This window comes from Catellatospora sp. NPDC049609, assembly GCF_040675365.1.
Classification (GTDB): domain Bacteria; phylum Actinomycetota; class Actinomycetes; order Mycobacteriales; family Micromonosporaceae; genus Catellatospora.
The window spans coordinates 1-109,291 of the sequence record NZ_JBFAOU010000002.1; the positions used below are offsets into that span (position 1 = coordinate 1).

Consider the following 109,291-nt stretch of genomic DNA (forward strand, 5'->3'; position numbering starts at 1 on the left):
CCTACCATACGCACTTCCTTTCACCCGAACTCACCGAACGTCGCGATGGTCAGCTTGACCTTGCCACCGGGAGCGGCAGGATCGTCACCGCCACCGCAAGCGGCGGTGCCGAGGACGAGGGTGGCCGCGAGCAGCGGGCCCGCGACCCTGAGGAGGCGGCGCCGGGCGCCGGATGTTGCAGGACTCATGGACTTCCTCCAGAGCTGGGATATGTAGGTGGTGCCGAGTTGCCTGTCAGGACGGGATCGACCGGTCCCGGCGCACCGCCGCCGCGGTGCACCGGGGGCTCGGTCCCTCGGAAGGCGGCTGCCCGCCTCCCGCGGCCGTCCGGGCATCGCTCGCGCCGGACGGCCGGGGTGGTTTTCCGTGCCGCCTGCCCTACGGGCCGACGACCAGGTTCACGACGGTGTTGGCCGAGTTCGCCGTGCCGCCGGTGTTGTTGATCACCCGGCTGATGGTGCCGTTGCCGCCGAGCGAGACGGTGACCATGTTGCGGAACGTGGTGCCGCTGGTCGGGACCTCGAAGGCCCGGTCGGCGACCACCGAGGGGTTGACGTTGAAGTAGCAGTAGCTGCCCAGCCCCCACGCCTGATGCGACGTCACGGTGTTGGCCACCTTGTACGCCGCGTAGCCGCGGGTGGACCCGTTCATCCAGGCCGCCTGGTTCGGCGGGTCGTAGGGCATCTCGTTCTGGAAGAAGTAGGTCCGCCCGCCGTTGCCGTTCCAGATCACCTGGTACTTCTGGTAGTGCTCGACGAACAGGCCGTAGAACGTGATGTTGTCGCCGTTGACGACCAGCCCGGTGTCGGCGGTGTTGGTGTTCCACCCGACGCCGGAGCCGTGGTCGGCGCGCCAGATCCAGGTGTGGTCGCCGATCACGTGGTGGCTGTTGACGACCAGGCTGGTGGTCGCCTTGCCGACGCCCGCGCCGCCGATGCGGAAGAACACGTCGTGCAGCGAGGTCGGGTTGGCCGCGTGGCTCGCGCTGGAGCCCGCCGGGCCGACCTGCATCAGCACGGACGAGTTCGTGGTGCCCGCGTCGATGAGGATGCCGGCGACCTTCACGCCGTCCACGTCGGCGACCGACATCGCCATGACCCCGTTGTCCGGGATGATGGTGGCCAGGCCCAGGCCCAGCACGACGGTGTCGGGCCGGGTGATCCGGATGGTGTCGTTGATGTGGTAGACGCCGGGCGTGAACAGCAGGTTCTGCCCGGCCGCGAGCGCGGCGTTGATGGAGGCCGCGGTGGCGCCGGCCTTGACGATGTGGAACTGGCCGATCGGCAGCGAGGTGCCCGCCGGGGTGCCGGCCGCCCAGGTGGTGCCGGTGCTGTTGGCCCGCAGCGCGGGCACGAACACCTGGTACGCGCCCTGGCTGTCGACGTACAGGAACGGCTTCTCGCGCACCGTCGGCGTCGCGCCGACGTTGGTGTACGGCGGGCTCGGGAACGTGTTGCCCGGCGCGCCGGAGGTGCCGACGAACACCATGTTCCAGTTCGAGCCGGTCCAGCTGCCGAACTGCGAGTTGCGCGAGATCCACTGCTGCTGGCTGCCCGAGTTCACCTGACCGTCGATCTTGACGTCGGAGAACCAGCCGCCGCTGGCCCAGCCGCCGTCGTCGAGCAGCAGGTTGCCGCGCACGTGCATGCGCCGGTAGGGCGCCGCCTGCGACACGGCCCAGCGGTCGGTGCCGCCGTTCGGGGTCACCGACAGGTTCTCCGCCCCGCGCCAGAAATTCTGGGTGGCGTTGTTCGGCGGGAACCAGTCGGCCTCCACGTGCACCGAGCCGTTGATGTTCACCGCGTCCGGGGAGAAGCCCAGGCCGAGGACCTGCGTGTAGAAGCCGACGTTGACGTTGACGTTGTAGCTGCCCGGCTTGAACATCAGCGCGTAGCGCTGCGAGCCGAACTGGTTGGTCTCCTGCCCGCTGAACACGCTGTTGAGCTGGGACTGGATGGTCGAGGCCGACATCGACGGGTCGAAGATGCGCACGTTCGGGCCGAGGTCGGGGTTGTTCGGGTTAGGCGGCACGGTGCTGGGCGACGGCTGCGGGCCGCCGACCGGGGTGAGGAAGAATGACTGCGCTCCCGTTCCGTTGCAGGTGTACTGGACCAGCTGCACGCTGTCGGCGGTGGAGGCCGCCGGCACGTCGAGGCACTTGCCGCTGTGCCGGCTGACGAAGTGGTACGCCCCGTCGGCCTCCTGCACCGCCTGCCACTGCTGGTTGTTGCCGCCGCCGTAGAGCCACAGGTGGATCGCGGCGTTGTCGGCGGTGGAGACGTTGGAGACGTCCCACACCTGGTTGACGTTCGGGCCGACGCCGACGCGGAAGTAGCCGCCGCTGGTCGAGTCGAACCGCCACTGCTGCGCCGTGGTGCCGTTGCAGGTGTACTGCTGCACCGCGGTGCCGTTGGCGGTGGCCGCCGACCGCGCGTCCACGCACTTGCCGCTGGCCTTGCTGACCACCGTGTACGTGGTGCCCGGCGTGATCGCCGCCTGCGCCGACGGCGCGCCGAGCACGACCACCACGGCCACGCCCACGCTCGCCAGCACCGACGCGGTCAGCGCCGACACGATCGCCCGGCGCCTCACGAGAAGCTCCACTTCTGGTTCGCGCCCGTGGTGCAGCTCCAGATCTGCAGGCGGGTGCCGTCGGCGGAGGTGTTGTCCTTCACGTCGAGGCAGGTGCCCGAGTACTGGTTCACGAACTGCTGCGTGGAGCTGTTGTAGGTCCACTTCTGCGAGGTGCCGGTGTGGCAGTCCCACAGGTGCACCAGGGTGCCGTTGGCCGCGCTCGGCCCGGCGATGTCCATGCACTTGCCGAGCGAGCTGAGCCGCCCGCTGGAGTCACGGGTCCAGGACTGGGCGCCGGTGCCGTTGCAGCCGTAGAGCTGGATCGCGGTGCCGTTGGCGGTCGCCGCCCCGGCCACGTCGACGCACTTGCCGCCCAGGCCGGTGATCGGGCTGGTGCCGGTGCCGCCGCCCCCGCCGCTGCCGGGCGTGCCCGACCAGGTGAACGTCGCGGTGGTACGCGCGGGCAGGGTGTAAACGAAGGACTGGTTGCCCCAGTTGACGCGGACCGACTGCGCCGAGGTGCCGCCGTTGTGCGCGATCAGCGCCTTGGAGCCGTTCGGGTTCTTCCAGGCCACGTTCTGCACGGTGCCGTTGGCGGTCGAGTCGATCCGGTACGCCCCCGGCGTGACGAACTTGGTCAGGTGGCCGGTGGTGTAGTACTCGATGGTGTAGTCGACCTGGCCGGCCCGGGAGCCGCCCTCCTGCACCGTGATCAGGCCGGTGCAGGTGCCGCAGCCGCCGTTGTGCGGGCCCATGTTCTGGTTGAGCGCCAGGCTCCACTTGACCAGGCTGCCGCTCCAGTTGCGGGCATAGTTGACGATGTCGGCCATGTCCTCGTTGTGCTGGTTGGCGATCCAGGTGCCGCCGGAGTGCTCGGTGCTGAACTGCTTGACCGCCGGGTACTGGTTGCGGACCTGGGTGCCGACGGCCGGGTCGCCGAAGTAGCCGTGCCAGGCGATGCCGCCGAACAGCGGGTCGTTGCGGACGCCGGCGTCGGCCAGGATCGGCGCGCTCATGCTGGCGTAGTCGCCGTAGTTCCAGTCGTGCACCAGCACCTTGGTGGTGATGCCCGCGGCGCGGAACGCCGGGTAGACGTGGTTCTTGGTGAGCTCGATCAGGCCGGAGGAGTTCCAGCTCATGCCCGGGTAGTTCATCGCGGTCGGGTTGCCCGCCTGGCAGCAGTTGGGCTCGTTCTGCACCGAGATGTAGTTGATCGGCACGCCGATCGCCTGGTAGCTCTGGATGTACTTGACCAGGTACTGCGCGTACATCCCGTAGTACTCGGCCTTGAGCCAGCCCATCTGGTCCATCCGGCCGTTGTCCTTCATCCAGCCCGGCGCGCTCCACGGCACGCCCTTGATGCGCAGGGCGGGGTTGAGGTTCTTGGCCTGCTGGGTCAGCAGCCGGACGTTGGTGTCGTAGCCGTTGCTGCCGAAGTCGTTGAGGTTGCAGCAGGTGTCGTCGAGCGAGATCATGCCGGGCCGGGACAGGTCCGAGGCGCCGATCGGGTTGCGCACGAACGACAGGCCGATGCCGTCGGTCGGCGAGAACAGCTTGCTCATCACCTGGTCGCGGGTGGCCGCGCTGATCGGGCCGCCGCGCAGCAGGTAGGCCGTGGTGTCCGTGATGGACGCGCCACCGCCCTCGAACTGCTGGTATGTGGTGCCTTCGTTGACGGTGACGGTGTGGTTGGCGCTGCCGCCCGCGGGGCCGAAGGCGATGTTCGCCTGCTGCTGCAGGCCGCGGGTGACGGTGCGCCCGCCGGAGTCGGAGGTGGTGGTGAGCCAGACGCTCACCGGTTCGTTGGCGGCCAGCGCGGGCTGGGCGATCACCGAGCCGCCCACCAGCAAGGCGGTGGCGGCGGTGGCGGTGATCGCGACGGCGGTGGTCCAGCCTGATCGAGGACGGAGCACGCGGGACCCTCCTTTCGACACGAGGTGGCACGCGTATCCGCCGGGCGCGCCGCGTGAGAGGGGGCGCGTCGTGACCGATCGCGTGGGGCTGTGGGCGGGCCGGGTGGCGGTGGGGCTCCCGCTTACCCGGCCCGGATGTTCCTCGGTACCCAGAACCGTCGATGTAACTGATGTAACAAAATGATCGACGGAACCGTTGACAGCAATGAAACATAAAGCTTTCTTGCCTGTCAAGGGTTGGCAATGTCCGAGAAAGACACCATCAAACACCGGTGTTTCATTGGAACAAAATGAAACAAGCGCTCTGCCTGGCGCTTCAAAGATCGAGTCAGTGCGCGGCGGCGGGCGCGGTCGAGTCGCGGATGACCAGTTCGGTGCCGAGCGAGACGTGCACCGCCTCCAGCGTGTGCCGGTCCAGCAGACGCATCAGCATGGTCACCGCCATCCGGCCCATCTCCTGCAGCGGCTGGCGCACCGTGGTCAGCATCGGCGTCGTCGCCCGGCTGACGTCGATGTCGTCGAAGCCCGCGATCGACAGGTCCTGCGGCACGCGCAGCCCGCGCTCGGCCGCCGCGGCCAACGCGCCGACCGCCATCTTGTCGTTGAACGCCACCAGCGCCGTCGGCCGCTGCGGCAGGTCCAGCAACTCCCCCGCCGCCCGGTAGCCGTTCTCCGTGTTCGGCTCGTTGACGTGCCGCACCAGCTCCGGCGTGGGCAGCACCCCGGCGTCGGCCAGCGGCGCCACGTACCCGGCCATGCGGGCGTCGTTGGCCAGCCACTCCGGCGGTCCGCCGATGATGCCGACCCGGCGGTGGCCCAGCTCCACCAGGTGCGACATCAGCCGCCGGGCACCGGCGAAGTGCGCCGCGGACACCGTCACCACGTCCTTCGGCGGCTGCGTGCGCGGATCGATCACCACGAACGGGAACTGCTGGTCGCGCAGCTGCACCAGGTGCTCGGGCGGGTCCGGCGGCAGGATCATGATGGCGCCCGCGATGCCGGGGCGCTCGGCCAGACCGGGCAGCACCGCGACGGACTGCGCTGCCTCGCCCGCGTTGAGCACCATCTGCCGGCCGTGCAGCTCGATGGTCTCCGCGATCGAGCTGACGATCAGGCCGAAGTAGTCGGTCAGCACGTACGGGCAGCGCACGAAGACGGCGCCGGTCGCGGGCGGGTGCTCGCCCCGGCGCAGCGGGGCCTTGTCGCCCCGCCGCTGCACCGCCTGCAGCACCAGGTCACGCGTGTGCGGCGCGACGTTGCCGGCGCCGTTGAGCACGCGGGACACCGTCGCGATCGACAGACCCGTCTCCGCGGCGATGTCGCGTACCGTGGCCCGTACCCCGACCGTCCTAGGCATGGCCGCACACGATACCCGTAGCCGCCACGGAGCGTAAGGACCCGTGAGCGAACACGCCATCGCCGGGCCGGCGATAGGGTGCCCGCCATGGTCACCTTCCAGGTCGACGACGTCACCCCGGCCGCCGAGGCGCTGCCGACCGTGCCGCTGGCCGGCCTGTGGCCGGACGCGCTGGCCGTCGGCGGCGATCCGGCCCTGCCCGTGCTCGCTTCGGACGGGGTGCATCCGCTGCTCAGCGCGGTCGGGCGCGCCTTCGCCGAGCACCGGCCGCTGGTGCTGTCGCCGGACGCGGTGTGGCTGACCATCGCGCAGGGCGTCGCCCGGCACATCCGCCTGCACGCCGAGGAGCTGCGCCCGCTGCTGGTCCACCACACCGGACGCAAGCGGCTCACCGTGACCGTCGACGGCCCGATGCCGCACGGCGCGCACGCGTGGCGCGACCTGTCCGGGCGGTTCCAGAAGCTGCTCGCGGCCGAGGTCGCCGACGCCGAGCTGTTCGACTGCGACTTCTCCACCAGCACCGACGAGGACCGGATCGCGGGACGGATCGTGCTGCTCGAGGCGTACGCGCCGTACTTCTCGCTGTGGCTGGACTTCATCTGCGGCATCCCGTCGATCACGCTGACCGGCACCGTCGACGACTGGCGGCGGATCCGCGCCCGGGTGGACGCGATCGCCGCCCTGGGCCTGGAGCAGTGGTGCCGTTCGCTGGCGCCGATCGCCGACCAGTTCGTGCGCGCGGCCTCGGGCGACGTCGACGTCGCGTTCTGGCGGCGCATCTACCACCCGGCGGCCGACTGCGGCGGCGACATGGTCACCGGCTGGGCCGCGCGGCTGTACCCGTACCTCGCGGACGGGGGCACCGTGACCCGGCCGAATCCGCTGCTGGCGCTGCCGCTGCACCCACCGCGGCAGAAGCGCGGGCACTCCCCGGGTACCGCCGGTATCGCCTCTGCCGACGCACCGGCCCTGCTCTCCCGGGTCATCGTCAACGTCACCGACGCGGTGGCGGGCGAGCACCGGGCGGTGGCCCTGCATGGCGGCCTCGTCGCGGTGACCCAGGACGGCGACGGAGCGCTGCGCCCGGTCGCCGGGTGGTGCCTCACCCCGGCAGCCGTCGAGATTGACGACGTGCTCGACCGGCTCGTGTGCGAGCACCAGACCACGCCCCCGCTCGGCAACACCCCCGCCGGGCCGGCCGAGCTGGCCGCCCTCTACCACCGGATCGGGTCGGCGACGCTGTTCGACGGCGGGTGGCGGATCCTGCCCGCCGACGTGGACCGAGGCATCCGGACCGGGTCGGGCCACTGGCTCATCGCGGTCGCCGAGCTGGGTGACGGGCGCTACCTCGCCGCGCTGCCCGACCACGTCGCACAGACGACGCACTGGGTGATCTGCCGCGCCGTCCGGCGGGACGCCGCCGACCGGTGGGACCTGGCGGACGATCCGGCCGACGTCCCGGTGTACGGCACCTCGCTGGCGCTGCTGCTCGCGACCGCGATGGACGGCGGCGGCGACATCACCCGCCTGGAGACGGGCCGGCTGTCCCGGCTCCCGTCCCCGTCCGGCGGCTGAACCGTCAGAACGCGGGCACGGCCGGGGACGCGGCGGCGGCCGCGCCGAGGCGGATCTCGTACGTCGGCCCGGGAAACCGGAAACCACGTGCTCGTGCCACGTGGCCTCGGCGAGCACGATGTGCCTGCCGTCGGGCGACCAGCCCAGGGGCACCAGGTCACCGCGGCCGAAGTCGTGGACGACCCTGCCGTCGGCGGTGCCGTGCACGCGCGCCCCGTCGCCGTACTCGAACACCAGCACCAGGCGCAGGTCCGGTGAGCACGCGACGACATGGCCCGCGATGCCGGCGTAGCCGCCGGTCACCGGGTCGAGCACCTGCCAGGGCCCGCCGTCGCCGGTGAACGGATCGGCCGCGCGGTAGGCGGCCAAGAGGTAGCCGGGACGGTGGCCGGCCGGCACGGGCAGCACCGGCAGCACCGGTCCGGGCGTGCCGCGGCAGGCGGCGAACAGGCCGCCTGCCGCCGCGGTCGCACCGAGCGCTCCCATCACGAGATTCCTGCGCGACAGCCCCATCCGCAGATATTACGGTGACCGATACATATCGTGCAACGGATGTTTAGGTGATCGATGTCCGGCTTTGCACGGCGCGTCGAGAGCTTCGCTTCGTGGGGCGGACGCGCGCGGCGGGATTCACCCGAGGTACGAACGCCTACCGGGACAGGTTCAGCGAGGCGATGAGGTCCTCGTGCAGCTCGAACCAGATCCGGTGGCACGAGTCGACCTCCATGCCCGTGATCCAGGCCCGGTCCTCCCCCGCCCTCGCCAGTGCGGCGGCGAACCGGCGGTGATAGCCGCCGAACCGGTCCAGGTGCGCGGTCAGCCGTGGTTCGAGCTGGTGCAGGCTGTGCGCGAGCTCGTCGAGCCAGTCCGGCACCCCGCCGCTCGACGGCGGGGCGGCCGCCGTGCCCGGGTCGGCGGACCCGAGCTGCCACGCCGTGAACGCGTGCGCCGCCTGCGTGTTGAGCGGCAGGAACGCGTCGTGTACGGCGACGACGGCGGCGCGGGCGCCGACCCGGTCGAGCTCCTCGCGCAGCCGCGCCTCGTTCTGCCGGCGGCCTGCCTCGGTGAGCGACCAGCCGGTCAGGTCGGCGAACGCGGACCGGGTGACCCACCCGTACGCCTCGGCGTCGAGCAGTTCCTCGTGGGTCTGGGCCGCGTCGAGGGCGAAGCGCGCGGCGACGGCGTCGGTGTCGGCGAAGCCCTTCAGCCGGACCGCGTGCAGCACCAGCAGATCGGTGGGCGACGGGTGCATCAGCGCTGCCTCTCGGGTCGGGTGTGTGCCGCGGTGACGGTGCCGCGGGTGCCGTCGACGGCGACGTCCGCGCCGTCGGTCAGCCGGGACAGGGCGCCGGCGGCGCCCACGATCGCCGGGATGCGGTACTCGCGCGCGACGATCGCCGCGTGGCTGAGCAGCCCGCCGGTCTCGGTGACGACGGCGGCGGCGAGCCGGAACAGCGGCGTCCACGCCGGGTCGGTGGTGCGGCAGACGAGCACGTCGCCGGGGCGTACCCGCGAGAAGTCGTCGACGGACCACACCAGCCGGGCGGGGCCGCGGGCCTGACCCGGACTGCTCGGCACACCCCTGACCAGGGCGGAGAAGGAGGGTTCCCCGCCCGGCCGGCCCGTGACCAATGTGGAGCCGCGGTCCAGCAAGCCCGTGACCCGGGTGGCTTCTGCGTCCGGCAGGTCGGTAGCCGGGACATGTTCCGCGCGCGGGGCGCTCGCGGGCGTGGCGGTGAGGGCCGTGATCGGGCGGGACTGCAGCACCCAGATGCGCCCGCCGCACTCCGCCCACTCGACGTCCTGGGGCGCGCCGAAGATCTCCTCGCAGCGCCGCCCCAGCTTCACGAGCCGTGCGATCACGGTGGGGCTCAGGCAGCCGCCGACCCGGTCCGGCTCCGGGACATCGGTGCGGGTCAGGCCGTCGGGGCCGAGGTCGAGCCGGGTGTGCTTGCCGCCGACGGACACCTCCACCCCGCCGCCGCGCGACACGGTGATCTGATCCGGTACGACGGCTCCGGAGACGACGGACTCGCCCAGCCCCCACGACGCGTTGATCACCATGGTGTCCGCGCCGTCGCGGGGGTCGCGGGTGAACAGCACCCCGGATCGCTCGGCCGCCACCAGCTCCTGTACGAGCACCGGCACGCCGGTCCCGTCACCCAGACCCAGCCGCTCCCGATAGGACCGTGCCCGTGACGTGCCGGCCGACGCCGCGCATCGCTGGATCGCGGCCAGCACCTCGGCCGTGCCCCGGACGCCGAGCACCGTGTCCAGCTGACCGGCGAAGGAGGCCGCCGCGGAGTCCTCCCCGACCCCTGACGACCTCACCGCGAACGCTCCCGGGCGCAGCCGTCGCAGTCCCGCCGCGATCACCGACGGGTCGGCCGGGCCGGTGACCACGAACCCGTCCGGCACGGGCAGCCCGTCGCGCATCAGCACCGCGAGCGCCGCGGCCTTGCCCCCGCAGCCCGGACCAGCCTCCGCCAGCGGCACCACGGCACCTGCTGCGCTCACGCGTCGCCGTCCCCGGTGAGCCGCGCGGTCACCCGCTCGCTGCGCTGCTGAGCCGCCTGCGCGGTCCGCAGGCCCAGCGCCTCGGCGATCTGCGCCCAGGTCAGCCCCTCGGCCCGGCCCACGAACAGCAGGCCCGCCTCCAGCTGGTCCAGCTCGGCGCGCGCCGCCGCGAGCAGGGTCATCGCGGCGAGCAGGTCCTCGGGCAGCTCCAGTGCGGACCGGTCGGTGGCGGCGCGCCACAGCACCTGGCGGAGCAGCGTGACGGCGTCGTGCGGCTGCCCGTCGGCCAGCCACGGCAGCCGGGGCAGGCCGTCACCGCCGCGCTCGGTCAGCCGGGCGCGCGCCCGGCTCTCGGCCTCCGCGGCGGCCCGATCCGCCGATGATCCACTCATGGCGTCAGCATGCCGTTTCAACAATCTGTTTGTCAACATCTTGTTGATGCCGCCGCGGCGACGTCGCGTCCCTTGTAGAGTGACATAACTAACCGACCGATCGGTTTTATTATTGCTACGCTGCCGTCATGAAGGCAGCGCTACTTCTCACCGGCCGGCTCGTCAACGCCACCTCGCTCGCCGTCCCACCGCTGGGGCGGCACATCGCGTACACGCTCTTCTTCCGGCCCGCCGGCCGCAGCCGGGTCCATCCCCGAGAGCAGGCGGTCCACGCGGCCGCGACCGTCGGGCGGGTGGATCTCGACGGCGTCCCGGTCACCACCTACGCCTGGGGCGACGGCCGCCGGCCCGTGCTGCTCCTGCACGGGTGGAGCTCGCGCGGCTCCCGCTTCTCGCGCATGATCACCGGTTTGCTCGACCGCGGCCTGAGCCCGGTCACCTTCGACGCGCCCGGACACGGCGACTCCGGCGGCACCTCGACGAACCTGCTGCAGTACGAGCGGATCATCCGCCTCCTGCAGGAGCGGCACGGCGACTTCACCGCGATCGTCGCCCACTCGTTCGGGGTCCCGTGCGCCTTCCACGCGCTGCGCACCGGCGTCCGGGCCGGACGCCTGGTCGCGGTCAGCGGACCGGCCGAGTTCGACCACCTGATCACCGAGTTCAGCCGGCAGCTGCGCCTACGGCCCGCGCTGGCCGAGCACCTGCGCACCCGGTCGGTCCGCGACCTCGGCGTGGCCGACGCCTGGGAACGGTTCTCCAGCACCTTCGAGCCCGGGTCGGTGACCGTGCCGCTGCTGATCGCGCACGACGAGGACGACGACGTCGTCGAGGTCGGCCACGGCCGGCGCATACACGCGGCGTACCCGGGATCGGAGCTGCTGATCACCAGCGGGCTCGGGCACCGCCGCATCCTCGGCGATCCGCGCATCGTCGACCGGGTGAGCAGCTTCCTCGACGCCGAGACACCCGCCACGACACACTGACCCCGGCCGAGCGCCCCCGAGAACGCGCAACCGGCACGGCGAGCGCCCGGCGACGCCGCCTCGCATATACGTTGGCCTATCTCATCGACCATTTGCAGATCAAAGTCGATGAGATAGGCCAACGTCCACGCAAGACGGGCGGGCGCGGGCAACGTCTACGCGTGACGGAGCCGGCGTGGCCGACGTCCGCGCAGCACGGGGCGGCGCGGACCCCGTTCGGTCCGCGGTGCTCAGCAGATGCGGGGCAGCGGGTCGCCGACGAGCAGGTCCATGATGCGGGTGCCGCCGAAGCGGGTCCGCAGCAGCACCAGCTCGGCCGGGTCGGCGTCGACGCGGCCGATCACCGCGGCCTGCTCCCCCAGCGGATGAGCCCGCAGCGCCGCCAGCGCCACGTCGGCGGCCTCCGGCGCGACCACCGCGACGAACCGGCCCTCGCAGGCGACGTAGAGCGGGTCGATGCCGAGCAGCTCGGCCGCCCCGCGCACCGCCGGGCGCACCGGGACCGACTCCTCGTCGACCACGATGGTCACCCCGGCCGCGCGGGCGACCTCGTTGAGCACCGTGGCCACCCCGCCGCGGGTCGCGTCGCGCATGCCGCGTACGCCCGCCCCGGCCGCATCCAGGAGCACCGCGGTCAGCTCGTGCAGCGGCGCGGTGTCGCTGCTCAGGTCGACCTCCAGGTCGAGGTCGCCGCGGGCGATCAGGACGGTCATCCCGTGGTCGCCGACCGGCCCGGACACCAGCACCACGTCACCGGGCCGGGCGTTGCCGACGGTCAGCTCGGCGTCGCGCTCGCGTACGCCCACCCCGGCGGTGGTGATGTAGCACCCGTCGGCCTGCCCGCGCCGGACGACCTTGGTGTCCCCGGCGACGATGCGCACCCCGGCGGCCTGCGCCGCGGCCGCCATCGAGGCGACGATGCGGGTCAGGTCGGCCACCGGGAAGCCCTCCTCCAGGATGAACCCGGCGGACAGGTAGAGCGGCCGCGCGCCCGCCACGGCCAGGTCGTTGACCGTGCCGTTGACGGCGAGCTCGCCGATGTCGCCGCCGGGGAAGAACAGCGGCGAGACGACGTACGCGTCGGTGGTGAAGGCCAGCCGCGCGCCCGCCACGGTCAGCGCCGCCGCGTCGTCGAGCGCGGCGAGCTGCGGGTTGTCGAAGGCCTCCAGGAACACCGCCTCGACCAGGCTCTGCGTGGCCTTGCCGCCGGCGCCGTGGGCCATGGTGAGCCGCTCCTCGCGCACCCGGGCGCGGGCCCGCCGGGCGCGGGCGACCCGGTCCATGACCAGCTCCTCGGTGATCTCCGCGCTCACCGGGAGGTCACCTGCAGCAGCCGCTGCCGGCGGAACCGGCCGAAGTTGTAGTACGCCGCGCAGGCGCCCTCGGGCGAGACCATGCAGGTGCCGATGGGCGTCTCGGGTGTGCAGGCGGTGCCGAACACCTTGCACTCCCACGGTTTGAGCACGCCCTTGAGCACCTCGCCGCACTGGCAGGACTGCGGGTCGGCGACGCGTACGCCCGGCACGTCGAACCGGCGCTCGGCGTCGAAGTCGGCGTACGCCTCGGTCAGCTTCAGCGCGGAGTGGGAGATGAAGCCCAGGCCCCGCCACTCGAAGAACGGGCGCAGTTCCAGCACGTCGCCGAGCACCTTGAGCGCGGTGGTGTTGCCGTCCCAGGGCACGACCCGGCTGTACTGGTTCTCCACCTCGCAGCGGCCATCGGCGAGCTGCGCGAGCAGCATGTCGATCGAGTGCAGGATGTCCAGCGGCTCGAACCCGGCGACGACCAGCGGCTTGGCGTACTGCTCGGCGATGAACCGGTACGGCTCGCAGCCGATCACGGTGGACACGTGGCCGGGGCCGAGGAAGCCGTCGAGGCGCTGGTCGGGCGAGTCCAGGATGGCCTTGATCGCCGGGATGATGGTGACGTGGTTGCAGAAGACGGAGAAGTTGGACAGGCCCTCCGCCTTGGCCCGCAGCACGGTGACCGCGGTGGACGGCGCCGTGGTCTCGAACCCGATCGCCATGAAGACGACCTGCCGGTCCGGGTGCTGGCGGGCGATCTTCAGCGCGTCCAGCGGGGAGTACACCATGCGGATGTCGGCGCCGGCGGCCTTGGCGTCCAGGAAGGAGCCGTCCCCGCCGGGCACCCGCATCATGTCGCCGAACGAGGTCAGGATGACCTCGGGCCGCCGCGCGATGGCGATGGCGTCGTCGACGCGGCCCATCGGGATGACGCAGACCGGGCAGCCCGGCCCGTGCACCAGCTCCACCTGCTCGGGCAGGTAGTCCTCCAGCCCGTGCTGGTAGATGGTGTGCGTGTGCCCGCCGCACACCTCCATGAACTTGTAGGTGCGGCCCGGCTCGCAGCGGGCGGCGATCCGGGCGGCAAGCGCCCGCGCCTGTTCCGCGTCACGGAACTCGTCCACGAAACGCATCGCTTTGACCCTTCAGTCGATCTTCGAGCTCTGCAGCGCGGCCAGCTCGTCGGCGTACGCGTTGCCGATGCTCTTCAGGAAGTCCATCGCGGCCCGCGCCTCCGCCTCGTCGATCTTGGATAGTGCGAAGCCGACGTGGATGAGCACCCAGTCGCCCTCGCTGACCTCACCGGGCTCCAGCAGCCCGATGTTGATGGCGCGGCGGACGCCGCTGACGTCCACCTGCGCCAGGTCCGGCCGGTCGGTCATGATCTCCACGACCTCGCCGGGAATGCCGAGGCACATACGCTCAGGCCCTCAGGTCGACGAGGTGCAGTTCCTCGAGGATCAGGTCGTCGCCGCCGGTGACCACCACGTCGGCGCTGCCGCAGTGCGCGCAGACCGGCAGCATGTCCATGGACTGCTCGTGGCGGCCGCAGGCCGAGCACGCGACGTGGGCCGGCACGCTCACCATGTCGATCTCCGCGCCGTCCGCGGTCGTGCCCGTCGCGACGAGCGCGAAGCCCTGCTTGAGCGCCGGCTCGGCCACGCCGTGCCGGACGCCGATGCGCACCTTCACCCGGTTGACCTGCCGGCCCTCGGCACGCTGGGTGACCGCCCCCAGGATGCTCTCGCACAGTCCAATTTCATGCATTTCTGCCTCCTTTATCCCGTTTACCCAACGCGGCGGCGACCGCTGCGGAAACGAGGCGGAGCGACTTTCCCTGGCGCCCGCGGCCCGGTTGTCGCGGCCGGATCACCTGGTCGCGAGGCGGGTGTCCGGCGGCGGGAGGCGGCGCGGTGCCGCACGGCACAGGCGGCGGCGAGCGCCGCGCCCACGCGGGGAGGGTAGACTGGAACCAAGATCCAGAATCGTCGATTTCTTTACCGCCCTACTGGTCGGGGTCGGCGATGGCGCGCCACGCAGGCGCAATACCGACGCGTCGGCCCCCGCCCGGGGCTTCGCGGCGTCGTGACGCTCTCCGCTCACGGAGACGGCGGCTCGACCGGCTCTGGCGACAAGGGCCCAGGAGCGAAGAATGACGAACACCGCCACCATGACGATGCCCGCGTACTGGCATCCCGACCCGCCGCACCGCGGCTCCGACGGCGCCGAGGCGCGCCGGCTCGTGGCCGCGCTCGGCCCGGGCTTCAACGCCCGCACCGTACGCGTACTGACCGAAGGCGACCTGGTCGCGGTGCACGGCGTCCACGACGACGCCGGCGTGGCCCGCGCCGGGTTCGACGTGTTCCGCATCGACGACGGCCGGCTCGCCGAGCACTGGGCCGCCCACCAGGCGGTCGTCGCCCGGACCGCGAGCGGCAACGGCCAGACCGACGGCCCCGCCGACGTCACGCGGCCGCAGCAGGGCGCCCGCAACGGCAGGCTCATCGGCTACCTGATCGACACGATCGTCGTCGGCCGCAAGCACGACCGGCTCAAGCACTTCTTCGTGGCGAACCTGATCCAGCACGACCCGCTCGTCGACAACGGCGTGAAGGCGCTCGCCGCCGCCTGGCAGGCGCCCGGCACGGCGTACGAGCGCCGGCACCTGACCCTCGCCGACGGCGAGTTCGTGCTGACCGTGTCCACCGGGACCGTGCGGCACGCGCCGCGCGTGTTCTACGACCTGTTCCGGGTCGACCGGGGCATGGTCGTGGAGCACTGGAACGTCACCACGGAGCCCGGCGCGCTGCCCGCCGCCGCCCCGGCGGCGCCCACGGAAGGACAGGACTCATGAAGCCGCACGTCGGCGCACCCGACCTGATGGGCCTGGTGCCCGGATCCGCGCAGCGCGCGCAGCGGCTGCGCCTGCAGCACACGCGCGGCGGCGCCGGGTTGCTCGACGGCGGCTGGTGGCCGTACTCCGCCGATCCCGCCGAGGAGCTGCCCGGGCTTGTCATGGCCATCGACGAGATCCACGGGCCGGTCGTCGGCCTGTCGCTCGGCGACGCCGGCTGGCATCCCCAGCCGGCCGAGCTGCACGTCGGCGGTCGCCGGATCGGGATCGACTACCACGCCAGCCAGCCCGCGAGCCTGCTGACCGCGCTCTGCGCGGACGGGCAGCGGGTGGACCTGCTCGTGGTGGCGCCGCAGACCTCGTGGGACCTGGCCGCCAAGGCGATGCTGCAGGCGGCGCAGACCGGCAACCGGGTCGCCGCGCCGCACATCATGCCCGCCGTGGAAGAGGCCCACGCGTCCCCTCGCTGACGGGACGTCTGCGCGCCCTGTGCGACGGGGCCGCCGCCGGATGCACACGGTCGGCGGCCCCGTCGCCACGCGCACTGCTCACATGTTGCGGATCTTGAAGTAGCGCTTCATGTCCGGGAACGTGCGGACCAGCACCGCGACCACCCCGGCCGCGACCAGCCCCGTCACCACCTGCTTGAGCTTCATACCCTCACCCCCTCCGTTTCCTCACCGAGCAGCGAAGCGGTCTCCTCGTCGAGCGCCGCGGCCGCGCCGGCCGCGACCGGTGACGCGGGCTCCGCGGCGAGCAGCTCGGCGGGCAGCGGCTCGGCGCCGGACAGCGCGGCGTGGCCCGCCGCCCACAACTCGCGCACCAGCGCCGCGGCGGTCGCCACCGCCGCCGCGACCGGCGGGCTCAGCCCCATCCGCTCGCTCAGGTCCAGCGGCTCGCAGCCGACCAGCAGCACCCGGCCGGGCGCGCTGCCACAGCTGTCCAGCAGGTCCAGCACCCGCTGCGGCTGCATGCCGTGCGGGTCCACCAGCACCGGCCCGGCGTCGGCCCGCCGCTGCGCCCGGTCGGCGGCGCTGATCTCCAGCAGCCGCACCGTGCCCGGCGCGTCGCCCCGGCAGTCCACGTCGATCAGCACCGTCGCGTCGTAGCCGGCCATCAGGTCGTACGCCAGGTGCACGCCGCGGATGCCGTAGTCGGCCAGCCGCGCCCACGCCGGGCACGGCTCGGCCGCCAGCCGCTGCGCGACCGCCACGCCGAAGCCGTCGTCGCCCAGGAAGACGTTGCCCAGCCCGGCGAACAGCACCCGCCGCGGCGCGACCGGACCGGCCACCTCCACGACCAGCTCCGGCCTGCTCATGCCGACACCACCGTGACCTCCTCGGGGGCGAAGTAGCGGAAGCGTCCCTGCAGGACCTGCAGGTCGACGCCCGGATCGTCGTCCAGCGTCACCGCCAGGTGCGTCGCGCCGTCCACGTCGCGCAGCACGGCCCGCACGGTGGCGACCCGGCCGGCCAGGAACATGTCCTGCGCGTCGCTGCGCCGGCCGGTGCCCGGATGCAGCCGCACCCGGCTCCCCCGCCCCACCGCGACGCCGTCGATGACCACGGTGTCCGCCTCCGGGTTCACCGAGGCGTCCGCGCCCGGGTCCCACCAGGGCCGGTCGGTGGCGAAGACATCCGCCTCCGGGGCCGGGCGCAGCTGCCGGATCGCGCCGTGCAGCCGCTCGAACAGCTCCGGCGGCAGCGTCTCGGCCCGGCCGAGCACCGCGCGGCCCCGCGCGTCGGTCGCCCGCACCTGCGCCTTCTCCTCGTCGGTGAGGGTGAGGGTACGCAGCACCAGCAGCTCGTCGATCTCGGTGGAGTCGAACATGTCACCGGGGCTCTCCGGCGCGACGGCCGGGTGGTCGTACAGGATCACCGGCGCGGACAGCATCACGTCGCGGCTGCCCTCCGGCCCCAGCAGCACCGGCCAGGTGCGGACGTGGTGGCAGTCGCGCACCGCGGGCATCGCCCACTCGGGCGGGTCCAGCAGCGACACGAACGCGCCCTCGGTCACCGCGAACACGCTGTGCGCCGCGATCAGCGAGTGCCGCAGCGCCTCCGGCCGCTCCAGCGCAGGACCGCCTTCGGCGTTAGGAAGGTGCCCTTCCTCTACGGAAAGCGATAAGAAGGTGCCCTTCCTTGCTTCGGTGTGGTTGGTGACGGTGGCGGTGAGGCGGAGCAGGCCGTACGGGCCGGGCAGCAGCTCGGCCCGGAGGCGCAGCTCGCCGTGCAGCGGGTTGCGGGTGCGGCGCAGGCGCAGGGAGCCGGTGACCTGTTCGAGGTCGACGCCGCCGGGGACGGCGAAGGGCTCGGTGTGCTCGGTCGCGCCGACCAGGTCGGCGGGGGCGAGCACGAGGTCCACGGACTGCTCGACGGTCTCGTCGAAGTGCAGGTACGCCACGCCGTCCGCCTCGGCCTCGGCGACCTCCTGCCAGCCGTCGCCGGTGGCGCGCTCGACGGTGCGGGTCTGCGCCTGCAGGAAGCGCAGCCGCCAGTGCAGCCGGGCGCCGATCTGCGGCTCGACCAGCAGCTGGGTCTGGCACCAGGTGTGCTCGCCGAGCGCGTCGTCGGCGTACGCGGGCGGCACCAGCACCCCGAACTGCCAGCGCAGCCGGTTCTTCGCGGCCGACGCGCGGTAGGGGTACAGCAGGTAGCCCTCGTAGAGCACGGCGTCGGCGACCGCGCGGGCGTGGGCGAACGGGTCGGTCACCGTGGTGTCGGACACCGGGGCTCCTCCTCGGGCAGGCGGGTGAGCAGGCCGGCCAGCGCCTCGTCGGCGGTGGGGATGGCGTGGCGGGCCTGGTGGCGCAGCAGCGCGTCGACGGTGTCGCGGCGCAGCCGCAGCCAGGCCGCGCCGGGGAAGTAGAGGTCCATCAGCTCGCGCCACACCGCCACGGGCAGCGCGTACGCCGCCTCGCGGTCCCACGGCACGCGCCCCACCCGCACGCCGTCCGCGTCGCCCGGCCCCGGCGCGGTGAACATGGTGCCGCTGAACAGGATCGTCATCGGCACCGTGCCCTCGGCCAGCGCGTGCAGGTACTTGCCCAGCCCCGGTTCGAGGTCGTAGGTGCAGGGCACCATCAGGTCGTACTCGGTGCGGCCGGAGAAGCCGGGCACCGTCGCGGCGACCGTGGCGAAGTGCAGCGCCTGCATGCTGGTCGCCCAGCGCTCCGGCGCGCCGAACACGCAGTCCAGGCCGCCTGCCTCGGCGGGCGAGTACTGCCGGGCGCGGGGGTCGATGCGCAGCTGGCAGCTGAGCACCAGCGCGTGCACGCGTACGCCCTCCGGCGCGGTGACGCCCAGCCGGAACCGCAGCGTCGGCGCGGCCGCCCAGGGCTGCGGGCGCACGTCCAGGCAGGAGAAGGCCAGCTCAGCCACCGGCCACCGCCGACCCGGCGGCCACCGGGACCGGTGCGGGCACGGCGCGCTCGCGCACCCCGGCGAGGAACCCGTCGATCGCGGCCCGCGCCTCCTGCCCGCCGTCGAAGCCCCGCCACAGCGTGCGCACCAGCCCCACCAGCCGGTAGCAGGCGTCGATCGGGACCGCGTGGCACTGCGGCCCGTCCGGCCCGGCGTGCACCAGCAGCGCCATGACGTCGGCAGGCAGCGCCGCCGTGTACGGGTGCCGGGCCAGCAGCTTCTCCCACACCTGCGGCGGCAGCTGCGACTCGGCCGCGCCCGCCGGGCTCGGGTAGAGCGCCACCGGCCGCCCGAGCGCGCTGTCGACGAACACGAACGCCAGCCGCACCGGCACGTCCAGCGCGGACCAGTCCGCCTCGGACAGCGGGAAGTCCGGCAGCGCCACGTGCTCCCGCGGCACCGCGACGAACCGCCGGACCGGCGGCCCGTCCGCGCCTGCGGCACCGGCCCCAGGGCCGTCGGTGACCCGGCCCTCGGGCGCGGCCGGAGCGGCGGCGGGCCATGATGCGGCTCCGGTCGCGGACGCCGGGCCTGGGACGAAGAGCAGGTAGCAGGCCTGGCAGGCGCAGGGCAGCGAGCGGTTGAGCACGTCCGCCAGGTGGTCGTGCTCGGCCGGGATCGGCACCGCGCACAGCTCGCAGCGTTCCGGCGCCGCCCGCGCGGGTGCGGCGGGCGGCGCGGCCAGGTACCGCCGCAGGATCGCGCTCACGCGTGCTCCTCGCCGCGGCCGGGGCCCGGCGGCGCGATCGGGCGGCTCACGCGCGCACGCCGGTCGGGGCGGCCGGGGCGGCCGACGGCAGCCCGATCTGCAGCAGCGGCGGCGCGGGCGGTGCCTCCTCCACGACCACCTCGACGATCTCCGGTGCGGCCTGCTGGACCAGCGAGCACACCGTCTCGCTGACCGCCTCGGCGCCGCTGCCGCAGCCGCTGCCGCAACCTGCGGCCATCCCGATCCGGGCGGTGCCCGCGGCGTCCACGTCGAGCAGCGTGAACTCGCGGCCCAGCCGGCGGCGGGCCCGGTCGAGGGCGACCAGCACCCGCTCCTCGATCGGCACCGGGTGCAGGCCGTAGAGCGCGAGCAGCCCGCCGACCAGCTCGTCCTCGGCGAGCACGCGCAGCTCCTCGGTCACGCCGGGCACGGTGACCAGGCCGTCCAGCAGCCGGGCCAGCCCGGCCTCGTTGAGGTGCAGCAGCTCGCGGACCACCCCGTCAGCGGCGGTGCGGGCGGCCTGGCCACCCGCGCTCTCCACCTCGGCGAGCAGCCCCTCCACGCGTACGCCGACCGAGTGCGGGTCGAGTTCGAGCACCCGGTCCGAGTGTTGTTCGCCCATCACGCCCACCTCAGGCCGTCGCGCCGGAGGCGAAAGCGTGCGGCGTGTGCAGCTTCTTGAGCACCGAGCCGTTGCCGGTGTACATGTGCACCCCGCAGGGCAGGCACGGGTCGAAGCTGCGTACCGCGCGCATGATGTCGATGCCCTTGAAGTTCTCCTGCGAGTTCTCCTCGAAAATGGGCGTGTTCTGCACCGCGTCCTCGTACGGGCCGGGTGTGCCGTAGCGGTCGCGCACGCTGCCGTTCCACGGCGTCGGCGGGTACGGGTGGTAGTTGGCGATCTTCCCGTCGCGGATGACCATGTGGTGCGACAGCACGCCGCGCACGGCCTCGGTGAACCCGCAGCTGTTGGCGTCCTTGGGCACCTTGAACGGCTCCCAGGTCTGCGTCCGCCCGGCGCGCACCTCGGCCAGCGCCTTCTCGCAGGCGTGCAGCGCGACCGCGGCCGCGTACGCCTGGAAGTAGGTGCGGGCGCGGTTGCGTTCCAGCGCGTTGCTCCACTTCGGGATCTTCCACTCGAAGGTGGCCTCGGGTTTGGTCAGCGTCCGCGGCAGGTTGATCACGACGCTGTGCCCGGTGGCCTTCACGTAGCCGATGTCGACCAGGCCGCTCAGCGCGGTGGACCACAGCCGGGCGATCGGGCCGCCGCCGGTGTCCAGCGCCAGGTGGTCGGTGCCGTCGAACCAGCGCGGCGACATCACCCAGGAGTACGCCCCGTCGAAGTCGCGCTTCTGCGGCCGGGGCAGGGTGTGCTGGTTCCACGGGTGGCGCACGTCGACCGGGTTGCCCAGCGGGTCGTGCTTGACGAACACCTCCTGGCCCTGCCAGTCGTCGTAGTAGGAGCTGCCGAGCAGGATGCGGATGCCGAGGTTGATGTCGACCAGGTCGTTGGTGACCAGCTTGCCGTCGACGATGATGCCCGGCGTGACGAACATCTTCTTGCCCCACGCGCTCATCCGCTCGTAGGAGAAGTCGCAGTACTCCGGGTCGTTGAGCGCGCCCCAGCAGCCCAGCAGCACCCGCCGCTGCCCCACCTTCTCGTAGCCGGGGAGCGCGTCGTAGAAGAAGTCGAACAGGTCGTCGTGCATGGGCACGACCCGCTTCATGAACTCGACGTAGCGCATGAGCCGGGTCAGGTAGTCGGTGAACAGCTGCACCGTGGCGACCGTGCCCACACCGCCCGGGTAGAGCGTGGACGGGTGCACGTGCCTGCCCTCCATGAGGCAGAACATCTCCCGGGTGGTCCGGCTGACCTGCAGCGCCTCGCGGTAGAACTCGCCTTCGAGCGGGTTCAGCGAGGTCATGATCTCGGCGATGGTCTTGTAGCCGTGCTGCTCGGCGTGCGGCGCGGGCGTGTTCTTGGCCTTCTCCCACACGCCCGGGTTGGTCTCGCGGACCATCTTCTCGCAGTAGTCGACCCCGACCAGGTTCTCCTGGAAGATGTTGTGGTCGAACATGTACTCGGCCGCCTCGCCGAGGTTGACGATCCACTCGCCCAGGTGCGGCGGCTGCACGCCGTACGCCATGTTCTGGTTGTAGATCGAGCAGGTGGCGTGGTTGTCGCCGCAGATGCCGCAGATCCGGCTGGTGATGAAATGGGCGTCGCGCGGGTCCTTGCCCTTCATGAAGATGCTGTAGCCCCGGAAGATCGACGAGGTGCTGTAGCACTCGACGACCTGCCGCTGCTTCCAGTCGATCTTCGTGTAGATGCCGAGGCTGCCGACGATCCGGGTGATCGGATCCCACGACATCTCGACCAGGCCCTCCGCGGCCGTCTGCGTCGCCATGCTCGTCCTCAACGCCTCTCAGTAGCCGCTGGTCAGCGGTGGTATCCGGTGGTCAGTTCGGTGCCGCGGTGGCGCCACTTGGGCTCCTTGTCCACGGTCTTGCCGGTCACGTTGCGCAGGCGGCGGATCATCGCGCCGTAGATGCCGCTGCCGGCCGAGGAGACGGTCGCGCCGGGCGGCTCGTCCATGAACGGCATGAACTTGTCCGGGAAACCCGGCATGGTGCAGCCGATGCAGATGCCGCCCACGTTGGGGCAGCCGCCGATGCCGTTCATCCAGCCGCGCTTGGGCACGTTGCACTTGACCACCGGGCCCCAGCAGCCGATCTTCACGATGCACTCCGGCGTGCCGTAGTGCGTGGCGAACTGGCCCTGCTCGTAGTAGCCGCCACGGTCGCAGCCCTCGTGCACGGTCATCCCGAACAGCCACTGCGGGCGCAGCTTGTCGTCCAGCGGGATCATCGGCGCCTGCCCGGCCGCCTGGTAGAGCAGGTACGTGATGGTCTCGGCGAGGTTGTCCGGCTGGATCGGGCAGCCCGGCACGCACACGATCGGGATGCCCGCCGCCGAGCGCCAGTCCCAGCCCAGGTAGTCGGGCACGCCCATGGCCCCGGTCGGGTTGCCCGACATGGCGTGGATGCCGCCGTACGTGGCGCACGTGCCGACCGCGAGCACCGCCAGGGCCTTCGGCGCGAGCCGGTCCAGCCACTCGCTCGTGGTGATCGGCTGCCCGGTCTGCTTGTCGGCGCCGAAGGCGGCCCAGTAGCCCTCCGCCTTGATCGACTCGTTGGGGATCGACCCCTCGACGACCAGCACGAACGGCTCCAGCTCACCCCGGTCGGCCTTGTGGAACCAGGCCAGGAAGTCGTCCGCGCCGCCGTCCGGGCCGCATTCGAAGTCGATGAGCGGCCAGTGCACCGCGACCTTCGGCAGGCCGGGCAGTCCGCCCAGGGCGATCTCCTCGATGCTGGGCTGGGTCGCGGCGGTCAGCGCCACCGAGTCGCCGTCACAGCTGAGGCCCCCGTTGAGCCAGAGAATGTGGATCGGCTGTTCCTCGGCCTCAGCCCCGGCCTGCTGGGACTTCGTTGCGGTCATCTGCGTACACCCCCTGCGCCGCCCCCGGGCGGCTGTCCGCGCCCCCGCCGAGTCCCGCCACGGTCAGCTCCCACAGCACGTGGCAGGCGGTGGTCTGCGCCTCCTGGATGCGGTGCACCGACGGCGACCGCACGACGAACAGATGGTCGACCGCGCCCGGCTCGGCCAGCCGCCCCCCGGCGCCGCCGCTGAACGCGACCGTGACCGCGCCCTGCGCCCTCGCCTGGGCGAACCCGGCCAGCAGGTTGGGCGAGTTCCCGCTGGTGGAGAAGCCGATCACGACGTCGCCGGGGCGCGCGTGCGCGGCCACCTGGCGGGCGAAGACCGCCTCCACCCCGACGTCGTTGGCCAGCGCGCTGAGCACCGCCACGTCCGCCGACAGCGCGTACGCCGGCAGCGGCGGCGCGCCGCCGGGCGGCACGGCGAACAGGTCGGCGCACGCCTGCGCGTCGGTGGCGCTGCCGCCGTTGCCGAACGCGAACAGCCGCCCGCCGCTGCCCAGCGCCGCCGCGAGGTCGGCCGCGCAGGCGGCGAGCGCGACGGCCTGCTCGGTCAGCACCCGCGCCCGCAGCGCCGCCGCCTCCCGCAGCTTGGCCTCGGTCGACGCGGTCAGCGCGGCGGTGACGCCGGCCGGGTCGTGGGCGGCGTAGAGGAACGGGTAGAGGGCACCCAGGTGCGCCGGGGCGCCCCGGTCGGCAGCGGTCACGGGGCCACCTCCGGCAGCACGGTGATGGCCTCGCCGGCGTGCACCAGCACGGTGTCGCCGATCCGCGCGCCGACCAGCGCGACGCTGATCTCCTCCAGGCCCGCGCCCGCGTCGGCCAGTGCCAGGCCGCCGGGCAGCAGCGCCGCCACGGTCGCCGGGACCGCGGTGTCCGAGCAGGTCACGCACGACTGTCCGGCGTGGGCCACCGCCCAGTCAGCCAGCTCGTCGGGGACCGCCCGGCGCGAGGTCACGGCAACCGCTCCTCCGGGCCGCGTTCCAGCAGCACGTGGGTCAGTTCCCAGAGCAGGTGGTACGCCGTGACGTGCAGCTCGCGGACCACCAGCGGATCGTCGGCGGGCATGGCGAGCAGGTGGTCCACGCCGGACGCGCCGGGTGCGGGGCCGGTCAGCGCGATGGTCAGCAGCCCGCGCTCGGCCGCCGCGCGCAGCGCGTCGCGGACCGCGCCGCCGGGCCGCACGCAGACGGCCAGCGCGATGTCCTGCGGGGCCGCCGCGTGGCGCAGCAGGTGCGCGGCGCGTGGGGCGTCGTGGGCGACGGCCGGGAGCGCGCGCTTGCCGACGATCACCGGGTGGACGAACTCGACCGCGATGTGGTGGGCGTCGGCCGTGTCATCGCCGAAGGCGTGCAGCACCCCACCCGCGCGGAACCGCCGTGCCAGCGCCGCCGCCGCGGCGACCAGGTCCGGTGCGGACGCGACCAGGTCCGCCCCGGGCCGCTCGCGCTGCTGCGCGAACGCCGTGGTGAGCACCGCGGACGCGGTCATACCAGCCCCCCGTGGCTAGGTTCCGTCCTGGTTCACCATAGCGGGCCAACCACCACAAGAGCCGCGAATCGCCCTACCCTTGGCCGGGCCCGGTCGCGTCCGGAGGCTCACCCCTGGCCGGCGGCGCGCCGTCCCCGCCACTTCGCCAGGTACGGCAGCGCGAACAGGTACAGGCCGGTGAGCAGCAGCAGGGCGAGCGGGAGCAGCGGCGTGTAGGACACCCACACGGCGGGCTCCTCCTGCGCCAGGGCGACGAACGTGACGATGACGGTCACGGTGAAGGCGATGGACAGCCAGCGGTGCAGCTGCCGCACCCACTTGTTCCCGCTCATGGGGACCTCCTCGACAGAACGCACCGCTGACCGCGGCGACCTGCCGGATCGGTGCTGCGCCAGGCTAATCGCGGCGGCCTGAGCAGCGCTTCTCCAAACCTGACCGATCCGGCGCCCGGCCGTGCGGCCCGCGCGGACGGGGCTGCGGCGATGGCGCGGGTGCGCGATGATGCGGCGTATGACGGCTGGACAACCGCACCCCGAGCCGGTCGCCGCCGAGCCGGCCCCGGCCCCGGCCCCGGCCCGCCGCCGCTGGTGGCGGGTGGTCTGGCGGACGGCGCTGTGGGGCACGCTGGCCTCGGTGCTCGCCGTGGCCGGCAGCGTCGGCTGGGTGCGCTGGTCCGCCTCCGGCCACGTGTACGGCGTGGCGGACGTGCCCGCGGCGCCGGTGGCGCTGGTGCTCGGCGCCCAGGTCTACGACGACGGATCGCCGTCGGCGTTCCTGGAGGCCCGGCTGGACATCGCCCGGCAGCTCTACGAGGCGGGCCGGGTGCGGGCGGTGCTCGTCTCCGGCGACCACGGCCGGTGGACCTACGACGAGCCCGACACCATGCGCGACTGGCTGGTCAACCGCGGCATCCCCGGCCGGCGGGTGGTGGTCGACCACGCCGGCTTCGACACGTACGACTCCTGCCAGCGGGCGATCCGGGTGTTCGGGGTGGACCGGCTGATCGTGATCACGCAGAGCTACCACATCGAGCGGGCCGTCGCGCTGTGCCGCGACGCGGGCATCGACGCCGTCGGCGTCGGCGACGACACGGCGCGCCGCTTCGAGGACTTCTGGACCAGGGCCGTCGTCCGCGAGCAGGGCGCCTGCGTCAAGGCCGTGCTCGACACCGTCACCGGCCGCGACCCGGTCTTCCTCGGCCCCCACGAAACCGGCGTCGAAGAAGCCCTCCGCAACTGACCCCACCCTCCGAACCCCGCCGGCGGGCGGCGCTGAAGATCGGTGTTTTGGGTCAGAACCCGTGGTCTGGCCACGCTTTCCGACCCGAAACACCGATCTTCGCAGCCCGGGGCGGGGTCAGGGCGGCGGGGCAGTCGCGCGGGCGCGTCAGACGTGGAGGCGGGCGGCGGTGACGTCCTCGAACTCCTTGGTGCGGGCGGTGAGGGCCATGCTGAGGAACTGGCCGGCGTCCTCGCCGACCGGCAGGCGCAGCGGCGGCTCGGCCAGGCCCGCCACCCGGTGCACCGCTTCGGCGAACAGCTCCGGCGGGTTGAGCGCCGGGTTGTCGTGCATCGCCCGCATGCCGGCCAGCATCGGTCCCGACACCGGGTCGTAGGCGTCCACCCGCGAGCGCGGCAGCTCGGCCGACACGCCGTACCGCGTGGTGAACCCGCCGGGCTGCACGATGGTGACCCGGACCCCCAGGTGCGCGGCCTCCTGCGCCAGCGACTCGGCCAGGCCCTCCAGCGCGAACTTGCTGGCCGTGTACGCGGCCAGCCCCGGGAACGGCACCATGCCCGCCACCGAGGAGACGAACACCGCGTGGCCGCCGCCCTGGGCCCGCCACAGCGGCAGGACCAGCCGGGTCAACCGCCACGGCCCGTAGACGTTGGTGGCGAACTGCGCCGCCAGCTCGGCGTCGGAGACCTCCTCGACCGCGCCGAACTGCCCGTACCCGGCGTTGTTGACGAGCACGTCGATCCCGCCGTAGCGGTCGGCCGCGGCCGCGACCGCCGCCGCGCAGGAGTCCGGATCGCGGACGTCCAGCGGATGGACGGCCAGGTTGTCCGGGAAGCGGGCGGCGAGGTCGTCGAGCGTGCCCGGCCGGCGGGCGGTGGCGAGCACCCGCTCACCCCGCTCCGCGAGCCGCTCCACCAGCGCCCGGCCCAGCCCGGTCGAGCATCCCGTCACCAGCCAGCGTCGTGCCATGGATCCACCTCTCCCAGCAGCGGCGGCCCGTGGCGGGCCGTCCGGGCGACCAGATTCGCAGCGGGAAGTGACGCATGGCAATGTAAAGTTACTGACGGGAGTGATTAAGCCACACAGCGTGACTCACGGCGATGAGCGGCACGCTGGCCAGGGCGACCAGCCAGCCGCCGAGCACATCCGAGGGCCAGTGCACCACGAGCGCCACCCGGCTCGCCCCCACCAGCACCGCCCAGCCGCCCACCACCGCGACCAGCGCGGCCCGCTGCCAGCGCGCCCGGGCCAGCGGCCAGGCCAGCAGGAGCAGCAGCAGCGCGGCGGTGGCGAAGTGGCTGGTGTGTCCGGACGGATAGGACCAGCCCGCCGCCACCGAGAGCATGTCCTCCGGCCGCGGCCGGGCCACCAGCGCGTGCACGGTCAGCCGCAGCGCGGCGCTGGCGGCCACCGCCGCGCATACGAAACCGAGCTGCGCGAACAGCCGGCGGCGCAGCAGGAATCCGAGCGTGAACGCCAGCGCCGCGAGCAGCACGACGGTGTCACCGGTCCGGGTGACCGCGGTCATCGCCTCCCGCCACGCCGGATTCTCCAGCGCGAACCGGTGCGCCGCGGCGCTGATCGTCGCGTCGCGGGCCATCAACGGCCCCCACGGGATCTCGACCGCGGCGGTCAGCAGGGCGTACGCCGTGACGGCGGCACCGGCCGTCCACAGCCAGCGGCGGCGTGCCTCGGCTTGCACGAGCATGCAGTGTTCTTACCCGCCCGGCCGTGACGGCTGTCACCCGGGGCTGCCCGGTTTCCGCCGGGCGGTGCGGCCGGGGTGGTTCAGCCGGCGCGGCGGCGTGCCCGGCGCGCGGCGAGCTCGTCGGTCACGCCCAGCGGCAGCACGGCCGGGGCGAACGGGGTCACCGTCGCCTCCTCGACCTCCGTGCCGCGCTCGGCCGGCAGGTGCGACAGCGAGCCCTGGATCTCCTTGAAGGCGCCGCCGATGGCGATGCCGAACACGCCCTGCCCGCCCTGGAGCAGGTCGACGACCTCCTCCGGCGAGCGGCAGTCGTAGACCGAGGTGCCGTCGGAGATGAGCGTGATGGTGGCGAGGTCGTCGGCTTCGTACGCCCGCAGCGTCTCGATCGCGCGCCGGATGTTCTGCAGCGAGACCCCGGCGTCGAGCAGCCGTTTGACCACCTTGAGCACCACGAGGTCGCGGAAGGAGTAGAGCCGCTGCGTGCCGGAGCCGGAGGCGTCGCGGATGCTCGGCACCACCAGCCCGGTGCGCGCCCAGTAGTCCAGCTGCCGGTAGCTGATGCCGACGGCGTGACACGCCGTCACGCCCCGATAGCCGAGCGAACCGCCCTGCATGTCCGGGTCCGCGTCCTCCGCCACCGTGCCGCGCAGCGCACCCGCGCCGCCGGGACGACTTGGCTCGCTGTCGGGCGACTGCGGATCGTGGAGCTGGTTCATGCGACTACCTCCCGCCGAGTGTCGACCTGGCCAGCCTATAGCGGATGACGCTCGGCGGCGGGGAGGCAACGCTGCGACACGCCACAAACGAGTCCGGGAGCGTCACTTTTCGGTGACCCGGTCGTTAACGGCGGCCGCCGCCCCGCCGGTTAGGAGGCGAAGTCCTCCGGGCGGACCTGCTCCAGGAACTCGCGGAACTTCTCGACCTCGTCCTCCTGCTCGTCCGGGATGATGATCCCGGCCTCGTCGAGGACGCGCTCGGCGCAGCGCACGGGAGCGCCGACGCGCAGCGCGAGGGCGATCGCGTCGCTGGGGCGCGCGGAGACCCGCACCGAGTCGCCGATCAGCAGGTCGGCGTAGAAGATGCTGTCCTTCAGCTCGACGATCTCCACCGCCTTGAGCGGCGCCGAGAGCGCCTGCAGCAGATCCCGCAGAAGATCATGGGTGAGCGGGCGGGCGGGCTTGACGCCCTGCTGCTCGTAGGCGATCGCCGTCGCCTCCACCGCCCCGATCCAGATCGGCAGGTACCGGTCGCCGTCCACCTCACGCAGCAGGACGATCGGCTGATTGGTGGGCAGCTCGACCCTAACCCCGATCACGCTCAGCTCGCGCACCGTCTCGCCTCCGTCGCGTCTGCCTGTGGCCCGGGCCGGCCCGCCTGACGGCTGCCGTACGACACCGCGCCCTTCGGCCTCTTCTACTGCACGCTACACGCCTGCGCGCACCCTCGGCTCATGCGCACGCCGTCAGCCGCCGAGCGCGTCGTTGAGCCCGGACCGCAGCAGCGCCACGTGCAGGCGCTGCGACAGCACGGTCAGCTCCCGCACCGTTTCCGCCGCCCTGGCCCGGGCGGTCGGGTCCTGCTGGCGCATCAGCGGCGCGACCAGCTGAGCGTAGAGCCCGGCCTCCCGGTCCGCCGCGACCCGGTACGCCCGCAGGTGCCGGGGCTCGACGCCGTACTCGGCGAGCTGGCCGGCGACCTCCGCCACGGCGAGCGCGTCGCCGTCGAACCACTCCCCGGCCCGCGCCGTCACCAGCCCGTGCCGCTCCAGATCGGCCAGCAGCGCCTCGGTGATGCCGGCGCGGTGGCACAGCTCCTGGCGCCGCAGCCGCTCGGCCACCGGCTCGTCCACGGGCGCCGGGCGGTGGTCGTCGCCGACCGCCACCAGGGTGGGCCGCGCCTGGGTCAGGTGCGCGCCTTCGGACAACTGCTCCCGGATGACGCGAAGAGGGAGATACTGGTCACGCTGCGCGGCCAGGATGAAGCGCAGCCGCGCCACGTCCTCGCGGCTGTACTTGCGGTAGCCGGACGACGTCCGCTGCGGCTCCACCAGACCCTCCGTCTCGAGGAACCGCAGCTTCGAGATGGTGATGTCCGGGAAATCGGAACGCAGCAGCCCGAGCACCTCGCCGATGCTCATCAGCGATGATGCCCGCGCCGCCCCGCTCCCACCGCCGGCCGACGCCGGCATTGCAGCTGTCATGCCTCCTCGGCGCGCGGGCCGGCCACGTACAGCAGGCGGAACTTGCCGACCTGGACCTCGTCGCCGTTGTTGAGCGTGGCCGACTCGACCCGCTCCCGGTTGACGTAGGTGCCGTTGAGGCTGCCCACGTCGCGCACGGTGAAGGTGGAACCGTCGCGGTGGAACTCGGCGTGCCGACGCGACACCGTCACGTCGTCGAGGAAGATGTCACTGTCGGGGTGGCGGCCGCTCGTGGTCACATCGTGGTCGAGCAGGAACCGGGCACCCGCGTTCGGGCCGCGGCGCACCACCAGCAGGGCCATGCCCGGCGGCAGCTGCCCGGCGACCCTTCCTGGGACGACGTCCGAGTCCGGCCCCTCCAGCGCCTCCTCCAGGTTGCCGAGATGCAGGGTCGACGTGACGTCGAGCTGGGGGAACTCGTCGTCTGGTCGCGTCATCGGACCACCTCACGGTCATATCGGCCACTATGTGTGGAACTGCTATGGACACCGGCAGGGCGTTACTCGACGTCAGCGGCGAGCTTAGGCAGCGAGCCTAGCGACCCCGGAAATGTAGGGTCAACCGGACTCGCTGGCTCCAGCCACGTCCCTGAATGAAGGTTCAGCTCTGGGTCAGTTCACGGTACGCCGCTGCGTCGAGAAGCGCATCCAGCGCCGACGGGTCCGCGATCTCGATCTCGACCAGCCAACCCTCGCCGTACGGATCGGTGTTGATCAGGTCCGGGGAGTCGACGAGCGCGTCGTTGCGGGCGGTCACCGTGCCGGTGAGGGGGGCGTAGATCTCCGAGACGCTCTTGGTCGACTCGACCTCGCCGAACGACTCGCCGGCCGCGACGGCCTGGCCCGTCTCGGGCAGCTGCACGTACACGATGTCGCCGAGCGCGTCCTGCGCGAAGTGGGTGATGCCGACCCGGACCGTGCCGCCCTTCGTGGTCACCCACTCATGCTCGGCGGTGTACTTCAGGTCCTCAGGAATCACGGTGGTTCCCCCTCGCTCAAGCCGTCGTGCGGCTCGCCCGTCAGGACACGGGCTTGGCGTACTCCAAGGTCGGCGCGCCGGGCAGCACAGTGTTGATCTCCACCGGCTGCGGCTTGCTGACGATCACGTTACCGCCGTCGCCCTCGACATTGTTAACCACCCCGCCGCGGAACCGCATCGCCACGTCGAGGTCCTCCGGGCCGATGGCCGTGATGGTGTACGGGCCGGTCAGCCGCACGCCGTCCACCTCGATCCCGCCGTTCTGGGCCTCCACGAAGTGGGTCGAGGCGACCACCCGCACCGACCCGCCGGTGCCGTCGACCTGCATCGCCTCGGCGCCCGCGCCGCGCAGCTCCTGGATCGCGTTGAGCAGGTGCGCCGCGGTGATCGGCTTGGTCCCGTCGCTGAAGCGCAGGGTGATCCCCGTGCCGACGGCCTTGAGCGTGCCGGCCAGGATGCCCAGGTCGTCGGCGCGCTCCTGCGCCTCCTTGAGGATCTGCTCCCGGCCGGACGCGCCCGAGGCCAGCTCCCGGCGGCTGGACTCCAGCGCCGCGATGTCCTGCTGCAGGCGGTCCTCGCGCGCGTCGAGGTCGGCCAGGATGGCGACCAGGTCCTCCTGCCGCAGCGAGGCGTACGCCTCGTCGGTGGAGTTGCTCTTGAGCTGCACCGCCAGCGTGAAGCCCAACAGCACCAGCAGCACGCCGATCACGGCGCCCGCACCGCTGATCCGGCGGCGCGACGCGGTCGCGGCGGCCTCGGCCGGTGCGTCGTGCCCGGTCGGTGCGGCGTCCTCAGCCGGGTCGTCGACCTCCCGCGGCGCGGGCCCGTCGGCGGGCACGGTCTCGTCGGCGGGCACGATCGCCCCGGCGGGTGCCGGGTCGGCCCCGCCCGGCGTGCCGGGCTGCGCGCCCAGCGGCACCGTCGGCTCGTCGCCGGCGGGCTCGATCGGTCGCTTGCTCTCGTCAGTCACCGCTGCACCTATGCCTTGAACAGCCGACGCCGGATCGCCGCCACGTTGCCGAAGATCCGGACGCCGAGCACGACGACCACGCCGATGGACAGCTGGCTGCCCACTCCAAGCTTGTCACCGAGGTAGACGATGAAGCCCGCGACCAGCACGTTCGAGATGAACGAGATCACGAACTGCTTGTCGTCGAAGATCCCGTCGAGCTTGGCGCGCACCCCGCCGAAGACCGCGTCCAGCGCGGCCACCACGGCGATGGGCAGGTACGGCTGGAGAGCGTCCGGGACCGTGGGGTTGAGCACGACGCCCAGCACCACTCCGGCGATCAGCGCCAGTACTGCGATCACTTGCCACCTCCCGAGGGCGAGGTTGAGGGCGAGGGGGAGCCGGAGGCCGACGGCTTCGGCACGACGGCGTACTGCAGCCGCGGCAGCACGGCGGCCGGCAGCTCCAGGTCGTCGCGCTCGTCCACCTCGAAGCCCAGCTCCTGCTGCTTGTCGCCCGCGATGGAGCGGTAGACGGCGGCGGTCTGCGAGTCGTTGAACCGGTCGACCATCTCCGGCGGCCCGATCGCGGCCACCTGGTAGGGGCCGATCACGTGCGAGTTGCCGACGATGATCGCCGACCCGGCGCCCCGGATCGGCGTCACCGAGGTAAGCCGCTGCCCGTTGACCGAGACCGCCTCGGCGCCGGCCGCCCACAGCGCGTTCGTCACCAGCTGCAGGTCGATGTCGAGCACCCGGGCGAGCCGCTCGTTGGCGGCGTTGGGCCCGTCGGCCAGGGTCACCACGACCCCGTCGCCGGTGACCTTGCGCATGCCGGTCGCCGCCTCCAGCTCGCGCAGCTGGCCCAGGGACGTGTCGGCCAGCGCCTCCTCGCGCATCCGGAACACCTCGGCCTGCAGGGTCTCGGCCTGGCGGGCCAGGTCGTCGGTGTGCGCCTGCCGCTGCTTCATGTCCTGGATCAGCCCGGCGCGAGCCGTGGCCCGGGCCGGTGCGCGCTCCACGACCTGCAGGTACGCCACCGAGAACAGGATGCCGATGATCAGGCAGGCGACGACGGTCACCACCCGGCGCAGGCGGCGGGTGGTGGCGGGCAGCGGACCCCGCTCGCCGCGGGCGCGCGCGGCGTCGGCGTACCCGGCGTCGAGCGGCGACTGGAACAGCTCGCTGAGCATGTCCGTCGGGAACTGGCGCGGCGCCGGGGCGCCGGGCTCCTGCCCCTCCGGCCGCTCGGCGCGCTCCGGCCGCTCGCTGCGCTCGCTCATGCCGCTGCCTGACGGGAGCGCCGCACCACGGCGGCGAACTGGGCGAGGTAGAAGATGCCGGCGATCCAGTAGAGGACGATGCCCCACCAGCACAGCGCCCAGCCGCTGGCGTACGCGATGTCGTGCACCGCGCCGGTCGGCACGGCCCAGGCCAGCAGCAGGATCGGGAAGCCCATCAGCAGGATGAAGGTGGCGGTCTTGCCCAGGTAGTGCACGGGCAGCGGGCCGTACCCCAGCTTGCGCAGCACCGGGAAGGTCAGCATCAGCAGCACGTCGCGGGCCAGCAGCGCGACCGTGAACTGCCACGGCACGATCTCGCGCAGCGTGAACGCCAGCAGCGTGGCCAGGATGTAGAGGCGGTCGGCGAACGGGTCGAGCAGCTCGCCGAGCCGGCTGACCTGCCCGAGCCGCCGGGCCAGGTAGCCGTCGATCCAGTCGGTGGTGCCGCCCAGCCCGAGCACGACCACGGCCCAGCCGATCTGGTCGGCGACCAGGAACAGGTACAGGAAGACCGGCACGCCGAGCAGGCGGGCGAAGCTGATCAGGTTGGGGATGGTGAGCACGCGGTCGCGCGCCGCAGCGCCGTCCACGTGGGCATCGCCCAGCGGCTGCTGAGCCACCGAGGCCTCCCCTCCGCCTCCCACAAAAGGGACAGCCGGCGCAGGCCGGCTGTATTCACTCGAATCTCCGGACATGATCCGCCGATTCACGACCCCCAGTTCTATCACGCGGAGGCCGCCGAGCCGCGCCCTGACCCGATGAGCATGCCCACTCCGATACACGGAACAGGCGCGCCCGCAACGCAGGCGCGCCCGATCAATACCGGTTTGTCCTTTACAGCGGAGTGCAGGTGACGATCGGGATCGCGTTCGTGCCCTGGTAGCTGCCGAGGAACCCGGTCGAGGTGGACTGTCCGGGCAGCAGCAGGCCGTTCCAGCTGACGTTGACCACGCGCAGCTGCGCGCCGGACTGGGTGTACTGCCCGTTCCAGGACTGCGTCACCACCTGGCCGTTCGGGAAGGTCAGGTTGATGATCCAGCCGTTGATCGGCACGGTGCCGGTGTTGGTCACCCTGATCTCACCCTGGAAGCCGCCCTGCCACTGCCCGATGATCGTGTACGTGGCCGAGCAGGACTTCGTCCCGCTCACCGAGGGCGACGGCGACGGCGGCCGGGATGGGCTCGGCGACGCCGACGGCGACGGCGACGGCGGGCGCGACGGGCTGGGCGAGACCGACGGCGACGCCGACACGGACGGCGACGGCGGGTTCGACGGGGTCACGCCGCCGAGCGCGGCGGTCAGCGCCGGATACCACCGGTCGGAGATCTTCTGATCACCGGCGCCGTTCGGGTGCACCCCGTCGTAGGTGTCGGTGGCCGTGTTGAACCCGGTCCACTGGTCCACCACGGTGATCGGCGACTGCGCGGTGGTCTTGCCCGCCGCCCAGCCCGGGATCTCGTTGTTCAGCGACACCGTGCGGGCCGCGCACTCGCCGCAGGTCGGCGGGTTCACCGGGATGATCTTCGCGACCAGGATGCGCATGTTCGGGTTGCTGGCCCGCATCTGGTCGACCAGCTTGCTGTACGCCGCGAGGATCTGCGCGTTGGACCGGTTGGACCACACGTCGTTGGTGGCGAAGTGCATCAGCACGATGTCGGGCAGGGTCGCCGACAGCCAGCCGACGAGCTGGTTCTGGTCGGCGACGTTGGTGACCAGGAAGCCGCCGTGGCCTTCGTTCTCACCGTCGTACGCGAACCCGCAGCCCTGCGCCGGCAGCGTGCCGACCATGTCGATGTTGGTGTGGCCGGCGGACTGGAGCCGCTGCCACAGCAGCGCCCGCCAGCAGCCCGGCGAGCCGGTGATGGAGTCGCCGAGCGCCATGATGCGCGTCGGCGCGGCAGCCGCGCTGCTCACGGGAGTCGCGACGAACGCGAGCGCCGTGGCGGCCAGGATGCCCAGCAGCGCCGGCAGCGCCACTCTCAGGATGGGCCTGGACATGAAGCAATCCCCTCATCCGGGACACGCGGAGAGGCACCCGTTGCCCAGGCGGAGACCGCCGCGCTGAAACGAGATGTGAACGGCGTCGGCGCGGCTCGGCGCGGCCGACGCGCAACGGCGACGACGGCCCGGCTCCCGGGGGCCGTCAGAGCCCGCCGTCGATATTAGAGCGTCCGCCGCTATCGCGAAACCGAGCTCACCATCAGCACGAACAGCAGCGCGATCGCGACGATGCCGACGCACGCCGCGACCAGCACCAACGTGTGCTGCGGCAGCCGCCGGACCTGTGCCGCGGCCTCGGCCCGCCGGGCGCCGACCGGCCGCGCGGCCGGCTCCGGCGCGGCCTCGGGCACGCCCTGGCCGGACAGGTACGGCGGCAGGTACAGCGTCGACGTGAACATCGGCGCGGCCAGCACCGACGGGGCCTCGTACCCGGCCGGGGTCAGGTGGTCCCACGGCGTCACCGCAGCGGCCTCCGGGGCGGGCGGCTCCCACCCCTGCGCGGTGCTATGAGCCTCCTGGGCGACGCCGGACGGATCGGGGTCGGCCCGCAGTCTCAGCAGCCAGTCGTCCTCGACGGCCGCGTCCGCCGCACCGGTCGCGGCCCCGGGCGACCAGAGCGGCAGCCCGGCCGGAGCAGGCGGTGCGGCGAACCCCGGTGGCACGGCCGGAGCATGCGGCCCGGCGGGTCCGGGCGTCGCGAGCGACGCGGACGGCGTCGCGGGCCGCTCGGACGGCGTCGCGGCGGGCGGACCTTTCGGCGCGGGCGCGGCCGTGGCCGGGGACGGGGCCGGGGACGGGGACGGGCGGGTGAGGCCGACCGGCGAGATCGGGGCGTCCGGGATCAGGCCGACACCGCAGTGGTGACGCGGGTCGGCGACGGCGTACGCGGCCGCGTTCACCAGCGCATGCACCGGGTCGGCCGGGTCCAGCCCGGCGGCGTCCTCGCGGGCCTCGGTGAGCAGCTCGTGCGCGTCGTTGAAGCCGCCGCAGTCGCGCCACATCGCGGCCAGCCGCAGCTGCATCCGGATGCCCACCGGGTGCGCGGCGCCGTGCATGCGGCGGTGCTCGTCGATGACGGTGGCCAGGCGCAGCCGGGCGGTCACGCAGTGCCCCTGCGCGTGCTCGACCGTGGCGAGGTCGCCGCGGGCGGCCAGCACCCGGTCCGAGTCCGGCCCGTCCAGCTCGGTGTACGCCGTGATCAGGTCGAGGTAGCGGGTCACCGCGCGGGCGTGCACGCCGACCCGGGCCAGCACCGCCGCCAGCAGGCCCAGCGCGTGCAGCGTGCGCCGGTCGCGCTCGCCGTGGATCGCGCGGTACGCCGCGTAGCCGTAGGCGGCCCAGCCCCGGGCGGCGTGCGGCTCGCCCAGGCCCAGCAGCACGCCGGTCTGCAGCACCACCGCCTCGGCGGTCGCGGGCGCGGCCTGCGCCGGGTCCGCCGGCACCGCCGACAGCGCCGCGCTCAGCAGCTCGTGCGCGGCCGACAGCGAACCGGCCGCGATGTGCTCGCGCGCCCGGGCGACCACGTGCTCCCCTACCGGCATCCCCGCCGGCACCCCCTTCCCCGGCCGGTACGTCCCACCACGTCACGCGGGTGGACCGCCACCATGCCGCGTGAACCGCCTCCGACGCCAGCCCCCGGCGGGCTCCGTCACAAAGCCGACCCGCCACCGTCGACCGGCGAACGGTCGGCGGCGGCGGGTCGGGACACGGCTCAGACGACGGGCAGCGGCGAGCTGACGTCCAGGATGATCTTCCACTGGCCGCGCTCGCGGACGAAGGTGAGCGCGTTGTAGAAGTGCTGCTTGAAGTTGACCGACGGGATGGCCAGGGTGAAGTCGACGACCAGCGTCGCGCCGCGGCAGCCGTCGACGACCTTCTTCACCTCGGGGAACGTCGCGGTGAAGTCGTAGGTGAACAGCCCCGTGAAGTTGGCCTGGATGGCCGCCTTGTCCTTGCGGTACGCGCCGTTGGAGCCGATCTGCACCGCCTCGTCGTGGTAGTACGCCATGACCGCCGGCAGGTCCTTGGCCAGGAACACGGCGTCGAAGTCCGCCACCGCGGCGTCGAAGCCCCGCTCGCACCCGCGCGCCGTGTCGCCCTTGCCCGCGCCCGCGGCGGAGGGCACCGCCAGCAGTGCCGCCAGGCCCAGCGCCGTCATCGCCGCCGCATACCACCTACGCACAGATCCTCCAGCTGTCCCGGCGGGCCGATCGGCCCACATCGACAGCGATCATATGAAGTCGATCTATGTGAGCGGCCCCCACGATCGGCCCGACCGCGCCGGACGGTCGGCGCGCACGACGGGGCGAAAGCGTGACGCATCCACCTGCCTCGAACGTGTAGGCGCGGCGCCCGGACGGCGGGTGCCGCCCGGCACCTGTCCGAGTCGCGGGACCGCGCCCGCGCGCGTACGGACCTAGGATCGGCGCATGCGTCACCCCCAGCCGAACATCGCCGACGCGCGCTGGCCGGCCGACCCGGACCGGGTCGCGATCGTGCTGCCCGGCGGCGGCTACACCCCCGCCCGCCCGCTGCTGCACCTGGCCCGCAACGTGCTGTTCGGCCACGGCTGGACGGTGCAGGAGCTGTGGTGGGCGCCGCCCACCACCGACGAGGACGAGCGTGCCGCCTGGGCGCTCGCGCAGGCGACCGCGGCGGTCGAGGCCGAGTCGGCGCGCCGCGTCCTGCTGGTCGGCAAGTCCCTCGGCACCTTCGCGGCGCCGCTGGCCGCCACGCGGGACCTGCCCGCGATCTGGTTCACCCCGCTGCTGTTCCGGGCCGACGTCGTCGACGCGCTGGCCGCGGCGAGCGCCCCGACGCTGCTGCTCGGCGGCGGCGGCGACTGGAGCTGGGACCCGCGCCTGGCCGACGACCTCGGCCTGCCGTACCTCGAGCTGCCCGGCGCGGACCACGGGCTGGAACACCCGGACGACCCGGTCCGCACCGCGGAGAACCTGGTCCGCGTCACCCGGCGGGTGAACGAGTTCGCGGCTGCCCTGTGAAGGCGTCGCGATTGGTGTCACTGCTGCTCACGCTGCAGCAACGGCGGGCCGCACAGGCCGGGGAGCTGGCCGAGCTGTTCGAGGTGTCGGTGCGCACCGTCTACCGCGACGTCGCCGCGCTGCAGGCCGCGGGGGTGCCGCTGTGGACCGAGCCCGGCCGCGCCGGCGGCATCCGGCTCGTGGACGGCTGGCGCACCCGGCTGGACGGCCTCACCGGCGCCGAGGCCGCCGCGCTGTTCGCCGGGGCGGCCCCGGAGGCGCTGGCTGAGCTGGGGCTGGGCTCGGTGCTGCTCGCCGCCCAGGCGAAGGTGCTGGCCACCCTGCCCGAGGGGTTGCGCGAGCGGGCCCACACCATCGCCGGCCGGTTCCACCTGGACGCGCCCGGCTGGTTCCACCGCGGCGAGGAGCTGCCGCACCTGATGACGGTCGCCGAGGCGGTATGGGAGCAGCGGCGCATCGCCGTGCGCTACCGCCGCACCGACGCGACCGTGCGCCGCATGCTGGAGCCGTACGGGCTGGTCCTCAAGGCCGGGGTCTGGTATCTGGTGGCCCGCGTGCCGGACGCCGACGCGGTGCGCACCTACCGGCTCGCCCGGATCACCGCCGTGGAGCCCGCCGGCGAGACGTTCCAGCGGCCCGCGCAGTTCCAGCTCGCGCAGTGGTGGGCGGCGTCGGCGGCCTCGTTCGACCGGGCGCTGATCCGCGAGCGGGTGCGGCTGCGGGTCAGCCCGCGCGGGCTGCGCCACCTGCCCCACGTCACCGACCCGGCGGCGCGCGGCGAGGCGGTCCTGCACACCGGCCCGCCGGACGCCGACGGCTGGTGCGAGGTCGAGCTGGCCGTCGAGTCGCCACAGGTCGCGCTAGGCCAGCTGCTGCCGCTCGGCGCGGACGTCGAGGTGCTCGCCCCGGCCGAGCTGCGCACGGCGTTCGCCGACGTCGGGGCGGCCATCGCCGCCCGCCACGGGCGGCCCGGGATCAGCGGTGGGCCGGCCGGCGGGTGACCGCCAGCGCGAGGAGCACATACAGGGCCAGCAGGACGCCGACGGCAGCGAACGCGGTCCGCCGCGAGTCGAACGCCTCGAGGTTCGCGCAGGCGACCAGCCCGGCGACGCAACCCGGCAGCACGAACGCCGACGACGTGGGCAGCTTCATCGACCGCGCCAGCAGCGGCCCGGCCAGACCCAGCACCACCGGCGCCATCAGCACCATCGCGGCAGGGCCGGACAGCATCCCGCCGCATCCCTGCGCATCACGGCACGACTGCGGGTCCGCCGTCGCCACGAGCCCGTAGCCGACCAGCGCCGTCACGCCGACGGCGAGCACGCCCGTGGCCAGGCCGCGTACCGCCGCGGACCGCATCCGACGGACGCGACCTGCCGAGCCTATTCGCACCTCGTCGCCCACCATGAGCGCGAATTATGCTGCCCCGGCTCCCCGCCTCGCCACCCGCGCGCCTTCAGCCCGCCCGGTCCAGATAGGCGCGTACGGCCTCGTCGAAGGCGCCGGGCGGCAGTGCCCAGCCGCCGTCGCGCGGCTCGCCGAGCGCGGCGAGCACGGGCGGGACCGCCTCGATCCAGCCGAACGCGCCGCGCCCGCGTTGGCTTCGCGCCCGCAGCTCCCGCCCGGCCTCGGTGAGCGCGTACCGGCCCGCGTCGGCGGTCATGAGTCCGGCGTGCGTGAGCCGGTTCACGGCCTGCGTGAACTCGGCTTCCAGCAGCACCGCGTGATTGATCATGTCGGCGTGTCCGACCACCTCGGCCAGCCCGGCGCCGTCACCCGGGCCGGGCAGGGCGGCGAAGACCCAGGCGTCGCCACTCGTCCACCGCTCGCTCACGGCGCCAGCCTAGGACTCCGCCGCCGCCGCGGTCAGCGGTAGCCGGTCGGGTCCACCGGACCGTCCTCGGCCGTGCCGTGCTCGGCGAAGTAGCGCCAGATGTCGGGCACCGAACCGTCCACGTCGGTCAGGCCGTACTCCTGGGCAAGTTGCGTGCTCGACAGCGACCGGCCGGTGAAGCGGGCCCGGTCGGGATCGGACGCCAGCGCCGCCACCCCCCGGCCCAGGTACGTCGGCGTCTCGGACAGGATGAAGTGCGGAGCCTTCGCGGCGCCCTCGCGCCAGTTCTCCTCGGTGATCCCGAAATGGTCCAGCATGAACTCCGAGCGCAGAAAACCGGGCGTCACCACGACCGCGCTGCCGCCGAACGGTTTGAGCTCGGCGGACTGGGCCAGCGCGATCCGGGACACCGACGTCTTGGTGAGGTCGTAGAAGAAGGAGTCGCGGTAGTTCCGGTTGAACTCGTCGGTGCCGTCGGTGACCTCGACCACCAGACCGCCCGGGTTGCGGATCAGCAGCGGCAGCGCGGCGTGGCTGGTGATGATGTGGGTATGCAGGCCGAGCCGCATCATGCGCAGCCCGCCCTCCAGCGAGTGCTCCCACAGCGGCTTGCCCCACTCGACATGGCCTTCGCCGCCCCACACGTCGTTGACCAGGACGTCCAGCCGGCCGTGGGCGGCGTCGATCCGGGCGACTAGCGCGGCGACCTCGGCGGGTTCGAGGTGGTCGACGCGGACCGCGACGCCGGTGCCCCCGGCCGCGGTGACCAGGTCGGCGGTGTCCTCGATGGTCTCCGGCCGGTTCATCTCCGAGCGCTGCTCGCGGGTGGTGCGCCCGGTGACGTAGACGGTGGCCCCGGCCCGGCCGAGCTCGACCGCGATGGCCCGCCCGCAACCGCGGGTCGCCCCCGCCACCAGGGCGATCTTTCCGTGGAGTGTCTGCTGCATGGGTCCATCGTCACCGGGAACCTTGACAACTTCGGTCAGGTTTTACGCCCGCCTGTCGGACGAGGCCGGGTCCGGGCAACCGTCGGGGCGACACGCCTGGGCGCGCGGGGCGTGTATTGGGGGCATACGTGCGCGTGGCGCCACGGCGTGAGCTAGCGTCGGCTCCATGCCTATTCGCACCGCATCAGCCCGCTGGCAGGGCACGCTCACCGAGGGTTCCGGCACCATCGCGACCGGAAAGGGTGGTCTGCAGGGCAACTACTCGTTCAAGTCGCGTTTCGAGGAGGGTGAGGGCACCAACCCGGAGGAGCTCATCGCCGCCGCGCACGCCGGCTGCTTCTCCATGGCGTTCTCCAAGCAGCTCTCGGACGCGGGCTACCCGCCCACCGCCGTGGTGACCAACGCGAACGTCCACCTGGACAAGACCGACGCCGGCATGACGGTGACCCGCATCGACCTGGTCACGACCGGCAACGTGCCGGGCATCGACGAGGCCGAGTTCCAGAAGCTGGCGGAGGCGGCCAAGGCCGGCTGCCCGATCTCCCGCCTGCTCTCCCCCGGCGCCGACATCACCCTCGACGCCACCCTGGCAGCGTAGCCAGACCCGCTCCACCGTCGAAGATCGCTGTCTCGTGTCGAAATCTGCGCTCCAAGCGCAGATCAAGGCACAAGACAGCGATCTTCGCGTATCCGCCTCCGGCGCGGACCTCACCGAGGGGCGGACCCGGCGTGGGCGGCGCGCGGGTCAGGCTGGGCGGCTGGCCACGGTGAGCAGGTGGGAGCTGGCGCCCCACAGGTGTGGCTCACCCTCCACCGCGCGCAGCAGCGCCATCGCCTGCGCGGTGCGCTCCCCGTCGGCCAGGATCTGCGCCAGGTCCGGCATCATCCACAGCGGACCCTCGATGGCGGCGCGGCGCTCCAGCGTCAGGCCCGCCTCCTCGACCTCGCCGGGCAGCTCGTCCGGGCGGTGGAAGTAGGCGGTGGTGAACCAGCGCCCGTCCCCGGAGAGGTTGCGGTGCACCCCCGTGGCGAGCGTGGTGGTGAGGATCGCGGCGAACCCGGGGTCCCGCACGAAGCCCTTGGCGTACCCGTCCAGCAGCGACGTGTACCGGTTGATCGTCGCGGCGAGCACCAGACCGCCGGGGCGCACCACGCGGGCCGCCTCGCGCCAGGCGGTGACCCGGTCGGCCCGGTCGACCAGGTGGTACAGCGGACCGAACAGCAGCACCACGTCCCGGCTCGCGTCCGGCTCGGCCAGCGCGCGGGCGTCGCCGGCGGCCGCGGTCACCCCCGGCAGCGCGGCGGACGCCGCGACGTGCTCCGGCATCGGGTCGACGACGTGCACCTCGTGCCCGGCGGCGGCCAGCGGTCCGGCGTACACCCCGGTCGCCCCGCCGACGTCGAGGATGGACAGCGGCCCGGCGGGCAGGATCCGGCCGAGCAGGTCCCAGGTGCGCAGGAACTCCCAGCGCCCGTGGCCCGCGTCGAGGCGGGTGGCCTCACCGCCCCGCTGGTAGTACTGCGCGATCTCCGATTGCATGGCGCAGATCCTGCTCGGCCCGCTCAGGCCCCGGCAACCGCGTTTCCGGCGGTGAGCCCGGCCTGGAGCAGCGCGATGTCGGCGCGGTCCTTATCCCGGCGGGGCATGCCGGGCACCCATACCGGCATCATCTTTTTGATCTCGAGCTGCGCCGCCGGGCTGATCACGGCGCAGGTCAGATCGCCGAGGCGGCCGGGCGGGGCGGCGAGCATGCCGTCGGGCCAGGGCGCGCCCGCGTACGGCCCGGCGGGCACCACGACCCGGCCCGCCGCGTCCTGCCCGAGCAGGGCCACGCCGAGGTCGACGCCGTCGCGCAGGAAGTCGCGCTGCAGGTCGGGCGGGTTGTCGCCGTACGCGACGAAGCCGAGCCCGGCCAGCACGTCAGCCAGCCGGTCGGCGTCGGCGGCCCAGCAGAACCAGTCCACATCGAGGTGCGGGCGGGTGACCCGGCCGAGGAAGAAGTCCATCGCCCAGCCGCCGCGCAGCCACACCGGGATGCCCTCGCGGCGGGTGACCTGCTCGATCTCGGCGATGGCCCGCAGCTGGGCATCCTGACCGGCGCTCATCGCACCAGCGTAGGCGCCCTCCATCGGGTAGTGTGCGCCGCGTGATCGGACCGGGGACGCACGCGATGGTGCCGCCGACGCTGGCGGTGGTCGCCTCGATCGGCGACCTGCCGGAGGGCCGGGCCTGGCTGGACTCGCTGCCCGCGCTGCTCGGCGAGCTGCGCGAGGCCTGGTCGCTGCGGCTGGGCGCGCCGTGGACCGGCGGCACGTGCTCCTGGGTCGCCCCCGCCGAGCTGCCGGACGGCCGGCCCGCGGTGCTGAAGATCAGCTGGCCGCACCGGGAGATGCTGGGCGAGGCCGACGCGCTGCGGCTGTGGCACGGGCACGGCGCGGCAGAGCTGTACGCCCACGACCGCTCGCGGCACGCGCTGCTGCTCGAACGCGCCGAGCCGGGCACCACGCTGGCCGACGCCGCGCTGCCCGCCGAGGAGCGGCTCACCGTCGCGGCGGGCCTGCTCCGGCGGCTGTGGGCGGCGCCCGTGCCGGATCCGGCGCTGTTCGAGCGGGTGGGCGACGTGACCGCGGACTGGGCGGACTTGGTCGAGGAGCGGATGGCGCGGCTGCGGCCCGGGTTCGACCCCGGCCTCGTCGCGCACGGCGCGCGGCTGCTGCGCGAGCTGCCGCGTACGGCGTCGCGCCAGGTGGTGGTGCACGGTGACATCAACCCGGGCAACATCCTGGCCGCGCGGCGGGAGCCGTGGCTGGTGATCGACGCGAAGCCGATGTACGGCGACCCCGGCTACGACCCGTGGCCGCTGCTGGAGCAGGTCGACGACCCGTTCGCGTACGCCGATCCGGTCGCGGTGCTGCGGCGCAGGGTGGCCCTGGTCGGCGCGGTGCTGGGCGAGGACCCGGCCCGCCTGGCCGCGTGGGCGGCGGCCCGGCGCGTGGAGGCGGCGGTGTGGTGGGTCTCGCGCGGCAACCCGCCCGACGACCACGCCATCGCCCAGGCCGCCGCCTTCGCCACCGTCGCCGGTCTGTGACGACGAGATCAGGGAGTGTCGGCGATGCGCTGCTGCTTCAGCTGGGGGACCAGGCGGGCCGCCGTCTGGTAGTCGGCGTCTTCGTGCAGCACGGTGAGTTTCAGCCGGATCGCCGTGGCCGCCACGAGGTAGTCCGCAACGGACAACCCTTGATGTGCGCTGTGTCTGGCCAGCTCCTGGCGGATGGACCCCACGATGTCCCACGCGTCGTCCGGGACCGGCACCCAGGGGTACGCGGCCCGCAAGCCTTCCTCGACCCGCGCGTACGCCTTGGCGTCGGCGATGGCGAGGGTCTCCGTCAGGACAGGATCACAGATCGCGACCAGCCCTCTGGTGACCTGGTCGTGCCAGCGCTCGTCGACCTGCCGACGCACGATACGCACGAGCGCGCTGGTGTCGATCAGGTACTTCACTGATCGAGCTCTTCCAGCCGGTCGAAGTCGAAGCCACCCTCGGCCGCGACCGCCTGCAGATCGGCCAGTGCGCGCTGACGACGCGCGCGGCTCTCCTCGACGGCGAACCGCAGCGCCGAGTTGACGGTGTCCTTCTTCGTCGTGGTGCCGAGAGCCACCGTCGCCTCCTCGAGCAGGTCATCGTCGACGTCCAGCAACGTCTTGGCCATAGCACACCTCCGCAGCGACGGGATATACAAGTCTATCGAGGATATCCCGCACGGGACAAGCTAGGCGGTTTCGAGGAAGGCTCCGGCGGCGCGGGCGGCGCGTTCGGGGTCGCCGGCGCGGATGGCCTCGACGAGGTCGTCGTGCTCGACGTACTTGTCGGGGGTGAGGGTCTCGCCGATCTGCTGGCTGAGGCTGGCCCGCATGGCGCCGCCGAAGGACGCGTAGAGCTCGGCCAGCATCGCGTTGTGCGCGGCGGCGACGATCGCGACGTGCAGGTCGGCGTCGGCGGCGACGAACGCGGCGGCGTCACCGGCGCGCCACAGCTGCTCGCGCCGGGCCAGCAGCTGGTCGAGGGCGGCCAGGTCGGCGGGGGTGCGCCGCACCGCGGCCAGGCGGGCCGCCTCCACCTCGAAGGCGCGGCGGACCTCGATCGCCTCGGCGATCTCGGCGGCGGCCAGGCGCCGGGCGACGACGCCGGTGAGCTCGTGGGTGGCGGTGACGTAGGTGCCCGAGCCCTGGCGGCATTCGAGCACGCCCGCATGGACCAGGGCGCGCACCGCCTCGCGGACCGTGTTGCGGCCCACGCCGAGGGCCGCGACCAGGTCGGGTTCGGTCGGGATGCGGCTGCCGACGGGCCACTCCCCGGTGGCGATCTGCGTACGCAGCTGCTCGATCACCTGGGGGACGAGGCCCTGCCGCGACGGGGTGCGCAGTGTCATTGCTTACATCTCCGGTCCGAAATTCATCCCATGATTCTACGATCGGAGGTATGCCGCCGCCAGTTGCCGCCGCCGAGGCGCCGCCCATCGTGTCGACGATGATCGCATCCCGCACCGCCGCGCCCGCCGCGGCAGTGCCCGTCCGGCGCACAACGATGCTGATCATGGCCGGTATCCTGCTCGTCGCCCTCAATCTCCGGGCCGCCATCACCAGCCTCGGCGCGCTGCTCGACGAGGTGAGCACCGGGCTGCACCTGTCCGGCACCGTGGCGGGCATCGTCACCACCCTGCCCGCGCTCGCCTTCGCCGCGTTCGGCGCGCTCACCCCGTGGCTGACCCGGCGGCTGCCGGCCGCCCGCATCCTCGTCGGCGCGATGGCACTGCTCGCCGTGGGCCAGCTGCTGCGGGCGCTGAGCGGCTCGGCGTGGACATTCCTGCTCACCAGCGCGATCGCCCTGGCCGGCATCGCCATCGCGAACGTGCTGCTGCCGGTGCTGGTCAAGGAGCACTTCCCGCACCGGCCCGGCCTGATGACCGGCGTCTACAGCATGACCCTCATCCTCGGCACCACGACGGCCTCGGCCGCCTCGGTGCCGGTCGCGCACGCCTTCGGCGACTGGCGGGCCGGGCTCGGCGTGTGGGCGCTGCTGGCCGCCGTGGCGGTGCTGCCATGGCTGGGCGCGGCGCTGCGGCGGGTGCCCGCCTCGGCGCGGGACGCCGCCGCGCGGCCGCGCATCCGCCCCGGCCGCACCCGGCTGGGCTGGGCGATGGCGCTCTACTTCGGCGCGCAGTCGCTCAGCGGGTACGCCACCATGGGCTGGCTGGCGCAGATGTTCCGCGACGCGGCGTTCACCCCCACCGACGCCGGGCTGCTGCTGGCCGGGGTCACCGCGGTGGGCGTGCCGTTCGCGCTGCTCATGCCGACCCTGGCCGGGCGGCTGCGCGACCTGCGCCCGCTGGTGCTGATCATGTCCGCCGCGATGATCGCCTCGTATTTCGGCCTCGCGCTGGCCCCGCACGGCGGCGCGCTGGCCTGGGTGGCCCTGCTCGCGCTCGGGCAGGCGGCGTTCCCGCTCGCGCTGGCGATGATCGGGATGCGGGCGCGGACGGGCGAGGGCGTGGTGGCGCTGTCGGCATTCGCGCAGAGCACCGGTTACCTGATCGCCGCGCTCGGGCCGCTGCTGGTCGGCGTGCTCTACGAGGCGACCGGCGGCTGGACGCTGCCGCTGGGCTTCCTGATCGTCGCCGCGGTCGTGCAGGCCGTCGCCGGGCTGGCCGCCGCCCGCCCGCGCCACATCGAGGACGAGCACGGCGCCGCACCCGACCCGCTGCCGCGGCACGGCGCCGCGAGCACCGGCCGGTTCCGGCATGCGGACCGCTCGCGGCGGCCCGCCATGACAGCCGTCACAAAGCCGCCTGCGCCGCTGCGCGAAGTGGTTGGGTAAGGACCGTGACCGCCGCGCCACCTCACCGCCGTACCACCCTGATCCTGGTCCTGGGCAGCATGTCCGCCTTCGGCGCGCTGTCGTTCGACATGTACCTGCCGGCCTTTCCCACCATCGCCGCCGACCTGCGCGTCTCGCCGGCCGCCGTGCAGCTCACGCTGACCGTCGCGCTGATCGGCATCGCGCTCGGCCAGTTCGTGATGGGACCGCTGTCGGACAAGTGGGGCCGGCGCACCCCGATCATCGGCGGCACCGTGCTGTTCACCGTCTCCTCGGCGCTGATCACGATCGCCCCGAACATCGAGACCATGACCGCGCTGCGGCTGGTGCAGGGCTTCGCGGGCGGCATCGGCATCGCCATCTCCCGCGCGGTGGTGCGCGACCTCTACGCCGGGGCCGAGGCGTCGCGCTTCTTCTCCCGGCTCACCCTGGTCTTCGGCGTCGCCCCGGTGGTCGCGCCCACCATCGGCGCGGCGGTGCTGACGTTCACCAGCTGGCGCGGCGTGTTCGCGCTGCTCGCCCTGTACGGCCTGGTCATGGTGGCGGTCGGCGGGCGCTTCCTGCCCGAGACGCTGCCGGTCGAGCGCCGCCGCACCGGCGGGCTGGCCGAGGTCGGGCGCGGGTTCAAGGTGCTCGCCGCCGACCGGCGGTTCTGGGGTTACACCGCCGCGCAGGGCCTCACCTTCGCCGGGCTGTTCGCCTACCTGTCCAGCGGCTCGTTCGTGCTGCAGGAGGGGTACGGCGTCTCCCCGCAGACGTACGGCCTGATCTTCGGGCTGAACGCGCTCGGGCTGGTCGCCGTCGGGCAGCTCAACGCGCGGCTGGTTGGCCGGCGCGGCACGCCCCGCGGGCTGCTGTTCGCCGCGCTGGCGGGGGCCGTGGCGGCGGGCATCCTCATGATCGGCGGGGCCGGGCTGCACAGCCTCACCATCGTGGTGGCGATGCTGTTCGTGTACATCGCCAGCCTCGGCATGGTCGCCCCGAACAGCACCGCGCTGGCGCTCGACGGCCACGCGCAGATGGCGGGCACGGCCGCCGCCCTGATGGGCGCGGTGCAGTCGGCGATCGGCGCGGTCGCCGGGCCGATCGTGGCCGCGCTCGGCGCGTCCAGCGGGGTGCCGATGGCGTCGGCGATGTTCGGCTTCGCCGCGCTGTCGATCCTGGCCGCCACCACGCTCACCCGCCCCGCGCAGCCGAAACTCGCTTGAGCGAGGAAGCCGGCCGGGCCACCATGCACGGCGTGAACTCCCTGGCCGACCTGCTCCGCGACCGCCGCTACCTCGCCTTCTGGCTCGGCCAGGTGACCAGCGTGGTCGGCAACGCGCTGTCGCTGGTGGCGCTGCCCGCGCTGATCCTGCCCGCACGCGGGCCCGCGGCGTTCGCGCTGGTGCTGGCCGCCGAGGCGGTCGCCGGGGTGCTGCTCCTGCTGGCCGGTGGCGTCGTCGCCGACCGGTACTCGCGCAGCACGGTCATGGCCGTCGCGGACGTGCTGCGCATGGTGGGCGTGGCCGGGCTGCTGGCCTTCGGCGCGTACGGCCCGCTCTGGCTCCCGATGACCGCGGCCTGCCTGGTCGGCATCGGCGGCGCGCTCTACGAACCCGCGCACCGGGCCGCCCTGCCGCAGCTGGTCGCCGAGCCGCTGCGCCAGCGGGCCAACGCACTGGACTCCGCGACCAAACGCTTCGGCGCGGCGGGCGGCGCGCTGGCCGGCGCGGCACTGGTCGTCGCGGTCGGGCCACGGGGCGCGCTGCTGATCGACCTGGCCACCTTCGCGGTCAGCCTGGCCACCCTGGCCTGGCTGCGGCTGCCCCCGATCGGCGGGGACGCGCCGACGCCGGGCGTGCGCGCGCTGCTGGACGAGGCCCGCCAGGGCGTACGCGAGGTGCGCCACCGCCCGTGGGCGCTGGTCATCATGCTGCAGGGCACGGTCCAGGTGTTCTTCCTGTTCGGCCCGAACTACGCGCTGATGCCCATCGTCAGCCTGGACCGGTACGGCCCCGCCGGCTACGGCTGGCTGAGCGCGGCCGCCTCGGTCGGCATGGTCCTCGGCTCCGCCGTGGCCGGCCGGATCAGCTCCCGACGCCCCGGGCTGTGGGCGATGAACGTGCTGCTGCCCTGCGCGCTGCTGCCGCTCTGCCTCGCGGTGCCGGTGCCGCTGCCGCTGTGGTGCGCGGCGCAGGTGCTGGCCTGGGGCGGCATCGGCGTGTTCTTCGTGCTGTGGTTCACCGCGCTGCAGTCGGAGTTCCCGGCCGAGGTGCAGGGCCGGGTGTTCTCGCTGGAGTCCATCGGCAACTTCGCGCTGCAGCCGATCGCGATCGCCGCGGCGCCGATGATCGCGCTGACCGTCGGGCTGCCGCTGTTCGGCGCGGTCGCGGTCGTCGTGCTGCTGATCTCGACGTACGCGGTGTTCGCCGTGCCCGGCACGGTCGCCCTGCGCTCGCCGGCCCGCCGAGACGGCGACCGGGCACCGGCCGTGCCTGCGTCGGCCCCGCCCGCGTCGGCCCCGCCCGCGTCGGCCCCGCCCGCGTCGGCGCCGGCCGCGTCGGCTTCGGTGCCGGAAGCGGCGTCGGCCGCGTAGGCGATCCGGCCGCGCCGCCGTCACGGCGACTTGACAAACGACACACGCGCGAGACAATGGGAGCGCTTCCATCTTCCGGCGTCGATTCGGTCGGCGCCATCCCTCCGGTGTGGACCGGGGCCCGGCGCCGCACGCACGCCGGGCCCCGAGGGCTTTCCCGGGCCACCGGCGCGCGCTGATCCCACGGCGGTAACCTGCGAGCATGGCCGAGGCTGCCCGCAGGACGCTGTACCGCCCGATGACCTCGCGCTCGCCGGACGAGCCGCACCGCGCCGCGACCCCGCTGGAGCTGTTCTTCGACCTGTGTTTCGTGGTCGCGGTCGCCCAGGCCGCGGCGGGCCTGCACCACGCCGTCACCGAGGCCCACCTCGGCCAGGGCGTGCTCGGCTTCCTGATGGTGTTCTTCGCCATCTGGTGGGCCTGGATGAACTTCAGCTGGTTCGCCTCGGCCTACGACAACGACGACGTGGCGTACCGGCTGACCACCATGGTCCAGATCGCGGGCGCGCTGGTGCTGGCCGCGGGCGTGCCGCGGGCTTTCGAGCACGGCGACTACCGGCTCATCACGCTCGGGTACGTGGTGATGCGGCTGGCCATGGTCACCCAGTGGCTGCGGGTGGCCCGGCAGGATCCGCCCCGCCGGGTCACGGCGCTGCGCTTCGCCGCCGGCATCACGCTCGTGCAGGTCGGCTGGGTGGTGCGGCTGCTGCTGCCCGCGCCGTGGGACTTCCGGTTCTTCTTCGTGCTGGTCGCGTGCGAGCTGCTGGTGCCGCTGTGGGCCGAGCGCACCGCGCCCACCCGCTGGCACCCGCACCACATCGCCGAGCGGTACAGCCTGTTCACCCTGATCGTGCTCGGCGAGTCGGTGCTGGCGGCGACGCTGGCCGTGGAGTCGGCGCTGGAGACCGGCCAGCTCGCCCCGCTGGTGTGGCTGGCCGCCGCCGGGCTGGTCATCGTGTTCGGCATGTGGTGGCTGTACTTCGAGCGCCCCGCGCACGACCTGCTCACCTCGTTCCGGGCGGCGTTCCGCTGGGGGTACGGGCACTACTTCATCCTCGCCGCGGCGGCGGCCGTCGGGGCGGGGCTGGCCGCGGCGGCCGACTTCCACAGCCACACCTCCCACGTGTCCGGCGTGACCGCCGCCTACGCCGTCGCCGTGCCCGTCGCGGTGTACCTGGTCAGCCTGTTCCTGCTGCAGATCTGCCCGCACTACCGCGGGCTGGTCGTGTACGCGTTCCCCGTCGTGGTCGTCCTGGTGCTGCTCGCCCCGCTCGGCCCGGCGCCGATCCAGGTGATCGCCCTGCTCACCGCGGCCCTCACGACCCTGGTCGTGGTCGTGGGGCGGCTTCCCGCCGCGAATCCCCGGTTGTCCGCTGCCCACCCGCGGCCGGACGCGACCGGGTCACCGCCGACCCGGTGATCGGGCCCGCAGCCCGGCCCGGCTCGACCGCGCCCGGCCGGCCCTGATCCGTCTGAACCACCCTCGCGCGCGACTTTGCTCTGCACACAAATACGCACCCGCGACTGGGTGCGTATTTGTGTGCAGAGCAAAGTCGGCCGGGCGGCACCGGACCGCGGCGGCCGCGGGCGTGGCACGCGGGCGCCGATCAGTGCGGGGACCAGCGGAAGTCGGGTCGGCGGCGGTGCACGAAGGCGGCGATGCCCTCGGCCGCCTCGCCGGACTCGACCATCTGGCGGTGCCAATAGGACACCCGCGTGTCGTCGTGGTGGCCGTCGCCGGCCATCATCACGATCTCCTTCGCCGCGACCTGGGTCAGCTGCGAGCGCTGCGCGAGCGTGGCCGCGAACGCGGTGACCCGGTCGGCCAGCCCGTCCGCCGGGTGCAGCTCGTCGACCAGCCCGATGCGCAGCGCGCGGTCGGCGCCGATCAGCTCCGCCGAGTAGAGCAGGTGCTTGGCGGCGCTCGGGCCGATCAGCGCGACCAGCCGCCGGGTCGTCGGTGCCGGGTACACGATGCCCAGGCGGGCCGGGGTGACCCCGAACCGGCTGCCCTCGGCCGCGAAGCGCAGGTCGCAGGCGACCGCGAGCTGGCAGCCGCCGCCCACGCAGTCGCCCTCGATCCAGGCCAGGGTCGGTTTGGGAAAGCGGGCCAGCCGCTCCTCGGCCAGCACGGCCAGGCTGCGGTCGCCCTCGGCGATGAGCCGGTCCACCTCGGTGATGTCCGCGCCCGCGCAGAACGTGCCGCCCGCGCCGGTCAACACCAGCACCCGGACCGACGGGTCGCCGGCGAGGCCGTCGAGCAGCTCGGGCAGCCGCGCCCACATGTCGTTGGTCATCGCGTTGCGCCGGGCCGGGTTGGCGATGCGGATCGTCGCCACGTGCCCGGAGATCTCCAGCTCCAGACGGGGCGGGGCGAGCTGCTCGGTCACGGGGTGGGCCTTTCTGCGGTACGGCGGCAGGGCTGCATCGTGCCACAATGCCGGACATGGCCGAGCGGAGATCGCCGAAGGTGCTGTCACTCGCGTGGGGCGAGATCGAGGTCGAGGACATCGGCCCGGTCAAGGACGCGATGCTGTTCCCGGGCGGGGGCGGTGAGTGGGACTGGCGCGTCACCGGCACCCGGCACTCCCCCGGCATCCAGCCCGCCGACGTGGCGCCGCTGCTCGCGGCGGGCGCGACCACGGTGGTGCTGTCCCGCGGGCAGCAGCTGGTGCTGGAGGTCATGCCGGAGACCGAGGCGCTGCTGGCCGAGCACGGCGTCGACGTCCACATCGCCGAGACCCGGGAGGCGATCCGGGTCTACAACCTGCTCGCCGACGCCGGCGTCAGCGTGGGCGCCCTGCTCCACTCGACCTGCTGACACCGCAGGGCGAAACCGCCGCTTCCCGTCGTTCACAGGCCGGCGCGCCCGCCGGGCAGGTGGAACCGCCGCGGGCGCTACAGCTAGCCCATGAACACCCGGTCCAGCCAGCCGTCGATCAGGTCGCGGTCGCCGTGGACGTGCACCTGGTCGCGGTCCAGCGGCAGCCGGCGATAGAGGATGAGCAGCAGCTCGGTCAGCGGGCCCTGCACCGCCACAGTGCCCTTCGCGTGGCCCGGCCGCCAGGTCACGCCGTCGGCGCCGAGCTCGATCAGCCACTCGGCCTCGACGTCGCCGGTCGTGTCGGTGGCGTGCAGGTGGATGCTGCGCGGCGGCCCGTAGAGCTCCGGCAGGCGCGGGAACACCCGCTCGTTGGCGCGCACGTCGGTGGCCAGTTCGAGGAACTCGTCCACGGCGTCGGCGGCCAGGTCCGGCGCGACGGTGTAGCCCGCGCCCGTGGTCAGCGACGCGTCGGCGCGGTGCAGCAGGATGTCGCAGGCGGCCCGCCGGGCCCAGAAGGTCAGCGAGTCGGGCAGGCCGAAGATCTCGACCTGCGCGCCGGGGTCGCGCCCGCGCAGGGTGTGCGCGTACGCGTCGGCGCCCGCCTGCATCCAGGCGGTCAGCGTGTCCGGGTCGTCGGTGTCGGGCACCCCGGCCCGGGTGCGGTCACCGAGGGCGGGCCTGGGGCCGGGCTCGCCGCGCACGGCGGCGTCGGTCATGTGCACGTTGCCGCCGACGTGGCGGACCAGATCGGCCAGCGTCCAGTCGGGGCAGGTCGGCACCTTCGCGGACAGGTCGTCGCCGGGCAGCACCTCGCGCAGCAGCGCGGTCTGGGCGGACACCTCGTCGCAGTAGCGGTCGTAGCTCAGCCGTGGCATGTGTCCAACGTAGCCGGAGCCGACCGCCGGGGCTCGCGGGTACGCGGTGGGCGGAGTTCGCCCACCGCGTACCCGCTATATGTCAGACCTTGCGAATGTTGCTGGCCTGCGGGCCCTTCTGGCCCTGCGTGATCTCGAACTCGACCCGCTGGTTCTCCTCGAGGCTCCGGTAGCCGTTGGACTGGATGGCGGAGAAGTGCGCGAACACGTCCGCTCCGCCGCCGTCCGGGGTGATGAAGCCGAAGCCCTTTTCCGCGTTGAACCACTTCACGGTGCCGACAGCCATGTCAGATACTCCTTGGTGAGGCTGTGCGAGCCCACTGGCGTGGGACTCTTTCGCCTCCCGCACCGCACCAAATGCGGACAGCGCCCGGTCTCTTCTCGGGCGCTTCGTCTGGTATGCGGGAGGTCGAGGTTATAACGCGGGGAATCTAACACGCACCCCCGACCGAAACCGCTGATCGGACGACGTGTCATGCCCGCGTGTCTCGAATCGACAGCGGGAGATCGGTAAATCTTTACCGTGAAGAATCTTCCTGCGAAACTTTCCGACACAGCGCCGGGTGCGGCGCGACGACGACGGGAGGCGCCGTGCGAGCCAGGCAGATCTTGGTGACACTGCTGGTCACGGCCACATTGGCCGCGACGGGATGCGGCCGGCCGGAGCCCGCCGCCCCTGACGATACCGCGCTGTCCGCGGCACCGACCGCATCCGACGGCTGCCCGCTCGGCGCAGCGCCCAAGCGGGCCCTGCGCGGGCTGTGGATCGCGTCCGTGCTCAACATCAACTGGCCCTCGGCGACCGGCCTGACCGTCGCCCAGCAGAAGTCCGAGCTGCGCTCGCTGCTCGACCAGGCGGTCGGGCTGCGCTTCAACGCCGTGTTCGTGCAGGTGCGGCCGACCGCCGACGCGTTCTGGCCGTCGCCGTACGAGCCGTGGTCGCAGTACCTCACCGGCGCCCAGGGCGCCGATCCCGGCTACGACCCGCTCGGCTTCGCGGTCGCCGAGGCGCACGCCCGCAACCTGGAGTTCCACGCCTGGTTCAACCCGTTCCGGGTGTCCATGCAGCCCGACGTCAACCAGCTGACGGCCACCCACCCGGCCCGCACCCACCCGGGCTGGATCGAGACGTACGACGGCCGGCTCTACTACAACCCCGGCGTGCCCGCCGCCCGGCAGCACTCCGTCGACGCGATCATGGACGCGGTCACCCGGTACGACCTGGACGGCGTGCACTTCGACGACTACTTCTACCCGTACCCGGTGTCCGGGCAGACGTTCGACGACGCCGCCGAGTTCACCGCGTACGGCGCGGGCCGGACGCTGGCCGACTGGCGGCGCGCCAACGTGGACACCTTCGTGCAGACCGTCTCCTCCCGCATCGAGCAGGTCAAGCCGCACGTCCGGTTCGGGATCTCGCCGTTCGGCATCTGGCGCAACCAGGGCACCGACCCGCTCGGCTCGGCCACCACCGGATTGCAGTCCTACGACGCGATCTACGCCGACACCCGCCGGTGGGTCAAGCAGGAGTGGATCGACTACATCGCGCCGCAGATCTACTGGTCGATCGGGTTCCCCGCGGCCGCGTACGACGTGCTGGTGCCGTGGTGGGCGCAGGTGGTCGCCGGGACGCGGGTGCAGCTGTACATCGGGCAGGCGGCGTACAAGATCGGCACGACGACCGACCCGAACTGGAACGACGCCGCCGAGATGCCCGACCACCTGCTGCTCAACCGGCAGCACCCGGAGGTCGCGGGCGACGTCTACTACTCCATCGAGGAGCTGCTGGCCAACCCGCTCGGCCTCGCCGACCGGCTGCGGACCGACTTCCACGCCCACCCCGCGCTCGTGCCGGTGTCGGCGATGGCCGCGGCCAGCGCGCCCGCCGCGCCGGGCACCGTCACGGCGAGCCGGGTCAGCGGCGGCATCAGGCTGGACTGGAGCGCCGGCGGCGGCACGGCGCCCACGTACTACGCGGTGTACCGGGCCGACGGCGCCGGGTGCGGGGTCGAGGCCGCGCGCAACCTGCTGGGCACCGTACGCGGCACCAGCTTCACCGACCCCGCGCCGCCGCCGGTCGGGCAGGTCACGTACTACGTGACCGCGCTGGACCGGACCCATCGCGAGAGCGGACCGCGCGGGGTGACGGTGCGCTGAAGACTCAGTCAACTCTCGGTCACCGAGTGGACGGCGCCTCCACAACGGACGTAGCCTTCGCCCTTGGCCCGGCGCACCTGCCGGGCTTCGAGAAGGGAGTTTTCCATGCTGGGACTCGAGGCGAAGCTGTCGAAGGCGTGGGAGGGCAAGAGCGCCCAGGACATCGCCGACGCGCCGGTGACCGCGATCCAGGGTGTCTCCGAGAGCGACGCGGAGCAGCTGTTCAAGGCGTTCGGCATCAAGACCGTGCGTGACCTGGGCACCAACAAGTACTTCCGCTGGGCCCAGTCGATCGCCAACCTGGCCGACTGAGTCCACGCGGGCACCACTTTTGCATAGACGTTGGCCTATCCGGATGAGTTCGATCACCGATTCCTCATCCAGATAGGCCAACGTCGTTGTGTGAGCGGGCCGGCCAAGCCCACGGGCTCAGTCGAGTGCGGCGATCGGGGCGTCGGCGGTGGGCACCTCCGCGGGGAGATCCACGGTGCGGCGCGGGCCGGTGAACCACTTGCGCGCCGAGACCAGCCACCACACCCCGACCAGCAGCAGCACCGCCCCCACCGCGATCGGCGCGTAGTTGACCGCCGACCAGTCGAACCCGTCGCTGAACGGCACCCCGGCGGGCACGGTCGGCATGACGAAGTACAGCGAGATCACGATGATCTCGAGGGAGGCGATCCTGCCCAGGATCTTGTAGCGCCTGCCCAGCGTCCACGGGCCGGGCTGGAAGCTGTCGCCCGCCTTCAGGCGCAGCAGGATCGGGATGAGGAAGGCCAGGTAGAGGCCGATCACCGCGACCGAGACCACGGCGTAGAAGGCGATCGGGGCGCCGTTGCGCTGGTAGAGGGCGGGCAGCGTGAGCAGGCCGCCCGCGACGCAGCCGGCGAGCACCGCCCAGACGGGGGTGCCGTTGCGGTCCAGCCGGGTCCACAGCCGCCAGCCGGGCACGGCGCCGTCACGGCTGAACGCGTACATCATCCGGGACATGCTGGTCACGCAGCTCATGCCGCAGAAGAACTGGCCGACCGTGGAGATGATGATCACGGCTTTGAAGAAGCCGGACGACAAGGCGCCCTGCAGCAGCACCCCGACGAAGCCGTAGCCGCCGGTCACCGCGTCCGGGTCCTGCACGGCGAACAGGAACGCCAGCAACAGGATCCAGCCGCCGATCGCGGAGTAGAAGATGGACCGCCACAGCGCCTTGGCGGCGTTGAGCGCGGCCCCGCGGGTCTCCTCGGCCACGTGCGCGCAGGCGTCGAACCCGGTGATCGTGTACTGCGTCAGCAGGCCGCCCAGGGGCAGCACGTACAGCCAGAAGCCCAGGCCGGAGGTGCCGCCGTCGAGGAAGCCGTTGGCGTTGATCGTCTCGCCGAAGACGAACGACGGGCTCTGGTGCGTGTCCGGCACGAGGACCAGGATCGCCACGATGACCGCGGCGCCGAAGACGTGCCACCAGACGGAGACGTCCTGCAGCCGGTTGATGATCCGGGCGCCGAAGACGTTGATCACGGCATGCAGCGCGAGGATGACCAGGAACAGGTAGAAGGCCTGCTGGAAGGTGCCCGCCCAGCCGGGCACGGTGTTGGCCAGCACCAGGTTGAGGAAGGTGGCGCAGCCGTAGTCGACCGACGCGGTGACCGCGATCAGGCCGATCAGGTTGAACCAGCCGGTGAACCAGCCGTGCACCGGCTTGCCGAGCTTCGCCGCCCACCAGTAGATGCCGCCCGCCGTCGGGTACGCCGAGACCAGCTCGGACAGGCACAGCCCGATGATCAGGATGAACGCCGAGATGATCGGCCAGCCCCAGGAGATGGCGATCGGGCCGCCGTTCATCCAGGCCTGGCCGAACGTGGTGAAGCAGCCGGCCAGGATGGAGATGATCGAGAACGAGATGGCGAAGTTGGAGAAGCCGCTCCAACCGCGGTGCAGCTCCTGCTTGTAGCCGAGCTCGGCGAGCCGTGCGGCGTCGGTGTCGATGGTCTGCGCGGGTTCCGTCATGGTGCCCCTCCTGGCGCTCGACGATGCCCGAGTGTCGACCGTCATAGCGACATATGGCAATACTCCGTTGCGCCGAGCCGCGACACACCGCGTCCACCGGCCCGCCTCCACGTCGGCAGGTACGCGTTGACGCGGCGTGCTAGTCATATGACAGATCGTGAATGGACGGAGCCGGAGGGCAGCATGGTCGCCGAATGGATCACCGCGTTGGCCGCCAGCATCGCGGGCGGCCTGGTCAGCGCCGCGACCACGGACGCCTGGCAGAGCTCACGCGACCGCCTCGCGCGCCTGCTCGGGCGGGGTGACACGCGGCGCGAGGCGCAGTTCGGCGCCCGGCTCGACACGACCGCGGCCGAGATCGCCCGCGCCCCGCAGGCGGAGCTGGAGACGACCCGGTCCGCGCAGGCCGCGATCTGGCGCGCGCGGCTGACGGACGTCCTGGAGGACGAGCCGACGCTGCGCGAGGAGTTCGAGGCCCTGTCGTCGCAGCTGCGCGCCGCCGTCGCCGCGGCCCGGCCGAACGTCGAGAGCCACCACAACGCGGTGCAGGTCAACGGGGACAACGCGCTCGCCGTCGGCTCCATGTCGCACAGCACGCTCACCGACAACCGCGGCAAGTACCGCATCGGCAACATCCACTTCGGCAACGGCGGGCTGACCGTGCTGATCCTGCTCGCCGTGCTGCTGCTGGGCGGCGGCACGGCCGGGGTGATCCATGCCGTGTCCGCCGGCATGGACCTGGACGAGGTGGCGGGCCGGTGGACGTACCAGACCGAGGCGTCCGGCATCCGCACCGACACCACCCTGGACGTGACGGTGCCGCAGTTCGTGCTGGCGATGGACATCTACCAGCAGGCGGCGTCCGGCGAGCGGACCGGCATCCACGTCGAGTGCATGGGCGAGGTCACCGAGGGCGACGGTGAGGCGATCTTCCACGTGCACTTCCGCGCGCACCAGCCGATCGGCGCCGCGGCGAAGAACCTGACCTCCGAGTGCCCTGACTGGTTCAGCGGCGTGCCCGACGACGCGGGCACGCGGCTGTCGCTGTCCTCACCGAGCGGCCAGCCCATCGTGTTCCAGCGCGCCGGCCGGGCCTAGACGGCGCCGACGATGATCAGGTTGTAGTACTCAATGATCTTGTAGCCTATCCAGCCCGCGATGGCCAGCGCCACCAGCCACGCGATCAGCGCGTACGTCTTCGGGAAGCGCTTGGAGAACCGGGGCCGTTCGCGCAGCCACCGCCGCACGCCGCCCCACCAGAACCGGCGGTCGAGCCACTGGGTGATCTTCCAGTGCAGCGTCGTCCGGTGGGCCGGGGCGTCTTTTCGCATCCACTCCGGCAGCTGGGAGCGCGACTCCTCCGTCATGGCGGCTGATTCTCCGCCATCCACCCGCCGCTCGCTGCCCCCAACCTGCTGACCTGCGGCTCTGCCGGGCGGGCGCGGGCCGCTCTCCGATTTCGGAGAGATTATCGTTGTTTATCCGGCACGTCGGATCGTAACGGGGCACTCTGCCTGGTTATCTGGGATCCCGGCGTAACAGCCCGCAGGAGGTGCCGCATGTCCGTGATCCGCGCCGCCCTGGTCCAGACGTCCTGGACCGGCGACAAGGAATCCATGATCAAGGCGCACGAGGAGTACGCGCGCCAGGCCGCAGCGCAGGGCGCCCAGGCAATCTGCTTCCAGGAGCTGTTCTACGGCCCCTACTTCTGCCAGGTGCAGGACGCGCAGTACTACGCCTACGCGGAGTCGATCCCGGGCCCGACCACCGAGCGGTTCCAGGCCCTGGCCCGCGAGCTGGGCATGGTCATGGTGCTGCCGATGTACGAGCAGGAGCAGCCCGGCGTCCTCTACAACACCGCCGCGGTGGTCGACGCCGACGGCCGCTACCTCGGTAAGTACCGCAAGACGCACATCCCGCAGCTGCGGGGGTTCTGGGAGAAGTTCTACTTCCGCCCCGGCAACCTCGGCTACCCCGTGTTCGACACGGCGGTGGGCAGGGTCGGCGTCTACATCTGCTACGACCGGCACTTCCCCGAGGGCTGGCGCGCGCTCGGGCTCAACGGCGCGCAGCTGGTGTTCAACCCGTCGGCGACCAGCCGCGGGCTCTCGTCGCACCTGTGGCAGCTGGAGCAGCCCGCCTCGGCGGTGGCCAACGAGTACTTCGTCGGCGCGATCAACCGGGTCGGCATCGAGGACCTGGGCGACGACGACTTCTACGGCACGTCGTACTTCGTCGACCCGGAGGGCCGGTTCGTGGGCGACACCGGCGACCCGCACCAGCCCGAGCTGATCGTCCGCGACCTGGACCTGGCGCTGCTCGCCGCGGTGCGCGACCGGTGGGCCTTCTACCGCGACCGCCGCCCCGACGCCTACGCCCCGCTGACCCAGGCCTAGGAGGCGCGGCGTGTATCTGCTGATCAAGGGCGGGACCGTGGTCTCGGCTACCGGCGCCCACCCGGCCGACGTGCTCGTCGAGGGCGAGCGCATCGCCGGCCTGTACGCGCCCGGGAGCACCCCGGACGTCGAGGGCGCCCAGGTGGTCGACGCGACCGGCAAGTACGTCATCCCGGGCGCCGTGGACGTGCACACGCACATGGAGCTGCCGTTCGGCGGCACCAGCGCCAGCGACACGTTCGAGACCGGCACCCGGGCGGCGGCGTTCGGCGGCACCACCACGATCGTGGACTTCGCCGTGCAGCGCACCGGCGAGCGGGTGCCCGACGGCCTGGCGGCCTGGCACGCCAAGGCCGACGGCAACTGCCACGTCGACTACGGCTTCCACATGATCATGGGTGGGGTCGACGACGAGTCGCTCAAGGCCATGGACTCCCTCGTCGACTCCGAGGGCGTGACCAGCTTCAAGCTGTTCATGGCGTACCCGGGCGTGTTCTACAGCGACGACGGGCAGATCCTGCGCGCGATGCAGAAGGCCCGCGAGAACGGCTCCGTGATCATGATGCACGCGGAGAACGGCATCGCGATCGACGTGCTGATCGGCCAGGCCCTGGCCCGCGGCGAGACCGACCCGGTCAACCACGGCCTGACCCGGCCCGCCGAGCTGGAGGCCGAGGCCACCCGGCGGGCGATCTCGCTGGCCCAGGTGGCCGGGGACACCCCGCTCTACATCGTGCACCTGTCCGCCTCGCAGGCCCTGGAGGCGGTCGCCGCCGCCCGCGACACCGGCCGCAACGTCTTCGCCGAGACCTGCCCGCAGTACCTCTACCTCACCCTGGAGGACCAGCTCGGCGCGCCCGGTTTCGAGGGCGCCAAGTGGGTCTGCTCCACGCCGCTGCGCTCCCGGCACGAGCCGCACCGACGCGACCTGTGGCGCGGCCTGCGCACCAACGACCTGGCCGTGGTCTCCACCGACCACTGCCCGTTCTGCTTCAAGGAGCAGAAGGAGCTGGGCCTGGGCGACTTCTCGAAGATCCCCAACGGCATCGGCGGCGTCGAGCACCGCGTCGACCTGCTCTACCAGGGCGTCGTCGACGGCAAGCTGTCCCTGTCCCGCTGGGTGGAGACGCTGGCCACCACCCCGGCCCGCATGTTCGGCCTCTACCCCCGCAAGGGCGTGCTCGCCCCCGGCTCCGACGCCGACATCGTCGTCTACGACCCGCACGGCCGCACCACCATCAGCGTGCGCACGCACCACATGAACATGGACCACTCCGCCTACGAGGGCTACGAGATCGCGGGCCGGGTCGACACGGTGATCTCCCACGGCGCCGTGCTGGTGTCCGGCGGCGAGTTCCACGGCCGTAAGGGCCACGGCCGATACCTGCGCCGCGGCCTGTCCACCTACCTGCTCTAGAAGGAAGGGCACCTTCTTCACCGTATGCGTATAGGAAGGGCACCTTCCTAACCTCACCCCCGCCGTTCGTCGCCGCCGCCTGAAAGGAAGCAAGCACGTGGACATCGGGGTCGTGTTCCAGCTGGATCCGCCGGCGCGGCGGGTGGTGGAGCTGTCGCAGCGGGCCGAGCGGTACGGGTTCAGCCACGTCTGGTCGTTCGACTCGCACCTGCTGTGGCAGGAGCCGTACGTCATCTACAGCGCCATCCTGGCCGCCACCGAGAAGGTGATCGTCGGGCCGATGGTGACCAACCCCGGCACCCGGGACGTCACCGTCACCGCCAGCACCTTCGCCACCCTGAACGAGCTCTACGGCGACCGCACCGTCTGCGGCATCGGCCGCGGCGACTCGGCCCGGCGCACCCTGGGCCTGCCGCCGGTGAGCATCGCCGACCTGCGCGAGGCGGTCGGGGTGATCCGGGCGCTGGCCAACGGGCGGGAGGCCGCCTATCGCGGCGTCGAGCTGCAGTTCCCGTGGGTCAAGGAGTCGGCGCTGGAGGTGTGGGTCGCCGCGTACGGCCCCAAGGCCATCCAGCTGACCGGCCAGGTCGGCGACGGCTTCATCCTGCAGCTCGCCGACCTCGACATCACCGCCTGGATGATCAAGCACGTGCGGCAGGCCGCCGAGCAGGCCGGGCGCGACCCGGGCGCGGTCAAGATCTGCGTGGCGGCGCCCGCGTACGTCGGCGACGACCTGGCCCACCAGCGCGACCAGACGCGCTGGTTCGGCGGCATGGTCGGCAACCATATCGCCGACATCGTGGCCCGCTACGGCGACCACGGCGCGGTGCCGCACGAGCTGGCCGAGTACATCAAGGGCCGCAAGGGCTACGACTACGCCGAGCACGGCCGCGCCGACAACGCGCACACCGCGTTCGTCACCGACGAGATCGTGGACCGGTTCTGCGTGCTCGGCCCCGCGCAGGCGCACATCGACAAGCTCACCCGCCTGCGCGAGCTCGGCGTCGACCAGTTCGCGGTGTACCTCCAGCACGACGACATGGAGCACACGCTGGCGGCGTACGGCGAGACGATCATCCCGGCCGTCCGGGCGCTTGGCTGACGGCGCTGCCGCACCACGACGTGGCCCGCGAGCCGGGCGGTGACGCCCGCCCGGCTCCGTGCGTGCGGTTCAGGACCCGGCGAGCACCGCGCGCAGCCGGGCGGCGAAGGCCGCCGGGTCGTCGGCGAAGCCGATGTGGTCGCCCGGGAACATGGTCGGCGCGATGCCCAGCCGCGCCGCCAGCGCCCGCGAGGTGCGGTCGCACAGCTGCCCGGCCGACTGCTCGCCGATGCCGACCACGATGCGGACCTTGCCCTCCCGCAGCGCGTCGACGTCCGGCACGAAGCCGACCGTCGGCAGCAGCATGTGCTCGTACTGGAACGCCTCGTCGGCGACCGACTGCGGGTCGCGCTCGCCGCCGGTCATCATCTCGAACACCTCGTCGGGCAGCTCGATGTTCGCGATGGCCAGGAACTGCCGGAACGCGCCCTTCGGGTCCCCGGACCGGTAGGTGGCGATCATGTCGGCGGTCCGCGCCCGCAGCTCGTCGCGGTCCTCGACCAGCTCGTCCAGCGGCGGCTCGTGCGCGATCACGGTGTGCGCCGCGCCGGGGTGGAACTGCGCCAGCCCGAGCGCGCTGACCGCCCCGCCGCTGGACCCCAGCACGGCCGCCGGACCGAGCTCGAGGTGCGCGATCAGGCGGGCCAGGTCGTCGGCGCGCAGCTCCACCGTCGCGTCGGCGTCCCGGTCGTCGACCCGGCTGCGGAAGATCCCCCGCGGGTCGGTGGTGAGCACGGTGTACTCGCCGGCCAGCAGGTCGGCCAGCGGCGCGAACGACCGGGCGTCCATCGGCGCGGCGACCAGCACGACGAGCGGTCCGGAGCCCCGGACCTCGTAGTGCAGGCGCGCGCCGGGGACGTCCAGCGCGCCGACGGTGACGGGAACGGTCTCGGTCATCAAGGTCTCCTAGCAGGTGAAAGTCACTCCTACGAGATAAAGACCCGGGCGGTACGGCAGAATCGTCGCTCGTGGGGAAACTTTCTTCGGCGCACGACCGGACTCCCCCACCCGGAGGGCCCGGCGACGCGGACCTCGCCCTGGCGCGGGCCGGGGACGACGCCGCGTTCACCCGGCTCGTGCGGCCGCTGCGCGCCGAGCTGCACGCCCACTGCTACCGGATGCTCGGCTCGGTGCACGACGCCGACGACGCGCTGCAGGACGCCCTGCTGCGGGCCTGGCGCGCCCTCGACCGCTTCGAGGGCCGCGGGTCGCTGCGCGGCTGGCTCTACACCGTGGCCACCCGGACCTGCCTGGACCTCGTCGAGGCGCGCGGCCGGCGGGCGCTGCCGGTCGACCTGGGCCCGTCCAGCGCGCACGTCGTGCGCGACGACCCGCCGCGCACCGAGGTCGCCTGGCTGGGGCCGTACCCGGACGCCGCCCTGAGCACCGGGCCGGCCGGGCCGGGCGCGCGCTACGAGCAGCGCGAGGCGGTCGAGCTGGCGTTCGTCGCGGCGCTGCAGCACCTGCCCGGCAACCAGCGGGCCGCCCTGCTGCTGTTCGAGGTGCTCGGCTTCTCCGCCGCCGAGATCGCCACGATCATGGACACCTCCCCCACCTCGGTGAACTCGGCGCTGGCCCGCGCCCGCCGGATCGTCGCCGAGAAGGTGCCCGGCCCGAGCCAGCAGCAGACCCTCCGCAAGATCGGCGACGCGCGGGTGCGGAAGATCGTCAGCGGGTACGCGTCCGCGCTGGAGCGGGGCGACGCCGACGCCCTGATCGCGCTGCTCACCGAGGACGTGACCTGGTCCATGCCGCCGCTCGCGCACTGGTACCGCGGCCTGCCCGCGGTCATGGACTTCGCGGTCGCGCTGCCGCTGACCTCCTGCGGCTCCTGGCGGCACCGGCCCGTCACCGCGAACGGCCAGCCCGCCGTCGCCTGCTACCTGCGGCGCGGCGGCGACGGCCGGTTCGGCGCCTGGTCGATCAGCGTGCTGGCGCTGCGCGACGACCGCGTCGCCGAGGTCACCTCCTTCATCGGCCCCGAGCACTTCCCCGCCTTCGGCCTGCCCGATTCGCTGACCGAGTAGCGGGACGGCGCGAAGGTCGGCGCACCCGGTGCAGCCGGCGGGATCAGCGACCGATCAGGTTGTCGAGGAGGATCCGCAACGGATCGTTGTCTCCGCGCAGCGAGGCCCTGGACGCCTCCTCGTTGGCCGCCGGGTCGAGCCCGGACCAGTCGAGTGCCCAACCCGCCTCCCGGCTGAGCTGGCGGAAAAAGGCACGCTGAGCGCGCCCGTTGCCTTCCCGGAACGGGTGGATCGCGTTGATCTCGGCGAAGTAGTGGGTGAGCCGGTCGACGAACGCCGGCCGGGCCAGGCCGCGAAGGAAGCGCTCCTTCGCCAACGTGCCGAACACCTCTGCCGCGTACGACTCGATGTGTTGCGGCAGGCAGAAGGGGTCGGTCCTGGTGATGCCGACGGTTCTGACCTCACCCGCCCACGGGTAGACGTCGCCGAAGATCTCACGGTGGAAGTCCTGCAGGTGCGGCAGGTCGTAGCCGCCCGGAAGCGTGCGCGTGCCGAGATCGGCCAGCGCGGCGAAGCTCAGGCCCGCCTCAGCCCTGCCCAGGAGGTCAGGATCGGAGATGCCGAGACGGTTGCGAAGAACTCCACTCGCCGGATCCGTGTACGGGTCGTGGCTCACGAGGCGTCGTAGAGCCGACGCACCAGCTCCCTCATCTGCGCGGTGCTGATCTCGCCACGCGCCCACCGCTCGGTGATGGCCTCGACATCGGCTTCGACGACCAGCCCTTCGGCCCGAACCGACGCGGCGGCCTGCATCACCGACCGGGCACGCTCCGCGATGAGCTCGTCGAAGACCTCGACCGGGACCATGACCGCCTCGGTCTTGCGATGCGAGCCCACGCCCACCGGCGTGCGGTCACCGTTACGGAAGCGTTCCAGCACCGTGGGCAGTTGCTCGCGGGCTTCCCGCACCGACAGAGTCTCGATAAGCACCCGTCAAGTGTACAAGTTTGTGTACACGTTCGTCGGCGCTCCGGCGCGTGGGTCACCCCGCGGCACCCGAAGCGCGCAGCGGAAAGCGCCGGCGCAGCCGAGCCATGGCGCGCGGGTGGACGTTGGCGGCGCCGAGGTCGTCGCCGTAGTGGTGCATCACCCGCCGGTCCATGATGCGCCGCCACAGCGGCGGCAGCAGCGCCACGACGATCATCGTGGCGTACCCGGCGGGCAGCTGCGGCGAGGCGTCGAAACTGCGCAGCACCTGGTAGCGGCGTAGCGGGTGGGCGTGGTGGTCGCTGTGCCGCTGCAGCTGGAACAGGAAGACGTTGGTGACGACGCGGTCGCTGTTCCAGCTGTGCCGCGGATCGACCTTGGCGTACCTGCCCGCCGCGGTGCGGGGCCGGGCCAGCCCGTAGTGCTCCAGGTAGTTCACCACCTCCAGCAGTCCGAACCCGACGGCGGCCTGCAGGGCCAGCAGCGGCAACACGCCCGGCCCGAACCAGGCGGTCAGCGCGGCGAACAGCACCGCCGTGATCGCCCACGCGTTGAGCACGTCGTTGCGCCAGGTCCAGGGGCTGCGGCCGCGCAGCCGGAAGCGCGCGGACTCCAGCCGCCAGGCCGAGCGCAGGCTGCCCAGCACGGTCCGCGGCAGGAACGTCCAGAAGCCCTCCCCCAGCCGGGCGCTGGCCGGGTCCTCCGGGGTGGCGACGCGGACGTGGTGGCCCCGGTTGTGCTCGACGTGGAAGTGGCCGTAGCCGGTCGGCGCGAGCGCGATCTTCGACAGCCGGCGTTCCAGGCGCTCGCGCTTGTGGCCCAGCTCGTGCGCGGTGTTGATGGCGATGCCGTTGACGATGCCGACGCTGAGCACCAGCCCGGCCGCCCCGAAGGGGCTCAGCCCGCCGCCCGCCCAGACGGCGCAGCACGCGACCAGCGCGCCGTACTGCAACGGCAGGTAAAGGTAGGTGAGCACCCGGTAGTAGCGGTCGGCCTGCAGCGCGGCGACCGCCTCGTCGGGCGGGTTGGCGCGGTCGTCACCGATCAGCAGGTCGACCAGCGGAATCAGTCCGAACACGACGGCGGGGGTGAGCCACCACCCCCACTCGTGGCCGCCCCGGGCGAGGGCGAGGCCCTGGAAGGGCAGCGTGGGCACGAGCAGGGCCGCGGGCCAGAGGAAGCGGCGGGGGTCGCGCCAGGTGGTGTCGCTCATGGTCGCCTCCACGATGAGGGGGTACGCCGAGAATCCCACCGCCATCGACTGTTGACAATCACGAGTATTCTGTAAAGTCATGGGATGAAACTGAGCCCGCACGCAGGCCGTGCCCCGGGCAGGGCACGCCCGTCCGTTCCCGGGCTCGCCCCGGTGGCCCGGCCGGACCGGGACGTGACACGGGCGGCTGTCGTGGCCGCCGCCCGGGAGCTGACCGTGACCCGCGGCTGGGCGGCGGTGCGCATGGCGACCGTCGCGGAGCTGGCCGGGGTGAGCCGGCAGACCGTCTACAACGAGTTCGGCGGGCGCGCCGGGCTGGCCGACGCGGTGGCGCACGCCGAGATCGAGCGCTTCGTCGCCGGGGTGCGGGCGGCGCTGTTCGCGCACGGTGGCCGGGTGCGCGAGGCGGTGGCCGCGGCGGTGCGGTTCACCCTGGACGAGGCGGCCGGCAACCCGCTGATCCGGGTCATCCTGACCAGCTCCCGCGGCGGCACAGACCCGCTGCTGGCGTACCTGACGACCCGCTCCGACGTGGTCATGGCCGAGGCCGCGGTGCCGCTGCTGGAGTGGGCGGCCGCGCACCTGCCGCCGCTGGACGGCGAGGAGCTGGCGTTCGCCGTGGACACCGTGATCCGGTTGGTGGTGAGCCACATCGTGCTGCCGCTGCGCCCGCCCGAGCAGACCGCCGAGTCCCTCGCCGGGCTGGTCGTGCTGCTGCTCGACGCGTCGCTGCGACGCTGACGCGCCCGGCGGTTTGTCCGTGTTGGTGGGTTCGCGCCGGTAGACTGGCTGCGACAGCTGTGCCCCGGAATGCGGCTGATCCCGGCGCGGCCGCGAGCGCGGCGCGCAGGCGACTCGGCGCATTCCGCCCGGACGGGCCGCGAGCCCCGACAGGACGGGGGAACGGGTGAAGACCTGGCACATGGTGGCGGCGCTGGCCGCCGCGGCGGTGCTGACGCTGACCATCGGGCTGTTCCCCGCCCGCGCGGCGGCGCCCGGCGACTGCCCGCAGGCCGCCTTCGGCTTCACCACGGCCGAGCGCGACCGGATGAAGGCGGCGGTCGACGGGGCCCGTGCGGCCGCCAAGGCTCCCGGGGTCACCGCGGGGGTGTTCGTGCCCGGCCGCGGCACCTGGATCTGCGTGGTCGGCGTGTCCGATGAGGAGACCGGCCGGCCGATGAACGCCGCCGACAAGGTCCGCATCGCCAGCATCACCAAGACCTTCACCGGCACCGCGATCCTGCAGCTGGTCGACCGCGGGCTGCTCGGCCTCGACGACCCGCTCAGCCGGTACGTCGACTGGCCCGACGGCAACGCGATCACGATCCGGCAGCTGCTCAACATGACGTCCGGGGTCTACAACTACACCGAGGACCCGACGTTCGGCGTGCGCTACCAGGCCGACCCGACCGGCTCGTTCGGGCCGCGCGACGCGCTCGACATCGCGCGCGAGCACGAGCCGTACTTCGCGCCGGGCACCGGGTTCCACTACTCCGACACCAACTACATCCTGCTGGAGCAGGTGCTCGAACGGGTCACCGGCCGCCCGATCGGCGACTGGATCGAAGACGAGATCGTCGCCAAGCTCGGCCTCACCTCGACCAGCTATCCGGCCACCGCCACGCTGGAGGCGCCGTACTCGCGCGGCTACGACTCCACGCCCGACCCCGGCGACGCCGACACCGCCCGCGACGTCACGTACGCCAACCCCGGCTACGCCGGGGCGGCCGGGGCGATGGTGTCCAACCTGCGCGATCTGCGGATCTGGGCCGGCGAGCTGGCCCGCGGCGCCCTGCTCAGCGACAGGCTGCAGCAGGAGCGGCTGCGCACGGTGCCGCTGGCCCAGGGCGCCGACGTGTCGTACGGCCTGGGCATCGCCGACTGGGGCGGCTTCCTCGGCCACAACGGCACCATCCTGGGCTACAACTCCGCCATGTTCCACGACCCCGACACCGGCGCCACCATCGTCGTCGAGATCAACCGCTCCGACCTGGACACCGACCACGCCACCCCTCTCTTCGGCGAACTAGCCGAGATCCTCTACCCGGACCGCTGACCCGGCCTCGCGACGATCTTGCGCGTACGGTGGGGACGACACGCACCCATCGGACAAAAGAGCAACACTTCACGCAAGATCGTCGTGATCTCGGGGGTAGCGGTCCCAGAGGGTGGTCATGAAAGCACTCGGGTGCGGGTGGGCGGGGCATACTTCGGCACGTGTCGACTGCCGCGCTGCCGTCCGTGATCGCACTGTCGCCGGTGGAGCAGCCACCGGACACGACACTGCGCCCGCCGGGTTCCAAGTCCATCACCAACCGCGCGCTGCTGTGCGCCGCGCTTGCCGAGGGCACCAGCACGCTGACCGGCGTGCTGTTCGCCGACGACACCCGGGCCATGCTGGGCGCGATCGGCGCGCTGGGCGCCGCGGTCGAGATCGACGAGGCCGCGACCACGGTGACCGTGCACGGCGTCGATCCGCGCACCGCGTCGCGCCCCGTCACGGTGTACGCCAACCAGTCCGGCACCACCGCGCGCTTCCTGCTGCCCGCGCTGGCCCTGCGCCCGGCCCGCGGCGTGCTCGACGGCGACGCCCAGCTGCGCGCCCGGCCGTTCGGGCCGCTGGTGGAGGCGCTGCGCACGCTCGGCGCGCAGGTCGAGGAGCCCGCCGAGGCCGGCCGGCTGCCGCTGGCGGTGACCGGCCCGGTGCTCGGTGGCCGGGTCCCGCTGCCCGGCCACCTGTCCAGCCAGTTCCTGTCCGGCCTGCTGATGGCCGGGCCGCTGATGGCCGAAGGGCTCGCCGTCGAGCTGACCTCGCCGCTGGTGTCGGTGCCGTACGTGACCATGACCGCGGCGGTGATGTCGGCGTTCGGGGTGGACGCCGACGGCCTGGGCACCGCCCCGGGCCGCTACCGCGCGACGGAGTACGCCATCGAGCCCGACGCGAGCGCGGCGTCGTACTTCCTGGCCGCGGCGGCCATCACCGGCGGGCGGATCACCGTGGCCGGGCTCGGCGCGGGCAGCCTGCAGGGCGACGTGCGCTTCGCCGACGTGCTGGAGCGGATGGGCGCCCGGGTGTCCCGCGAGGCCGGCGGCATCACCGTGTCCGGCACCGGCACGCTGCGCGGCGTGGACGTCGACATGGCCGACATCTCCGACACCGCGCAGACGCTGGCGGCGGTGGCGGTGCACGCCGACGGCCCGACCCGGGTGCGCGGCATCGGGTTCATCCGGCACAAGGAGACCGACCGGCTCGCCGCGGTCGTCACCGAGCTGCGCCGGGCCGGCATCGACGCCGTCGAGCACGACGACGGCTTCACGATCAACCCGGGCCGCCCGGCGCCGACCCGCTTCGCCACGTACGGCGACCACCGGATGGCGATGAGCCTGTCCCTGCTCAGCCTGCGGGCGGCGGGCATCGAGATCGACGACCCGCGGTGCGTGGCGAAGACCTACCCGGGTTTCTTCGCCGACCTGTCGCGGGTCACCGCCCGAGCGTGAAGGATCAAGCGGTATGGAGTACGTGAAGCTGGGCCGCACCGGCCTCGACGTGTCCCGGCTGTGCCTGGGCTGCATGAGCTACGGCGAGCCGAGCCGGGGCAGCCACAGCTGGTCGCTGCCCGAGGACGAGGCGCGCCCGTTCATCCGGCGGGCGCTGGAGCTCGGGGTCAACTTCTTCGACACCGCCAACGTGTACTCGCTGGGCAGCAGTGAGGAGATCCTGGGCCGGGCGCTGCGCGACTTCGCCGACCGCGACGAGGTCGTCATCGCCACCAAGGTGTGGGGCGTGATGCGCGAGGGCCCCAACGGGCGTGGCCTGTCCCGCAAGGCGATCATGAGCGAGATCGACCACAGCCTGCGCCGGCTCGGCACCGACTACGTCGACCTGTACCAGATCCACCGCTTCGACCCGGAGACGCCGCTGGAGGAGACCCTCGAAGCGCTGCACGACGTGGTCAAGGCAGGCAAGGCCCGCTACATCGGCGCGTCCTCGATGTACGCCTGGCAGTTCGCCAAGGCCCTCTACCTGGCCGACCGCAACGGCTGGACCCGGTTCGCCACCATGCAGAACCACTACAACCTGATCTACCGCGAGGAGGAGCGGGAGATGCTGCCGCTCTGCGTCGAGGAGGGCGTCGGCGTCATCCCGTGGAGCCCGCTGGCGCGCGGCCGGCTCACCCGCGAGCCCGATACCGTCACCGCCCGCACCCAGGACGACGCCTTCGGCGAGGGCCTCTACGGCGCGTCGGCCGCCGCCGACGCCGAGGTCATCGCCCGGGTCGGCCGCATCGCGCAGCGGCGCGGGGTGCCCCGGGCGCAGGTCGCGCTCGCCTGGGTGGCGAGCCGGCCGGGCGTGACCGCCCCGATCATCGGCGCGACGAAGCCGCAGCATCTGGACGACGCGGTCGCCGGGCTGGAGCTCACGCTGTCCGCGGCGGAGGTAGCCGAGCTGGAGGAGCCGTACGTGCCGCACCGCGTATCCGGCTTCCAGTGAACCGCGCGCGGCGGCCCCGGACCGGGTAGCGTGTCCGAAGCCGCGGCGAGTGTCGCGGAGCAGACGACCAAATGTTCGGCAGAGATTCGAGGACTCGTGAGCGGACAGGTGAAGGACCGGGCGAACGCGCAACCGGCCGACAAGCGGAGCACCAAGGCGGAGCGGCGCGAGGCGCGCATCGCCGCGGCCAAGGCGGCCCGCCGCCGGAAGCTGCTGGCGGCGACGGGCGGCACGTTCCTCGGTGTGGTGCTGCTGATCGGCCTGGCCTTCCTGGTGTTCCGGGACAACGGCACCGACCAGTCCACCGCGTCCACCCCGAACGCGTCCGCGACCGCGCCCGCCGAGGACCCGAACGCCGCGCCGACCGCCGACCCGAACACCCCGGCCAACGCGGAGTTCCCGCCGCTGCCCGCCGGCGCCGACCCGGCGCTGAAGACCAAGCCGCAGGTGACCAAGGGCTCCGGCGACCTCAAGGAGCTGAAGGTCACTCCGCTGGTCGAGGGCAAGGGCCCCGCGGTGAAGTCCGGCGACACGGTCACCGTGAACTACGTCGGCGTCAAGTACGCCACCGGCGAGGAGTTCGACTCCTCCTGGAGCCGCTCGCAGGCCTACCCGACCCAGATCGGCGTCGGCGCGGTCATCCCGGGCTGGGACCAGGGCCTGGTCGGCGTGAAGGTCGGCAGCCGGGTCCAGCTCGACATCCCGGCCTCGCTGGCGTACGGCGACGGCCCCGACTCGCGCCTGCCCGGCCCGCTGCGGTTCGTGGTCGACGTGCTCGGGGTCTCCGCGAGCTGACCACCCGCACCACGACGCCACAGGCCCCGCACCGAGCACCGGTGCGGGGCCTGTGCCATGTGCGCCGGACCCGTTTCCTCGGCGAAGGCTGAGCCCGGACGCGGCGCGCCCACCCCAGCCGCGGGGTCCGCGGGCGTCAGCGCGGGAGCAGCAGGCCCGCGATGGCGAGGTCCTCGATGCCGAGGCCGACCGAGCGGAAGAAGACCGGGCGCTGCCCGCTCGGCCCCGGATCCGTGCCGGCGAGCAGCCCGGCCAGGTCGCCGCGGATCGCCTCGGCCGACCACCGGCCGCCCGCCGCGGCCAGCCGCATCTCGCCCGCCGCCGCGGCCGCCGAGGGTCGGTGGTCGCAGTACACGTCCAGCAGCGGCAGCGCCGCCGGGTCGATCTCGTGCGCGTCCGCGCTGTTGGTGCTGATCGAGGTCAGCACCGTGCCCGGCGCGAGGTGCGCGGCGTCGACCACCGGACCGGCCGCCGACGTGCACGCCATGACCACGTCGGCGCCCGCGACCGCCTCGGCGACGCTCACCGCGGCCCGTACGCCGTCGAACCCGGCCAGGTCCGCACCCGACCTGCTGAACACGCGCACCTCGGCGAACGGCCGCACCGCGCGGGCGTGGCGCACGTGCGCGCGGGCCAGCGGACCGGCCCCGATCACGGCCAGCACGGCGGCGTCCGGCCGGGCCAGCAGGTCCACGGCGAGCGCGCTGGTCGCCGCCGTACGCTGCGCAGTCAGCGCCTTGGCGTCACAGAGCAGCACCGGCTCGCCGGTGCGGGTGCTGACCAGCAGCGTCCACGCGGTGATGAGCGCGGGCGCGCCGGGCCGCGGCAGGTACGGCGAGATCTTCACGCCGAAGACGCCCGCCTCCTCCAGCAGGCCGGGGTAGGTGATCACGTCACCGCCGCCGGACAGCGGGACCAGGATCTGCTCCGGCTGGGCGGCCCCGCCCCGGGCCAGCGCCCCGAACGCCTCCCGTACGGCGGCGAGCACCCTGTCCGGGGGCAGCTCGCCGGGTTCGCGGATCACCTCGATCGCCATAGCGGCAAGATACCCGTCGATGGCCGTGGGCACGACCGGCCGCCCGTACCGGTCCGGGCCGCCCGAACTTGCAAAACGTCTCATATCCGGCCCGAACGGGCTATGGTCGAGCCCAAGCGACATGCGCGTCCGCTACCGCGGGCGATGAGGACGGCCCGCCCTGACCGGCGGTGTCGTGAGGAGATGGCGATGGCACGCAAGTCGACCTGGATCACCGCCGGAGTGCTGTCCGCCGCGGCCGCGAGCGCCGCCGCGGTGCTGGTGCGACTGCGCAGGCGGGACACCGCGGCCGAGGACAACCTCCGGGCGCTGGCCGACTTCGAACCGCACCCGCAGAACGGCAAGCACAAGAAGGAGCGGCTCCCGCGCAAGCTGAAGAAGCACCTGCACGCCGAGGCCGGGGCGGGCCACGGCGGCGGCCAGCACTGGTAAGTCCCACGAGCCAGCGAACCTTCGCGCCGCCGAGGCCGCACGCGCGATGAGTCAGCGCGGGCGGCGCTCGCCCGCCTCCACGGCGATCGGCAGCACGTTCTCCGCCGGCGGCACCGGGCACGTGCCGTAGTCGGTGAAGGCGCACGGCAGGTTCACCGCGCGGTTGAAGTCGATCACGACGGTGCCGTCGTCCGCCGGCTCGGGCACCGACACCGAGCGGGCGCCGCCGTGCGTGCTCACCCCGCTGGTGGCGTCACGGAACAGCACGGACAGGCCGCCGTCGCCCGCGTCCATCGCGGTCAGCTCGTGCACCGCACCGTCCAGCGCGAATCGCAGCACCCCGCGTGCGGTCTGCTCGTGGACCAGGCCCGGCACCACCGCGCCCACGGTGACCCGGCGCGGCCGCTCGTACGCCTCGAAGGTCGCGGCCAGCACCCAGCGCGCGTCCGGCGCGAACGCGGGCACCCCGGCGAAGCCGGTGCGGGTCGGGGCCTGCGGGTCGCGGACGCGCAGCGCGTACGACCCGCCGCGCTGGATGACCTCCAGCAGCCGCTCGCCGTGGCTGAGCACGATGCCCGCGCCGCCCTCGACGGGGCTGAGCACCAGCTCGCCCTCGACCGGCTCGGCGCCGTGGCTGAGTCCGTCACCGGCGCCGGCGCACAGCAGCACCCCGTCGGCGTGCACGCTCCATAGCCCGGGCGCGTCCTCGAACTTCGCGGGCTCGTCGCCGAGCCAGTGCAGCGCGGTCAGGCTCAGCCAGCCGTGCGGGTCACGCAGCCGCGCCTCGCGCTCGGCGTGCCAGCTCTCCCACTCGTGAACCAGCGTCTGGGGGTCGACGGCCATGTCGTGCCCTCCTCCTCGGTGCCCGGGCCTCCCGCAGCCTGCCACGCCGGCGGGGCGTAGGCAAGATCAGAATGGGGCGAACCGGGCGGTATGTCACGCCGAGCGGACAGGCAGTCCGGCCGCGCGCCACGCGGCGTAGCCGCCCGCCAGGTCGGTGGCCCGGTGCAGGCCCAGGTCCTGCAGCGACGCCGCCGCCAGCGACGAGGTGTACCCCTCCTGGCAGAACACCACCACCGGCAGGTCGTACGCGCCCGCGACCGGCAACCGGGCGTCGCTGCGCGGATCGAAGCGCCACTCCAGCACGTTGCGCTCGACGATCAGCGCACCGGGGATCTCCCCGTGCTCGGCGCGCTGCGCGGCGGGCCTGATGTCGACCAGCACCGCGCCGTCCCGCTGAGCCTGCCGGGTCTGCCGCGCGTCGAGCCGGACCAGCCGGGCCCGCGCCTGCGCCAGGATCTCGTCGATGCCCCGGGAGCCCGGGGGTGCCTGCGCCACGCTCACCACTGTGCCCCGGCCCGGTCGACCGCTTCCACCGTCAGCCGGTCGCCGCGCAGCCGGTAGCGGGTCATCGTGGCCAGCTCGGGACCGTACACATGCACGCTGATCGCGGGCTCCAGGCCGTTGTTGACGATCTGGTGCACGTGGTGCCCGCCGAACTGCCGCCCGGCCCCGGCGGTCAGCACCCGCGCAGTGAGCGAGGCCCGCCCGTCGAGCTCCTGACGCACGGTGCGCTCGGTCAGCGAGCCCGCCACCACCACGAACGCCCCCGCGCTGCCACCGTGGTCGTGCAGGTCGGTCTGCTGGCCGGGCAGCCAGGTCAGCAGCCACGCCTCCAGGCCCGCCTCGCTCAGCAGCCGGTGATACCACCGCTGCCCCGGGTCGAACCGCGGCGTCACGCCCCACGCCTGCGGCGACGCGGCCAGCGCCCGCGCCGTCACCAGGTGATCCCCCCGAACCCCCACGGCCTGAATCATTCCCACTCACCCACTTATCCCACCGGCTTTGTAGGAATTCAACCACCACGCCTCCACGCCCGCAACCCGCCACGCCCTTTCCGCGATGAATCCGGGAGCCTCACCCGGTCCCATCGACGGCAGACGGCAGACGACAGACGGCGGTCCCGCGGAGCCGCCGGGAGCGGTCCGCGGGACGTGCCGCGGTGCGTCAGTCGCGGGTCAGCGAACGCGCGATGACCATGCGCTGAATCTGGTTGGTGCCCTCGACGATCTGGAGCACCTTGGCCTCCCGGAAGTAGCGCTCGACGGGGTGGTCGGCGACGTAGCCGGCACCGCCCAGCACCTGCACGGCGTCGGTGGTCACCTGCATCGCCATGTCCGTGGCGAACAGCTTGGTCTTGGCCGCCTCGGTGGAGTACGGCAGGCCCGCGTCACGCAGCCGGGCGGCGTGCAGCATCAGCGCCCGCGCCGCGGAGATCTGCGTCGCCGCGTCCGCCAGTATGAAGCCCAGGCCCTGCAGGTCGATGATCGGCCTGCCGAACTGGACCCGCTCCCGGGCGTAGTTCACCGCGTATTCGAGCGCACCCTGGGCCAGGCCGATGGCGCAGGCCGCGATGCCGAGCCGGCCGGAGTCCAGCGCGCCCATGGCGATCCGGAAGCCCTCGCCCTCGCCGCCGACCAGGCGCTCGGCCGGGACCACCGCGTCGTCGAGCGCGATCTGCGCGACCGGCGACGAGCGCAGGCCCATCGTCTTCTCCCGCGCCTGCGGGTTCAGGCCGGGCGTGCCGGCCGGTGCCAGCAGGCAGGATATGCCCTTCGGGCCGGGGCCGCCGGTGCGTACGAACAGGTTGTAGAAGTCGGCCACGCCCGCGTGGGTGATCCACGCCTTGGTGCCGTTCACGCGGTACTCGTCGCCCTCGCGGACGGCCTTGGTGGCCAGGTTCGCCGCGTCGGATCCGCCGGCCGGCTCGGACAGGCAGTACGCGCCGAGCAGGTCGCCGCCGATCATCTCCGGCAGCCAGCGCTCACGCTGCTCGGCGGTGCCGTGGTGGGCCACCGGGTAGCAGGCCAGGGTGTGCACGCTGACCGTCTCGGCGATGCCGACCCAGCGGCTGGCCAGGATCTCCAGCACCTGGAGGTACACCTCGTAGGGCTGCTCCGCACCGCCGTACTCGGCGGAGTAGGGCAGGCCGAGCAGGCCGGAGCGGCCCAGGATGCGGATCAGCTCGCGGGGGAACTCGCCGCGCGCCTCGAAGTCGTCGGCGTGCGGTGCGAGCTCCTTGTCCGCCAGTTCGCGGGTGAGTTCGAGCAGGTCGTGTGCTTCGGGGGTGGGAAGCAGTCGGGTAACGCTGGGCATGCAGCCAGCTTAACGGTCGTTAGGTGTCCGCGCCCGGCCGGATCTGGCCGGTCCGGCGCAGCCGCGCTCCCCGGCCGCCGTTTCGCCGCGTCACGGCCGGATAAGGCACATAGTGGTGGTAGCGGCCAGTGAATCGCAGGGAGGCGTGCGATGTCCGTCGAGCTGACCGGTCCGGTCGTGGTGGGTGTGGACGGCTCGCCGCCCGCCACCGTGGCGCTGCGCTGGGCGGCCGACGAGGCGGCGCTGCGCGGGCTGCCCCTGAAGATCGCGTACGTGAGCGAGGACCCGGCCCCGCGCGAGGGCACCAGCACGGAGGACGTCGCGCTCACCTCCGCCGGGCACAAGGTCACCGACCACGCCATGGCGGAGGTGCGCGAGCTGCACCCGGACATCACGCTGACCACGCAGGTGCTGCGCGACGACCCGGCGCACGGCCTGATCAGGGAGTCGGAGACAGCGTCCATGGTGGTGGTCGGCAGCCGCGGCCACGGCGGCTTCCACGACCTGATGCTCGGCTCGACCAGCCTGCAGGTGGCGATGCACGCCAAGAGCGCGGTCGCGGTGGTCCGGCCCCCGGCCACGCCGGAGAAGGCGGGCATCGGCGCGGTGGGCCGGATCGCGGTCGGCGTCGACGGCTCCCCGCAGTCGGGCACCGCGCTGGCCTTCGCGTTCGACGAGGCCGAGCGCCGCGGCTGCGGCATCACGGCGGTGCACGCCTGGATGGGCCCGATCACCACCGGGGCGGCCGGCATGCCGTTCGTGTACGACGTCGACACGCTGCGCGACCAGGAGGAGACGGTGCTCGACACCGCGCTCGCCGGCTGGCGCGACCGCTACCCCGACATCGACGTCCGGCTCATGACGGTGGAGACGTCGGCCGCCGCGGCGCTGACCGAGCAGTCCATGGGCGCGCTGATGGTGGTGGTCGGCTGCCGCGGCCTGGGCGGCTTCACCGGCCTGCTGCTGGGCTCGGTCAGCCAGGCGCTGATCCACCACGCGGGCTGCCCCGTGGTGGTGGCGCACCGCCGCGACGATCACTTCACGCTTTCCTGAATTCAGCTTTCGGTGTACCGTCGTCGGCATGGAAGGCGACACCGTCACGCTGCCCGTGGCCACACACGGCCAGGTCCTCGCCCGGTTCGGGCACGCCCTGTCCGACCCGACCCGCGCCCGGCTGCTGCTGGCCCTGCGTGAGGGCCCCGGCTACCCGGCCGACCTCGCCGACCTGCTCGGCGTGACCCGGCAGAACCTGTCCAACCACCTGGCCTGCCTGCGCGGCTGCGGCCTGGTGGTGGCCGTGCCGGAGGGCCGCCGCTCCCGCTACGAGCTGTCCGACCCGCGCCTGGCCCACGCCCTGGGCGACCTGCTCGGCGTGGTGCTGACCGTCGACCCCGCCGCCTGCCCCGCCTCGGCCGCCGAGGACTGCTGCTGATGGGCGCGGCGCTGACGATCCCGAGCGAGCTCGCGCCGGGCCGCCGCCGGGTGCTCGTCACGCGGGTCCGGTGGCTGGTCGCCGCGACCATCGCGTACAACGTCGCCGAGGCCGCCGTCGCGATCACCGCCGGAGCGGCGGCCTCGTCCACCGCGCTGATCGCGTTCGGGCTGGACTCGGTCATCGAGGTCTCCTCGGCGGCGGCCGTGGCGTGGCAGTTCTCCGCCACCGACCACGAACGCCGGGAGCGCGCGGCGCTGCGGATCATCGCGGTGTCGTTCTTCGCCCTCGCCGCCTACGTCACCGTCGAGGCGGTCCAGGCGCTGGCCACCGGCCACCGGCCGGACCACTCGTCGCTCGGCATGGTGCTGGCCGCGGTCTCGCTGGCCGTCATGCCCGGCCTGTCGTACGCCCAGCGGCGGGCCGGCCGCGAGCTCGGCTCCCGGACCGCCGTCGCCGACTCGAAGCAGACCCTGCTGTGCACCTACCTGTCGGCCGTGCTGCTGCTGGGCCTGGCCGCGCACAGCCTGCTCGGCTGGTGGTGGGCGGACCCGGTGGCCGCGCTGGTCATCGCCGCGGTGGCGGTCAAGGAGGGGCGCGAGGCCTGGCGCGGCGACACCTGCTGCACGCCTGCTGCCGCACTGCGCCCCGACTCGCCCGCCGCCGCGCTGCGTGCCGACTCGCCCGCCGCCGGCCGGCCCGGTGCCGGCTGCGCCGACGGCTGCTGCGCCGACGAGGCGGTCGCCCGATGAGCGCACCCGAGCACCCCCACGGGCCGGGCCACCGCGAGCCCGACCATCAGCAGCGCAAGCACGACCACCGGGAGCACGCAGGCCCCGAGTTTGACCACCAGGAGCACGGCCACGGCGACCACGAGCAGGGCGACCAAGGCCACGGTGACCGCGGGCACGGCGGTGGCGACCACGAGCAGGGCGACCAGGGCCACAGCGGTTATGGCCACGGCGGTCATGGGCACCGGCACGGCATCAGTGCCGGTGCCGACCGCAGGTGGCTCACGGTCGCGCTGGCCGCGATCGCCGCGTTCATGGCGGCCGAGGTGGTCGCCGGCGTGCTGGCCGACTCGCTGGCCCTGATCTCCGACGCGGCGCACATGCTCACCGACGCCGCGGCGATCGCGCTCGCCCTGATCGCCATGCGGCTGGCGGCGCGGCCCGCCATGGGCTCGTACACCTACGGGCTCAAGCGCGCCGAGATCCTGTCCGCCCAGCTCAACGGAGTGAGCCTGCTGCTGCTCGCGGCGTGGCTGACCTACGAGGCCGTGCCCCGGTTCTGGTCACCGACCGAGGTGACGGGCTGGATCGTCACCGTCACGGGCGCCGTCGGCCTGGCGGTCAACGTGGTCGCCGCCTGGGCCATCAGCCGAGCCGACCGCACCAGCCTCAACGTGCGCGGCGCGTACGCCCACGTCCTGATGGACGCGCTCGCCTCGGTCGCCGCGATCGTCGCGGGCGTGGTGGTCACGTTCACCGGTTTCGACCGGGCCGACCCGATCGCCACCCTGCTGGTCGTGGTGCTCATGGTCAAGGCGGGCTGGGGGCTGCTGCGCGACTCCACCCGGGTGCTGCTCGAAGCCGCACCGGCCGGTTCCGACCCGGACGGGATCGCCCACCAGCTGCTCGACGACCGGGACGTGGTGGAGGTCCACGACCTGCACCTGTGGCTGATCTCGTCCGCGCAGCCCGCGCTCAGCGCCCACGTGCTGGTCGATGACGACGCCGACTGCCACGGCGTACGCGTCCGGCTCCAGCACCGGCTGGCCGAGCGGCACGGGGTCCGTCATGCCACGCTGCAGGTCGACCACGCCGGCGACCACGCGGCGGAACCGGCCGCGCACTGCGCCGAGTCGCACGGCACCACCCACCGACGCGGCGAGTGCCGCGCCGTCACACCTGCCTGACGCGCCGCATCGCCCCGCGAACAGCGAAGATCCGTTTTTGTGGACGACTACCGCCGCCGCTATGGCGACGGTCAGCGTCCGCAAAAACGGATCTTCAACAGATCAACACGTTCACCGCACCGGCCACACGGACAGTTCACATGTCGGCAGCAGCACTCGGCGCGGGTGCCCGGCGAGGCACCTGGAAAAATCCTCGGCACCACTGGTTGACATTCCGGGAATGCCGGACTTATCCTTAAGTCGAAGCCCGACAAGTTTCCCAGTGAAACAAGCCGGGCTTCCCGTATGTCCGGGGTCGGTCAGTCCCGGTCGGGCTTGGTCGCCAGCGGCAGCACGTACCAGAGCAGGATGTAGAACAGGGCCATCGCGGCGCCCAGGATGCCCGCCCAGCGCACCCCCGACACCACCTCGACCACGAGGTAGATCGCCAGCACGATCGCGGTCATCTCGAAGAAGAGGCCGCACTGCGCGAGCCGGTGCGCCGTACGCACGATCTGCGGCTTGCGCCCCTCCCGGAACGACAGCCGGTGGTAGCTCACCGGCGCGATGAGCAGGGCCGCCGCCACCGCGCTGCTGATGAACGTGATGATGTAGAGCACCCGCTCGCTACCGGTGATCTTCTCGAATCCCACCGAGAACGGCAGCGTCAGCAGGAACGCGAACAGGATCTGCACGCCGGTCTGCGCCACGCGCAGCTCCTGCAGCAGCTCCGAGTAGTTGCGGTTCCACTGCTTGTGCGGGTCCTCCGCCGGGTGCTGCTGGCCGCTCGCGTCGCTCTCACTCACCATCTACCTCCGCTTTTCCAAGCGTATGCCCGGCCGGGCGGAGGTTATGCCGACGCGCGGGACCGCGCCGGGCGGGTCAGGCGGCGTTGGCCGCGAGCGCGTCCACCAGCCGCTTGCAGGGGCTCGCCAGGTTCCACTGCTCGGCCAGCGTGAGCAGCCGGTCGGGGTCGCGGGGCTCACGCGGCAGGGTCAGGTCGTGCTCGGGCAGGGCCAGGTCGGTCGCCACCCGCACCACCTTCGGCGCGACGGCCAGGTAGTCGCTCGCCGCGGCGAGCTTGGCCCGCACGCCCGGCGCGAAGTCCGAGCCGGGGTCGGCCACGGCCGCGACGATCGCGTCGAGGTTGCCGTACCGCTCGACCAGCCGGGCGGCGGTCTTCTCGCCCACCCCGGCCACGCCGGGCAGGCCGTCGCTCGGGTCGCCGCGCAGCGCCGCGAAGTCGGCGTAGCCGTTCGCGGGCACGCCGTACTTGGCCAGCACCGCGGCCTCGTCGCAGTCCTCGAGCTTCGCCACGCCGCGCCCGACGTAGAGCAGGCGCACCCCGCGCGCGTCGTCGACGAGCTGGAACAGGTCCCGGTCGCCGGAGACGACCTCGACCGGGGCGGGCGCCGTCGCGGCCAGCGTGCCGAGCACGTCGTCGGCCTCGTTGCCGTCCACGCCGTAGGCGACGATGCCGAACGCGTCGAGCACCTGCAGCAGCAGCTCGACCTGCGGGACCAGCTCGTCGGGCACCTCCTCGCCGCCCTGCGGCGCCACCCGGTGCGTCTTGTACGTGCCGATCAGCGCGACCCGCCACGCCGGCCGCCAGTCGTTGTCGAGCGCGCACACCAGCCGGCCCGGCCGGCGGCCCTTGACCAGCGTGGTGACCATGTCGAGAAAGCCCCGCACGGCGTTGACCGGGGTGCCGTCGGGCGCCATCGCCGCCTTGGCGGGCACGCCGTGGAAGGCGCGGAAGTACAGGCTGGGCGCGTCGATGGCGAGCAGGGGTGCGGTCATGCGCAACAGCCTGCCACACGGGCCGGACACCACCCGGCCAGCGCGCCCCGGCCGGAGACGGCCGAAGCCCCGTCCCACGCCGGTGAGCGGCGGGACGGGGCTCCGAGCGAGGCTGCTACTTGCTGCCGCCGCGCGGGGTGAACGCGGTCGGGCGGCGTACGGTGCCGCGCTGCGCGCCGATCGCGGCCTCCTCGCGCGCGGCCTGCACCCGGTCGAGGTACTCGCGGGCGGCCAGGTCCTCCGCGGTGGGCGCGGCGCCGATCGCGAAGACCAGGCCGCCGATGACCAGCAGCACCAGCACGCCGATCGGGACCAGCAGGTTCGCCGCGGACGTGCCGCCGACGGCCAGTGACGGCTCGGTCAGCAGCACCGACATGGCGGCCATGCCGGTGTAGTGCATGCCGCACACCGCGACGCCCATCAGCAGCGCCGCCCCGGCGATGGCCAGCGGCCGCTTGAGCACGACGGTGAACCACAGCGCCACCGTCGCGGCGACGACGGCGATCACCACGGACGCGGCGACCAGGCCCGTGTCGTAGGACACCTCGCCGTCCAGGCGCATCGCGAACATGCCCAGGTAGTGCATGCCCGCCACGCCGACGCCGGTGAACACGCCGCCGGTGACGATCCGGCCGACGTGGGGCCGGCCGAAGCCGACGATGTACAGGCCGAGGCCGACCACCACGATCGCGACGAGCGCGCTGAGCGCGGTGCGCGCGATGTCATAGCGGATCTGGGTGCCCGTCACCGAGAAGCCCAGCATCGCCATGAAGTGCATCGCCCAGATCGCGGTGCCGCCCAGCGCCCACGCGGCGAGCACCAGCCACCAGAACCGCTGCTTGCCGGTCACGGCGGTGCGCATCCGGGCGGTGCAGATCAGACCGAGGGTGGAACCGAGGATGGACAGGGCGTACGCGACGCCCGGAGTGACCAGCCCGTGTGTGAAGTGCTGTACGTCGGCCATCGCGCGGTCGACCCTTTCGGCTCATGCGAGCTGAGTGTCGCTCACTTTCTTGCATGATTCCGGAACAGGGTTTCCGCAAGCAACTCGGTCAGACGACCGCAGTATACGCAAGTACCCCTCTATTGACCGCGTTCATCGCGGTGCGCGCGGTCTCACGCAGGGCGGATGGCGCACCGGCGGCGTCGGCAATCTGTCCGAGAAGATCGATGACCTGTCTCGCCCATCGGACGAAGTCGCCCGCCGGCATGTCCCCGTCCAGGCTGTGCCCGCTCGCGAGCACCTTCGCCAGCGGCTCGCCCTTGGCCCAGCGGTACATCGGCCACACGAACCCGAGGTCGGGCTCGCGGGTCTGAGCCAGGCCGAGCCGCCGCTCGTCCACCGCCAGCTGGTAGAACGTGCGCACGGTCGCGTCGACGGCCGTGGCCACCGGGCCGCGCGGCACCGAGGCCTGCTCGTCGGCGTCACGGCGCGCCTCGTACAGCACCACCGAGACGGCCGCGGCCAGCTCGTGCGGCTGCAGCCCGTCCCACACGCCGGTGCGCAGGCACTCGGCCACCAGCAGGTCGGCCTCGGTCCAGATCCGGGCCAGCATCCGGCCCGGCGCGGTCACCTCGCCGTCGGACCCCAGGTAGCCGCGCTCGGTGAGCAGCTCGCAGATGCGGTCGAAGGTGCGCGCCAGCGAGCCGGTGCGGTTGCTGACCTTGTCGCGCAGGCTCTCGGTGTCGCGGAACAGCCGCTGGCGCCGCTCGGCCCAGCGCGCGTGGTCCTCCCGCTCCGGGCAGGCGTGGCACGGGTGGGCCCGCATCGCCTTGCGCAGCGCCAGCAGCTCCTTGTCCTCGTGGTTGCCGCCACCGCCCCGGCGTCGGTTGCCGCCGCCGCGCGCGATGTCCAGGTTGCGCAGGGTAGAGGCGAGGTCGCGGCGCTCGGCGGGCGCGCGGTGGTTGAAGTGGCGCGGCACCCGCACCCGGCCCAGCACGTCGACCGTGCCGGCGAACTCGCCCGCCGAGATCCGCCCGGCCCAGCGGTCCTCGGTCAGCACCACGGGGCGGGGCTCGCCGAAGCCGCCCACCCCCGGGTCGAGCACGATGGCCAGGCCCGAGTGCTTGCCGGACGGGATCCGGATCACATCACCTATCTTGAGCTGCTCCAGCGACTGCACCGCCTGTGCCCGGCGCTCCTGCTGGCTGTTGCGCGACAGCTGCTTCTCCCGCTCGGCGATGCGCACCCGCAGCGCGAAGTACTCGGCGAAGTCGCCGTGCTCGCAGGCCAGCTCGGTGTCGTAGACGGCCAGCACCTCGTTGTTCTTCTGCACCTGGCGGGCCAGGCCGACCACCGAGCGGTCCGCCTGGAACTGCGCGAACGACGACTCCAGCAGGTCGCGCGAGCGCGCCGCGCCCACCGAGCCGACCAGGTTCACCGCCATGTTGTACGACGGCCGGAAGCTCGACCGCAGCGGGTACGTGCGGGTCGACGCGAGCCCGGCCACGTGGCGCGGGTCCACGTCCGGCGCCCAGGCCACCACCGCGTGCCCCTCGACGTCGATGCCGCGCCGCCCGGCCCGGCCGGTGAGCTGCGTGTACTCCCCCGGCGTCAGGTCGACGTGTGCCTCGCCGTTGTACTTGACCAGCCGCTCCAGCACCACGCAGCGGGCCGGCATGTTGATGCCCAGCGCCAGCGTCTCGGTGGCGAACACCGCCTTGACCAGGCCCCGGACGAACAGCTCCTCGACGACCTCCTTGAAGGCCGGCAGCATGCCCGCGTGGTGCGCGGCCAGGCCCCGCTCCAGGCCGTCCAGCCAGTCCCAGTAGCCCAGGGCGGCCAGGTCCTCGTTGGGGATGTTGGCGATGCGCCGCTCGACCACCTCGCGGATCTCGGTGCGCTCCTCCGGCGAGGTCAGCCGCAGCCCCGCCTGCAGGCACTGCTGCACCGCCGCGTCGCAGCCGGCCCGGCTGAACACGAACAGGATCGCCGGGAGCAGGCCCTCACCGTCGAGCCGGTCGACGATGTCGGGCCGGTTCACGGCCGGCCCGCGCCGGTTGCGCGGCCCGCGGCCGCGCCGGATCTCGCCCAGCTCCAGGCGGCGGCCCAGCTCGCGGGTGTAGCGCAGCAGCTCCGGGTGCACCTCGTGGGCGCGCGCCGCGTCGGCGTCGTGGAACAGGTCGAACATGCGCTTGCCGACGAGCATGTGCTGCCACAGCGGCACCGGCCGGTGCTCGCTCACCACGACCTCGGTCCTGCCGCGTACGGTGACCAGCCAGTCGGCGAACTCCTCCGCGTTGGACACGGTCGCCGACAGCGAGACCAGGGTGACCGAGGCGGGCAGGTGGATGATGACCTCCTCCCACACCGCGCCGCGGAACCGGTCGGCCAGGTAGTGCACCTCGTCCATGACCACGTAGGACAGGTTCTGCAGCGCCGACGAGCCGACGTACAGCATGTTGCGCAGCACCTCGGTGGTCATCACGACCACCGGCGCGTCGCCGTTGATGGAGTTGTCGCCGGTCAGCAGGCCGACCTTGTCGGCGCCGTGGCGCTGCACCAGGTCGTGGTACTTCTGGTTGGACAGTGCCTTGATCGGCGTCGTGTAGAAGCACTTGCGGCCCTGCTGCAGCGCCAGGTGCACGGCGAACTCGCCGACCACGGTCTTGCCGGCGCCGGTGGGCGCGCAGACCAGCACGCCGCTGCCGCGCTCGAGCGCCGCGCACGCGGTGATCTGGAACGGGTCGAGGGCGAAGCTGAGCCCGGCGGCGAACTCGCTGACCAACGGCGTCACAGGAGTCTTACGGCCTTCCGGAGGGGTCGTCGGTCGGGCAGGTCGGGCGGTCGGCCCGGAACCGGGTCGCCGCTCGGCGGGGCTCGTCATACCCGCAAGGCTAGGCGAAAGAGCCCACTCGGTGCAGGTCGGTATCCTGCTGACGTGCCCGAGTCCCAGTCCCAGCCCCTCCCCCACCCGGCAAGGATTGACGCCCCTCGTGCCCTGGACGCGGTGCTGTTCGACTTCCACGGCACCCTGGCCATGACGATCGACCCCGTGGCCTGGGTGAGCGCGGCGGCGGCGGACTGCGGCGTCACGCTGGACCGTGGCAAGGCCACGGTGCTGGCCGACCGGCTCGCCACCGCGGGCGGGCTGCCCGGGGTCGCCCGGCCGGTGCGGGTGCCGCCGCAGCTCGCCGAGGCGTGGGCCGACCGCGACCTCTACGAGCACGCGCACCGCCAGGCTTTCACGGGGCTCGCCGCGACCGTGCCCACCGACGTGCCCGGCCTGGCCGAGGCCGTCTACGAGCGGGTGCTGCGGCCCGGCACGTGGACGCCGTACCCGGACGCCATGGGTGCGCTGACCACGCTGCGGGCCGCCGGGGTGCGCACCGGGGTGGTGAGCAACATCGGCTTCGACATCCGCCCGCTGCTGGACGCCTGGGGGCTGACCGCGCTGTTCGACGCGATCGTGCTGTCGTACGAGGTGGGCTGCGTCAAGCCGGACCAGAAGATCTTCCTGCGGGCCTGCGGCATGCTGGCGGTGGACCCCGAGCGGGTCCTCATGATCGGCGACACGCCCGCCGACGCGGGCGCGGTGTCGGCGGGCTGCTCCGCCCTGGTCATCCCGGCGGCGGGCCCCGGCCGCCCCAACGGCCTGCACCGCGCCGTCGCCCTGGCCGTCCCGCGCCCCTGACCCCGCCCGACCCCGCCGCGGCCGCGGATGATCACTGTTTTCGGTCAGAACCTGCAGTGGAGCTGCACTTTCTGACCGGGAACACTGATCTTCCCGACCGGGCCAACGGTAGTTATCCGATTCGCGCCGATATGCCCTGCCGAGCGCGAACAATGAGGCCATGCGTGTGGTGGTGGACCTGACGAAGTGTCAGGGGTACGCGCAGTGCGCGTTCCTGGCACCCGAGGCGTTCCGGATGGTGGGCGACGAGGCGCTGATGTTCGACCCGGCGCCCTCCGACGACCAGCGGGTCAAGGTGCTGCGGGCGGCGGCCGCCTGCCCGGTGCAGGCCCTGCAGGTGGACATGACCGACCTGCCGACGCCGCCGCCGGAGCGGACCGTGGTCGCGGCCAAGGGCGACCGGCTGCGCCGCGACGGCCGGATCGTCATCGTCGGCGCGTCGCTGGCCGGGCTGAAGGCCGCCGAGCAGCTGCGGGCCGAGGGCTTCACCGGCTCGATCACCATGATCGGTGACGAGCCCGAGGAGCCCTACGACCGGCCGCCGCTGTCCAAGCAGGTGCAGACCGGCTTCGTCAGCTCGGCCGACACGACCCTGCCGCGCCGGTGCGACATCGACGCCGACTGGAGGCTCGGCGTCGCCGCGACCGCGCTGGACATGGACAACAAGCGGGTGGTCCTGTCCGACGGGCAGGAGGTCGAGTTCGACCGGGTGCTCGTCGCGACCGGGGTGCGGGCCAACCCGTGGCCCGTGCCGGAGGAGGCGCGCCTGGACGGCGTGTTCACCATCCGGACCCGGGCCGACGCGCAGGGGCTGCGCGAGCGGCTCATGGCGCAGCCGAAGCGGGTGCTGGTCATCGGCTCCGGATTCACCGGCTCCGAGATGGCCTCGGTCTGCGTCGAGCTGGGCATCCCGGTGACGGTCGCCGAGGCCGGCACGGCCCCGCTGGTCGGCGCACTGGGCGGGGTGATCGGCCGGATCTCCGCCGGCATCATGCGCGAGCACGGCGTCGACCTGCGTACCCACACGATGGTCAACTCGCTGCAGGGCGAGGACGGGAAGCTGCGCCGCGCGGTGCTGTCGGACGGCACCACGATCGAGGTGGACGTGGCCGTCGTCGCGCTGGGCGGCATCCGCAACGTGGAGTGGCTGGCCAGCGCCGGGCTGGCCGTGGGCGTGTGGGGGCTGGCCTGCGACGCGGGCTGCCGCGCCTTCACCGCGGCGGGCCTGGTCACCGACGACGTGTTCGTGGCCGGCGACGTGGCCCGCCAGCCGCAGCCGATGTTCGGCTACCAGTTCCTGGCCATGGAGCACTGGGGCAACGCGGTGACCCAGGCCGAGGTCGCCGCGCACAACATGATCAGCAGCGAGAGCGAGCGCTGGCCGCACCTGGAGATGCCCGCGTTCTGGTCGCTGCAGTTCGGGCACAACATCAAGTCGGTGGGCGTGCCGCCGATCGCGGACCAGATCGCGATCACCCAGGGCTCGGTGGAGAGCCGCCAGTTCGTCGCGGCGTACGGCTACAAGGGCCGGGTGGTCGGCGCGGTGAGCTGGAACCAGGGCAAGTGGCTGGACTTCTACCAGCAGCTGATCGAGCAGGCGGCGCCGTTCCCGCTGCCGTACGACATGACCAACCCGCCGAAGGACGCCGTGCCGGTGCCCGCGGAGTTCCCGGAGCGGGTGTTCCCCGCCCACGACGCGACCGTCGTGGTCACCGGCCACGACCCCAGCGAGCGCCGCGCCACCCTGGTCCGTTCGTCCCGGCGGCGCTGAGGAGCCAGATGCACCACCTGACCATGACCACCGTGCCACGTGACGGTGACGAGCGAAGCGAGGAGCCGTCATGACCGGACCCAGCCTCTTCGAGGAGATCGTCGACTTCTCGAACCGCGCCAACCCGTGGCCCCTCTACGAGAAGCTGCGCACCCAGCCGGTGTGGCAGGAGGAGGACGGCACCTTCGTGGTGAGCAGGTTCCGCGAGATCTATGGACTGCTGCACGATCCGCGGATCAGCTCCGACGCGTCGAACCTGCTGCCGGAGTTCGCCGACAAGGCCGGGGCGCTGGCCCAACCCGGCAAGCTGCCACCCAGCTTCATCCGCACCGACCCGCCCCGGCACGACACGCTGCGCCGCATCGCGATGCGCCAGTTCGGCCCGCCGCACCGGCCCGACCGCATCGACAAGCTCACGCCCAAGCTGGAGGCGGTCGTCACCAAGCTGATCGACGACCTGGCCGACCGGCAGCAGTGCGACCTCGTCGACGACGTGGCGTACCCGTTCCCGGTCGCCGCGATCACCGAGCTGCTCGGCGTGCCGCCCGAGGACGAGCCGCGCTTCAGCCAGTGGGTCGGCCCGATCGTGGACTCGACCGGCGACCCGACCCCCGAGCACGTGCAGCAGCGCGACGACGCGTTCCAAGAGCTCGGCATGTACATGTTCGAGCTGGCGCAGCGCAAGCGCGCCGACCCGGGCGACGACATGCTGTCCGGCTACGTCACCGACGACGGCCCGGACGGGCGGCTGGAGGGCGGCGACCTGTTCTCGGCGCTGATCCTGCTGCTCATCGCCGGGCACGAGACCACCGTGAACCTGATCGCCAACGGCTGGCTGACCCTGCAGCGCCACCCGGAGATCCTGCAGCGGCTGCGCACCGAGCCCGACTTCAGCATCCGGATGGTCGAGGAGCTGCTGCGGTACGAGGGCTCGGTGCACTTCCTGCCCAACCGCATCGCCGTCGCCGACATCGAGATCGGCGGCACCGTGATCCGCAAGGGGCACCCGATCACGCTGGTGCTGGCGTCGGGCAACCGCGACACCGAGTGCATCCCGCACGCCGACCGGTTCGACCCGGACCGCCCCGACAACGTGCACCTGGGCTTCGGCAACGGGATCCACTACTGCTTCGGCGCGCCGCTGGCCCGGCTGGAGGCCCAGCTCGCGCTCACCCAGCTGGCCAAGCGGCTGCAGAACCCGCGGCTGGTCGCCGACCCGCCGCCCTACCGGCCGAGCCCGGTGCTGCGCGGCCCGATCCACCTGGAGGTCGCCTACGACGGGATCGGCCCGGCCTGAGCCGCCCTTTCGGCCGGTGTCCATCCCGGGCACCGGCCGCGTTCATCGGGCGTTCCACCCGCTCCACCAGCATGGCGTACGGTGAGGTCCGCGCTGTGCCCGCTCAGACGAGCAGGGTGACCGCCCCCGGCACGGCCGTGACGGTGACCGGCAGCGGCGAGATCCGCTCGCCGTCGGCGTAGCAGACGATGCCCTCGGCGGCCAGGGTGATCTCGCGGGCGCGCAGCGAGTGCACCTTCGGGTGGTTGACGTGCGTGCCGCGGTAGACGCTCGGCTTGATCCGGATCAGCGCGGTGCGCGAGATCGGCTCGGCCCACACTATGTCCAGCAGCCCGTCGGTCGCGTCGGCGTCGGGGCAGACCCGCATGCCGCCGCCGTACGCCGCGGTGTTGCCGACCGCGAGCAGCGACGCGTCCATCGTGCTGGTCTGCCCGTCCACGGTCAACGTGTAGCGGCGCGCCCGCAGCCGGGCCAGCTCCAGCAGGATGGCGATGTCGTAGCGGACCGGCCCGCGGGGCCAGCGCATGCGGTTGCCGCGCTCGTTGACGATCGCATCGAACCCGGCCGCGAGCACCGCGCCGTACCAGCGCACGGTGCCGTCCAGGGCGGTGATCCGGGCCAGGTCCAGCCGGCGGCCGCGGTCCTCGCGCAGCGCGGCGGCGACGGCGTCGGCGGCCGCGTACAGGTCGGCGGGCACTCCGGTGCTGGTGGCGAAGTCGTTGCCGGTGCCGGCCGGGATCACCCCGAGCGGGACGGCGGTGCCCGCCACGGCCTGCTGGGCCAGGTGCACGGTGCCGTCGCCGCCCATCGCCACCAGCGCGGCCACGCCCCCGGCGACGGCGTCGCGGCAGGCCGCCTCGGCGTCGGCGGGGGTGTCGGCGTCCAGCACCCGCAGCGGTCGGCCCGCGGCGGCGAGCCGCTCCAGCACTCCGGGCAGCGAACCCCGGTGCCGGCCCTTGCCGGCACCGGGGTTGCGCAGCACCACGATCTCGTCGCCGCTCATCCACCGCTCCCTCGGTCGCGGCGGGTCAGCCCGCGACGTGTCAGGTCATGTCGTCGTAGCGGCGTTCCAGTGACTCGGCCGAAGCGACCGGGGAGACCGCCTCGACACGCTCACCGGGCGTGATGCTATCGGTGTCGTAGTCGTCAAGTGAAGACGTCTCGTCGTCGTCCAGGCCCTCGTAGATCGACTTGCCGCGGTTGCGCCGCTTGTCGTTGAGCATCGCGATGCCGCAGACGAGGAAGTACAGCACCGCCATGGCCAGCGCGAGCGCGGTCATGCCGAACGGGTCCGGCGTGGGCGTCACGATGGCCGCGAACAGGAACATCAGGAAGAGCGCGACCCGCCACCAGCCGATCATGCGCTTGCCGGTGACCATGCCGGCGACGTTGAGCATGAGCAGCACCAGCGGGAACTCGAACCCGAACCCGAAGAGCAGCATGACACCGGTGACGAAGTCGAAGTACCCCGTCAGGTCGATGTTGATCTCGTAGTCGTCCGACAGCCCGATGAAGAACACCAGGCTCTTGGTGACCACGAAGAACGCCAGGAAGGCGCCGGCGGCGAACAGCGGCACGGCGATCGCCGTGAACAGGTAGCTGTAGCGCTTCTCGTGCCGGTGCAGGCCGGGGGCGATGAACGCCCACAGCTGGTAGAGCCAGATCGGTGAGGACACGATGAGACCCGCGTACAGGCCGATCTTCAGCTGCAGCAGGAACGGGTCGACCGGCGACACCGAGTTGAACTGGCAGACAGCATCGCCCTTGAAGTCGCAGTAGGGCGCGTTGATGAAGTTCTGGATCGGCTTGGCGAAGTACAGGCCGACGAACATGCCCAGGACGATGCCCAGGCAGGCCTTGAACAGCCGGCTGCGCAGCTCGCGGATGTGCTCGATCAGAGTCATCGAGCCGTCCGCAGCGCGCTCGCGCTGGGACGGCCCGCGACGTGCCAGGGGGTTCTTCACGTCTTCAGCCCGGGGCTCGGGGGATCAGTGCTGCTGGCGCTGAACCGGGTCCACGACCGGCTTGGCGGAAGCCTGGCCGTCGAGCGGCTGCTGCGCCGTCACCTGCGCGTCGGCCTTCTCGGAGGTCGCGTCCTTGCCGTCCTCGGACAGCGCCTTGGTCTCGGCCTTGAAGATGCGCATCGAGCGACCGAGCGAGCGGGCCGCGTCCGGCAGCTTCTTCGAACCGAAGAGGATCACCAGCACCACGACCACGATGATGAGGTGCCACGGCTTGAGGGCGCCCATGATTGCTCCAGTCAGAAAGATGAGGGGTTTGAACCAGGTAGTTCCGGACTAATGGTACGCGGCCCGGCGGGACCTGCCCGCAGGTGAAGTGTCGACCATCACGACAACCAGCGTCAACGTGGGACGGCAGGCGCTGCATGTTTCTGCAGCAACCCGTGTGACCTGCGAATCAGCCCCGGTTGGGCTTGATCGATTGCGTATGCGCCTTGACCTCGGCGAGCCGCTCCTGCAGCAGCTCGGTGCGCACGCGCATGGAGTCGGCGTGCGCCTGCAGGCCCTGCGCCACCTGCGCGAGCTCCTGGGCCCGCACGGCGACCGCCTGCACCTCGGCCTGGGCCTCGCGCAGACCGGCCAGGCGCCACAGCACCACCCGCACCACCATGCCCAGGAACACCAGGCTCAGCAGCACCACCGCCAGCACGATCCACAGCACCACGCCAGCAGCCTAGCGCCTAGGCGTACGCGGCCAGCGCCTGCGCCGCGCTCTCGCGCACCGCGTCGGCCAGTTCGGCCGGCGCCACCACCACGACCTGCGGCCCGAGCCCCAGCACCAGCCGCCGCGCCCAGTCCATGTCGTTCACGCGCAGCGAGACCAGCCACTCCTCCGGCGACACCTCGACCACCGACGAGCACGGGTAGTACTCGGTGATCCAGCGGCCGCCCCGGCCCACCCGCAGCGTCACCGTCGGGGCCTGCGGATCCGGCTGGAACACGCCCTCGGACACGTCACCGGACTGCGCCTCGGCCGGCGGCGCCGCCGGCTCGTCCAGCTCCACCAGCGCGTCGATCCGGTCCACCCGGAACATCCGCACCGCGCCCGCCGACCGGCACCAGCCCTCCAGGTACGACCGGCCGGACACCGACAGCAGCCGCATCGGGTCCACCACCCGCTCACTGGACACGTCCCGCGCCGCCGAGTAGTAGCTCAGCCGCAGCGCGTGGCCGCGCTCCAGCGCCGCCCGCAGGTCGGCCAGCCGGTCGTCGTTGCCGGGCAGCCGCACCGCCACCGGCGCGTCGATCTCCCCCGCCGCCTGCTCGATCTTCTCCAGCGCCCGGTGGATCGCGTCGCGGTCGGCCACACCCGGCGTCTCGGCCAGCATGCGCAGCGCCACCACCAGCGCGGTCGCCTCGTCCGGGGTGAGCCGCAGCGGCCGGTCGATGCCCGCGTCGTAGGTGATGGTCACCCGGTCACCGTCGAACGACATGTCGATCAGGTCACCCGGCCCGTAGCCCGGCAGCCCGCACACCCACAGCAGCTCCAGGTCCTCGCGCAGCTGCCGCTCGGACACCCCGAGGTCCGCGGCCGCCTCGACCAGCTCGATCCCCGGCCGGGCCAGCAGGTACGGCACCAGGTTCAGCAGCCGGGCCAGCCGGTCCGCCGACGTCTTCGCACTCCGCTCGCTCATGCCTTCTCCTCGCTGCGCTCGTCGGCGGCATGAGCCATCCTGAGCACCACGGTTCGCTCGCTGCGCTCGCTCACGAACCCACCTCCGCCAGCTCGGCCGTCCCGCCGGCGACGCCGATGCCGGCGATCTCGCGCAGGCGGGCGACGGTCGCCTCGCGCACCTCGGCCGGCTCCAGCACGGTCACGTCCGCGCCGTAGCCCACCAGCCAGGCGGCGAAGCCGTCGGCGTCGGCGTAGCGCAGCTCCAGCACGTCGCCCTCGGGCGTCGCGGTGCTGCTGACCGCCCAGCGGCGCACCCCCGCCGCGCGGCCCGGCCGGGCCAGCACCCGGGTGGTGCGGTTGCGCTCCACCGGGCCCGACCAGCGGGCCACGTAACTGATCAGGTCGAGGTCGGCGGGCGGCTCGAACGCGCCGTCGTCGCCGGTCTGGCGGACCACGCCGACGATGCGCGACAGCCGGAAGCAGCGCGGCGCGTCCCGGTCGGTGTCGTGGCCGACGACGTACCACCGGCCGCGCCAGCACACCACGCCCCATGGCTGCAGGTGCCGGGTGGTCGGCGCGTCGTCCTCGGGCACCCGGTACGGGAAGGTCACCTCGCGGCGGGCGCGGGCGGCGGCGGTCAGCGGCTCGAACGCGGCGTCCACCGCGACCACGGGCTCCACGCCCAGCGTCGCGTGCGGGTCCACGTCCACGCCACCGGCGCGCAGCTTGGCCAGCCCCGACGTCGCGGCCGCGGCCAGGCCCGCGTGACGCCACAGCCGCGCCGCGACACCCACCGCGGCGGCCTCGTCGGGCGCGAGCGGGATCGCCGGCAGCGCGTAGTCGCGCCGGGCGATGCGGTAGCCGGGCTCGGTGTCGAAGACGCTCGCGGTGCCCGTCTCCAGCGGCACGCCGAGCGCCCGCAGCTCGGCCTTGTCCCGTTCGAACTTGCGCTGGAACGCCTCGTGCTCCCGGGCGTCGTCGGCATTGTGCTCGTACCCGGGCACGGTCGCGGCGATCTGCGCCGCCGTCAGGAACCGTCGGGTGGACAGCAGGCAGATCACTAGGTTGACCAGGCGTTCGGTTCGGCTGCGCGACACGCCCGCCACGCTAGCAGCGCCAAGGCTTCCAGCGGTAACCGGCAAGCCCCTGTTCCCCCACCCGCGCACCCCCTGTCCGACCCCCTACTCACCCCCCGTCTCCCTCCCACCACCCTCCGTGCCGTACCCCTCCCCCATGATCATCCGACTTGCCTGGCAGATGGTCCTATGAGCAGCCCGTATCCCCACATGTGCCTGGCAAGTCGGACGATCACGGGGCGGCGCGGCGCGCGGGTGGGCGTGGCGGGGGCGGGGTGGGGCGGCCGATAGGGTCGGGGACGTGATTCGGTGGCGGACAGGCACGGTGGAGCGGCTCGGCCGCAGTTGGCACGGGGCGCAGGAGCTCACCGTCGCCATGGCGGCCCGCACCCCCGACGACCCGGCCACCGTGCGGGCGCTGGCCTACCCCGACCTGGTCGGGCAGCCCGAGGTCGGCGACGAGGTGCTGCTGAACACCAACGCGCTCGCCCTGGGCCTCGGCACCGGCGGGTACGCCCTGGTCGTGGCGCTGCCGCAGCGGCTGCCCGAGGACGCGCCGGTGCGTGGGCACATCGTCAAGGCCCGCTACAGCCCGCTGCAGACGATCCGGCTCGCCGCCGACGAGGAGGGCTCCCCGCACCGCGACGTCCTCGCCGCCGCGCGGGACCTGGGCGGCATGCCGGTGGTGGTGGCCGACCTGCACTCCGCGCTCCCGGCGATCCTGGCCGGCGTGCACGCCGACGCGCCCGGCCTGCGGGTCGCGTACGTGCTCACCGATGGCGGCGCGCTGGCCGCGGGGTTCTCCCGCACCCTGGACGCGCTGCGCGACCGGCTCGCGGGCACCGTCACGGTCGGGCAGGCCTGGGGCGGCGACCTGGAGGCGGTCAACGTGCACGGCGGGCTGCTCGCCGCCCGGCACGCGCTCGGCGCCGACGTGACCATCGTCAGCCAGGGCCCCGGCAACCTCGGCACGGGCACGGTGTGGGGCTTCTCCGGCGTCGCCGCGGGCGAGGCGGTCAACGCCACGGCCGTGCTGGGCGGGCGGGCCGTGGGCGCGCTGCGCATCTCCGACGCGGATCCGCGCGACCGTCACCGCGGGGTGTCGCACCACAGCCTCACCGCGTACGGCAAGGTCGCCCTGGCGGGCGCGGATCTGGTGGTGCCCGCGGGGCTGCCCGCCGACTTGGCCGCGCAGGTGGCCGCGGCGCTGGAGCCGCTGGCGGCCCGGCATCGGATCGTCACGGTCGGCGCCGACGGCCTCGACGAGGCGCTGCGCAGCGTCCCCGTGAAGCTGTCGACGATGGGCCGCGACCTCGACGGTGATCACGCCTACTTCCTGGCCTGCGCGGCCGCCGGCCGCCACGCCGCCGCGCTCGCCGCCGCCCCGCGACCCTGACCCACGCGACGTCACACCGATCTTGCGCGAACTGTTAGGGATATGCCCGACAGGGGCGTGTCGTCCCCACCGTTCGCGCAAGATCGACACCGGGCTCCGGCGGGTAGCCGGTGCGGTCCGAGGCGGGGGGCGTCAGCCGAAGAGGATCAGGGCGAGCCAGCCGGCCACGATCAGGCCCAGGATGGCGGCCAGCACCCAGGTCGGCACGCGGTACTCGCCGCGCCGGTTGGCCGAGATCTCGTTGTAGATCTTGTCACGGCGCCGCTGGACCCAGTTGGTCCGCACGTCGTCGGCAGTGCGCTCGGCCGGCTCGGCCAGCTGCGGGTCACGGTGCTCGCTCATAGTCCGGCAAGCTTAGCCGCCGTCCCGCGCCGTCACCCACCTGATCAAAGCTCCGTTCCCGCCGCTCAGGGCCGCGGGAACGGAGCTTTGATCAGGAAAGCGGTCACATGCTGGCGATCAGGCGCTCCACCCGCTCGTCGTGAGCCCGGAACGGGTCCTTGCACAGCACCGTGCGCTGCGCCTGGTCGTTCAGCTTCAGGTGCACCCAGTCGACGGTGAAGTCGCGGCGCTTCTCCTGCGCGTGCCGGATGAACTCGCCGCGCAGCCGCGCCCGGGTCGTCTGCGGCGGCGTCTCCTTCGCCTCGAACGTGCGCAGGTCCGTCACCACCCGGTCGACCTTGCCCCGCTTCTCGAGCAGCGGGTAGAGGCCCCGGCCGCGGCGCAGGTCGTGGTACGCCAGATCCATCTGCGCCACCCGCGGGCTGGACAGCGGCAGATCATGCTTGCGCTGGTACGCCTCGATCAGCCGCAGTTTGGTCACCCAGTCGATCTCGCGCGACACGCTGCCCAGGTCACCGGAGTCCACCGCGTTCAGCACCCGGCCCCACAGGTCCACCACCCGCTGCGCCGCCGGGTCGCCCGACCGGCGCGCCACGAACTCCGTCGCCTTCTCGTGGTAGATCCGCTGGATCTCCAGCGCGCTGGCCTCCTTGCCGCTGGCCAGGCGCACCTTGCGCCGCCCGGTGATGTCGTGCGACACCTCCCGGATGGCCCGGATCGGGTTCTCCAGCGCCAGGTCGGGCATGGCCACCCCGGTCTCGATCATCCGGAGCACCAGATCCGCGCTGCCCACCTTCAGCAGCGTGGTGACCTCGTTCATGTTCGAGTCGCCGACGATCACGTGCAGGCGGCGGTAGCGCTCGGCGTCGGCGTGCGGCTCGTCACGGGTGTTGATGATCGGCCGCGACCGGGTGGTCGCCGAGGAGACGCCCTCCCAGATGTGCTCGGCACGCTGCGACAGGCAGTACACCGCGCCCCGCGGCGTCTGCAGCACCTTGCCCGCACCGCAGATCAGCTGCCGCGTCACCAGGAACGGGATCAGCACGTCGGCCAGGCGCCCGAACTCGCCGTGCCGCGACACCAGGTAGTTCTCGTGGCAGCCGTACGAGTTGCCGGCCGAGTCGGTGTTGTTCTTGAACAGGTAGATCTCACCCGCGATGCCCTCGTCGTGCAGCCGCTTCTCGGCGTCCACGAGCAGGCCCTCCAGGATCCGCTCCCCCGCCCGGTCGTGCGCCACCAGGTCGACCACCGAGTCGCACTCGGGGGTCGCGTACTCCGGATGGGAACCGACGTCGAGGTAGAGACGTGCGCCGTTGCGCAGGAAGACATTGCTGGACCGTCCCCATGAGACGACCCGACGGAAGAGGTAGCGCGCCACCTCGTCCGGGGACAGCCGACGCTGGCCCCGATAGGTGCAGGTGACGCCGTACTCGGTCTCGAGTCCGAAGATTCGTCGGTCCATACACAGACACTAGCCGCCCGAACGCCCAAGGTCACTCTCGCGCCACACGACGTCATGGGAGTCGTCCCCGCGCGCCACCCCCGCGGCGGCCGCGAGCGCAGGTCGCGCCCGCGGCGACACGCTCAATCGACACCCGGCACGGTCACCAGCGTCACCCGTTCTGCCAGCTCAGGACGGCGTGTCAGCAGCTCGCGGATCACCCGCGCGCCCTCCGGGTCGGTCGCGATGAAGCGCACCCGCCCCGGGAACCGCTCGAGCACGGCGGTGGCCCGCGCGGGCTCCTGGTGCGGCAGGCCGTAGGTGGCCCGGTAGTCTGCCCCCGCGGTGCGCTGCAGGCCCATCAGGAACGGGTTCATCCAGTAGCTGTCGAACCCGGTCGCTCCGATGGCGACGGAGGTGACCCCCGGCAGCGCCGGGTACGCCTGCGCGGCCGCGTACACCTGCTCCGCGCGCGGAGAGACCACCGGCGCGTCGCGGTACAGCCGCGCCCAGGTGAGGCTCGCGCGACCCGTCTCCAGCGGCTGCTGCAGCGCGCCACCGCCGAACAACGCGCCGAACACGCCCAGCACCGCCACCGACAGCAGCGCCGCGGGCAGCACCCGGCGCCGCACCGGCACGCGCAGCCGCCACGGCGCCGGCAGCAGCAGCACCACCGCGCCGATGCCCACCGTGAAGACCACCAGCAGCGCGTGCACCGTCTTGCCGAAGTAGTACGTCATGAAGTCGTCGCCCGCGGCGATGTTCTGCACCGCGATGCCGACCGCGAACACCACCGCCAGCCCGATGCCCAGCAGGTACACCCGCCACGCCCGCGACCGCAGGCCCGCCGCGCTCAGCACCCCGGCGCCGACCAGCGCCACCAGCCAGACGTACCCGTCGACCGGCTGCGGCTGCAGCCCGCCGGCGATCAGCCGGTCCGTCATGTTCTCGTAGCTGAGCCCGTACAGCAGCTGGAACGGCGCGAGCACCACCGTGCCCAGGCCGATCACGGCCGTCGCCACCCGGTGCGCCCGCACCTGCCGCCACGACCGGATCAGCCACGCCAGCGCGATCATCCCGGCCAGCGGCAGCAGGAAGAAGTACGCGAACCCGAGGCCGATCAGCGTCGCCGCCACCAGCAGCGCCTGCTGGCGGAAGCTCGCCAGCGGCCGCGCCGCCAGCACCACCAGCGCGGCCAGGAACACCAGCCCGAGGCACTCGGCCGGGTAGCCGTTGCGCAGGAACCGCGGGAACTCCGCCCCCACCACCAGCGCCGCGACCGCGACGGCCACCACCACCCGGCGCGGCCCGTCGAGCAGCCGGCCGGGCAGCCGCCACGCCCCCCACACCAGCGTCGCGGCCAGCAGCCCGAAGGTCAGCACGCTGAACAGCAGGTACGAGCGCATCGCGACGAACCCCGACGCCGCCGGGCCGTCCGCCGAGCGCAGGAACTGGTCCAGCACCGCCGCCGTCGTGTGCCAGCCCTGCGGGTAGGTGAACAGCGTGCGCGGCACGTACGCCGCCGCCTCCGGCTTGTCGGCCAGCGCCAGGCCCTGCACGTGCCCGATCGCGTCGAACAGCGCGAAATGGCGGCTGGCGTCCTCGCCCTGCATCCACACGCTCAGCAGCGCCACGTCCCCGGAGGCCCGGAAGTACGGCAGCGCCGCGACCACCGTGGCCGCTGCGATCACGCCCAGCGCGAACACGTCGGTCCAGCGCGGCCGCGGCAGCGACGGCCGCCGCCCCGTCACGAACCAGAACACCACCAGCGCGCTCAGCGCCGTCCCGGCGATCGGCACCGGATGCAGCCCCCACGGCCACAACGACCACACCGTCGTCGCACCACCCGCCAGCCCGGCCAGCAGCACCGCCGCCAGCACCAGCCGGTCCAGCAGCTCGCGGGCGTCGAGACACAACGCCGCCGTCCCTAGAAAGATCACGATCGGGAGCAGCCAGTCGGCACCCAGCGCATGCGTGGCGGCCGGCAGTGCCCAGGCACCCGCCAGCAGCAGCACCAGCCGAAGCAGCGCCGGGCGGCTGCGCAGCCGCTCGGTGAGGGACGAAGACATGGTGGAGTTCCTCGGGTCGACGGAGCCCGCGACGACGCGGACGGAGCGCCTGCCAGACTCGGTCAACCTCATGATCGCCAACTTAACGCGACACGAACACCAGCGGTCGCGAAACTTCCGATCACGCGCCGAGCAGCACGGAGCCGCAGCATCCGTCCGGGCACGCCCGGGCCGGTGGCCCAGCATCGGGAGCCTGGAAACACACCGACGCCCGTGCCGGGCGGCACGGGCGTCGGGCACTGCAATCTGTCGCTACTCCGCCTTCGGCGTCTCCGGCTTCGGTGCGTCCGCCTTCGGCGGGTTCAGCAGCGCCGGCAGCGCGGCACCGGTCACCCGGCGGAACTTGCGGCCCGGCCGCGCCCGCTCCAGCACCGCCACCTCGAGCTGCTCGGCGGCCAGCGTGCGCGCCGCGCCGCCCTCGCCACCGACACTGCTCAGCGCCTTCACCGCCAGCTTCAGCGCCTCGCCCAGCGAGTGCCCCTCACTGTGCTCGGCGCGCAGCACGTTGCCGATCGCCTCGGCCTGCCCGCCCATCGCCATGAAGCCGGGCTCGTCCTGCACCGAGCCGTCGTAGGTCAGCCGGTACAGCTCGTCGTGCTCCGGCGCCGAACCCACCTCGGCGACGCAGATCTCCACCTCGTACGGCTTGCCCTGCTCGCTGAAGATCGAACCCAGGGTCTGCGCGTACGCGCTGGCCAGCGCCCGGCCGGTGACGTCCCGCCGGTCGTAGGAGTAACCCCGCAGGTCGGCCATGCGCACACCCGCCGACCGCAGGTTCTCGAACTCGTTGTAGCGGCCCACGGCCGCGAACCCGATCTTGTCGTAGATCTCGCTCACCTTGTGCAGCGTGGTGGAGAGGTTCTCCGCCACGAACAGCACGCCCCCGGCGTACGTGAGCACCACCACGCTGCGACCGCGCGCGATGCCCTTGCGGGCGTACTCCGAGCGGTCCCGCATGATCTGCTCAGGCGAGGCGTAGAACTGCATGGCCACGGCGTGTCTTCTCCTCTATGGAGTCACAGGACGGCGGATGTGGAGGTTCAGGCGCCCGGCTGCTGGGCGCGCGCGGCGACCACGGCCTCGGCCATGGCCGCGGTCTCGTCGTCGGACAGCCGGTGCGTGCCCTCGGCGGTCGCGGTCATCACGATCGGGAACAGCTTGCGGATGAGGTCCGGACCACCGGTGGCGGTGTCGTCGTCGGCCGCGTCGTAGAGCGCCTCGACCGCCAGCTGCGCGGCCTCGGTGATGCTCACCCCCGGCTTGTAGCGCTTCTTCAGCGCCGACTTCGCGAACAGCGAACCCGAGCCGATCGCGTCGTAGCCGCCGTGCTCCTCGTACAGGCCGCCCGCGATATCGAAGCTGAAGATCCGCCCGGCCTTGCCCGGCGTCTTCGCGTCCAGGTCGAACCCGGCGAACAGCGGGATCACCGCGAGCCCCTGCATCGCCGCGCCCAGGTTCTGCCGGATCATCGTGGCCAGGCGGTTGGCCTTGCCGTCGAGCGAGAGCATCGCGCCCTCGATCTTCTCGTAGTGCTGCAGCTCCACCTGGAACAGGCGCATCAGCTCGATGCCGACGCCGGCCGTGCCCGCGATGCCGATCAGCGAGTACGGGTCGGCGGGGTGCACCTTCTCGATGTCGCGGCTCGCGATCAGGTTGCCCATGGTGGCGCGCCGGTCACCGGCCATCACCACGCCGTCGGCGGTGCTGATCGCGACGATGGTGGTGGCATGCGGGGCCAGGTCGGCGTTCATGCCCGCGGGCAGCGGCCGCCGGCCGGGCAGCAGCTCCGGCGCTACCTGCGTGAGAAACTCGGTGAACGACGAAGTTCCCGGCGTGGTGAAACTAGCCGGTAGACGCCCGGGTGTATCAAAACCCGCTGCCACGCTGTCTCCTTCAGATACTCGATCGCCCTGGCGAGGTTGTGCCGGTCGTCCTTGAACTGTCCAAGGCCGCCGTTGCAGTTGAAGCACAGGATGCCACGTACGTTACCGAACAGATGGTCATGGTCGACGTGCTCGGGGTCCGGTGCGCCGCAGATGGCGCACACACCACCCTGCTCGGCGAGCAACTCGTCGAACTCCGCTTGTCCAATCCCATAGCGGCGCCGCAGGTGATACTCGCGGCTGCCGCCGTAGAGCCTGTCTTTGGCTTCAGCGCTGCGCTGGTTATGGCAAGGCAGGCAATAGGTGTGCAGGCCGCTTGCTCTGGCCTTGGTTCGGGCGAAGTCAGCAGCCGACTTGACCTCACCGCACTGGGGGCACCACTTCATGCCATCAGGGACGTTCACCTGCGCTCGCTTGGCAGGTGACACGCCCCGCTTGCGGCGATCAGCCTCAAGCCGAGCCCGCGTACAGGAACGGCAATAGAAGCTACGGCCGTCCTTGCGGCTCTTATTGCCATAGAAGTCAGTCAGGGGCAGCAGTCGACCGCACTGCGGGCAGGTCTTCCAGTTGTCCGGGGGAAAATCGGACATACCGGGATCACTCCCCCCCTTTCTGTACGTAACCCCTAATAAATTCCTCGGCGTTCTCCTCGAGGACGGCGTCGATCTCGTCGAGGATGTCGTCGACGTCCTCGCCGATCTTCTCGACGCGCTCGGCAACCTCGGGGTTCACCTCGGGCGCGACCGACTCGCTCTCCTGCTCGCCGCGCGAGCGCCCCGACTGTGACTGTCCACCGTCCTGCGTGGCCATCTGCGCCTCCCTGACGTCGCCTGTGGGCCTTAAACGTAGCGCGCGGGACCGACTAAAGCGATCACCCGGCGGTGATCACTTCGAGAAGATCCTTTGCGCTGGGGCAACGGTCGAACAGCGCCCCGACGTGTCGCTTCGTGCCGCGCTCCGGCTCCATCATCGGCACCCGGACGAGCGCCTCGCGGCCCACGTCGAAGATCACCGAGTCCCAGCTCGCGGCGACCACTTCGGACGCGTACTTGGCCAGGCAGCGACCGCGGAAGTAGGCCCGCGTGTCCTCCGGCGGGTCGGTCATCGCGGCGCGGGTCTCCTCCGGGTCGAGCAGCGTCTTCATCGCGCCGCGGGCGACCAGCCGGTGGTAGAGGCCCTTCTCGGGGCGGACGTCGGAGTACTGCAGGTCCACGAGCTGGAGCTTGGACGACGCCCAGCCGAGGTTCTCCCGCTCGCGGTAGCCCTCCAGCAGCCGCAGCTTGGCGACCCAGTCGAGCTCGTCGGCGAGCAGCATCGGGTCCTCGCCGAGCTTGGTGAGCACGCCTTCCCAGCGGGCGAGCACGTCGCGGGTCTGGCTGTCGGTGTCGGCGCCGGTGCGGTCCTCGACGAAGGCGTGGGCCCGCTCGTAGAACGCCCACTGCAGGTCGAGCGCGGTGAGCCGGCGGCCGTCGCGCAGCCGCATGGTGTGCTTGAGCGCCGGGTCGTGGCTGACCGCGCGCAGCTCGGCGACGGGGTCGGCGATGCCGAGGTCGGTGCCGAGCGCCTTCTCCTCGATCATGGTGAGGATCAGGGCGGTGGTGCCGACCTTGAGGTACGTGGAGATCTCGGACAGGTTCGCGTCGCCGATGATGACGTGCAGGCGGCGGTACTTGTCGGCGTCGGCGTGCGGCTCGTCGCGGGTGTTGATGATCGGGCGCTTGAGGGTGGTCTCCAGGCCCACCTCGACCTCGAAGAAGTCGGCGCGCTGGCTGATCTGGAAGCCGGCCTGGCTGCCGTCCTGCCCGATGCCGACCCGTCCGGCGCCGCAGAAGATCTGCCGCGTCACGAAGAACGGGGTGAGATATGTCACGATGTCCGCAAACGCCGTCTGTCGGCGCATGAGGTAGTTCTCATGCGCGCCGTACGAAGCGCCCTTGTTGTCGGTGTTGTTCTTGTACAGGTGGATCGGGTGGCTGCCGGGGATGGTCGCCGCGCGGCGCGCCCCCTCGGCCATGACCTGCTCGCCCGCCTTGTCCCAGCGCACCACGTCGAGCGGGTTGGTCACCTCGGGCGTGGAGTACTCCGGGTGGGCGTGGTCGACGTAGAGCCGGGCGCCGTTGGTGAGGATGACGTTGGCCAGGCCGAGGTCCTCGTCGGCGAGCGCCTCCGCCGGGTCGTACGCGGCGCCGGTGTAGCTGAAGCCGCGGGCGTCGCGCAGCGGCGACTCCTCTTCGTAGTCCCAGCGGGCGCGGCCGCCGCGGGCGAGCTCCGGCCGGGCGCCGTAGGCGTTCACCACCTGGGAGGAGGTCACCATCGGGTTCGCCCCGGGCTGCCCGGGCACGGAGATCCCGTACTCGACCTCGGTACCCATGATCCGCCGAACGCTCATGCCGCCGCCTCATCTACCGTCATCGCCTGTCACCCGAGCCTAGCCGCTCGTGCCCGCCGAGAATCCCCCGAGTCTGCGCCTCGCCGTCGGGCGACCTGGCCAGGCGGCGGATCGCGCGCCGGGGCTGGGCTATCCTGACCGGGCCCGGACCGCCTTTCGTGTGTTCCGGGGGCAGATACCACCCGCGCCAGCCTGGCGCGCCTCGCCGGACGGTGACGCGGCGCCGGGTGTCGTACGACATGACCCTGGCCCTGAAGATCGAGAGAGCACTATGTCTGCTGGCACATCGTCGGACAACCGGATCCACCCCACCGCGTTCATCGGCCCGGGCGTCACCCTCGGCACCGGCAACGTCATCGGCCCCTTCGCCGTGCTGCTGGGCCCGCTGGTCATCGGCGACGACAACTGGATCGGGCCGCACGCCTGCCTGGGCACCCCGGGCGAGATCAAGGGCAACGAGCACGGCGCGGCGTGGGACGCGCCGAACGAGGGTCCGGGCATCGTCATCGGCAGCCGCAACACGCTGCGCGAGTACGTCGCCGTGCACCAGGGCAGCCACAACCCGACCACCATCGGCGACGACTGCTTCATCATGAACAAGTCGTCGATCCCGCACGACGCCCGCCTGGAGAACCACGTGACGATGGCGCCGTCGGTGCTCATCGGCGGCCACGTCTGGGTCGGCGAGGGCGCCACGCTCGGCATCAACACCGTGGTGCACCAGCGCCGGGTCATCGGTCCCGGCGCGATGATCGGAATGGGCTCGGTCGCGACCCGCGACGTGCCGCCGTACGCGATGGCGTTCGGCAACCCGACCCGGGTCCGCGGCGTGAACAAGGTCGGCATGTCCCGGCGCGGCGTCGCCCCGGACGCGGTGCAGGAGCTGGCCGAGCTGTACGCCAAGGAGGACTTCGAGCCGCAGGAGCTGCCGGAGGCGCTGACGGCGGCGTTCACCTGGTTCCGCGAGACGCTGGCGACCGAGCGCTGAGCTTGACGACGAAGGAGGGCCACCGCGCGGATGTGCGCGGTGGCCCTCCTTCATGTGAGCCGATCAGGCGGTCAGTGCCGCGCTGTCCTCGATGACCCGACTCACCACGCGGTGCGCGGGGAGCAGGCGGCGGCGCTCGAGGTCGGCGTCGGCGGCGCCGGACAGGATGTCGAGGAAGTGGTCGAGCTGGGCCGCGAGCGGCTCGCGGTTGGTGGCCAGCTCGGGGACCTCGATGATGCTCTGCTGGCGGTAGCCGCGGCCGTCGGGCGTCGCGGCGTCGAGCGAGACGTGGCGGTAGATGGTGACGTCGCGGCGGATCAGGTCCGCCTCGATGAGGCGGTCGACCTCGCTGATGACCAGCGTGCGGACCTTGCGCTGGCCGATGCGGCTGGCCGAGACGTTGGCCATGCCGCCGCCGCCGAAGGTGAACACGGTCTCGGCGATGTCCTCGGCGCCGGGCACCGAGCTGGGGTGGAACTGGCCGAGGGTGCCGCGCACGGCGGTCGGCTCCTGCCCGCCGAAGGCCTGGATGGCCAGGTCGACGTCGTGGACGAGCAGGTCCCACGCGACGCCGGTGCGGATGCGGGGGGCGTACGGCGAGTGCCGGGCGGCGGTGAGGTGCACCGGCTTGTCGACGAGCGCGAGCGCGGTGACCACCGCCGGGTTGAACCGCTCCAGCAGCCCGCACAGCAGCGGCACGCCGCGCTTCTCGGACAGGCCGACGATCGCCTCGGTGTCGGCGAGGCTGCTGCAGACCGGCTTCTCGATGAGCAGTGCCTTGTCCTCGTTGAGGACCTGCTCGGCGAGGCCGTGGTGCAGCTCGGTGGGGGCGGCCACGACGACGGCGTCGACGTCGCTCAGGTCGAGCTCGGGCGTCCAGGCGGCGCCGAAGCGGTCGGCGATGTCACGGCCGGCGGCCTCGCGGGGCTCGATGATGCGGACCAGCTCGGCGCGGTCGGACTGGGCGATGACGCGGGCGTGCAGGGAGCCCATGACGCCGGTGCCGACCAGCGCGAAGCGGGGCTTGGCGGTCATGCGCCCACCGCCGCGCGGACGACCTCGATGATCCGGTCGACGTCGGCGTCGGACAGGTGGTTGTGCACGGGCAGCGAGACGCACTGCTTGACCACGCGCTCGGCGACCGGCGCGGGGTCGGCGATCACGCGGGGGTGCCGGCGGTAGCAGTCGTAGTCGTACACGGTCTTGGGGTAGTAGATGCCGCAGCCGACGCCCTGCTCGGTGAGCTTGGCGATCAGCTCGTCGCGGGTGATCGGGGCCTCGTCGCCGACCAGGACGGTGTACTGGTGCCAGACGTGCGAGCGGCCGGGCAGCTCGGACGGCGTGCGCAGGCCGGGGATGCCGGCGAGGCCGGCGTTCAGGCGGGCGGCGTTGTCCTGGCGGCGCTTGACGTTCTCGGCGTAGCCGGCCAGCTGCGGGATGGCCAGGGCGGCTTGCAGGTCGGTGAGGCGGTAGTTGTGGCCGGCGACCTCGTACTGGTAGCGCTGGCGCATGCCCTGGTTGCGCAGCACGCGCAGGCGGTCGGCGATGGCGGCGTCGTTGGTGGTGATGACGCCGCCCTCACCGGTGGTGAGGTTCTTGGTGGCGTACAGGGAGAAGGTGCCCAGGCCGAAGCTGCCGGCGCCGCGGCCGTCGATGGTGGCGCCCAGCGACTGGGCGGTGTCCTCGACCAGGCCGAGGCCGTGCTTGGCGGCCAGCGGGGCGATCTTGTTCATGTCGGCGGTCTGGCCGTAGAGGTGCACCGGCATGAGGACCTTGGTGCGCGGGCCGATGGCGGCCTCGAGCGCGGCCGGGTCGACGCAGAAGTCGTCGGCGCTGATGTCGGCGAACCGCGCGGTGGCGCCTGCCTCGAGGATGGCGTTGAGGGTGGCCACGAACGTGAACGGGCTGGTGATCACCTCGTCGCCGGGCTGCAGGTCGAGCACCTCGATGGCGGCGACGAGCGCGGTGGTGCCGTTGTTGACCGCGACGGCGTGCTCCACCCCGACGACGTCGGCAAACTCGCGCTCCAGCCGGGCGACCATCGGGCCCTGGGCGATGATGCCCGAACGGATCACCTCGACGGCCAGCTGCTCAGCCGCTTCGTCGAGTTTGACGACGGAAATCGGGATCACGGGTCTCTCCTTGTGGGTAGGGGCGGCGAGCAGCACCGTAGCAGCGGCAGAGCCTACTCGCACAGGTGGCCGCCACCACTGTGAGGCCACATCACATCGTCCTGCTGACCAGCGGCGCAACGCACTGCTGGCGGCGGGGGGACGCCTGGGCTAGGGTACTCGAATCCCCTGGTTCGATCATTCAGCGCATTAGTCGAGAGCGTTACGAAAACATGGAAACCGTGGCCAAGACCGTGACTCGGCCCGGCGCCGAGCCCCTTCCCCCCTCACCGCCCAGTCCTGAGGCCGCGCCTGAGCAGGCGCAGCGTGGGCTGCCGCGGTGGGCTTCGCTGGCGATTCGCCTGATCGTCGTCGTCACCATCGTGGCGGGTATCGCCTGGAGCATCGTCAGCCAGTGGCCGCAGGTCCGCGACACCTGGCTGGGTCTGGCCTGGGAGTCGGTGGCGCTGTCGGTGGCGGCGGCACTGGCGGGCATGTTCGCCAACTCGATGGCGTGGCGGGCCGCGGCCACGGACCTGGAGCACAAGCTCTCGGTGCCGGCCGCGCTGCAGATCTGCATGGTCGGCCAGCTGGGCAAGTACATCCCGGGCAGTGTCTGGGCGTACGTGCTGCAGATGGAGCTGGGCAAGCGCGCGGGCCTGCCCCGGGCGCGGGCGTTCCTGGCCACGCTGGTGGCGCTGGGCCTGACCGTGACCGCCGCGCTGGCGCTGGGCCTGCTGAGCCTGCCGTCGCTGCTGTCGGCGGCCGAGCACACCGACTCGGAGTACGCGGGTTCGGTGCGGGTGGCGCTGTACATCGTGGCGGTGCTGGTGCCGGTGGCGCTGGTGTGCTCGATCCCGGCGGTGCTGACGCGCCTGGTGCAGCTGGCGCTGAAGGTGCTGCGCCGCCCGCCGTTGCAGCGCCGGCTGACCTTCTCCGGCGTGGGGCGGGTCCTGGCGTGGAGCGCCCTGGGCTACTCGCTGTTCGGCGTGCACCTGTGGCTGCTGGCCAACGCGCAGGCGGCCCCGGGCGTGGACGGCCTGCTGCGCTGCATCGGCTCGTTCGCCATCGCGATGATCGTCGGGATGTTCGCGTTCCTGTCCCCGTCGGGTCTGGGCGTGCGGGAGGCGGTCCTGGTGGCCGCGCTGACGCCGTTCCTGGCCGCGACGGGCGGCGTGGGCGCGGCGATGGGCATCGCGGTCGCCTCGCGGCTGGTGTTCACGGTGGCGGACCTGCTGGGCGCCGGCGTCGCGGCGCTGGTGGCCCGGCGTGGCCTGGCGAAGGCCGCCGGCTGACGGCCGGCATCGGTACGAAAGGCCTCGGCCGCGCTGTCGCCGACAGCGCGGCCGAGGCCTTTTCAGCGGGTGTACCCGCTCAGCGGGCGAGCACGGTGGTGATGCGGGTGAACTCGTGCATCAGGTCGTAGCCGTCCCAGATCCCGGCGAAGCTGAGCGCCTCACCCAGCGGGACGATGCGGTCCACGCCGCGCCCGGCCAGCCGCCGGGCGAACGCGGTCAGCTCGGCCTCGGTGAAGCCGAAGTGGGTGACGGTCTGGTCGCGGCGCACCACGACCTCGGCCAGCTCGTCCAGCGAGCCGACCACGGCCTGCGGGAATGTGCCCACGCCCAGCCAGCGGCGCGGGATGTCCGCCGGGTGGGCCAGGTCGACGGTGGCCAGGTCGTTGCCGTCGAACCGGATGCCGGTGGCGTCGCCGGTCATGGCGAGGCCGTAGGTGGCCACCCGCTTCTCCACCGCCATCGCCGCGTCCACCTCGAACCGCTTGGCGTCGAGCACGGTGCGCAGCCGTGCCAGCAGGTCGGCGCGGGCGGCGGCGGCCTGCTCGGCCGGGCCCGCCCAGTACAGGGTGCGCGGCGAGGAGCATGCGGCCTGGTCGAACCAGTACGCGTCGTTGTAGAGCCCGCGCGCCCCGGCGTCCCGTTCGGCCTCGGACGCGCCCAGCCAGCCCGCCGCGGAGATCACGGTGAACGAGGCGCGATCGGGGAAGGTCAGGTCGCGGGCGTGCGGCGCCAGCGGGTGGCGGCGGATCTCGTGCACCGACCGGTCACCGCCCCAGATGACCCGCAGGTCGGCCGCGGCGGACAGCGCCGCCGTGACGGCGTCGTCGCGGCCGTAGGTGACCATGCGCTGGGTCTGCCGCAGCGCCGGGGCGGCGCCGTCCAGGGTCTCGTTGAGCGCGTCCAGCACCGCGTCGGCGGCCCCGGCCGAGCGCGACGAGATGCGGACCACGTTGGCGTTGCCGGCCAGCGCCGACAGCGCCCACGAGTACACGAAGATGGTGTCCACGTTGGCCGGGGGCACGTGGAAGACCAGGCCGCGCGGGAAGCGCAGCTGCCCCGGCTGGTCGGCGACCCGGGCGACGGCCTTGGCCAGCTCGCCGCGGCGCAGGAAGAACCCGAGCGAGCCCAGCTCCGGGTACCGGCGGGCCACGGCGGGCTTGAGCAGCTGGCGGGCGAACGCGACCAGGAAGTCGGTGACCCGCTCGTCGCCGACGGTCAGCGGCCCGCCCTCGGGTGTGCGGCGCACCGCCGCCAGCAGATCCTCGACCGCGACCGCGCCGCCGGCCGGGAACCGTTCGACCACCTTCGTCATGGCTTCTCCTCGTTGCGCTCGCCGGTGCCATGACCGGATCCGGGCCGGCTGGTTCGCTCGCTCACGCCGCCGCCTCCGCGAACGTGTCGCTGCAGCCGCGCGCCTCGGCCTTGGGCAGCCGGCCCAGGATGGAGAAGCGCTTGCCCGGCCAGGCGCCGTCGTCGATGCCGTGGATCACGCCCCGGTCCTCGGTGAGCAGGATGTGCCCCGGGTACGAGCGCGGCAGCGTGCTGATCACCTCGACCACGCCGGGGGTGCCGACCGGCACCTCCTCCCAGGTGCGCGGATCGCGGATGATCACGTCGGAGAAGTCGGGGCAGTACAGGCCGCCGCCGTCGGGCCCCTCCAGGAACGTCAGGCCGATCTGCTCGACCATGCCGTAGAAGTTGTGGATCCGCTGCAGGCCGGTGTCCTCGGTGAACCGCCGCCGGAACTCGGCGTTGTCCACCGCGCGGTCGGCCAGCTTCTTCCAGCCGCCGC

115 protein-coding genes and 2 pseudogenes (1 of these 117 cut by a window edge) are annotated in these 109,291 nt (G+C 72.6%); 37 read left to right on the forward strand and 80 right to left on the reverse strand.

Annotation, left to right across the window (positions count from 1 at the left end):
• Positions 1-20: 20 nt before the first annotated feature.
• The 4 genes from AB0J67_RS00590 to AB0J67_RS00605 form a co-directional block, all read right to left on the reverse strand.
• A complete protein-coding gene (locus AB0J67_RS00590) occupies positions 21-188 on the reverse strand; it encodes a hypothetical protein (RefSeq protein WP_363474720.1) in 168 nt (55 codons plus the stop codon).
• 190 nt (positions 189-378) lie between these two features.
• A complete protein-coding gene (locus AB0J67_RS00595) occupies positions 379-2,592 on the reverse strand; it encodes an RICIN domain-containing protein (RefSeq protein ID WP_363474722.1) in 2,214 nt (737 codons plus the stop codon).
• The gene (locus tag AB0J67_RS00600) at positions 2,589-4,487 is read right to left on the reverse strand and encodes an RICIN domain-containing protein (protein ID WP_363474724.1); all 1,899 of its coding nucleotides are present in this window, start codon (positions 4,485-4,487) and stop codon (positions 2,589-2,591) included. The genes AB0J67_RS00595 and AB0J67_RS00600 overlap by 4 nt, the downstream gene beginning before the upstream one ends.
• A 328-nt stretch (positions 4,488-4,815) precedes the next feature.
• Positions 4,816-5,844, reverse strand: a complete 1,029-nt coding sequence (locus AB0J67_RS00605) for a LacI family DNA-binding transcriptional regulator (RefSeq protein WP_363474726.1) — start codon at positions 5,842-5,844, stop codon at positions 4,816-4,818.
• A gap of 87 nt (positions 5,845-5,931) precedes the next feature.
• Here AB0J67_RS00605 and AB0J67_RS00610 point away from each other — a divergent pair, with 87 nt between their 5' ends.
• Positions 5,932-7,419 (forward strand): DUF4419 domain-containing protein, encoded by a 1,488-nt coding sequence (locus AB0J67_RS00610; RefSeq protein WP_363474728.1) that lies wholly within the window; start codon positions 5,932-5,934, stop codon positions 7,417-7,419.
• 649 nt (positions 7,420-8,068) lie between these two features.
• On the opposite strand, the gene AB0J67_RS00615 is transcribed toward AB0J67_RS00610, so the two are convergent.
• Genes AB0J67_RS00615 through AB0J67_RS00625 form a run of 3 tightly spaced genes read right to left on the reverse strand, consistent with a single transcriptional unit; the run spans position 8,069 to position 10,328 of the window.
• The gene (locus AB0J67_RS00615) at positions 8,069-8,671 is read right to left on the reverse strand and encodes a transcriptional regulator (protein ID WP_363474730.1); all 603 of its coding nucleotides are present in this window, start codon (positions 8,669-8,671) and stop codon (positions 8,069-8,071) included.
• Positions 8,671-9,936 (reverse strand): PEP/pyruvate-binding domain-containing protein, encoded by a 1,266-nt coding sequence (locus tag AB0J67_RS00620; protein ID WP_363474732.1) that lies wholly within the window; start codon positions 9,934-9,936, stop codon positions 8,671-8,673. Before AB0J67_RS00620 ends, AB0J67_RS00615 begins: the two co-directional genes overlap by 1 nt.
• Positions 9,933-10,328: a DNA-binding protein gene (locus AB0J67_RS00625; RefSeq protein ID WP_363474734.1), complete on the reverse strand. Its 396-nt coding sequence runs from the start codon at positions 10,326-10,328 to the stop codon at positions 9,933-9,935. Before AB0J67_RS00625 ends, AB0J67_RS00620 begins: the two co-directional genes overlap by 4 nt.
• A 128-nt stretch (positions 10,329-10,456) precedes the next feature.
• On the opposite strand from AB0J67_RS00625, the gene AB0J67_RS00630 reads away from it, so the two are divergent.
• On the forward strand, positions 10,457-11,314 hold the full coding sequence (locus tag AB0J67_RS00630; RefSeq protein ID WP_363474736.1) for an alpha/beta hydrolase: 858 nt from the start codon (positions 10,457-10,459) through the stop codon (positions 11,312-11,314).
• A 230-nt stretch (positions 11,315-11,544) separates the two neighbouring features.
• Here the strand turns inward: AB0J67_RS00630 and hypE are convergent, their stop codons facing one another.
• Genes hypE through AB0J67_RS00650 form a run of 4 tightly spaced genes read right to left on the reverse strand, consistent with a single transcriptional unit; the run spans position 11,545 to position 14,385 of the window.
• On the reverse strand, positions 11,545-12,627 hold the full coding sequence (gene hypE, locus AB0J67_RS00635) for a hydrogenase expression/formation protein HypE (RefSeq protein WP_363474738.1): 1,083 nt from the start codon (positions 12,625-12,627) through the stop codon (positions 11,545-11,547).
• Positions 12,624-13,751, reverse strand: a complete 1,128-nt coding sequence (gene hypD, locus AB0J67_RS00640; RefSeq protein WP_363474740.1) for a hydrogenase formation protein HypD — start codon at positions 13,749-13,751, stop codon at positions 12,624-12,626. The genes hypE and hypD overlap by 4 nt, the downstream gene beginning before the upstream one ends.
• Before the next feature lie 12 nt (positions 13,752-13,763).
• Positions 13,764-14,036: a HypC/HybG/HupF family hydrogenase formation chaperone gene (locus AB0J67_RS00645; RefSeq protein ID WP_363474742.1), complete on the reverse strand. Its 273-nt coding sequence runs from the start codon at positions 14,034-14,036 to the stop codon at positions 13,764-13,766.
• Positions 14,037-14,040: 4 nt separating this feature from the next.
• Positions 14,041-14,385: a hydrogenase maturation nickel metallochaperone HypA gene (locus tag AB0J67_RS00650; protein WP_363474744.1), complete on the reverse strand. Its 345-nt coding sequence runs from the start codon at positions 14,383-14,385 to the stop codon at positions 14,041-14,043.
• Between the two features lie 385 nt (positions 14,386-14,770).
• Here AB0J67_RS00650 and AB0J67_RS00655 point away from each other — a divergent pair, with 385 nt between their 5' ends.
• Both AB0J67_RS00655 and AB0J67_RS00660 read left to right on the forward strand, forming a co-directional pair.
• Positions 14,771-15,472, forward strand: a complete 702-nt coding sequence (locus AB0J67_RS00655) for a nuclear transport factor 2 family protein (protein WP_363474746.1) — start codon at positions 14,771-14,773, stop codon at positions 15,470-15,472.
• Positions 15,469-15,942, forward strand: coding sequence for a DUF5994 family protein (locus AB0J67_RS00660; protein ID WP_363474748.1), 474 nt, complete (start codon positions 15,469-15,471; stop codon positions 15,940-15,942). The genes AB0J67_RS00655 and AB0J67_RS00660 overlap by 4 nt, the downstream gene beginning before the upstream one ends.
• A gap of 182 nt (positions 15,943-16,124) precedes the next feature.
• Here AB0J67_RS00660 and AB0J67_RS00665 read toward each other — a convergent pair whose 3' ends face one another.
• From AB0J67_RS00665 to AB0J67_RS00715, 11 genes are all read right to left on the reverse strand, one after another.
• Positions 16,125-16,790, reverse strand: a complete 666-nt coding sequence (locus tag AB0J67_RS00665; RefSeq protein ID WP_363474750.1) for a hydrogenase maturation protease — start codon at positions 16,788-16,790, stop codon at positions 16,125-16,127.
• The gene (locus tag AB0J67_RS00670) at positions 16,787-18,199 is read right to left on the reverse strand and encodes a hypothetical protein (RefSeq protein ID WP_363474752.1); all 1,413 of its coding nucleotides are present in this window, start codon (positions 18,197-18,199) and stop codon (positions 16,787-16,789) included. Before AB0J67_RS00670 ends, AB0J67_RS00665 begins: the two co-directional genes overlap by 4 nt.
• Positions 18,181-18,852: a DUF6084 family protein gene (locus tag AB0J67_RS00675; protein ID WP_363474754.1), complete on the reverse strand. Its 672-nt coding sequence runs from the start codon at positions 18,850-18,852 to the stop codon at positions 18,181-18,183. Before AB0J67_RS00675 ends, AB0J67_RS00670 begins: the two co-directional genes overlap by 19 nt.
• The gene (locus AB0J67_RS00680) at positions 18,845-19,603 is read right to left on the reverse strand and encodes a DUF5947 family protein (RefSeq protein ID WP_363474756.1); all 759 of its coding nucleotides are present in this window, start codon (positions 19,601-19,603) and stop codon (positions 18,845-18,847) included. The genes AB0J67_RS00675 and AB0J67_RS00680 overlap by 8 nt, the downstream gene beginning before the upstream one ends.
• Before the next feature lie 46 nt (positions 19,604-19,649).
• Entirely contained in the window at positions 19,650-20,225 is a 576-nt protein-coding gene (locus tag AB0J67_RS00685; protein WP_363474758.1) for a hypothetical protein, read from the reverse strand.
• Between the two features lie 10 nt (positions 20,226-20,235).
• Entirely contained in the window at positions 20,236-22,011 is a 1,776-nt protein-coding gene (locus AB0J67_RS00690) for a nickel-dependent hydrogenase large subunit (protein ID WP_363474760.1), read from the reverse strand.
• 32 nt (positions 22,012-22,043) lie between these two features.
• Positions 22,044-23,105 carry a hydrogenase expression protein HypE gene (locus tag AB0J67_RS00695; protein ID WP_363474762.1) on the reverse strand — a complete coding sequence of 354 codons (1,062 nt, stop codon included), beginning with the start codon at positions 23,103-23,105 and terminating at the stop codon, positions 22,044-22,046.
• The gene (locus tag AB0J67_RS00700; protein ID WP_363474764.1) at positions 23,071-23,811 is read right to left on the reverse strand and encodes an SIS domain-containing protein; all 741 of its coding nucleotides are present in this window, start codon (positions 23,809-23,811) and stop codon (positions 23,071-23,073) included. The genes AB0J67_RS00695 and AB0J67_RS00700 overlap by 35 nt, the downstream gene beginning before the upstream one ends.
• A complete protein-coding gene (locus AB0J67_RS00705) occupies positions 23,808-24,062 on the reverse strand; it encodes a HypC/HybG/HupF family hydrogenase formation chaperone (protein ID WP_363474766.1) in 255 nt (84 codons plus the stop codon). The genes AB0J67_RS00700 and AB0J67_RS00705 overlap by 4 nt, the downstream gene beginning before the upstream one ends.
• A complete protein-coding gene (locus AB0J67_RS00710; protein ID WP_363474768.1) occupies positions 24,059-24,595 on the reverse strand; it encodes a hypothetical protein in 537 nt (178 codons plus the stop codon). Before AB0J67_RS00710 ends, AB0J67_RS00705 begins: the two co-directional genes overlap by 4 nt.
• 107 nt (positions 24,596-24,702) lie before the next feature.
• Positions 24,703-24,927 (reverse strand): hypothetical protein, encoded by a 225-nt coding sequence (locus tag AB0J67_RS00715; RefSeq protein WP_363474770.1) that lies wholly within the window; start codon positions 24,925-24,927, stop codon positions 24,703-24,705.
• A gap of 178 nt (positions 24,928-25,105) precedes the next feature.
• Between AB0J67_RS00715 and AB0J67_RS00720 the strand changes: the two genes are divergently transcribed.
• Positions 25,106-25,834, forward strand: a complete 729-nt coding sequence (locus tag AB0J67_RS00720; protein WP_363474772.1) for an ElyC/SanA/YdcF family protein — start codon at positions 25,106-25,108, stop codon at positions 25,832-25,834.
• A 147-nt stretch (positions 25,835-25,981) separates the two neighbouring features.
• On the opposite strand, the gene AB0J67_RS00725 is transcribed toward AB0J67_RS00720, so the two are convergent.
• The 14 genes and pseudogenes from AB0J67_RS00725 to AB0J67_RS00790 all read right to left on the reverse strand — a co-directional run bounded on the left by AB0J67_RS00725 (position 25,982) and on the right by AB0J67_RS00790 (position 37,134).
• Positions 25,982-26,803 (reverse strand): SDR family oxidoreductase, encoded by an 822-nt coding sequence (locus AB0J67_RS00725; protein ID WP_363474774.1) that lies wholly within the window; start codon positions 26,801-26,803, stop codon positions 25,982-25,984.
• An 88-nt stretch (positions 26,804-26,891) separates the two neighbouring features.
• Entirely contained in the window at positions 26,892-27,542 is a 651-nt protein-coding gene (locus AB0J67_RS00730; RefSeq protein WP_363474776.1) for a phosphatase PAP2 family protein, read from the reverse strand.
• 80 nt (positions 27,543-27,622) lie between these two features.
• A complete protein-coding gene (locus tag AB0J67_RS00735; RefSeq protein WP_363474983.1) occupies positions 27,623-28,156 on the reverse strand; it encodes a MerR family transcriptional regulator in 534 nt (177 codons plus the stop codon).
• Between the two features lie 251 nt (positions 28,157-28,407).
• A complete protein-coding gene (locus AB0J67_RS00740; RefSeq protein WP_203698458.1) occupies positions 28,408-28,872 on the reverse strand; it encodes a bifunctional nuclease family protein in 465 nt (154 codons plus the stop codon).
• 132 nt (positions 28,873-29,004) lie between these two features.
• A complete protein-coding gene (locus AB0J67_RS00745) occupies positions 29,005-29,679 on the reverse strand; it encodes a MerR family transcriptional regulator (RefSeq protein WP_363474778.1) in 675 nt (224 codons plus the stop codon).
• 59 nt (positions 29,680-29,738) lie between these two features.
• Positions 29,739-30,179: an FHA domain-containing protein gene (locus tag AB0J67_RS00750; RefSeq protein WP_203756860.1), complete on the reverse strand. Its 441-nt coding sequence runs from the start codon at positions 30,177-30,179 to the stop codon at positions 29,739-29,741.
• Positions 30,180-30,342: 163 nt separating this feature from the next.
• Positions 30,343-30,720, reverse strand: coding sequence for a glycine cleavage system protein GcvH (gene gcvH, locus AB0J67_RS00755; RefSeq protein WP_363474780.1), 378 nt, complete (start codon positions 30,718-30,720; stop codon positions 30,343-30,345).
• A gap of 40 nt (positions 30,721-30,760) precedes the next feature.
• Entirely contained in the window at positions 30,761-31,690 is a 930-nt protein-coding gene (locus tag AB0J67_RS00760; protein ID WP_363474782.1) for a DUF881 domain-containing protein, read from the reverse strand.
• A gap of 8 nt (positions 31,691-31,698) precedes the next feature.
• Positions 31,699-32,031, reverse strand: coding sequence for a small basic family protein (locus tag AB0J67_RS00765; protein WP_203756841.1), 333 nt, complete (start codon positions 32,029-32,031; stop codon positions 31,699-31,701).
• Positions 32,031-32,861: pseudogene (locus tag AB0J67_RS00770) on the reverse strand (DUF881 domain-containing protein); the annotation flags it as partial. The pseudogene AB0J67_RS00770 and the gene AB0J67_RS00765, both read right to left, overlap by 1 nt.
• 86 nt (positions 32,862-32,947) lie before the next feature.
• A complete protein-coding gene (locus AB0J67_RS00775; RefSeq protein WP_363474784.1) occupies positions 32,948-33,571 on the reverse strand; it encodes a CDP-alcohol phosphatidyltransferase family protein in 624 nt (207 codons plus the stop codon).
• 214 nt (positions 33,572-33,785) lie between these two features.
• A complete protein-coding gene (locus AB0J67_RS00780) occupies positions 33,786-34,949 on the reverse strand; it encodes a cellulose binding domain-containing protein (protein WP_363474786.1) in 1,164 nt (387 codons plus the stop codon).
• Positions 34,950-35,128: 179 nt separating this feature from the next.
• Positions 35,129-36,493 (reverse strand): hypothetical protein, encoded by a 1,365-nt coding sequence (locus AB0J67_RS00785; RefSeq protein ID WP_363474788.1) that lies wholly within the window; start codon positions 36,491-36,493, stop codon positions 35,129-35,131.
• Positions 36,494-36,663: 170 nt separating this feature from the next.
• Entirely contained in the window at positions 36,664-37,134 is a 471-nt protein-coding gene (locus tag AB0J67_RS00790; RefSeq protein ID WP_363474790.1) for a nuclear transport factor 2 family protein, read from the reverse strand.
• Between the two features lie 247 nt (positions 37,135-37,381).
• On the opposite strand from AB0J67_RS00790, the gene AB0J67_RS00795 reads away from it, so the two are divergent.
• On the forward strand, positions 37,382-37,954 hold the full coding sequence (locus tag AB0J67_RS00795) for an alpha/beta hydrolase (protein ID WP_363474792.1): 573 nt from the start codon (positions 37,382-37,384) through the stop codon (positions 37,952-37,954).
• Positions 37,955-37,968: 14 nt separating this feature from the next.
• Complete coding sequence (locus AB0J67_RS00800) at positions 37,969-38,955, forward strand: WYL domain-containing protein (protein ID WP_363474794.1); 987 nt, start codon at positions 37,969-37,971, stop codon at positions 38,953-38,955.
• Here the strand turns inward: AB0J67_RS00800 and AB0J67_RS00805 are convergent.
• The 3 genes from AB0J67_RS00805 to AB0J67_RS00815 form a co-directional block, all read right to left on the reverse strand.
• On the reverse strand, positions 38,930-39,313 hold the full coding sequence (locus AB0J67_RS00805) for a hypothetical protein (RefSeq protein WP_363474796.1): 384 nt from the start codon (positions 39,311-39,313) through the stop codon (positions 38,930-38,932). The genes AB0J67_RS00800 and AB0J67_RS00805 overlap by 26 nt on opposite strands.
• A 97-nt stretch (positions 39,314-39,410) precedes the next feature.
• Positions 39,411-39,788 carry a hypothetical protein gene (locus tag AB0J67_RS00810; RefSeq protein ID WP_363474798.1) on the reverse strand — a complete coding sequence of 126 codons (378 nt, stop codon included), beginning with the start codon at positions 39,786-39,788 and terminating at the stop codon, positions 39,411-39,413.
• A gap of 32 nt (positions 39,789-39,820) precedes the next feature.
• A complete protein-coding gene (locus AB0J67_RS00815; RefSeq protein ID WP_363474800.1) occupies positions 39,821-40,735 on the reverse strand; it encodes an SDR family oxidoreductase in 915 nt (304 codons plus the stop codon).
• 166 nt (positions 40,736-40,901) lie between these two features.
• Between AB0J67_RS00815 and AB0J67_RS00820 the strand changes: the two genes are divergently transcribed.
• Positions 40,902-41,333 carry an OsmC family protein gene (locus AB0J67_RS00820; protein ID WP_363474802.1) on the forward strand — a complete coding sequence of 144 codons (432 nt, stop codon included), beginning with the start codon at positions 40,902-40,904 and terminating at the stop codon, positions 41,331-41,333.
• Between the two features lie 147 nt (positions 41,334-41,480).
• Here AB0J67_RS00820 and AB0J67_RS00825 read toward each other — a convergent pair whose 3' ends face one another.
• On the reverse strand, positions 41,481-42,275 hold the full coding sequence (locus AB0J67_RS00825; RefSeq protein WP_363474804.1) for a class I SAM-dependent methyltransferase: 795 nt from the start codon (positions 42,273-42,275) through the stop codon (positions 41,481-41,483).
• Positions 42,276-42,298: 23 nt separating this feature from the next.
• Positions 42,299-42,841, reverse strand: a complete 543-nt coding sequence (locus AB0J67_RS00830) for an aminoglycoside adenylyltransferase (protein WP_363474806.1) — start codon at positions 42,839-42,841, stop codon at positions 42,299-42,301.
• 41 nt (positions 42,842-42,882) lie between these two features.
• Here AB0J67_RS00830 and AB0J67_RS00835 point away from each other — a divergent pair, with 41 nt between their 5' ends.
• The gene (locus AB0J67_RS00835; RefSeq protein WP_363474808.1) at positions 42,883-43,824 is read left to right on the forward strand and encodes an aminoglycoside phosphotransferase family protein; all 942 of its coding nucleotides are present in this window, start codon (positions 42,883-42,885) and stop codon (positions 43,822-43,824) included.
• A gap of 8 nt (positions 43,825-43,832) precedes the next feature.
• On the opposite strand, the gene AB0J67_RS00840 is transcribed toward AB0J67_RS00835, so the two are convergent.
• Genes AB0J67_RS00840 through AB0J67_RS00850 form a run of 3 tightly spaced genes read right to left on the reverse strand, consistent with a single transcriptional unit; the run spans position 43,833 to position 45,166 of the window.
• Positions 43,833-44,237 (reverse strand): PIN domain-containing protein, encoded by a 405-nt coding sequence (locus AB0J67_RS00840; RefSeq protein ID WP_363474810.1) that lies wholly within the window; start codon positions 44,235-44,237, stop codon positions 43,833-43,835.
• Complete coding sequence (locus AB0J67_RS00845) at positions 44,234-44,446, reverse strand: type II toxin-antitoxin system VapB family antitoxin (protein ID WP_363474812.1); 213 nt, start codon at positions 44,444-44,446, stop codon at positions 44,234-44,236. Before AB0J67_RS00845 ends, AB0J67_RS00840 begins: the two co-directional genes overlap by 4 nt.
• 60 nt (positions 44,447-44,506) lie before the next feature.
• Positions 44,507-45,166 (reverse strand): FCD domain-containing protein, encoded by a 660-nt coding sequence (locus AB0J67_RS00850; protein ID WP_363474814.1) that lies wholly within the window; start codon positions 45,164-45,166, stop codon positions 44,507-44,509.
• A gap of 98 nt (positions 45,167-45,264) precedes the next feature.
• Here AB0J67_RS00850 and AB0J67_RS00855 point away from each other — a divergent pair.
• From AB0J67_RS00855 to AB0J67_RS00870, 4 genes and pseudogenes are all read left to right on the forward strand, one after another.
• Positions 45,265-46,479: pseudogene (locus AB0J67_RS00855) on the forward strand (MFS transporter); the annotation flags it as partial.
• Positions 46,480-46,616: 137 nt separating this feature from the next.
• Entirely contained in the window at positions 46,617-47,819 is a 1,203-nt protein-coding gene (locus tag AB0J67_RS00860; protein WP_363474816.1) for a Bcr/CflA family multidrug efflux MFS transporter, read from the forward strand.
• 32 nt (positions 47,820-47,851) lie between these two features.
• Positions 47,852-49,189, forward strand: a complete 1,338-nt coding sequence (locus AB0J67_RS00865) for an MFS transporter (protein WP_363474818.1) — start codon at positions 47,852-47,854, stop codon at positions 49,187-49,189.
• A gap of 202 nt (positions 49,190-49,391) precedes the next feature.
• A complete protein-coding gene (locus AB0J67_RS00870) occupies positions 49,392-50,609 on the forward strand; it encodes a low temperature requirement protein A (protein WP_363474820.1) in 1,218 nt (405 codons plus the stop codon).
• 187 nt (positions 50,610-50,796) lie between these two features.
• Here AB0J67_RS00870 and AB0J67_RS00875 read toward each other — a convergent pair whose 3' ends face one another.
• Entirely contained in the window at positions 50,797-51,579 is a 783-nt protein-coding gene (locus tag AB0J67_RS00875; RefSeq protein WP_363474822.1) for an enoyl-CoA hydratase/isomerase family protein, read from the reverse strand.
• A 56-nt stretch (positions 51,580-51,635) separates the two neighbouring features.
• Between AB0J67_RS00875 and AB0J67_RS00880 the strand changes: the two genes are divergently transcribed.
• Positions 51,636-52,010, forward strand: a complete 375-nt coding sequence (locus AB0J67_RS00880) for an MTH938/NDUFAF3 family protein (RefSeq protein WP_363474824.1) — start codon at positions 51,636-51,638, stop codon at positions 52,008-52,010.
• Positions 52,011-52,093: 83 nt separating this feature from the next.
• On the opposite strand, the gene AB0J67_RS00885 is transcribed toward AB0J67_RS00880, so the two are convergent.
• Positions 52,094-52,888: a maleylpyruvate isomerase family mycothiol-dependent enzyme gene (locus tag AB0J67_RS00885; protein WP_363474826.1), complete on the reverse strand. Its 795-nt coding sequence runs from the start codon at positions 52,886-52,888 to the stop codon at positions 52,094-52,096.
• Positions 52,889-52,970: 82 nt separating this feature from the next.
• Positions 52,971-53,174, reverse strand: a complete 204-nt coding sequence (locus AB0J67_RS00890; RefSeq protein WP_363474828.1) for a cold-shock protein — start codon at positions 53,172-53,174, stop codon at positions 52,971-52,973.
• 326 nt (positions 53,175-53,500) lie between these two features.
• Here AB0J67_RS00890 and AB0J67_RS00895 point away from each other — a divergent pair, with 326 nt between their 5' ends.
• Together AB0J67_RS00895 and AB0J67_RS00900 are read left to right on the forward strand one after the other, a co-directional pair.
• Positions 53,501-55,045, forward strand: coding sequence for a family 10 glycosylhydrolase (locus AB0J67_RS00895; protein WP_363474830.1), 1,545 nt, complete (start codon positions 53,501-53,503; stop codon positions 55,043-55,045).
• Between the two features lie 105 nt (positions 55,046-55,150).
• Positions 55,151-55,357 carry a hypothetical protein gene (locus tag AB0J67_RS00900; RefSeq protein ID WP_363474832.1) on the forward strand — a complete coding sequence of 69 codons (207 nt, stop codon included), beginning with the start codon at positions 55,151-55,153 and terminating at the stop codon, positions 55,355-55,357.
• A gap of 117 nt (positions 55,358-55,474) precedes the next feature.
• Here the strand turns inward: AB0J67_RS00900 and AB0J67_RS00905 are convergent, their stop codons facing one another.
• The gene (locus tag AB0J67_RS00905; RefSeq protein ID WP_363474834.1) at positions 55,475-57,046 is read right to left on the reverse strand and encodes an amino acid permease; all 1,572 of its coding nucleotides are present in this window, start codon (positions 57,044-57,046) and stop codon (positions 55,475-55,477) included.
• Between the two features lie 147 nt (positions 57,047-57,193).
• Here AB0J67_RS00905 and AB0J67_RS00910 point away from each other — a divergent pair, with 147 nt between their 5' ends.
• Positions 57,194-58,144: a hypothetical protein gene (locus tag AB0J67_RS00910; RefSeq protein ID WP_363474836.1), complete on the forward strand. Its 951-nt coding sequence runs from the start codon at positions 57,194-57,196 to the stop codon at positions 58,142-58,144.
• Here AB0J67_RS00910 and AB0J67_RS00915 read toward each other — a convergent pair.
• Entirely contained in the window at positions 58,141-58,413 is a 273-nt protein-coding gene (locus AB0J67_RS00915; RefSeq protein ID WP_363474838.1) for a hypothetical protein, read from the reverse strand. The two genes, AB0J67_RS00910 and AB0J67_RS00915, sit on opposite strands and share 4 nt — an antisense overlap.
• Before the next feature lie 192 nt (positions 58,414-58,605).
• On the opposite strand from AB0J67_RS00915, the gene AB0J67_RS00920 reads away from it, so the two are divergent.
• The 3 genes from AB0J67_RS00920 (at position 58,606) to AB0J67_RS00930 (ending at position 61,961) form a co-directional block, all read left to right on the forward strand.
• The gene (locus AB0J67_RS00920; RefSeq protein ID WP_363474840.1) at positions 58,606-59,442 is read left to right on the forward strand and encodes a nitrilase-related carbon-nitrogen hydrolase; all 837 of its coding nucleotides are present in this window, start codon (positions 58,606-58,608) and stop codon (positions 59,440-59,442) included.
• A gap of 10 nt (positions 59,443-59,452) precedes the next feature.
• Positions 59,453-60,859 carry a dihydropyrimidinase gene (hydA, locus tag AB0J67_RS00925; protein WP_363474842.1) on the forward strand — a complete coding sequence of 469 codons (1,407 nt, stop codon included), beginning with the start codon at positions 59,453-59,455 and terminating at the stop codon, positions 60,857-60,859.
• 97 nt (positions 60,860-60,956) lie between these two features.
• The gene (locus AB0J67_RS00930; RefSeq protein WP_363474844.1) at positions 60,957-61,961 is read left to right on the forward strand and encodes a TIGR03842 family LLM class F420-dependent oxidoreductase; all 1,005 of its coding nucleotides are present in this window, start codon (positions 60,957-60,959) and stop codon (positions 61,959-61,961) included.
• A gap of 69 nt (positions 61,962-62,030) precedes the next feature.
• Here the strand turns inward: AB0J67_RS00930 and AB0J67_RS00935 are convergent, their stop codons facing one another.
• A complete protein-coding gene (locus AB0J67_RS00935; protein WP_363474846.1) occupies positions 62,031-62,858 on the reverse strand; it encodes an alpha/beta hydrolase in 828 nt (275 codons plus the stop codon).
• Positions 62,859-62,929: 71 nt separating this feature from the next.
• Between AB0J67_RS00935 and AB0J67_RS00940 the strand changes: the two genes are divergently transcribed.
• Positions 62,930-63,988 (forward strand): sigma-70 family RNA polymerase sigma factor, encoded by a 1,059-nt coding sequence (locus AB0J67_RS00940; protein ID WP_363474848.1) that lies wholly within the window; start codon positions 62,930-62,932, stop codon positions 63,986-63,988.
• A gap of 43 nt (positions 63,989-64,031) precedes the next feature.
• Here AB0J67_RS00940 and AB0J67_RS00945 read toward each other — a convergent pair whose 3' ends face one another.
• From AB0J67_RS00945 to AB0J67_RS00955, 3 genes are all read right to left on the reverse strand, one after another.
• Positions 64,032-64,604 carry a Fic family protein gene (locus AB0J67_RS00945; protein WP_363474850.1) on the reverse strand — a complete coding sequence of 191 codons (573 nt, stop codon included), beginning with the start codon at positions 64,602-64,604 and terminating at the stop codon, positions 64,032-64,034.
• Positions 64,601-64,897, reverse strand: a complete 297-nt coding sequence (locus AB0J67_RS00950; protein ID WP_363474852.1) for an antitoxin VbhA family protein — start codon at positions 64,895-64,897, stop codon at positions 64,601-64,603. The genes AB0J67_RS00945 and AB0J67_RS00950 overlap by 4 nt, the downstream gene beginning before the upstream one ends.
• 73 nt (positions 64,898-64,970) lie before the next feature.
• On the reverse strand, positions 64,971-66,128 hold the full coding sequence (locus AB0J67_RS00955) for an alkane 1-monooxygenase (protein ID WP_363474854.1): 1,158 nt from the start codon (positions 66,126-66,128) through the stop codon (positions 64,971-64,973).
• A 174-nt stretch (positions 66,129-66,302) separates the two neighbouring features.
• On the opposite strand from AB0J67_RS00955, the gene AB0J67_RS00960 reads away from it, so the two are divergent.
• The 5 genes from AB0J67_RS00960 to AB0J67_RS00980 all read left to right on the forward strand — a co-directional run bounded on the left by AB0J67_RS00960 (position 66,303) and on the right by AB0J67_RS00980 (position 71,415).
• Positions 66,303-66,869: a TetR family transcriptional regulator gene (locus AB0J67_RS00960; RefSeq protein ID WP_363474856.1), complete on the forward strand. Its 567-nt coding sequence runs from the start codon at positions 66,303-66,305 to the stop codon at positions 66,867-66,869.
• A 166-nt stretch (positions 66,870-67,035) separates the two neighbouring features.
• The gene (locus AB0J67_RS00965; RefSeq protein WP_363474858.1) at positions 67,036-68,184 is read left to right on the forward strand and encodes a serine hydrolase domain-containing protein; all 1,149 of its coding nucleotides are present in this window, start codon (positions 67,036-67,038) and stop codon (positions 68,182-68,184) included.
• Positions 68,185-68,345: 161 nt separating this feature from the next.
• Entirely contained in the window at positions 68,346-69,626 is a 1,281-nt protein-coding gene (gene aroA, locus AB0J67_RS00970) for a 3-phosphoshikimate 1-carboxyvinyltransferase (protein ID WP_363474860.1), read from the forward strand.
• Positions 69,627-69,639: 13 nt separating this feature from the next.
• Positions 69,640-70,620 carry an aldo/keto reductase gene (locus tag AB0J67_RS00975; RefSeq protein ID WP_363474862.1) on the forward strand — a complete coding sequence of 327 codons (981 nt, stop codon included), beginning with the start codon at positions 69,640-69,642 and terminating at the stop codon, positions 70,618-70,620.
• A gap of 96 nt (positions 70,621-70,716) precedes the next feature.
• Positions 70,717-71,415, forward strand: a complete 699-nt coding sequence (locus AB0J67_RS00980; protein ID WP_363474864.1) for an FKBP-type peptidyl-prolyl cis-trans isomerase — start codon at positions 70,717-70,719, stop codon at positions 71,413-71,415.
• A gap of 136 nt (positions 71,416-71,551) precedes the next feature.
• Here the strand turns inward: AB0J67_RS00980 and AB0J67_RS00985 are convergent, their stop codons facing one another.
• Positions 71,552-72,451 carry an ornithine cyclodeaminase family protein gene (locus AB0J67_RS00985; RefSeq protein WP_363474866.1) on the reverse strand — a complete coding sequence of 300 codons (900 nt, stop codon included), beginning with the start codon at positions 72,449-72,451 and terminating at the stop codon, positions 71,552-71,554.
• A gap of 189 nt (positions 72,452-72,640) precedes the next feature.
• Between AB0J67_RS00985 and AB0J67_RS00990 the strand changes: the two genes are divergently transcribed.
• On the forward strand, positions 72,641-72,883 hold the full coding sequence (locus tag AB0J67_RS00990) for a hypothetical protein (protein WP_363474868.1): 243 nt from the start codon (positions 72,641-72,643) through the stop codon (positions 72,881-72,883).
• Between the two features lie 51 nt (positions 72,884-72,934).
• Here AB0J67_RS00990 and AB0J67_RS00995 read toward each other — a convergent pair whose 3' ends face one another.
• The 4 genes from AB0J67_RS00995 to AB0J67_RS01010 all read right to left on the reverse strand — a co-directional run bounded on the left by AB0J67_RS00995 (position 72,935) and on the right by AB0J67_RS01010 (position 76,039).
• The gene (locus tag AB0J67_RS00995) at positions 72,935-73,726 is read right to left on the reverse strand and encodes a DUF1684 domain-containing protein (RefSeq protein WP_363474870.1); all 792 of its coding nucleotides are present in this window, start codon (positions 73,724-73,726) and stop codon (positions 72,935-72,937) included.
• 93 nt (positions 73,727-73,819) lie between these two features.
• Complete coding sequence (locus AB0J67_RS01000; RefSeq protein WP_363474872.1) at positions 73,820-74,221, reverse strand: rhodanese-like domain-containing protein; 402 nt, start codon at positions 74,219-74,221, stop codon at positions 73,820-73,822.
• Between the two features lie 2 nt (positions 74,222-74,223).
• Positions 74,224-74,664, reverse strand: coding sequence for a cysteine dioxygenase family protein (locus tag AB0J67_RS01005; RefSeq protein WP_363474874.1), 441 nt, complete (start codon positions 74,662-74,664; stop codon positions 74,224-74,226).
• Between the two features lie 226 nt (positions 74,665-74,890).
• Positions 74,891-76,039: an acyl-CoA dehydrogenase family protein gene (locus AB0J67_RS01010; protein ID WP_363474876.1), complete on the reverse strand. Its 1,149-nt coding sequence runs from the start codon at positions 76,037-76,039 to the stop codon at positions 74,891-74,893.
• A 150-nt stretch (positions 76,040-76,189) separates the two neighbouring features.
• On the opposite strand from AB0J67_RS01010, the gene AB0J67_RS01015 reads away from it, so the two are divergent.
• The 4 genes from AB0J67_RS01015 to AB0J67_RS01030 are packed head-to-tail and all read left to right on the forward strand — an operon-like array spanning position 76,190 to position 79,389.
• Positions 76,190-77,092 carry a universal stress protein gene (locus AB0J67_RS01015; protein ID WP_363474878.1) on the forward strand — a complete coding sequence of 301 codons (903 nt, stop codon included), beginning with the start codon at positions 76,190-76,192 and terminating at the stop codon, positions 77,090-77,092.
• Between the two features lie 28 nt (positions 77,093-77,120).
• Positions 77,121-77,471 (forward strand): metalloregulator ArsR/SmtB family transcription factor, encoded by a 351-nt coding sequence (locus tag AB0J67_RS01020; protein WP_363474880.1) that lies wholly within the window; start codon positions 77,121-77,123, stop codon positions 77,469-77,471.
• A complete protein-coding gene (locus AB0J67_RS01025; RefSeq protein WP_363474882.1) occupies positions 77,471-78,223 on the forward strand; it encodes a cation transporter in 753 nt (250 codons plus the stop codon). The genes AB0J67_RS01020 and AB0J67_RS01025 overlap by 1 nt, the downstream gene beginning before the upstream one ends.
• Complete coding sequence (locus tag AB0J67_RS01030) at positions 78,220-79,389, forward strand: cation diffusion facilitator family transporter (protein WP_363474884.1); 1,170 nt, start codon at positions 78,220-78,222, stop codon at positions 79,387-79,389. The genes AB0J67_RS01025 and AB0J67_RS01030 overlap by 4 nt, the downstream gene beginning before the upstream one ends.
• 299 nt (positions 79,390-79,688) lie before the next feature.
• Here AB0J67_RS01030 and AB0J67_RS01035 read toward each other — a convergent pair whose 3' ends face one another.
• The 4 genes from AB0J67_RS01035 to AB0J67_RS01050 all read right to left on the reverse strand — a co-directional run bounded on the left by AB0J67_RS01035 (position 79,689) and on the right by AB0J67_RS01050 (position 84,905).
• Positions 79,689-80,174, reverse strand: a complete 486-nt coding sequence (locus AB0J67_RS01035) for a DUF6328 family protein (RefSeq protein WP_363474886.1) — start codon at positions 80,172-80,174, stop codon at positions 79,689-79,691.
• A 76-nt stretch (positions 80,175-80,250) separates the two neighbouring features.
• Positions 80,251-81,168 (reverse strand): 5'-3' exonuclease, encoded by a 918-nt coding sequence (locus AB0J67_RS01040; protein WP_363474888.1) that lies wholly within the window; start codon positions 81,166-81,168, stop codon positions 80,251-80,253.
• Positions 81,169-81,283: 115 nt separating this feature from the next.
• A complete protein-coding gene (locus AB0J67_RS01045) occupies positions 81,284-82,132 on the reverse strand; it encodes an MHYT domain-containing protein (protein WP_363474890.1) in 849 nt (282 codons plus the stop codon).
• Between the two features lie 88 nt (positions 82,133-82,220).
• Positions 82,221-84,905, reverse strand: a complete 2,685-nt coding sequence (locus tag AB0J67_RS01050) for a DEAD/DEAH box helicase (RefSeq protein ID WP_363474892.1) — start codon at positions 84,903-84,905, stop codon at positions 82,221-82,223.
• 144 nt (positions 84,906-85,049) lie between these two features.
• Between AB0J67_RS01050 and AB0J67_RS01055 the strand changes: the two genes are divergently transcribed.
• The 3 genes from AB0J67_RS01055 (at position 85,050) to AB0J67_RS01065 (ending at position 88,870) form a co-directional block, all read left to right on the forward strand.
• Positions 85,050-85,802, forward strand: a complete 753-nt coding sequence (locus AB0J67_RS01055) for an HAD-IA family hydrolase (RefSeq protein ID WP_363474894.1) — start codon at positions 85,050-85,052, stop codon at positions 85,800-85,802.
• Between the two features lie 160 nt (positions 85,803-85,962).
• On the forward strand, positions 85,963-87,573 hold the full coding sequence (locus AB0J67_RS01060; protein ID WP_363474896.1) for an FAD-dependent oxidoreductase: 1,611 nt from the start codon (positions 85,963-85,965) through the stop codon (positions 87,571-87,573).
• Positions 87,574-87,643: 70 nt separating this feature from the next.
• The gene (locus AB0J67_RS01065; protein ID WP_363474898.1) at positions 87,644-88,870 is read left to right on the forward strand and encodes a cytochrome P450; all 1,227 of its coding nucleotides are present in this window, start codon (positions 87,644-87,646) and stop codon (positions 88,868-88,870) included.
• Positions 88,871-88,973: 103 nt separating this feature from the next.
• Here the strand turns inward: AB0J67_RS01065 and AB0J67_RS01070 are convergent, their stop codons facing one another.
• The 6 genes from AB0J67_RS01070 to AB0J67_RS01095 form a co-directional block, all read right to left on the reverse strand.
• Positions 88,974-89,873, reverse strand: coding sequence for a YegS/Rv2252/BmrU family lipid kinase (locus AB0J67_RS01070; RefSeq protein WP_363474900.1), 900 nt, complete (start codon positions 89,871-89,873; stop codon positions 88,974-88,976).
• A gap of 40 nt (positions 89,874-89,913) precedes the next feature.
• Positions 89,914-90,774: a twin-arginine translocase subunit TatC gene (gene tatC, locus AB0J67_RS01075; RefSeq protein WP_363474902.1), complete on the reverse strand. Its 861-nt coding sequence runs from the start codon at positions 90,772-90,774 to the stop codon at positions 89,914-89,916.
• Positions 90,775-90,858: 84 nt separating this feature from the next.
• Positions 90,859-91,119, reverse strand: coding sequence for a Sec-independent protein translocase subunit TatA (gene tatA / locus AB0J67_RS01080; protein ID WP_363474904.1), 261 nt, complete (start codon positions 91,117-91,119; stop codon positions 90,859-90,861).
• A gap of 169 nt (positions 91,120-91,288) precedes the next feature.
• A complete protein-coding gene (locus tag AB0J67_RS01085) occupies positions 91,289-91,555 on the reverse strand; it encodes a hypothetical protein (RefSeq protein ID WP_363474906.1) in 267 nt (88 codons plus the stop codon).
• A gap of 16 nt (positions 91,556-91,571) precedes the next feature.
• A complete protein-coding gene (locus tag AB0J67_RS01090; protein ID WP_363474908.1) occupies positions 91,572-92,525 on the reverse strand; it encodes a YafY family protein in 954 nt (317 codons plus the stop codon).
• Positions 92,526-92,595: 70 nt separating this feature from the next.
• A complete protein-coding gene (locus AB0J67_RS01095) occupies positions 92,596-93,603 on the reverse strand; it encodes a WYL domain-containing protein (protein WP_363474910.1) in 1,008 nt (335 codons plus the stop codon).
• A gap of 280 nt (positions 93,604-93,883) precedes the next feature.
• Between AB0J67_RS01095 and AB0J67_RS01100 the strand changes: the two genes are divergently transcribed.
• Positions 93,884-94,978 (forward strand): DUF3866 family protein, encoded by a 1,095-nt coding sequence (locus AB0J67_RS01100; protein WP_363474912.1) that lies wholly within the window; start codon positions 93,884-93,886, stop codon positions 94,976-94,978.
• Between the two features lie 132 nt (positions 94,979-95,110).
• On the opposite strand, the gene AB0J67_RS01105 is transcribed toward AB0J67_RS01100, so the two are convergent.
• From AB0J67_RS01105 to dop, 8 genes are all read right to left on the reverse strand, one after another.
• A complete protein-coding gene (locus AB0J67_RS01105; RefSeq protein WP_363474914.1) occupies positions 95,111-95,320 on the reverse strand; it encodes a hypothetical protein in 210 nt (69 codons plus the stop codon).
• Between the two features lie 103 nt (positions 95,321-95,423).
• On the reverse strand, positions 95,424-96,782 hold the full coding sequence (gene pafA, locus AB0J67_RS01110) for a Pup--protein ligase (RefSeq protein ID WP_363474916.1): 1,359 nt from the start codon (positions 96,780-96,782) through the stop codon (positions 95,424-95,426).
• Between the two features lie 122 nt (positions 96,783-96,904).
• Positions 96,905-98,830 (reverse strand): hypothetical protein, encoded by a 1,926-nt coding sequence (locus AB0J67_RS01115; RefSeq protein ID WP_363474918.1) that lies wholly within the window; start codon positions 98,828-98,830, stop codon positions 96,905-96,907.
• 252 nt (positions 98,831-99,082) lie between these two features.
• The gene (gene prcA / locus AB0J67_RS01120) at positions 99,083-99,823 is read right to left on the reverse strand and encodes a proteasome subunit alpha (protein WP_363474920.1); all 741 of its coding nucleotides are present in this window, start codon (positions 99,821-99,823) and stop codon (positions 99,083-99,085) included.
• A 47-nt stretch (positions 99,824-99,870) separates the two neighbouring features.
• Positions 99,871-100,713: a proteasome subunit beta gene (gene prcB / locus AB0J67_RS01125; RefSeq protein ID WP_363474922.1), complete on the reverse strand. Its 843-nt coding sequence runs from the start codon at positions 100,711-100,713 to the stop codon at positions 99,871-99,873.
• Positions 100,623-101,303: an endonuclease VII domain-containing protein gene (locus AB0J67_RS01130; RefSeq protein WP_363474924.1), complete on the reverse strand. Its 681-nt coding sequence runs from the start codon at positions 101,301-101,303 to the stop codon at positions 100,623-100,625. Before AB0J67_RS01130 ends, prcB begins: the two co-directional genes overlap by 91 nt.
• 7 nt (positions 101,304-101,310) lie before the next feature.
• Positions 101,311-101,523 carry a ubiquitin-like protein Pup gene (locus AB0J67_RS01135; RefSeq protein ID WP_212844768.1) on the reverse strand — a complete coding sequence of 71 codons (213 nt, stop codon included), beginning with the start codon at positions 101,521-101,523 and terminating at the stop codon, positions 101,311-101,313.
• A 61-nt stretch (positions 101,524-101,584) separates the two neighbouring features.
• Positions 101,585-103,102 carry a depupylase/deamidase Dop gene (dop, locus tag AB0J67_RS01140; RefSeq protein ID WP_363474926.1) on the reverse strand — a complete coding sequence of 506 codons (1,518 nt, stop codon included), beginning with the start codon at positions 103,100-103,102 and terminating at the stop codon, positions 101,585-101,587.
• A gap of 271 nt (positions 103,103-103,373) precedes the next feature.
• Here dop and AB0J67_RS01145 point away from each other — a divergent pair, with 271 nt between their 5' ends.
• Positions 103,374-104,090 carry a UDP-N-acetylglucosamine acyltransferase gene (locus AB0J67_RS01145; protein WP_363474928.1) on the forward strand — a complete coding sequence of 239 codons (717 nt, stop codon included), beginning with the start codon at positions 103,374-103,376 and terminating at the stop codon, positions 104,088-104,090.
• A 63-nt stretch (positions 104,091-104,153) separates the two neighbouring features.
• Here AB0J67_RS01145 and AB0J67_RS01150 read toward each other — a convergent pair whose 3' ends face one another.
• Positions 104,154-105,125, reverse strand: a complete 972-nt coding sequence (locus tag AB0J67_RS01150; protein ID WP_363474930.1) for a Gfo/Idh/MocA family oxidoreductase — start codon at positions 105,123-105,125, stop codon at positions 104,154-104,156.
• Positions 105,122-106,222: a DegT/DnrJ/EryC1/StrS family aminotransferase gene (locus AB0J67_RS01155; protein ID WP_363474932.1), complete on the reverse strand. Its 1,101-nt coding sequence runs from the start codon at positions 106,220-106,222 to the stop codon at positions 105,122-105,124. The genes AB0J67_RS01150 and AB0J67_RS01155 overlap by 4 nt, the downstream gene beginning before the upstream one ends.
• 221 nt (positions 106,223-106,443) lie before the next feature.
• On the opposite strand from AB0J67_RS01155, the gene AB0J67_RS01160 reads away from it, so the two are divergent.
• Positions 106,444-107,496 carry a lysylphosphatidylglycerol synthase domain-containing protein gene (locus tag AB0J67_RS01160; protein WP_363474934.1) on the forward strand — a complete coding sequence of 351 codons (1,053 nt, stop codon included), beginning with the start codon at positions 106,444-106,446 and terminating at the stop codon, positions 107,494-107,496.
• Between the two features lie 79 nt (positions 107,497-107,575).
• On the opposite strand, the gene AB0J67_RS01165 is transcribed toward AB0J67_RS01160, so the two are convergent.
• Positions 107,576-108,811 carry an acyl-CoA reductase gene (locus AB0J67_RS01165; protein ID WP_363474936.1) on the reverse strand — a complete coding sequence of 412 codons (1,236 nt, stop codon included), beginning with the start codon at positions 108,809-108,811 and terminating at the stop codon, positions 107,576-107,578.
• Positions 108,812-108,872: 61 nt separating this feature from the next.
• Positions 108,873-109,291, reverse strand: partial view of an acyl-protein synthetase gene (locus AB0J67_RS01170; protein ID WP_363474938.1) — the 3' end only. 631 nt of this gene lie beyond the right edge of the window; 419 of the gene's 1,050 nt are visible here — the last part of the coding sequence; its start codon lies beyond the right edge, outside the window; its stop codon occupies positions 108,873-108,875.

What these genes read in the sequence shown, in the direction of transcription:
- AB0J67_RS00590 (WP_363474720.1), bottom strand. Translation starts at nt 188, where the DNA reads ATGAGTCCTGCAACATCCGGCGCCCGGCGCCGCCTCCTCAGGGTCGCG.
- AB0J67_RS00605 (WP_363474726.1), bottom strand. Translation starts at nt 5,844, where the DNA reads ATGCCTAGGACGGTCGGGGTACGGGCCACGGTACGCGACATCGCCGCG.
- AB0J67_RS00610 (WP_363474728.1), top strand. Translation starts at nt 5,932, where the DNA reads ATGGTCACCTTCCAGGTCGACGACGTCACCCCGGCCGCCGAGGCGCTG.
- AB0J67_RS00615 (WP_363474730.1), bottom strand. Translation starts at nt 8,671, where the DNA reads ATGCACCCGTCGCCCACCGATCTGCTGGTGCTGCACGCGGTCCGGCTG.
- AB0J67_RS00625 (WP_363474734.1), bottom strand. Translation starts at nt 10,328, where the DNA reads ATGAGTGGATCATCGGCGGATCGGGCCGCCGCGGAGGCCGAGAGCCGG.
- AB0J67_RS00630 (WP_363474736.1), top strand. Translation starts at nt 10,457, where the DNA reads ATGAAGGCAGCGCTACTTCTCACCGGCCGGCTCGTCAACGCCACCTCG.
- hypD (WP_363474740.1), bottom strand. Translation starts at nt 13,751, where the DNA reads ATGCGTTTCGTGGACGAGTTCCGTGACGCGGAACAGGCGCGGGCGCTT.
- AB0J67_RS00645 (WP_363474742.1), bottom strand. Translation starts at nt 14,036, where the DNA reads ATGTGCCTCGGCATTCCCGGCGAGGTCGTGGAGATCATGACCGACCGG.
- AB0J67_RS00650 (WP_363474744.1), bottom strand. Translation starts at nt 14,385, where the DNA reads ATGCATGAAATTGGACTGTGCGAGAGCATCCTGGGGGCGGTCACCCAG.
- AB0J67_RS00655 (WP_363474746.1), top strand. Translation starts at nt 14,771, where the DNA reads ATGACGAACACCGCCACCATGACGATGCCCGCGTACTGGCATCCCGAC.
- AB0J67_RS00660 (WP_363474748.1), top strand. Translation starts at nt 15,469, where the DNA reads ATGAAGCCGCACGTCGGCGCACCCGACCTGATGGGCCTGGTGCCCGGA.
- AB0J67_RS00665 (WP_363474750.1), bottom strand. Translation starts at nt 16,790, where the DNA reads ATGAGCAGGCCGGAGCTGGTCGTGGAGGTGGCCGGTCCGGTCGCGCCG.
- AB0J67_RS00685 (WP_363474758.1), bottom strand. Translation starts at nt 20,225, where the DNA reads ATGGGCGAACAACACTCGGACCGGGTGCTCGAACTCGACCCGCACTCG.
- AB0J67_RS00690 (WP_363474760.1), bottom strand. Translation starts at nt 22,011, where the DNA reads ATGGCGACGCAGACGGCCGCGGAGGGCCTGGTCGAGATGTCGTGGGAT.
- AB0J67_RS00695 (WP_363474762.1), bottom strand. Translation starts at nt 23,105, where the DNA reads ATGACCGCAACGAAGTCCCAGCAGGCCGGGGCTGAGGCCGAGGAACAG.
- AB0J67_RS00710 (WP_363474768.1), bottom strand. Translation starts at nt 24,595, where the DNA reads ATGACCGCGTCCGCGGTGCTCACCACGGCGTTCGCGCAGCAGCGCGAG.
- AB0J67_RS00715 (WP_363474770.1), bottom strand. Translation starts at nt 24,927, where the DNA reads ATGAGCGGGAACAAGTGGGTGCGGCAGCTGCACCGCTGGCTGTCCATC.
- AB0J67_RS00720 (WP_363474772.1), top strand. Translation starts at nt 25,106, where the DNA reads ATGACGGCTGGACAACCGCACCCCGAGCCGGTCGCCGCCGAGCCGGCC.
- AB0J67_RS00725 (WP_363474774.1), bottom strand. Translation starts at nt 26,803, where the DNA reads ATGGCACGACGCTGGCTGGTGACGGGATGCTCGACCGGGCTGGGCCGG.
- AB0J67_RS00730 (WP_363474776.1), bottom strand. Translation starts at nt 27,542, where the DNA reads ATGCTCGTGCAAGCCGAGGCACGCCGCCGCTGGCTGTGGACGGCCGGT.
- AB0J67_RS00735 (WP_363474983.1), bottom strand. Translation starts at nt 28,156, where the DNA reads ATGCAGGGCGGTTCGCTCGGCTATCGGGGCGTGACGGCGTGTCACGCC.
- AB0J67_RS00745 (WP_363474778.1), bottom strand. Translation starts at nt 29,679, where the DNA reads ATGAGCATCGGCGAGGTGCTCGGGCTGCTGCGTTCCGATTTCCCGGAC.
- AB0J67_RS00750 (WP_203756860.1), bottom strand. Translation starts at nt 30,179, where the DNA reads ATGACGCGACCAGACGACGAGTTCCCCCAGCTCGACGTCACGTCGACC.
- AB0J67_RS00780 (WP_363474786.1), bottom strand. Translation starts at nt 34,949, where the DNA reads ATGTCCAGGCCCATCCTGAGAGTGGCGCTGCCGGCGCTGCTGGGCATC.
- AB0J67_RS00785 (WP_363474788.1), bottom strand. Translation starts at nt 36,493, where the DNA reads ATGCCGGTAGGGGAGCACGTGGTCGCCCGGGCGCGCGAGCACATCGCG.
- AB0J67_RS00795 (WP_363474792.1), top strand. Translation starts at nt 37,382, where the DNA reads ATGCGTCACCCCCAGCCGAACATCGCCGACGCGCGCTGGCCGGCCGAC.
- AB0J67_RS00805 (WP_363474796.1), bottom strand. Translation starts at nt 39,313, where the DNA reads ATGCGGTCCGCGGCGGTACGCGGCCTGGCCACGGGCGTGCTCGCCGTC.
- AB0J67_RS00815 (WP_363474800.1), bottom strand. Translation starts at nt 40,735, where the DNA reads ATGCAGCAGACACTCCACGGAAAGATCGCCCTGGTGGCGGGGGCGACC.
- AB0J67_RS00820 (WP_363474802.1), top strand. Translation starts at nt 40,902, where the DNA reads ATGCCTATTCGCACCGCATCAGCCCGCTGGCAGGGCACGCTCACCGAG.
- AB0J67_RS00825 (WP_363474804.1), bottom strand. Translation starts at nt 42,275, where the DNA reads ATGCAATCGGAGATCGCGCAGTACTACCAGCGGGGCGGTGAGGCCACC.
- AB0J67_RS00830 (WP_363474806.1), bottom strand. Translation starts at nt 42,841, where the DNA reads ATGAGCGCCGGTCAGGATGCCCAGCTGCGGGCCATCGCCGAGATCGAG.
- AB0J67_RS00845 (WP_363474812.1), bottom strand. Translation starts at nt 44,446, where the DNA reads ATGGCCAAGACGTTGCTGGACGTCGACGATGACCTGCTCGAGGAGGCG.
- AB0J67_RS00850 (WP_363474814.1), bottom strand. Translation starts at nt 45,166, where the DNA reads ATGACACTGCGCACCCCGTCGCGGCAGGGCCTCGTCCCCCAGGTGATC.
- AB0J67_RS00870 (WP_363474820.1), top strand. Translation starts at nt 49,392, where the DNA reads ATGGCCGAGGCTGCCCGCAGGACGCTGTACCGCCCGATGACCTCGCGC.
- AB0J67_RS00880 (WP_363474824.1), top strand. Translation starts at nt 51,636, where the DNA reads ATGGCCGAGCGGAGATCGCCGAAGGTGCTGTCACTCGCGTGGGGCGAG.
- AB0J67_RS00885 (WP_363474826.1), bottom strand. Translation starts at nt 52,888, where the DNA reads ATGCCACGGCTGAGCTACGACCGCTACTGCGACGAGGTGTCCGCCCAG.
- AB0J67_RS00890 (WP_363474828.1), bottom strand. Translation starts at nt 53,174, where the DNA reads ATGGCTGTCGGCACCGTGAAGTGGTTCAACGCGGAAAAGGGCTTCGGC.
- AB0J67_RS00900 (WP_363474832.1), top strand. Translation starts at nt 55,151, where the DNA reads ATGCTGGGACTCGAGGCGAAGCTGTCGAAGGCGTGGGAGGGCAAGAGC.
- AB0J67_RS00905 (WP_363474834.1), bottom strand. Translation starts at nt 57,046, where the DNA reads ATGACGGAACCCGCGCAGACCATCGACACCGACGCCGCACGGCTCGCC.
- AB0J67_RS00910 (WP_363474836.1), top strand. Translation starts at nt 57,194, where the DNA reads ATGACAGATCGTGAATGGACGGAGCCGGAGGGCAGCATGGTCGCCGAA.
- AB0J67_RS00915 (WP_363474838.1), bottom strand. Translation starts at nt 58,413, where the DNA reads ATGACGGAGGAGTCGCGCTCCCAGCTGCCGGAGTGGATGCGAAAAGAC.
- AB0J67_RS00920 (WP_363474840.1), top strand. Translation starts at nt 58,606, where the DNA reads ATGTCCGTGATCCGCGCCGCCCTGGTCCAGACGTCCTGGACCGGCGAC.
- AB0J67_RS00935 (WP_363474846.1), bottom strand. Translation starts at nt 62,858, where the DNA reads ATGACCGAGACCGTTCCCGTCACCGTCGGCGCGCTGGACGTCCCCGGC.
- AB0J67_RS00955 (WP_363474854.1), bottom strand. Translation starts at nt 66,128, where the DNA reads ATGAGCGACACCACCTGGCGCGACCCCCGCCGCTTCCTCTGGCCCGCG.
- AB0J67_RS00975 (WP_363474862.1), top strand. Translation starts at nt 69,640, where the DNA reads ATGGAGTACGTGAAGCTGGGCCGCACCGGCCTCGACGTGTCCCGGCTG.
- AB0J67_RS00985 (WP_363474866.1), bottom strand. Translation starts at nt 72,451, where the DNA reads ATGGCGATCGAGGTGATCCGCGAACCCGGCGAGCTGCCCCCGGACAGG.
- AB0J67_RS00990 (WP_363474868.1), top strand. Translation starts at nt 72,641, where the DNA reads ATGGCACGCAAGTCGACCTGGATCACCGCCGGAGTGCTGTCCGCCGCG.
- AB0J67_RS00995 (WP_363474870.1), bottom strand. Translation starts at nt 73,726, where the DNA reads ATGGCCGTCGACCCCCAGACGCTGGTTCACGAGTGGGAGAGCTGGCAC.
- AB0J67_RS01010 (WP_363474876.1), bottom strand. Translation starts at nt 76,039, where the DNA reads ATGCCCAGCGTTACCCGACTGCTTCCCACCCCCGAAGCACACGACCTG.
- AB0J67_RS01015 (WP_363474878.1), top strand. Translation starts at nt 76,190, where the DNA reads ATGTCCGTCGAGCTGACCGGTCCGGTCGTGGTGGGTGTGGACGGCTCG.
- AB0J67_RS01020 (WP_363474880.1), top strand. Translation starts at nt 77,121, where the DNA reads ATGGAAGGCGACACCGTCACGCTGCCCGTGGCCACACACGGCCAGGTC.
- AB0J67_RS01025 (WP_363474882.1), top strand. Translation starts at nt 77,471, where the DNA reads ATGGGCGCGGCGCTGACGATCCCGAGCGAGCTCGCGCCGGGCCGCCGC.
- AB0J67_RS01030 (WP_363474884.1), top strand. Translation starts at nt 78,220, where the DNA reads ATGAGCGCACCCGAGCACCCCCACGGGCCGGGCCACCGCGAGCCCGAC.
- AB0J67_RS01040 (WP_363474888.1), bottom strand. Translation starts at nt 81,168, where the DNA reads ATGACCGCACCCCTGCTCGCCATCGACGCGCCCAGCCTGTACTTCCGC.
- AB0J67_RS01045 (WP_363474890.1), bottom strand. Translation starts at nt 82,132, where the DNA reads ATGGCCGACGTACAGCACTTCACACACGGGCTGGTCACTCCGGGCGTC.
- AB0J67_RS01060 (WP_363474896.1), top strand. Translation starts at nt 85,963, where the DNA reads ATGCGTGTGGTGGTGGACCTGACGAAGTGTCAGGGGTACGCGCAGTGC.
- AB0J67_RS01065 (WP_363474898.1), top strand. Translation starts at nt 87,644, where the DNA reads ATGACCGGACCCAGCCTCTTCGAGGAGATCGTCGACTTCTCGAACCGC.
- AB0J67_RS01070 (WP_363474900.1), bottom strand. Translation starts at nt 89,873, where the DNA reads ATGAGCGGCGACGAGATCGTGGTGCTGCGCAACCCCGGTGCCGGCAAG.
- tatC (WP_363474902.1), bottom strand. Translation starts at nt 90,774, where the DNA reads ATGACTCTGATCGAGCACATCCGCGAGCTGCGCAGCCGGCTGTTCAAG.
- tatA (WP_363474904.1), bottom strand. Translation starts at nt 91,119, where the DNA reads ATGGGCGCCCTCAAGCCGTGGCACCTCATCATCGTGGTCGTGGTGCTG.
- AB0J67_RS01090 (WP_363474908.1), bottom strand. Translation starts at nt 92,525, where the DNA reads ATGAGCGAGCGGAGTGCGAAGACGTCGGCGGACCGGCTGGCCCGGCTG.
- AB0J67_RS01105 (WP_363474914.1), bottom strand. Translation starts at nt 95,320, where the DNA reads ATGAGCGAGCACCGTGACCCGCAGCTGGCCGAGCCGGCCGAGCGCACT.
- pafA (WP_363474916.1), bottom strand. Translation starts at nt 96,782, where the DNA reads ATGGACCGACGAATCTTCGGACTCGAGACCGAGTACGGCGTCACCTGC.
- AB0J67_RS01115 (WP_363474918.1), bottom strand. Translation starts at nt 98,830, where the DNA reads ATGTCTTCGTCCCTCACCGAGCGGCTGCGCAGCCGCCCGGCGCTGCTT.
- AB0J67_RS01130 (WP_363474924.1), bottom strand. Translation starts at nt 101,303, where the DNA reads ATGTCCGATTTTCCCCCGGACAACTGGAAGACCTGCCCGCAGTGCGGT.
- AB0J67_RS01135 (WP_212844768.1), bottom strand. Translation starts at nt 101,523, where the DNA reads ATGGCCACGCAGGACGGTGGACAGTCACAGTCGGGGCGCTCGCGCGGC.
- dop (WP_363474926.1), bottom strand. Translation starts at nt 103,102, where the DNA reads ATGAGCGTTCGGCGGATCATGGGTACCGAGGTCGAGTACGGGATCTCC.
- AB0J67_RS01145 (WP_363474928.1), top strand. Translation starts at nt 103,374, where the DNA reads ATGTCTGCTGGCACATCGTCGGACAACCGGATCCACCCCACCGCGTTC.
- AB0J67_RS01150 (WP_363474930.1), bottom strand. Translation starts at nt 105,125, where the DNA reads ATGACCGCCAAGCCCCGCTTCGCGCTGGTCGGCACCGGCGTCATGGGC.
- AB0J67_RS01165 (WP_363474936.1), bottom strand. Translation starts at nt 108,811, where the DNA reads ATGACGAAGGTGGTCGAACGGTTCCCGGCCGGCGGCGCGGTCGCGGTC.